Origin of the sequence: Aeromonas sp. MdU4, assembly GCF_041929505.1 — a bacterium.
Taxonomy (GTDB): domain Bacteria; phylum Pseudomonadota; class Gammaproteobacteria; order Enterobacterales; family Aeromonadaceae; genus Aeromonas.
This window is the reverse complement of record NZ_JBHFMW010000023.1, coordinates 1-115,343: the sequence shown is the minus strand read 5'-3', so window position 1 is coordinate 115,343 and position 115,343 is coordinate 1. Positions and strand designations below refer to the sequence as shown.

Sequence of the window (115,343 nt, the reverse complement as noted above, 5' to 3'; positions counted from 1 at the left end):
GCTGGTTCGCGACCACTTTGCCATTCTCAAGGTCGGCCCGGCCCTCACCTTTGCCCTGCGTGAAGCGCTGTTTGCCCTTGCCGCCATCGAAGAGGAGCTGGTTGTCGCCAAGGCGTGCTCAGGTCTGCGCCAGGTGATGGAAGAGACAATGCTGGATCGCCCCGACTTCTGGCGCAGCCACTATCAGGGCAGTGCCAACGAATGCCGACTTGCTCGCGGTTACAGCTACTCAGACCGCATTCGCTATTACTGGCCCGATGCGCGTGTCGATGAGTGCTATGCCAGATTGCTTACCAACCTGGCCGCAGAGCCCATCCCCTTGCCACTGCTCAGCCAGCATCTGCCCCTGCAGTACCGCAAGGTACGTTTGGGCACGCTGTCGGCCAATCCCCATGACCTCATTCTTGATCAGGTACAGGAAGTGTTGCGCAGCTATGCCAATGCTTGCGGCACAGCCTGCCCCTGTCCTTCCCAGCTCGACCCTGTCGTTTAAGGAGTTGTAGACATGATCCTTGGTTATCCAGAAGAGATGCTGCGCACGGCCAATGGCCTGGCGACAGCCCGTGAAATTCATCAACAACCGGCAACCTGGCGGGAGACCCTTGCCATGGTGGAGGAGTGTCGTACTCCGCTGGATCGCTTTCTTGCCCCTCTGCTCTCCCATGGCAATCTGCGGGTGATCCTGACCGGTGCCGGTACCTCCGCTTTTGCCGGGCGAGCACTGGCTCCCTACCTCTCTGCTCGTCTGAATCGCCGGTTCGAGGCGATTGCCTCCACCGATATCGTCACCGATCCGGCCGAGTATCTGGCTGAGGATTGCCCGACTCTGCTTATCTCATTTGCTCGCTCAGGCAACAGTCCCGAGAGCGTGGCGGCTGTTGAGTTGGCAAGTCAGTTGCTTAGCCATTGCCACCATCTGGTGCTCACCTGCAACGGTGAAGGTGCTCTCTATCGTCGCTGCCAGCAAGATTCCCGCTCTCTGGCCCTGCTGATGCCGCCCCAAACCAATGATCGCAGTTTCGCCATGACCAGCAGTCTGACCAGCATGATGCTGAGCTGTCTTGCCGTCTTCCTGCCAGCACAGTTCAACCAGCAGACCTGCGCCCCACTGGTTGGCGTCAGTGAAGCAATCCTGGAGCAGGTTGTTCAGCAGGTCCCTGCATGGAATGAACCGCTGCCACAACGGGTCATCTATCTTGGCAGTGGCAGTCTGCAAGGGGTTGCTCAGGAGTCGGCGCTCAAACTGCTGGAGCTGACTGGTGGTCGGCTGGTCGCCCTGTTTGACTCGCCAACCGGTTTTCGCCATGGTCCCAAATCCGTCGTCAATGCACAGACCCTGATCGCCCAGTTCATCTCCAATGACCCCTATACCCGTCAATATGATCTGGATCTATTGCGCGAACTGCGGGTCGACGGACAGGCCGCCCGGGTGGTCGCCATTGCTGACCAGCATGACCCCCGTATCGAAGAGGGTGAGCACATTTATTTGCCCCACCCCCTGCAGGGTGATGATGCCCAGCTCTCCTTTTGCTACCTGCTCTATGCCCAGTTTTATGCCTTCCATACCTCGCTGGGCTTGGGTATCAGCCCGGACAATCCCTGCCCGACTGGGCAAGTTAACCGGGTTGTACAAGGGGTAAAAATTTATCCATATGAAAGCCAGGAATGCGAATCAACGGGCAGAAATAGAAACAGAGATGAATCACTATGTATATGAATGAATTGCATATTTAAATTTGTAAACGTTTTCATTTTTCATGGCCTGTTTGTCGTTAATCATTAGAAAAGGAGTGAGTCACATGCTGGGCATCATCATCACGGGGCATGGCGGTTTTGCCAGCGGACTGGCAAAGGCAATGGAACAGATCCTCGGTGAACAGTCATATGTGGCGGCAATTGATTTTCCCGAATCATCGACCACCAGCAAGTTGGAGCATCAACTTGCAGAGGCCATTTTGGCTGTAGAGCAGGGTGATGGAGTGGTGTTTCTCACTGACTTGCTAGGAGGAACGCCTTTCCGGGTGGCCTCTTTGTTATCAATGGCAGCACCCAAACGAGAGGTGATCACCGGAACCAATCTCCAGTTGTTGTTGGAAATGTTGCTTGAGCGTGACGGTTTGAGTGTCAGTGAATTTCGTGTTCAGGCCCTCGCTTGCGGTCACCGGGGTCTCACCTCGCTGGCGGATGAAATGCAAAAAGATCGTCAGGCTGATGCAGCACTCGTTGAGGAGGGAATCTAAATGGCCTCACGGATCCGTGCTCGTCGCCTGCTGACCGAACAGGGTTGGCTGGAACATCAGGAGCTCACCCACCAGGAGGGCATCATCACCGCCATCACCCCCATCACCCCCATCACCGATGGTGATCCGGCGCGGGATGTCGAGCTGTTGGTGCCTGCGCTGATCGATGGTCATGTCCACGGTGGGGCTGGTGTCGATGTCATGGATAACGACAGCAACGCCCTCGGCACCTTGTCGATGGCCAAGGCAGCAGAAGGGGTCGGTGCTTTTCTTGCCACCACGGTCACCGCGCCGCTTCCCGAGATCGAACAAGCTCTTGGCCGCATCGCCGACGGTGTTGCCAGCGGCATGCCGGGTGCCGAGTTGCTTGGCTGCTATCTGGAAGGTCCCTACTTCACACCGGACAACAAGGGCGCCCACGATCAGGCACTGTTTCGGGAACTGGATCTTGCCGAGCTGAAGCAATTGCAACAGCTGGCACGCGGCACCCTGAAAGTGGTCGCGTTGGCACCGGAAAAAACCAATGCCATCACGGCTATTCGTCATCTCGCCGCCAGCGGTGTGCGGGTGATGCTGGGCCACTCGGCGGCGGATCACGATACCACCATGGCAGCGCTGACGGCGGGCGCCTCCGGGCTGGTGCACTGCTTCAATGGCATGCGTGGTCTACATCACCGCGAGCCCGGCATGGTCGGTGCGGGCCTGGTTCATCCCGATGCCTGGCTGGAGTTGATCGCCGATGGTCATCATGTCCACCCGAGCGTGCTCAAGCTTTGCCACTGCTGTGCTGGCGAACGTCTGCTGCTGATCACCGATGCGATGCGTGCCGCTGGCATGCCCGATGGCCACTACCTGCTGGGCAACTACCGAGTCGAAATGAAAGAGGGAGTGGTACGTACCGAGGCTGGTGGTCTGGCCGGTAGCACCCTTACCCTGCTTGGTGCCGTACGCAACATGGTCAATCTGGCTGGGGTTCCGCTTGCTGATGCTCTTCGGATGGCATCGCTGGCTCCTGCCCGCATGCTCGGCATTGCCGATCGTCTCGGTTCGCTGGCAGTTGGCAAACAGGCCAACCTGCTCGCTCTGACCGCAGAACTCAATCAACAACACATCTGGGTTGCTGGCCGGGAGATAGATCTCGCCCACTTCGCCCCCCTTTTCTCAGGATCTCGCGTCAATCAGGACGCACAGGAGTCACTATGTATCTGATCTCTTCCCATGAAATGCTCAAAGATGCCCAGCGCCGTGGTTACGCTGTGCCTGCGTTCAATATCCATAACCTCGAAACCGTACAGGTTGTTGCCCGCACTGCCGCTCGCATGCGCTCTCCTGTGATCCTGGCTGGCACCCCGGGCACCTATCGCCATGCCGGGGTCGAGTATCTGGTCTCCATCTGTCAGGCTGCTGCCCATGAGTACCGCATTCCGCTGGTGCTGCATCTGGATCACCATGAAGATGAGCAGGATATCCGCAATAAGGTTGAAGCGGGCATTCGCTCCGCCATGATCGATGCCTCACACTTTGCGTTTGAAGAGAACATCGAGAAGGTTCGCAGTGTGGCCACTTTCTGCCATCGCATGGGCGCCAGCGTTGAAGCCGAACTGGGTCAGCTGGGCGGTCAGGAAGATGACCTCATTGTCGATGCCGCAAATGCCAAATTTACCGATCCGCTCAAGGCGGCCGAGTTTGTCCGCCGTACCGGTATCGACTCGCTGGCGGTTGCCATTGGTACCGCACACGGCCTCTACAAGGAAGAACCCCGTTTGGACTTTGCCCGCCTCGCCGCCATTCGCGAGCAGGTGGATATTCCGTTGGTACTGCACGGCGCCTCCGGTGTGCCGGAAGCCGATGTCCGCCGCTGTATCGAACTCGGGATCTGCAAGGTCAACGTTGCGACCGAGCTGAAGATCGCCTTCGCCGATGCCATGAAAGCATTTCTCGGTAGTCATCCGGATGCCAGTGACCCACGCCAGTATTTGGTCCCTGCCATGGCAGCAATGGAAGAGGTAGTCGAGGCGAAAATCCGCATGTGTATGAGCGATAACAAATTATAAAAACCGATATTAGTAACGTGAAATAAAGGACTAGCACTATGCCCAATATTGTTTATACCCGAATCGATGAGCGAGGATTACATGGTCAAGTCGCTGTAGGCCATGGCCCTCATTCTGGATGCAACCTGATTCTTTTTGCCAATGACGCGGTTTCGCAAGATCCTGCACAACAAGCATTGGCAAAAATGTCTGCTGGTGAATTTGATACCCGGTTTTTCAGTTTGCAGAAAACGATTGATGTCATTCATAAAGCGGCGGACCATCAAAAAATATTTATCCTTGTTCGTACACCTCAGGATGCATTAACCCTTGTTAAAGGTGGTGTGCCGATTAAGAAAATAAATGTTGGAAATATGCATTACAAGGAAGGAAAAGAACAGGTTCATGCAACTGTGTCGCTGGATAATAATGATAAAAACACATTCAGAGAGTTAGTTGGTCTCGGGGTTTCTTGCACCATCCAACGTAACCCATCAGATACCCCCATAAATATTGAACAATACTTGTAAGGTGAAAATATGGATATTTTAACTGTATTCGCCATCGCCCTGTGGGTCGGCTTCGCCGGGCTTGATTATTATGGCTCCGGGTTGATGTTTGGTCGGCCTATAGTCACCGGGACGGTTGTTGGCCTGCTGATGGGTGATATTGAGTCAGGCTTGTTAATTGGTGCGACGTTAGAGCTAGCCTGGCTTGGTTTAATGCCATTGGCTGGTGCTCAACCACCTAATGTCACTATCGGTTCTGCAGTTGGTGTTGTTTTCGGGATCCAGTCTGGATTATCTCCTAGTGCAGTTGTCGGTGTGGCAATACCATTTGCAATCCTGATGCAACAGTTAACCGTTATTCAATTTACTGGTTTTGCCACCTTGATGAATAAAGTCGACAAGATGGCTGACAATTGTGATGTAAAAGGGATCGAACGAGTTAACTACTTGGGGATGGCTGCCTACTTCTTCACCTTCTTCATCTGCGCGTTTATTCCGACTTACTTTGGTGATGTAGTAGCAAAAACAATTGTTGAACAGGTTCCGAAAGTCATTATAGAAGGGTTAAGCATCGCTGGTGCCATGATGCCGGCACTGGGTTTTGCAATGCTTTTGAAAATGATGTTGAAAGAGAAAAAATATACTCCATTTTTCATCATCGGCTTTGTCTGTGCGACATTTTTGAAGTTGCCCGTTATCGCTGTTGCGCTTCTTGGTTTGTCTGTCGCAATTATCGATTATTTTAATCATGCCGAGCGCAAGAATAGCAAAAATAAAGTAACTCCGCTTGACAATGAACAGATGGATGAGGGCATTTAATATGTCACAGCACACTGAAAAAATGATGAACAATGAAGAATATCTTGACCAGGACACTAACGCAGTGCTGGATCAGAAGATTATGAGGCAGTCCTGGCTGCGGATGCTGTGGGTTCAGGCTTCATTTAACTATCAAAGGATGCAATCATCCGGATTCCTCTATGCGATGTTACCGGCATTGCAGCGAATTCATAAGAATAAGCATGACCTCTCGTTGTCATTGAAGCTGCATAACGAGTTTTTTAATACAGCACCTTGGCTGGTTACTTTCATGCAAGGGGTTATCCTTGCCATGGAAAAAGGCAAGCAACCAATAGAAACCATCCGCTCTTTCAAAGTGGCGGCGATGGGACCATTAGGCGGGATTGGTGATGCAATGTGTCAACTGACAATATTGCCTATCACAGCCTCTATTGCAGCAGCCTTGGCATTGGATAAAGTTTATATCGCGCCGCTTATTTTCCTGTTGCTCTTTAACCTGGTTAGATTTTCAATCTATATCCCGTTGTTTAACTATGGTTACAAATTAGGGCTCAATGCGCTTGGCTCTCTGAAGCAGCAAAGTGATGCATTTAGTCGTGGTGCAACAATTCTTGGTCTGACAGTGGTAGGCGCACTCACTGCATCATTTGTCAGGGTCAAACTTGGTGCTGAAATTCATCTCGGTGACACGGTATTGAATATCCAGGATGGGATTTTAGATAAAATAATGCCTAATATTTTGCCTCTTATTATCGTTATTGGGTGCTACAAGCTGATCATGCGTGGGCTATCACCTGTAAAAATGATGCTTGGCATGATTGTTGGTTCAGTGTTACTGCATTATGTCGGAATACTTTAATAGATATATGAGAGGACAACATGATTAAGTATATAGATAACTGTAAAGCCATAATTGAAAAAGTGATGGCAAATGAAGGGACTAACATTGAGAATGCAGCGAAACTGATGAGCAAAGCAGTTCAGCATGATGGTGTTATTCATGTTTCTGGTGGTCACTGCCATATATATGCGATGGAAACATTTTATCGCGCGGGTGGCTTGGTGCCGATCAACCCTCTGCTACCACATATTTATTCTACCGCACCGCGAACTCAGGCTTATTCAGATCATATTTATGAAGTTGAAGGTGTTGGGACGACTATTTTTGAAGACCAGCATGTAACTGTACATGATAGTGTTATTTTGGCCTCGATTGCAGGGCGTACAATTCCAACGGTAGATATCGCTTTGGCGGCCAAAAAACGTGGGCTTCCGGTGATCGCATTGCAATCGATGGAGTTCAGCAAACGGACAAAACCAAAGCACTCTTCGGGTTTGTTTTTGAGTGATATCGCAGATATTACGATTGATCTCAACATTCCGTATGGTGATGCGGTCATCGAATTGGATGGACTATCCGAAAAATGTTGCCCGGTATCATCCATTATTGGTTTTTCAGTTATTCAAGCATTAGTGACACAGACGGTATGCAATTTGGCTGAGGCGGGGGTAACACCACCAGTCTGGGTTAGTTCAAATCTGGATCGTGGAGATGCGATCAATAAAAAGCATATTTTGTCTATGAAAGGCCGTGTGAGCTGCCTGTAATTGGAGATGGTTATATGTACAAGAAATATTTGACTGACTTGCTACAACATATTGATGCGGTGAAAGAACAGCAAGAGGTAATTGAACAGTGTGCTATAGCGATGGCCAATTCAATTATCAATGATGGCATGATCCATGTTACAGGCTGTGGCCATTCGCAAATGTTCGCCCATGAGATGTATTTCCGTGCTGGAGGCCTGGTGCAAGTCAATGCTATTTTACCACCTGTTCTGGCGTTGTCTCCCTATGCTCCGATGAGTACTTTTGCTGAACGGCAACATGGGTTGGCAGCAGTAGCACTTGATGGTGAAAAAGAATTGCGCCAAGGCGATATATTAATTGTGGTATCTACCTCCGGGCGCAACCCGGTGCCTGTAGAATTTGCCATGGAGGGTAAAAAAAGAGGTTTGACCGTGATTGGTTTAACTTCATTTGCATTTACCCGTTCAGTGTCATCAAGGCACCAGAGCGGTAAAAAATTGGAAGATGTTTGTGATTATGTACTTGATATGGGGGGAGTACCAGGAGACGCAATTATTCCGGTGCCCAATCATGATTTTTCTACCGGTTCAATTTCTTCCGTCATTGGTTTTACTATTTTGAACAGTTTGGTATGTGAATGTGTTAAACAGACTATCAAACTGGATAAACAACCATTGCTATGGCGTTCTGTTAATGCGGTGCAAGCCGCCGAAGCAAACAAAGGTAGTCTTGATAAGTATAAAAATAGAGTTACCTGCATGTAGTTTAATGGTGATATTGCCTGCATATTGCAGGCAATATTATGTTTTATAATGACATGGAGTTCAAGATGAAAAAGAGTTTACGGCTTGTTACTGGGGGTATAATAGGGTTAAGTTGTTTGTCTATTCAGTATGCGAATGCAGTAGTAACTGCTACACATACGACTCCTATAGCGGTTCATTTAGTTAATGATTCGCCAGGTTTTTCATTTATTGATGAAACCGGAAAGTATCTATATCATGATACATTGTCACAATATAATGAATATAACCCAAATAATGCTGATCACGCTTGGCGTTTCTTCAGCGCAAAAAACTATCAAGAGGCAAGCAATAATATAAAAGACAAGTTGCATGATTATAATGAGGTAAAAAAAATATATGATCAGGCAACTGTTCAGAACACTGTTCCATTGTGCATCAATACACCATTGATGAAGCGCATCCAACCACGTGGAAGTGGCTATAATTATATAAATTATTGTGGCTTAATGGATGTGTGGGTTGATCCGGATAGCGGGGATTGGTATGGCTTGTTACACGATGAAATTTTTGGTGTGACACCAAGATACGATGCAATTGAGCGAGTCAAATCAACAGATAAAGGTTTGAACTGGACTGTAATTGATGTTATCCAAACATCGCAGTTCGGTATGAAAGACTCTAGAGATGAAGTTCTGGGGCAAACATATAATTATGGTGGTGGTGATCCGCGGCTGTTTATTGATTATGCTTCAGGTTATTTCTATGTATTTTACACCAGTCGCATAATGAATCTTTCTGGTTGGTCTGGGTTTAGCTCGTTCATGCAAGAGCACGTCATGCGAGCCCCTATATCAGGCAAGATGTCACCAGACAGTTGGCGGAAATACCATAATGGTAAGTGGGAGAAATTTGAGACTAACGATTACTCCCTCGGTAATGCCGGTGCTGCCAGTAACATTGTCTCAGTGGACATTTCCTCCAAAGGCTATTTCTCTCCAGAATATGATCCCGATTCGATGAGCGGTACTGCATCAGAATTGGTAGAACAGGGGAAATTAGTCAACTCATCTTTGAGGGTCGCTAACGTTGCATGGAATAGTTATTTGGGGAAATATATTGCCACGCCGGAGCCATCATCAGGAGCGCAAAATGAAGGTAAGGCTCCTATGGAGTTTTATGTAACAGATAGTTTGTCCAGCCAGAAGTGGGAAAAGCTATTAACACTCAATGATTATGTGACGCGGTCCTGGTATCGCTTCATGATGGATCCGCAAGTACAAACATTGTCCAACTTCATTGTGGGTAAAACAACCAGAACGTATTGCTATATTGATTGTCAGCGATTTGGTGGTGAATATATCGATGTGACCTTCCAAAAAACCGATACAAATAATCAAGCTCTGATAGAGGAAAAACAGTTACGTAACCGTGAGGGCGAGGTACTGACCGCCGATAGTCGATTCAATCTGACGGTGAAGCATGGACAGGCTGATGGCGATCTCTCTTGGGGGCTCGTGAACCGGCAAGATGGTTATTACCATGTTGTAGCTTATCCGGCAGGACATATGGAGCAAAAAAGATATTTGAGCATTACAGAGTCAGGTAGTGTCAATGACTCAAGGCGTTGGGGAGCAGAGGTCGGGCTGGTTGCAGACCCTTGCCAGGGGGCTGAAACCTCGGATACATGTTTGAACTCACAGTGGGTCAAAGTATCGACAGTGCAGAGCCGTAATGATGGCAGTGAGCAACGAGATGGTAGCTATCGTCTGGTAAACCGGTTCAGTGGGTTGACGTTGAGTTTTGATTCAACCCAGGCGCTGAATCAACAAGTCAAGGTATCACCCTTCCGCTCCTGGGATTGTACCGACTCGACATGCAAGGATAGAAACAAGGCGGCATCGCAGATTTTGCAATAATTCAGTTCCTACCTGAGGGGCTCGTTTTATAGCATCATGATGCTGGTTATTGTTTTAATAATTGAGAGCCACCCGTTGGGTGGCTCTTTTTATTGTGATTTATCCAGCTGATTGCGTAGTTTATTCCGGTTAGACGGTCTCCATCTCATGCTTGTCTGCTGAGGATAGGTGGCAATCTACCTTGTCGATGCGTACAGCTGCGACCTTGAACTCGGGGATCTTGGCGTGTGGGTCGGTGGCATTGATGGTGAGCCGGTTGGCCGGGGCTTCGGCAAAGTGGAACGGAATGAACACCACGCCCGGTTGCATCCGTTTGGTGACGAAGGCGGGCAACTCGATATGGCCGCGGCGGCTGGTGACCTTCACCCGCTCGCTGTTGCTGATGCCCATCCGCTCGGCGTCCACCACGCTCATCATCACCCGTGGGCCAGCCAGCTTGTCGAGCCCCTTGGTCTTGCGGGTCATGGTGCCAGTGTGGAACTGCTCCAGCAGGCGGCCGGTGGTGAGCACGATGGGATAGGTCTCGTCGGGCAGTTCGGCGGCATAGCGGAACGGGGTAGCGACCATCTCCCCCTTGCCACGGGTGAACTGCTTGCCGTGGAGCAGGCGAGTGCCGTCGGGGGCCGCGTCGTTGCAGGGCCACTGCAGCCCTTGCACTCCCACCTTGTCCCACTGGATGCCAGCGTATTGCGGGGTAACCCGGCAGATCTCGGCGGTGATCTCCTGTGCGTTCTGATAGTGCCAGTCGCCGCCCATGGCGTTGGCGATCTGCTGGATGATCCACCAGTCATCCCGAGCCTCGCCCGGTGCCTGGAGGGCCGGAGTGAGGCGCTGTACCCGCCGCTCGGTATTGGTGAAGTGGCCACTCTTCTCGGCAAAGGAGCTGGAGGGGAGTACCACATCGGCCAGTTGGGCAGTTTCCGAGAGGAAGATGTCCTGCACCACCAGAAACTCCAGCTGCTTGAGCCCCTCGATGACGTGATGCTGGTCCGGATCGCTCAGCACCGGGTTCTCCCCCATCACATAGAGCCCCTTGATGCTGCCTGCACAGGCGGCATCTATGGTCTCGGTGAGGGTAAGGCCGGGCGTGCGCGGCAACTCTGGTTGCTGCCAGGCGGCGGCGAAGCGGGCATGAACCTCGGGGTTGGCCACCTTCTGATAGCCGGGCAGACAGTTGGGCAGCGCCCCCATGTCACAGGCACCCTGCACGTTGGATTGGCCTCGCAGCGGGTTAATGCCGCCCCCTTCAATGCCGATGTTGCCACACAGCAGTTGCAGGTTGGCGATGGCCCGCACGTTGTCGTGGCCAGTGGTGTGCTGGGTGATCCCCATGGAGTAGTAGATGGCAGTGCGCTCGGCGGTGCCGATGAGGCGAGCGAGCTCGATCACCTGCTCGGCCGGTACGCCGGTGACGAGGGCGACCTTGTCCGGGGCATAGGCCGGGGAGAGCACCTCTGCTTGCAGCGCCTCGAACCCTTCCACTCGTGCAGCAATATAGGCCTTGTCATGCCAGTCGTTCTGGATGATCTGCTGCATCAGGCCGTTGAGCAGCATCACGTCGGTGCCGGGGCGATGGGCCAGATAGAGGCTGGCATGGTCGGCCATCTCGATCCGCTTCGGATCGGCCACTACCAGCCGCGCCTTGCCCGTGGTGACTGCCCGCTTGATATGGGAGCCGATGATGGGGTGGGCCGCCGAGGTGTCGGAGCCGATGATGAAGATGAGATCCGAGTGATCAATGCTCGGGATGTCGTTGGTCATGGCGCCGCTGCCGAGCGATGCCTCCAGCCCGGTGACGGTGGAGGCGTGGCAGAGCCGCGCGCAGTGATCCACGTTGTTGGTGCCCAGCTCCCTGCGCATGAACTTCTGGAACAGGTAGTTCTCTTCGTTGGTGGTTTTGGCCGACGAGAAACCCGCCAGTGCATCGCTGCCATAGCGTTGGCGCAGGGCGGTGAAGCGCTCGGCCACCAGGACGATGGCCTCCTGCCAGCTGGCGGGCACCAGCTCGCCATCCTTGCGGATGAGCGGGGTGGTAAGGCGCTCCTCGCTCTGGATAAAGTCAAAGCCGAAGCGTCCCTTGACGCAGAGCAGCCCCTGATTGACCGGTGAGTTGCGATTCCCCTCCACATAGCGGATGCGGTTGTTTGCCTCATCGACGTAGAGGGTGACACCGCAGCCGACCCCGCAGTAGGTACAGATGGTATTGACCGGCGTGAGCAGTTCGGTGCGTCCCTGCGACTTGTCGCGGGCATCCACCAGGGCCCCGGTGGGGCAGACCTGTACGCAGGCGCCGCACTGCACGCAGTGGGAGTCGCCCATCGCCAGCCCGCTGTCGAACTGCGGCCGGTTCGAGAGGGTGCCATCGCTGTGCTTGGCAAAGCGCAGCACCCCCTGCACCGCTTGCTCACCACAGGTCTGCACGCACTGGCCACAGCCGATGCAGCGGTTGGCATCAAAGACGATAAATTCGCTGCTGTTATCCACTGCAAACTTCTGGCACTGGCTGGTATCGAGAGCGCTCTGCTCGACCTTGTATTCGGTGGCGTAGTCGCGCAGTGCACAATCGGTGTTGGCCTGACAGCCGCACTCGAGGCAGCGGCTGGCTTCGCTGCGGGCATCGGCATCACTCAAACCGCGCTCCACCTCGGCAAAGCTTCCCTCCCGCTCGGCGTCTGCCAGATGAGGCATGATGCTGCGGGCGACCTGATTGAGATGGGCAAACTGGGCGGGATCGACCTGCTTGAGTTTGGGAGCCTTGCAGGCGTTGAAAGGACGAACCGGATCGCTCATTTCACCGTGGAGGAACTGATCGATGGCCAGCGCGGCCTTGCGACCATCGGCGACCGCCTCGATGGCGGTGGCGGGCCCGCGGCGCAGATCGCCGATGGCGAACAGGTTGCCGTGGCCGCTGTGCATGGTCTCGGGGTGGGACTCCAGCGTCTGCCAGCGGGTGAAGGGGAGGGTGAGGGGCTCCCCTTCCATAAAGCTGAGATCCGGCTGCTGCGACACCGCCGCAATCACGGTATCAAACTCTTCAATGAGGTACTCGCCGGTTGGCTCCGGGCGGCGGCGACCGGAGGCGTCCGGCTCGCCGAGGGCCATCTTCTCGAGGCGTACCTGACAGACGCGACCACGGCTGTTCGGCAGGTTCTCTACCGGATTGGTCAGCATCATGAAGCGCACCCCTTCATGCTCCGCCTCGTCGATCTCGTACGCTTCGGCGGGCATCTCGGCGCGGGTGCGGCGATAGATAAGGGTGGTTTCGGCGCCGAGGCGTACCGCTGTGCGGGCGCAGTCGATGGCCGTGTTGCCGCCGCCGATCACCGCGACTTTCTTGCCGGTGGTGAGCCGCTTGGCCAGCATCCGATCCTTGAGGTAATCGACCCCGAGATAGCAGCCAGCCAGGGTGCTGCCCGGGTAATCCATTGGCACCGCCTTGGAAGCGCCGACTGCCAGACAGACCGCATCATAGTCACGGCACAGCGCCGAGAGGGTGATCTGGTGGCCCAGTCGCTGCTTGGTGTGGATCCGCATGCCACTCTGGCACATCAGGTCGATCTCCTGATCGAGGATCGCCTTGGGCAGCCGGTATTCGGGGATGCCGTAGCGCAGCCAGCCACCCGCTTCGGGCATCGCCTCGAACAGGTCGACCTCGAACCCTTCGTAACCCAGATAGTAACCGCAGGTGAGGCCGCCCGGGCCGCTGCCGATAATGGCAACCCGCTTGCCCTTGGCGGGCTTCTTTGCCGGTTGATAGGGGGCCACCTCGGCCAGATCGAGATCGGCGGCATGGCGCTTGAGCTGGCGGATGGCCAGCGGCTCATCCACCAGCGCGCGGCGGCACTCCGCCTCGCAAAATGCAGGACAGACCCGGCCGATGGAGAGGGGCATCGGCAGGGTTTGCTTGATGACGGCCATTGCCGCCTCGTGCTCCCCCATGGCGATGTGATGCAGATAGGATTGAATGTCCACCCCGGCCGGACAGGCGCGTTGGCAGGGGGCTTCGCAATCGGCGTAGTGATCCGAAAGGATGCGGCCGAGCGCCTGCTGGCGGTGCGCGCGCAGGGCATCGCTGTGCGTCGTGATCATCATCCCTGCCTCGGGGCGCGTCTCGCAGGCGCGCCGGATGCCGAGACCGGCAATCTCGACCACGCAGAGATCGCACGGCGTCTTGGGGGCGCTGGTGTTGTCACCGCACAGGGAGGGGATGTCGATCTGGTGCTGTTTGGCAATCTGGAGCAGGGTCTGGGTCGGGTTAACCGTCAACTGAGCCCCATCGAGAGTGATGGTGATCATGGCGTCATAAACTCGCTTTCAAGGCGCAGAAAATGCTGCATCTGGCGGAGCCAGCAAGGGAAGCGACAGGGCGTCGCTGGTTATGGGCTCACCATAACAAAGGTTATTTACAACTTTATTTGATTTTGAACAGGTTATTGCACTAAAGGGGAAAACGATTTCAGATTGTGCGGTGCGCCTCATCAAATCGACGGTTATTGATATTTATTCCTGATATAGCAGTCTGTTAGCAATGTTATTGATATCTGCAGAATGTCGATTTCGGCGATCTGAACGCGGGCCTATGGCATTGGAACGTTAGCTTTTGCTATCAACTATGCAACTAATTTTGCGGTCATGCTGGAAGGAGATCCGTAATGTGGAGACAGATGCAAAGCGGCCACCTTGTTCCAGGTGGCCGTTCATTAGGTCGGAGGAGCTGCGTTGACGGTTTGCCGTCTCACTGCGTCCGGTCGGGTGAAGTCAGTGGGATATCAGTGTTGGCAGGCGCGCCTGCCATGTCTGGTGCCAGTGCTGCAGTTCGTTGCACGGCATCGGGCGAGCGGTGAAGAAGCCCTGACAGATATCACACCCCAGTTGGGTCAGTAACTGCCAGGTTTGCGCATCTTCCACCCCCTCTGCGACCGATGTTAGCCCCAGTTTGCGCGCCAGTTCGATGCTGGATTCGATGATGGCCAGGTGGGAGGGATCGGCGTAGCAGCGATCGACAAACGAGCGGTCAAGCTTCAGTTCGGTAAATGGCAGTAGGGCCAGCTGTTGCATTGAGGAGTAACCGGTACCGAAATCGTCGATGGAGAGGCCAAAGCCGTGCATCCGTAGGCGGGTGAGTGCTTCCAGTGCCTTGCCGAGATCCTGTACGAAGGAGCTCTCGGTAACTTCCAGAGTGATCAGTTCAGGGTTGACGCCCCAGCGCTGACACTGGTTGATCAGGAAGTGACAGAGATCCCCCTCGATCAGCGAGGTGGTCGACAGGTTCATCGACAGATTGAGAGAGAGGCCGATCTGTTCCCAGAGATGGCAATCCTGTAGCGACTTGTTGATGATGACGTCGGTCAGTTGGTCGATAAGGCCGTTCTTTTCTGCCAGTGGAATAAACACGGCGGGCGACACCAGCCCATATTCCGGATGCTGCCAGCGGGCCAGCGCTTCCATGCCTACCCATTGACCCGAGGCAAAGGCCACTTTGGGTTGATACCAGGGCAGCAGCTGGTTGTTGTCGAGGGCGCGACGCAGCTCATCTACCGACAGGGTAAGGCCACTCTTCTGGGCCAGGGGGGCCGATGCCGGTGACCAGGCATCGATCAATTGCCGGAGTTGCTGCGGGCTCGACGGTTTGTCGATGCGGCCCAGCACATGGAGGCCATAGGCTGCGCTCATGCGCAGCACGGCATCCACGACATCATCTTCCAGTGCGCTGGAGAGGATAATGCCCCCCTGGAAACCGCCCAGCGAGAGGCGCCGCAGCAGAGCCATGCCATCCATGCCGGGCATTCGCAGATCACAGAACAGAATATCGACGGTGTGGCTCTGGCACAGGGCCAGTGCCGTAATACCGTTCTCTGCCTCCAGCAGATGCTGATAGCCGAGCGTTCGTATCTGGTGTATCAGGGTCTTGCGTTGAAACGCATGATCTTCCACTACCATGATGACCAACTCATCTGCCGTCTTACTCATCGAGCCATAGTCCCATTTCCCGTTCAATATCGTGCATCAAATCGATCACTCCCTGTCCCAACGCGGCCAGCGAATCCAGTTGTTTCAAGCGGGCGGCAGACTCCAGTCTGGCCACCTGGTCTGCCAATGTTAACTCACCGACCATGCGGGCAGCACCCTTGATGCGGTGGGCGACTTCAACCAGGCCCTTCATATTGTTGGTGGAGAGATACGCTACCATATCGTGGCAATCCTGCTGGTTGGATGTCAGATATTTGCCTGCCATGTCTCGGGCGATTTGTTCATCACCAAATAGCTCTTGCCAGCGTTTGGCCAACATGACGGTATTCGGTTGTTCCGCTGTCGGGTGTGCCTCAGGCTGGTCGGTTACCGGCAACCACTGCGCCAGTATCTGGCGTAGTGACTCGAGTGAATAGGGCTTGAACAGCATGCCGTTCATGCCGACTGCCTTCATGCGGGCAGAGGCCTCTTCCGACGTATCGGCAGTAACCCCTATGATGGGGGTCTGTTCTCCCTGTGCCCGCAGGTGCCGGGTCAGCGTATATCCATCCATGACCGGCATATGACAGTCAGTCAGCAAGAGCGAGAAGTGCTGCTCTTGCCAGGCTTGCAGCGCCTTCTCACCATTATCAACGACCTGACACTCAATTCCCAGAATACCCAATTGACGGACCAGCAAGGTTTGGTTGACTGCATGGTCGTCGACAACCAGCACTCGTCCGCTCAGTTTTCGGGTGGTTGTCTCTTGGGTTGGTGTCGAGCCGTTGGCGACCAGATCATGACAACTTTCAAGCAAGAGATCCGGATAGAGAGGTGATTGACCGAGTCGCCACCAATGCCTGGTGTCCATCCGTCCTCGAAGCGCCTCGCGATGGGAAAGTACCACCCCCTTGAGTGCGCTGGCTTGCAGTACCGAGAACCACTCCTTGCCAAGTGCGGCCTCCAATGCTGACTCTTCAGCCAGGAGCAACCCGCTCAGCGTCGCGGTGATCTGGCCTGGCTCCAGCGGGGTTAAGGTTGCCCCCAGTTGACTCATGATTGCCTGCAAGGCGGGATCCTTGCCAAAAAACCACCATTGGCTCCCGGCCAGAGCGGGCGGGTCCCACTGGCAATTGACCAGCGGGATGGTGAAAGCGAAGCAGGAACCTTCACCCGCCTGACTTTGGACCGTCAGGGTGCCGCCCATTTTGTTCAACAGCTGATTGCAGATGGCCAGACCTAGTCCGGTGCCACCAAAGCGACGATTGATATCGGATTCCAGCTGCTCGAATGGTGTAAACAGACGGGCCTGTTTCATTTTGGCAATACCGATCCCGGTATCAGCGACAGAGACGGCCAACTGCTGCCTGTCGTAACCAATCCGGATCGAGATGGAACCCTGCTCGGTGAACTTCACTGCGTTATTGAGCAGATTTGAGAGCACTTGGCCGACCCGGAGTACATCGATGTCCGCTTGATCAGGCACGGTGTCGTCCCAATGGATCGCCACTTTTAACCCTTTGCCATAAGCCAGTGTGGCATGGCCACGGATCACATCGCAAATCGCGGATTGTAACCGGCAGGTTTGGTAATGCAGTTGCAGTTGTCCCGCCTCAATTTTGGAAAAGTCGAGAACATCGTTGACCAGATAGAGCAAGGTGTTGGCAGAACTCTCCACATTGCGCAGCAGATAACGTTGATCGTCATCCAGTGAACTCATTCGCAGCAGCTCCAGCATGCCGTGCATGCCCGAGATGGGGGTTCTCAACTCATGGCTCATGGTGGCCAGAAAACGGCTGCGAGCTTGCATGGCTTGTTCGGCTGCTGCGCGTGCCTCACGCAGTTCATGTTCCTGCTGTTTGAGGGCGGTGATGTCCTGCACTACGCCATTTAGAAGCAACATGTCATTGGCGTGTTTGGCGAAATTGCCGCGTACCTGCAGATAGCGTTGTCCATCAGGCGTCGGGATTTTTACCTCTACATCCACCGGTGTCAGTGTTCTCGCATGATTGGCAATCTGGTTGATAAAGTCCTGCCGCTCACCGTCTGCCAAGCCGAACGGCGAACTGCCTGATGTCGACTCCAGCAGTGCCTGCGGCGACACACCGAGAATGTCTTTAGCCCCTTGTGATATGTGCAGGAATTTCCCTTTTCCCGGTGCCTGCCACCAATATTGGTAAACCATTCCCGGCATACTGTCGGTGATATCCCGTAACCTGGCTTCGGCCACCAACATCTTGTGTTCTGCCGCTTTCAGGGCACTGACGTCAGTCAATACCGTCAAGATCCCCTGGATTTCGCCATCCGGTGCTCGATAAGGCAATTTGACATAGATGACGTGCAGTGGTGCTTCATCATGACGGTGGGTATAGCCACTGCCCTCGAGCATATGACCGGTTTCCCAGACGAGGCGTTCCTCGCGAAACATTTTTTCGCGCTCGTCGGACGGCATATAACTCCAACCATCCCCTCCGCTTTCGGCACCGATAAATACCTGGCGATAGGCTTGATTACATAACGTCAGATTTTGCTGTCGGTCTCGCAATGCCACCATGTTGGGCAAGGAGTCAATAAGTGTACGTACAAAAGCCAACTGTTCGTTCAGCTTATTTTCCGCAATTTTTCGCTGCACAATTTCACGCTGTAACTTGCGGTTCCATGCGCCAAACAGCATAAAAATGATTGTGGCCGCAGTGCCCCCGATCGTGAACCAGAGCAACACGGTTTCGCTCTTCAATCCCGTCTGTACGCTCATTGATAGCCAGCGTTTTTCCAGCTTGTCAAATTCGTCTGGGGGTATCGAATAGAGCACCTTGGTGAGGATGCGTTGCAACATAGGATCGGGTTGCACTGCCATCGCGATTGGTAAGCGCAAATCGCTCCCGGAATAGACAATCTGATAACGTTCGCTAATTTTCCGGTTCATCGATGGCATGGTCAGAAAAATATAATCGGCCTCACCGTTATCCAGCAGCTCTAATAAGCAGTAGTCGTCATCTACCCCGATTGGATGTGCTCCAATTTTTTCCAGCAATGCTTTGTCGGTCGAACCGAGCACCATGCCGACCCGTTTCCCCTTAAGGTGGGATAGATCGGGAATGTCGGTACTGCGTTTGGGGCCAATCACTACTCGCTCAACGAACAAGTAGCTGGGGGTAAACAGTGAATATTTAGTGCGTTCCGTAGTTGGCGATATGGTGGGAATGAAATCGATCTGTCGGAGTTTGAGCAAATTCTGGGTTTCACTCCAGTTATCGGTGTGTACCAATGAGAAGTTGAGCCCTGAATATTGATGCATCAGGTTCATCAGGTCTGCGACAAAACCGACCAGCTGGCCTCGATAATTGAACTCGCTGATTGATGTCCAATTTGGCGAGATGCCATATGTCAGCTCCGGGTGCTGTTTCAGCCACCTCCGTTCTTCGGCAGAAAATTCAATAGGTCTGGCATCCCCTGATTGGGATTTGCTTAATGCTGTGGTGGCCTCCAGCATATGGCGGCGCTCCTCCACCGGGATCTCGTTGAATGCCTTGGTGATCAGACTGACAAGGGTGGGATTGTCATGATTCAGGTTGATGGACAGTGAGTCAGCTTTTATCCATTCCGGGGTGGCAACAGTGAATCCTGTATTAGGATAGAGCTCTTGCAACATGAAAAGTGATGGCATTGCTGCCAAAAATCCATCAGCAAGTCGTTGCTTGAGTATAAAAACGGCTTCATTGCGACTATCTACCTCGACCACGCGCTGGGAGGTCCATTTTTTCACTTCATCGCAAGAGCCACCTCCTGTTACGCACACCCATTTCATCTTGCTGGCATCCTGTGGCGACAGGACGGTTTTGCCGTTGTTGAGTAATACCCCTCTTGGTATCGCAAACAAAAAAGGGATGGATACAATGCTCGGTTGCCACTGTGCGCCAGGTTGATAATTGATCAGCAGATCTATCTCGTTATTTTGCAGACCACTTAATGCATGGGCATAAGAGGGATAAACCTTGTAACGCAGGGTCAAGCCAAGTCTTCTGGCGAGTTGCTGCGCAATATCAGGCACCGGGCCATTAAAACGCTGGTCTGCATCTTTATAGCTATAGGGTGGATCTCCCATCATCGGCATACCGATGATTAACTCCTGATGGGAGGAAAGCCATGAGCGTTCTGATAAATCAAATGCATCTTCATTGATGTTGGGATAGGCATGCGCAGCCATGCTCCAAAGCAGTAACAAGAGGCACGGAAAAAAGCGGTGATAATGGCGGAGCATCAACGAGTTCCAACAATTAATTGGGCACACATAATATGTGGTTTCGAAAGAGGCGGCCAATATCAATTTGTCACACAACTGAGTCTGGTTGCAATAGATGCTATTCACAGCAGCGAAGTGGCCGCAAATCTCTCGGCAAAGCCGTGAGGCGCATCACTAAAGTTTCCCCGTGTTTTGCATGCTGGTGGTTCTATATGAACACATCATGCTTTAGCGATGCCCAAAGCATCGCCATCCTCAAACAAATCACCCGCCCGTAGCTTTGTCGTGAGCATGGTATCGACACGACCACCTTTAGATGTGGCGCTTTAGCTTGGGAGGCCGGAATGTGTCCTGCGATTGTTTACTTCACGAACAGGGAGGACTACATCCCATCGCAGTTACAACTCCAGTTCGATAATGGGGAGTTCCCACCGCTCATTTCGAACTTGCTCCTGATAGGCATCGTCTTCCTGCTCTTTGCTCCGTTCAATCATGGCGATGACGTTGGCGTGCCGGATGGTGGCAAACTGGTTCAGCCAGATCTGATGAGCACTCTGGGAGAGACGAGCTACGGGCGTTTGACCATGGAAAACATGAAGTTTCTGCAGCTTGTCGATATCAATACGTACAGCGTCTCCGACGTGTAATTGCCGCAGATTCTGGTGTATCGGGTGATTTTCATTGCTACGTCCGGCATAACCGATATCCAGTTGGCGCATACCCATAATGGCAAAACGGCGCAGCCGTATAGGGGCGATGGCCAGGATCGACTCCTGGTAACAACGTTCGGTAATGAGAGGAAGGTGGGGATGCCGCTGGTCAGCGCGGGACATAACCACCAAACGTTCGATCGCTCGGGTCATCGCGACATAGAAGAGACGTCGCTCTTCCTCGATGTTGTTCGAGGCACTTTCTGCACTGCGTTGCCAGCCGCCATCAAGGATCAATACATGGCGATACTCTTCCCCTTTAACGCCATGTACCGTGCTGAGAAGTACGCCCTTGCCAAAGCGGATCTGCCGACGCTGTTCGCTCAAGTATTAGGAAAGGAGCGAACAAGTCCCTGATGTGAGATCATGAGCCCCTCTTGGCATCAGGGATGAGGTACAGCATGAGTCACCAGCTCACCTTCGCGGACTGCGAGTTCAATGGCAAACGCCGCAAAACCCGCAAAGAGATATTCTTGGCTCGCATGGACGCTTTGCTCCCATGGTCAAGGATGCTGGAGGTCATCGAACCCGTCTATCCCAAAGCTGGTAACGGGCGTCGTCCCTACCCACTCGATACCATGCTGCGCATTCACTGCATGCAGCAGTGGTACAACCTCAGCGACGGCGCCATGGAAGACGCACTCTACGAGATTGCCTCGATGCGTCTGTTTGCCACACTCTCCCTGGACCAGGCAATCCCTGACCGCACTACCATCATGAATTTCCGGCATCGGCTGGAGCAGCACCAACTGGCACGTCAACTCTTCGACGCCATCAACCAGTGGCTCTCCGATGCGGGCATCATGATGAAGCAAGGCACGCTGGTCGATGCCACTATCATCGAAGCCCCCAACTCCACCAAAAACAAGCGTGGAGAGCGTGACCCCGAGATGCACCAAACCAAGAAAGGCAATCAATGGTATTTCGGCATGAAGGCCCATATCGGCGTTGATGCCAAGAGTGGCCTGACTCACAGTCTGAAGACCACGTCAGCCAACGAGCACGACCTCAATCAGGTGGGTAATCTGCTCCATGGTGAGGAAGAGTTTATATTCGCTAATGCTGGATATCAGGGGGCTGAAAATCGTGAAGAGCTGGCCGATGTGAAGGCTCAATGGGCGATTGCCATGCGCCCTGGCAAGCTCAAGGAACTCAAAAAGCATCCTCGTAAAAACAAGGCAGTAATTGTTTTTGAGAGGTTCAAATCCAGCGTCCGCGCCAAGGTGGAACATCCGTTCCGGCTTATCAAACGCCAGTTTGGGTTTGTGAAAGCACGGTACAAGGGGCTGCGGAAGAACGACAACCAACTGGCGATGTTGTTTACGCTGGCGAACCTGTTTCGAGTGGACCAGATGATACGGGGATGGGATAGCTGCGTCGCAAAATGCGAGGTAAACCCCGAAAAAGGGGGATAATGGAGCAAAAAACCAGATTTTGGAGTAAATACGTCCGAATTCTGGAGTAATGAAAATTTTAAACGCGAACAGGCTGCTTATGATGAAGGTGCGATCCACTTGTTCGCACCTTCCTTAGCTGCTGGTATGTATTCAATCGACATCGCAATATGTCGTGTGGTGAGGTGTTATGCAGCGCTTCGGATAATGTGCAACGAATCAGTGATGACCCAGTCAGTGTTATTATGCTGGCTCCTTTTTCGGATAAGGTCTTTTTATGTCTCGCCTGCGTCTGCTTATCTCTGACTCTCACGATCCCCTGTTCAATCTGGCCGTTGAGGAGTGCATCTTCCGTCAGATGGACCCTGGCCAGCGGGTGCTGTTCCTCTGGCGCAACGCCAATACCGTGGTGATCGGGCGTGCCCAGAATCCGTGGAAGGAGTGCAATACCCGCCGGATGGAGGAGGATGGGGTGACCCTGGCGCGGCGCAGTAGTGGTGGCGGCGCCGTGTTCCACGACCTTGGCAACAGCTGCTTCACCTTCATGGCGGGCAAGCCGGAGTATGACAAGAGCATCTCCACCGCCATCGTGCTGGACGGGCTCAAGCGGTTGGGGATTGAGGCCTTTGCCTCCGGTCGCAACGATCTGCTGGTCGATACCCCGGACGGGGAGCGCAAGGTATCGGGTTCGGCCTACCGGGAGACCCTAGATCGCGGTTTCCATCATGGTACCCTGTTGCTGGATGCTGATCTTGGCCGCCTTGCCAACTACCTCAATCCCGATCCCAAGAAACTGGCGGCCAAGGGGATCACTTCGGTGCGCAGCCGGGTCGCCAATCTGTGTGAGCTGCTGCCGGGGATCGATCATCAGCAGGTGAGCGAGGCGCTTACCGAGGCCTTCTTCCACTACTACGGCGAGCGGGTGCAAGCTGAGCATATCTCTCCCGAGCAGATGCCGGATCTGCCCGGCTTTGCCGAGACCTTCGTCCGCCAGCGCAGCTGGGAGTGGAACTTTGGCCATGCGCCCGCGTTTAGTCATCTGCTGGAGGAGCGGTTCAGCTGGGGTGGGGTGGAGCTGCACTTTGATGTTGAGAAGGGGGTTATCACCCGGGCGGAGCTGTTCAGCGATACCCTGGAGCCAGTTCCGTTCGACGTGCTGGCGACCGAGCTGGTGGGTTGCAGCTATCGGTCGGACGCGGTCGCCGCGCGCTTGCAGTCCTGGTTGGCGGCTTTCCCGCAGCAACAGAGCGAGCTGGCGGAGTTTGCCGAGTGGCTGCTTGCTTCCCTGCGCTGATGGCCGCGTTGTATTGAAGGCTCTGTCAGTCAAAATGTGAGCAAGATCGCGAAATGCAAAGAGGCGCTCCAAAGGCGCCTTTCTATCAGCCCTTGTCATGACTCATACATGACGAAAAGTAGGGTAGACCATTAGATATTGTCGCTGTCGGCGTCCCAGGCTCAGGGGTATAACAGCCGCACGTTTGCTGTACTAATGGTATAAAAATGAGTGACTTAGTTTATCTAAAAGACGAAAGCGTCAATGCCGTATCGGCCGAGTTTTCCGCCCGTTTCGCCACAGTCAAAGCCAACTTTTTCTCGCGTAATCCCGATCTCTGGCCGGTCTTTCGCGAACCCGGATTTGCCACCCTCAATGAATTTCGGGCCCGCGCGTTGGCACCCGATGCCCGTCTGAACGCCTGGCCTGATGGCCGCGCTTGCCTCGCCGAGCTTTGCCAGACGGCCCCGGTGCCTGCCGCCATGCGTACTCCGGGTGAGCCGATGGCCGAGCTGCTGTTTGCCGGTGCCTTGTCAAAGGATTGGGAGAACCCTTCCAGCGTCGAGAACGTCATCACCATGTCGGCGGATCCTGCCATCTACGGTGCCCAGCTGGGCATTCTGGCCAACCCCAATCTGGTCTACTCCGAATATGCCGGGGTGGCCGAGGAGCTGGAGAAGAAGGTGGTGCGCCAGATTGCGCTGCTGGCTGGCTATGATCCGGCCCGCGCCACCGGCATCTTCACCCAGGGGGGGACCTTCTGTAACCTCTACGGCTACCTGCTCGGTATTCGCAAAAGCTTGCCACAAGCCAAGCACAAAGGGCTCGGTCACTATCAGGATTACCGCATCATCAACTCCCAGGGCGGTCACTACTCCAACATCACCAATCTCTCCCTGCTCGGGGTCGATATCGAGAACAAGACCATCCGCATTCAGGTGGGGGAGAACAATGACATCGATCTGGTCGATCTTGAGCGCACCCTGACTGCCTGCTTTGCCCTCAAGCATGTGGTGCCCACCATCATGCTCACCATGGGCACCACCGATACCTTCGGGGTGGATCAGGTCAAGCCGGTGTTCGAGCTGCGCAATCGCCTCTGCGAGCAGTTCGAGGTGGCGGTCAAGCCCCATATCCACGTCGATGCGGCCATCGGCTGGTCGATGATCTTCTTCCTTGATTACGACTTTGCCGCCAATCCGCTTGCCATCAACAGCGCCACCCTGGCGGGGATCGAGCGCAACGTGGCGCGCTTTGCCGAGCTCAAATATGCCGACTCCTTTACCGTCGACTTCCAGAAGTGGGGCTATGTGCCCTACACCTCCAGTCTGGTGATGATCAAGGAGCAGGATGACCTCAAGGCGATGGAGAACGATCCGGAGAACTTCTCCTACTTCGAGCGGGACATTCAGGGTCAGACTCACCTGCAATCCACCATCGAGTGCTCCCGTGGGGCGAGCGGTCTGTTTGGGGCCTATGCGGCGCTCAACTACATGGGGGTGGAGGGGTATCGCACCGTGCTGGCCCACTGCCTGCAAAATGCCAACTACTTCCGCTTCCGGTTAAGTCAGCTGGGTAACGTCAAGCTGGTGGCGCAGGAGAACCAGGGGCCGAGCGTCGGCTTCAAGATCTACAACCCCGAGTGGGTGAGCGATCCGGAGGCCGAGTTCGCCTTCGAGCTGGCCCGCTCCAGCGACCCTGCCTACAAGGCGCGGCTGCAGCGCAACACCGACTACCACCGCAGCCTGTTCAAGGGACGCGGCAAGGTGGGGCTCTACACCAACTGGGTGGAGGCAGTGGCTCACTCTGACTATGACGCCCGCGGCAAATACTCCTACATTGCCGGGGAGAAAGCGGTCTTTATGAACCCCGCTTGTACCCGCGAGCAGATCGACGCCTTTATCGACCATATTCGCGGTTGATGGCGGTTGTTCTGACTGCCGATGGCGGCCAATAGTGGCCAGTGGTGGTTGGGGTTGCTCACGCCAATAGATAAACAAAGGGCAAGCCGGATGGCTTGCCCTTCTGTTTTAACGGCTGCAGTGCTGACTGTGCAGCGTTGGTGGGGAAGGCGGGGCTCAGATCGCCAGCAGTTGCTCATTCTCGACAATCTCGCACCCGGCGGGCTGAAGCGACAGGGCGATCATGGCGCGAGCCACCTGACGGGCCTCGATAGCGCGCCAACGGGCGAGCTTGCCCACCAGCAGTGGTCGAAACAGCGGATAGATCGCCTGAAAAATTTGCTCCGAGCGGCGCGGTGGCTGGCGATCCCCCAGCAACATGGCTGGTCGCACGATGGCAAGCCGCGGCCAGGATTGGGCCAGCAGCGCCTGCTCCATCTCCCCCTTGGTGCGCGGATAGAGGGCCGGGGAGTGCGGGTTTGCCCCAAGGCTTGAGACCACCACCAGTCGTTGGCAGCCGTGGCGACGGGCCAGATCAGCAAAGGCGAGCACATAGTCGAGATCGACCCGGCGAAACGCCTCGGCAGAGCCCGCCTCCTTGCGGGTAGTGCCGAGGGCACAGAAGGCGATATCGACCGGGCGGGAGAGAGTGACGCTGGCCAGATCATCAAAATTGACCGGCAGCCAGTGGTGCGCCTCTTTACCCGCTTTGCGACAGATCAGGGTCAGTTCATGCTCTGCGGGCAGTTGTTGCATCAGCTCGCGACCGATAAGGCCGCTGGCACCAGCAATCAGGATCCGGCTCATGGGTGTTCTCCCTGTTTCATTCGATGAGGGCGGCTTATCAGCATCAGTCAATTTGCAGGTGCCTGCAATGATGGTTGATGACTGTTTGCCGAGCAGAGTAAAAGCAGCAGGGGCTGGATAAAACAAAACCGGCGCGAGGCCGGTTTTGCGGGATATCAGAGCGGGGTGTTGAAGGCCGCTGGCAGCGGGAAGTCACCCGTTACCGTGGTGAGTCTGTCATTGGCGAAGGTGACGGTGAGCTCTTTACGCTCCTTGTCGCCATGGCCCGGCTGGAACTCATAGAGGTAGTACCAGCTGTTGGGGTCAAAGCTGTCGCGCAGCATGGGGGTTCCCAATACATAGCTGACCTGCTCGCGGGTCATGCCCTGGCGCAGTTTGTCGACCTGTTTTTGTTCCACATAGTTGCCCTGGGGAATATCGATGCGATAGACCAGGCTGCAACCGGAGAGGGTGAGGGCGGTCAAAGCCGCGGCAATCAGGTGTTTCATCCGCATATCGAGTTCAGATCATCCATACAGTCTTTTTGGCTCGGCAAATCATACCGACTCCCTGTGCGGAAGTAAAAAGCCATTGATCCATCAGCCAATAAAAAGGGCCGCAGTGCGACCCTTATCAGCAATCAATCAACTGTTACATGGCGGCGCGGAAGATGGCGACGATCTCTTCATGGCTCGCTTGTTTCGGGTTGGTGAAGCCGCAGGCATCTTTCAGCGCATTGCTGGCCAGGGTATCGAAGTCATCAGCCTTGACCCCGAGCTGCTCCAGACCGGCGGGGATCTTCACATCCAGCGCCAGCTGCTTGATGGCGGCAATGGCGGCGGCGGCACCCTGTTCGTCGTTCATGGCACTCACGTCCACGCCCATGTAGCGGGCCACATCCTTCAGACGGGCGGCGCTGACTTGCACGTTGTAGGTCTGTACGTGGGGCAGCAGAATGGCGTTGCAGACACCGTGCGGCAGGTCGTAGAAACCGCCCAGCTGGTGGGCCATGGCGTGTACGTAGCCGAGGCTTGCGTTGTTGAAGGCCATGCCAGCGAGGAACTGGGCATAGGCCATCTGCTCGCGAGCGTGCAGATCGTCGCCATGCTCAACCGCGGTACGCAGGTGCTTGGCAATCAGTTCGATGGCCATGATGGCGCTGGCATCGGTCACCGGGGTGGCGATGGTGGAGACATAGGCCTCGATGGCGTGGGTCAGGGCATCCATGCCGGTAGCGGCGGTGAGCCCAGCCGGTTTGGCCAGCATCAGTTCGGGGTCGTTGACCGACATCAGCGGGGTAACGTGCTTGTCGATGATGGCCATCTTCACGTGGCGTGCTTCGTCGGTGATGATGCAGAAGCGGGTCATCTCGGAGGCAGTACCGGCGGTGGTGTTGATGGCAATGAGCGGCAGTTGCGGCTTGGCGGAGCGGTCAACCCCTTCGTAATCCTTGATGTTGCCACCGTTGGCAGCGACCAGCGCAATACCCTTGGCGCAGTCATGGGGTGAGCCGCCGCCCAGTGAAATGACGCAGTCGCAGCCGTTGGCCTTGATCATCGCCAGACCTGCTTCGACGTTGCTGGTGGTGGGGTTGGGCTTGGTCTCATCGAACACCACGCTCTCAATGCCATGCTCTGTCAGCAGGGTGGTCAGTTTGGCGACCACGCCGATCTGGTTGAGGATCTTGTCGGTGACGATCAGCGCCTTGCGATAGCCATAACCCTTGATATCGGCCGCTGCCTCTTGCAGACAGCCAGCACCCATCAGGTTGATTGCGGGAATATAGAACTTGAAAGTAGCCATGATGGACTCCCTATAGTTAGCCATTAAGTGGTATACGGGCGTCAACATAGCACCGTCAGGGGGGATGAAAAGGGGGCTATGGTATCTGTGTTGCAACTTTATGGACTCGATCACGTACCGAAGAGATGGGGTGAGACAGTGATTGACAAGGCCTTTTGCCGTTTGCGCAGAGAAAAACGTTTGTCAATTAATTCATCAAGTTAGCAAACGTTTTGCGCGGAATTAGTGGCTGTCAATGCAAGGAAGTGTGAGGAGCTTCAAGGAATTGGAAAGCGCTTTCGACCATAGTTGGCGCCTCCCCGAAGAGGGGGGTAAAGGCTTGAAAGTATCATAAAGAACCATCTTAATTTGCGCCCTGACCATGCTGGCAGGGGGCACCAGGAGTCCACTATGTCTGATGTATTTCACTTGGGTTTGAAGAAAGCTGATCTGCAAGGCGCCACCCTGGCGATCGTCCCCGGTGACCCCGAGCGCGTCAAGCGCATAGCAGAGCTGTTGGACAACCCGGTGCACCTGGCCAGCCATCGTGAATTCACTTCCTGGCGTGGCGAGATGGACGGCAAGGCCGTGATCATCTGCTCTACCGGTATCGGTGGCCCGTCCACCTCCATCGCGGTGGAAGAGCTGGCCCAGCTGGGTATCACTACCTTCCTGCGTATCGGCACCACCGGCGCCATCCAGCCGCACCTGAACGTGGGTGACGTGATCGTGACCACCGGTTCCGTGCGCCTCGACGGTGCCAGCCTGCACTTTGCTCCGATGGAGTTCCCGGCTGTGGCCGATTACGAGTGCACCTCCGCACTGGTCGAGACTGCCAAAGAGATGGGCTCCAAGCTGCACATCGGTGTGACTGCCTCCTCTGACACCTTCTACCCGGGTCAGGAGCGTTACGACACCGTATCCGGTCGCGTAGAGCGCCGTTTCCAGGGTTCCATGAAAGAGTGGCAAGCTATGGGCGTGCTGAACTATGAGATGGAATCCGCCACCCTGCTGACCATGTGCACCAGCCAGGGCCTGCGTGCCGGTATGGTGGCTGGCGTTATCGTCAACCGTACCCAGCAAGAGATCCCGAACGCCGAAACCATGGCGAAGACCGAATCTGATGCCATCAAGATCGTACTGGGCGCTGCCCGCAAACTGATCTGATAGCACCACCACGAGTGGGGGGTGGGGGCCGTTGCGAAAGCGCGGCCCCTATCTTTATCTGCCGTTTGCCCCTTTTCCTCTCACGTCACCTCTTTTACTGATCCCGCTTCACTCGCGCTTATTGTTCCTACTCTTTGCCTCTAAAAAGGGGGCGCGCAGCGGATCTGCATCGGCTCGCCGCTCACCGGATGAGTAAAATCCAGCTCGCTGGCGTGCAGCATCAGCCTGGGTGCCTGTTCGCAGCCGGGTGACAGCAGACCGCCATAGAGATCGCAACCGAGGATAGGGTGACCCAGCAACTGGCTGTGGATGCGCAGCTGATGAGTACGGCCAGTCTCCGGCACCAGTTGCACCCGGGTCAGAGGGACGGTTTTCCCCTGCATCTGCTGCTCCAGCCGCTCAATCACCTGATAGCGGGAGCGGGCGGGTTTACCGCTGGTGGCGCAGATCTTCATCAGCGGGAAAATCGCCGGATCCTTGGCGATGGCGGCGTCGATAAACCCATCATCCTCAGCCAAGTGGCCGCACAGCAGCGCGCTGTAGGCCTTGTTCACCGCCCGCTGACTGAATTGCTGGCAGAGCAGGGCGTTGATGGCCTTGTTTCTGGCCACCACCATGAGACCTGAGGTGCCAAAGTCGAGGCGATGGACCAGGGTGCAGCCGGGATAATCCTGTACCAGCCGATAATGCACCGAATCGAGGTTCTGCGGGTTCTTGCCCGACAGGCTCAGCAGGCCGCTCGGCTTGTTGATCAGCAGCAGGTGCTCGTCGGAAAACAGGATCTCGATGGCAGCACTGCAGGGCGGGGCAATAAAGGTGTCGACGATAACAGACATAATGCACACGGGCAGAAAATGGGGGGCCATCATACCCAAGTGGCGGGGAGGGCGCGAATCGCTCTGCAGTATGCCGCTGTTCAACTGCAGCCCGCTTGTGGCGGAGCGCTGCGACAGGGTGAAGGTAACTGATTGAAAAAAATCGGGAACCGTTTTGTGACCCCCTCCCGAGTTCCCTTGTCGTGAGCTTGTTAAGGTAGAACCCCTTTTTATGTTGTAAGGACTCTTTCCATGGTACTGCCCGTTATTCTCGATTGTGATCCCGGCCACGACGATGCCATCGCCCTCATTCTGGCGCTGGCAAGCCCTGAACTGAAGGTGCTGGCGGTGACCACCAGCGCGGGCAATCAGACCCCGGACAAGACCCTCAACAATGCTCTGCGCATTCTGACACTGTTGGGACGCGACGATATTCCGGTGGCGGCGGGGGCACCGAAGCCGCTGGCCCGGGAGCTTATCATCGCCGACAACGTCCACGGTGAGTCGGGCCTCGATGGCCCCAAACTGCCGGATCCCGCCTTTGCGCCGCAGGCGATGACGGGGATCGAGCTGATGGCCAAATGTTTGCGCGAGAGCCCGGAACCCGTGACCCTGGTGCCGACCGGACCGCTCACCAATATTGCCCTGCTGCTGGCGGCCCACCCCGAGCTCAAACCCAACATTGCCCGCATCGTATTGATGGGGGGCGCCGCTGGGGCGGGCAACTGGACCCCGGCGGCGGAATTCAATATTTATGTGGACCCGGAAGCGGCCGATATGGTCTTCAAGTCGGGGATCCCCATCACCATGTGCGGTCTCGATGTGACCCACGAGGCGCAGGTGATGGACGAGGATATCGAGCGGGTGCGCGCCATCACCAATCCGGTGGCCCAGTGTGTGGCAGGTCTGCTCGACTTTTTCATGATCTACCATCGGGATCCCAAGTGGGGGTTTGCGGGGGCGCCGCTGCACGACCCCTGTACTATTGCCTGGTTGCTGGCTCCGGAGCTGTTCCATGGGGTGGAGTGCCGGGTCGATATCGAAACCCGGGGCGAGCATACCGTGGGGATGACGGTGGTGGATCGCTACGGCCTCACCGGCAAGCCAGCCAATGCGCTGGTGTTGCTGGGGCTGGATCGTCCCGGTTTTATCGATCTGCTGGTCAGCCGGTTACGGGCGTTTGACTGAGCACAGGTTCACTGTGCAATAAGGGGTGGAAAATGTGGAAGAGAGGGTTGGTGCTGCTGGCCGGGTTGCAACTGGTTGGCTGTGCGACGCCATTCGAGCGGATGTGGCAGGGGCTGGCGACCTGCGAGTTTACCGATCTCTATGTGGACGAGGCGGGCAGAGCCGCCAATCTGCAGCTGGCCAACTACACCCCTTACAAGGTGAGCGACGGCTTTGCCTGGTACAAGGTGCACGAAGAGCTGCACGGCCTGCCGGTGGTCGGCTTTATCGTGCCTGCAGCAACCTTCGAAGTGCATGCCCTGTTTGTCGATACCCCCATCGCCAACGCCCGCAGACTGACCCATAACGCCTATGGCAGCGAGTTTAGTGACGAGCAGAAGCACAATGAGGGAACGGCGCCTCTGTTACTGCGTGATCCCAATAACCCCAAGCGTTCCATTATCGACTGCACTCGCGGCGAGTCTGATGGGGAGCTTGAGGATTCAGCCATGCCCGAGTAGCGGTTGCCAATCATGCAGTCTGCTGAAACAGAGGGAACAGCTTGGCTGTTCCCTATTTATTGGGAGGTTTTCTATATTGATGGTTCTGCAGCTAATACGTGTTCAGCTTGCCTGATATGCATCAGATGACGATGGTAAAAATCATTACCAGCCCCACCATGTTGCAGTGCCTTTTTGTATATTGATGCAACAAAGATATCTGCGAGGCTAAAGTCATGGCCAATGGCAAAACCGGATTCGTTGCAAATGGTCGGGCTTAATTTATCAAGGCACATCATTATCCACTGTTCTCGCAATTTTCGCTTGGACAGCTCATCGAGCTCAGGCCGGAAAAATTGAAGCACACTCCTGTTTTGTGGAGTGTGCACAGTGGCATTGACGTATTCGCACACTCTGCGAATGGCGGCTTTTTCATTGAAGTCTTTACCAAGTAAAGGGTTGGCAACAAACCTCTCCTCGAGATACTCAGCGATGGCCATTGACTCGGAAAATATGACACCCTCGACTGATAAGGATGGAACATAGCCAAAAGGATTAATAGCCAGATATGTCGTGGTCAGTTCAGCTGAGCTAACCTCGATCCGCTGGTAGGGGATGCGCTTGAAGTTGAGCACCCACTCTACTCGTTCTGAGCTGTTGGAGCCTTGTGCGCTGTACAGTAACACGTCCATGTTTTCCTCAATAAACAGCTAACCATGACAACACAGCGCCAGCTTTATTTGCTGGCGCATATTCAGGTTCACCCTCACAGTCTCAGGGATAGCTCAGCGTCTCTTTGATAAGCGGCAGCTGGGCTGCAATCCAGTCAGGATTGATGGGCCCCCAGTCGCTGATGCGATAGTGCCCCTGCAGATGGCGAGCCCCCTCGGTCTGCTCGAAGGCGCAACTGATGTCGAGTTCGGCCAGCGCGCTCAAGGTATCCTGCGCAGTGCGGCGCGGCATGCCGGTCGCTTCCATGATAGCGGGTACCGTATCGGTGCCCTGGCTGATCAACCAGGCGACGTAGAGCCGCCGGTAGAAACTGGTGCGGGTCTTGCTCGGCTCACTCATATCTCATCCTCGAGGCGATCGAAGTAGCGCCAGGTCGCGATGGCGGCTTTGCCCATCACCAGTGCCCAGATGCCGAACCAGAACCAGCGGAAGAAGCTCCAGGTGGAGGCGTCAGGTTCGGTGCTCTCGATTTTTGTCACGTTCGGGAACATGGAGAGCATATTGATGCGCCAGCCATAGGAGGTGATGATGGCAAGCCGCTTTTCAAACTCCATCGACTTGGCCTTGGCTTGAACGTCAGCGGCGTTGAATTTGAAGTAGAAGGGCCAGCCCCACTCGGTATCTTCGTTGCGGAACACCCGGATATTTTCACCGGGGCGTTCGGTGTAGATGTAATAGACATCGGTGGTCGGGCCGTCAGCAGGATTCTTCTGGCTGATAGGGCCATCCTTGTCGGTACGCTTCACCTCGACCCCGGTGATGGTGGCAATGGTGTGCTCCGGCAGGTAGTAGTCGAGCCAGGTTGCGGAAACGAGGGCGATGAGCCCCAAAGCGATAAAGGCGGGTTTCTTGAATTTCAGGCTCATGGTGTTCTCACGTGAGGGGGAGTAACGTGCCTCTACCATACCGATATTTGGCAGGACAGCCCAGCCCCTCATGGCTCCATCAGCCAAAAAATGGCGTTTAAAACAATCACCTTTCATTGCATCTCTTGGTCACTGCCCGGTGCGCTTGCCGCAGCGGCGGGTTGATCGATGGGATCCCCCCATCTGACGACAATCAACCAACCGACCCGGTTATTGCTGACTGATGCAGCAAAAAAGCGCCATATGGGATCTGGAAAGCAGCGAGATGATCATCCGCAATCGGCTGACCAGTCGGGTTGTTTATCCCTTTTAGAGAGAGCGGAGGGGATGTTGAGTGCGCTTGTTCGTTCTTTGAACGCACTGGTGTACCGTATCGGGAGCGCAACAGGGCATAATATGTAAAGATTTTTGTTTATAAAATAAGGTGCTCTGTTTCATCACGGCTTCATCTCTGCCCTTGCCACGCGCCTGAGCCCAGCTTTTTTGCCGCTGTCCGATCGCAGTGATGTCAGAGCATGAAAGATTATTGATAGTTTATTCAATGGCATAAGTGTTCCGGCTGGGAAAATGGCGCGGCGCAAGCCTGACCGGGGAGATGACTGTCGTTGCTGGCAAAAATGGCCGATGAGCGAGGGTTTCTGCTTGTCTGAACAGTGCAGGATGGGCAAGATGACAGGCTCGGTAAAACTCAGGCTGTGCCTGGCTTTCTTTTGTCACCCCTTTTCGTCACGGAGGTTTCGTGTGTCCAGCTGGATCGATCCGGCCATTCTGGCTCTGTTTATCCCGACCTTTTTCTTTGTCTCGGTGACCCCTGGTATGTGCATGACCTTGTCGATGACGCTGGGGATGAGCCTGGGTGTACGCCGTACCCTGCACATGATGTGGGGCGAGCTAATTGGCGTCGGGCTGGTGTCGGTGCTCTCGGTGATTGGGGTGGCGGCCATCATGCTCAACTACCCTGCTATCTTTTCTGCTTTCAAATATGTGGGAGGAGCTTATCTCATCTGGCTCGGCATCCAGATGTGGCAGGCCAAAGGCAAGATGGCTATTCCCGCCGATCTTTCTGCCGGTCAGCAGACCAGCGCCATCGGGTTGGCGCTGCAGGGCTTTTTGACCGCCATTGCCAACCCCAAGGGGTGGGCCTTCATGATCTCCCTGTTGCCCCCTTTCATCTCGGCCAGTCGGCCGATGGCGCCGCAGATCACCGCATTGGTGGCGCTGATCCTGGTCATCGAGTTCTCCTGCCTGCTGCTCTACGCCAGTGGTGGTCGCACCTTGCGCCACTTCCTCGCCAGGAGCGGCAATGTGACCCTGATGAACCGCATCGCCGGTACCCTGATGCTGGGAGTGGGGGTCTGGCTGGCACTTGGTTGAGCGTTGTCAGAGATCCGTTCTGCGAAAGAAGAATGCCACCGCGAGGTGGCATTTTTTTATGAAAGCAAAGTGGCTCAGCGGGACTTGAAACGCTCGACCCAGGGATTGGCGGTGAGGCCGTGCAGCAACACGCTCAGGATGATGGTGCAGAGCACAGTGGCGATGATGGGGCGTTGGCCGATGAGTGCTGGCTCGTTTTGCAGCACCATCACCGCAAAGACGATGCTGGCAAGTCCCCGCGGCCCGAACCAGCCGATGAAGAGCTTGAGCTCCGGCTTGAGGTCTGTGCCGACCAGGCTCAGCCAGACCGGTACCATCCGCAGCAGGGTGAGGCTGGCGGCGGCATAGAGCCAGAACTGCCAGTGCAGCAGCTCCGGCAGGATGGGCATCAGGGTGGCGCCGAACACCATCCAGATCACCACAGAGAGCAGGTCGCCATACCCCTCGCAGCTATCCATGTAGGCGTGTTTGTGCTCGCCAAGGCGGCGCCCCATCAGCAGGCCCCCGACGAAAGCGGCGATAAAACCGCTGCCACCGAGAGTCTGGGCCAGCGCAAAGCAGAGCAGCGCCAGCCCCGGCATGGTGAGCTGACGCCAGAGCGGCAGTTGCCAGCCATTGAGATAGGAGATTTTCAGCAGCCGGACGGTGAGGGCGGTCAGCACGAAGGCGACCAGCAGACCAATACCGATCTCCTCCAGCATCAGGGTGATGGCCAGCGTTGCGGTGCCGGTGTGCTCCTCAGTGGGGGCGATAAGAGCGAGCAGCAGGAGCAGCACGGGTACGCAGATGCCGTCGTTAAGGCCGCTCTCCTGATTGAGCCCTTCGCGCACCGGTGCCGGTACCGCCGGGTTGCTCACCACCGCCTTGCCGAGCGCTGCGTCGGTCGGCGCGAGAATGGTGGAGAGGATGGCCATCTCCAACAGTGGCAAGTCGGGTAAGAGCCAGTGACCAAACAGGGCGCCGGCGATGAGTGTCAGCGGCAGGCCGATCAGCAGCAGCCGGATCGGCAGTTGCCGGTTGGCCCGCAGTACCTGCCAGTTGGTGTTGGCGGCATCGTTGAACAGCACGATGACCAGAGTCAGCTCGGCCAGCAGCTTGATGCCGGCACTGTTGATGGAGAGGGCGATCAGCTCCAGCCCTCCCGGTCCCAGCAGCCAGCCGCTCAGCAGAAAGAGCAGGGGGCCGTTGATCAGCCTGGATTCGAAGCGTCCCGCGATCAGGCTGTAGATCAGCAGAAAGGCGGCGATCACCGCCAGATTCTGGTAAAGCAGGTGTGTATCCATACAACCTCCTTTCTGCCCCGCAGGGCGATTTAATCGGTCAGGCAGTCGGGGTCAAACACATACTCCCCGTCCAGCCAGCGCACGATTTCGTCGACGCAGGCCTGATCGCGAAACGGCAGGTAGCGCGTCTTGAGGGCGGCAATCTGCTCGGGAGTGAGCCGGGGCAGCCCCAGATCCTGAAACAGCGGCAGGTCGGCCTCAATCATTGCCGAGATCTGCGGGCCGCAGGTAGCGTTGAGGGAGGCGTGCAGCGCCTTGTCGGGATCATACTGCTTGCCGAGCTTGTAGCTCATCGGCAGGGTGGCGAGCGGCAGGGCCGATAGCGCCGCCTGCTTCATCGGGTTGACCGCGTGGCCCGCGACCAGCTCCGCCAGCTCGGCGGGGCGGTTTTCGAAGGCACGCAGATAGAGGTAGCTGCTCGCCTTGCTGCCATCGTTGACCGGGTAGTTGTCCCACAGGAAGGGTTTGCGGCCGAGCAGTTCGGTCACCTGCTTGAGGTGCACCGCCGGATACTCGGTCGAGCAGACCTTGGGGCCGGTCCAGAAGATCTCGAAGCGGCGGTCGAGCTGCTCGCCAATCTCCTCCAGATAGCGAGGTGGCATGGCGCCGAACACCTTCTCCAGCACCGGATCGGTCGAGTAGTAGCTGGGGCAGAAGATGAGGCGGCTCGCCTTGCTGTGGGCCGCAATGTCGTGGGCGATGGTGAGCTGGTGCCGGGCCAGGTCCGGGGTATCCCCCTTCATGTCGTCAAACAGCACCGCCAGAATGTCGGGCTGCAGCATCTCGTCGATCAGGCGCACCTTCTCGAGCAGTGCCGGGCGCTTGCGCTCGTAGTCGTGATGCGCCCCCATGGGGCTTAAGCCTACCCCGAAGGCGAGCCCGTTGGCCCGGCACTGGCGCGCCAGCTCGGCGAGATCCGCCAGCTGTTGTTCTGGCCAGGGGAGGGCCCAGTGTTTGCGCAGGTAGCCATCCTCTTTCGGGGCGTAGATATAGAAGCCGTAGCCGTGGCGCGGCAGCCACTGGGCGTAGCGGGCACGGGCCTGCCAGCTCCATCCCTTGCCAAAAAAGCCTTCAATAACCCCCAGATTGGTGGCGGGGGGCAGGGGGCCGGACAGCAAACTTTGATATGGCATAACGCTCTCCCTTCTTGCTGGGGACTTGATACGGGCCGGTCGTCAGACCGGGTCCTCTTCCTGAAAACGTACCCCGATCTTGACGGGAATGCTCTCATCCATTTCGGCTACGGTCCAGATCAGACCCTGCCATTCGATGTGGTCACCGACTACCAGATTATCGCCAAGCTGGCTGGCAATAAAATCGCCGAGCGTCTGATCCGCCACCTCGCTCACATCCAGCCCGTAGATAGGGGCGAGATCCACCAGTCGCGCTGCCGCTTCCAGCTGGAAGTCACCGAAGAAGCGTGGGCCGAGATCCTGCTCCGGCGCCTGGCTAAAGAGCTGGCCGAGGGCGGGAAGGTCGCGCTCGTGGCCGATGACACAGAGGATATCGTCCGCCTGCAGGCAGGTACTGCCCGAGGGGTGAAGCAGTGCACGGCCGCGAAACAGGGCGCTGACCCGGGTGCCGGCAGGCATCTTGAGATCCCGCAGCGGTGAGCCGATGCACCACTTCTCGGCCCCCAGCTGGTAGACGAAGGTCTCCCACTGGCTGTCGAGATCGATCTCGAGCCCGGAGCGGGTGATGGGCGAGGGGGGGGCAGGTACTTCCACCCGGGCCAGCTTGGAGGCGAGCGGCAGCGAGCTGCCCTGCAAAATCAGCGAGACCAGCACCACAAAGAAGGCGACGTTGAAGTAGAGCTGGGCGTTGGGCAGCCCCGCCATCATGGGGAAGACCGCCAGAATGATCGGCACCGCGCCGCGCAGACCAACCCAGGAGATAAACCAGCGCTCGCGCGGGGCGAAGTTCTTGAACGGCAGCAGCCCGATCCAGACCGAGACGGGGCGGGCAAACAGGATCATCCACATCGCCAGCGCCAGCGCGGGCAGGGCGATGGTCAGCAACTGATGGGGGGTGGCGAGTAGCCCCAGCACCAAAAACATGCCGATCTGGCTGAGCCAGGTCAGACCGTCCAGCACCGACAAGGTGGTACTGCGACTGCGCAGGGAGAGGTTGCCGAGCAACAGACCGGTCAGATAGATGGCGAGAATGCCGCTGCCACCCACCGCGGTGGTAAGGGCGAAAATGAGCAGACCGCCACTGACGGTGAGCAACGGATAGAGGCCCGGTGCCAGGCGGGCACTGTTGATCAGTTTCCAGAGCAGCCAGCCACCGGCCAGGCCGATACCGGCGCCAAGGCCAAACTGCTGAAGCAGTTGCAGCAGCAGAAAACCGGCGTGCAGCCCTTGCTGGCTGCTGGCCAGCACCTCGATCAGGGTGACGGTGAGAAAGACCGCCATGGGGTCGTTGCTACCCGATTCGATCTCCAAAGTGGCGCTGACCCGCTCGTTGAGGCTGCGCCCGCCGAGCAGGGAGAAGACCGCTGCCGCATCGGTGGAGCCGACGATGGCGCCGATCAGCATCCCCTGCAGCAGATTGAGGTCAAACAGCCAGGCGGCGGCGAGCCCGGTCAGACCGGTGGTGATAGCCACCCCGACTGTGGCCAGCGATAGGGCGGGCCAGAGGGCGACCCGAAACGAGGAGACCCGGGTGCGCATGCCGCCGTCGAGCAGGATGATGGCGAGCGCCAGGTTGCCCACCAGATAGGCGATGGAGTAGTCGGCGAAGTGGATGCCGCCGGGGCCATCCTCCCCCGCCAGCATGCCGACGGCGAGGAAGATGACCAGAATGGGAATACCGAGACGGGAAGAGAGCGCACTTAGCAGGACACTGGCTCCAACCAACAGGGCACCGACAAAAAAGAAACTGTTGATGGTGACGGCATCCAAGTGCGAACTCCTTTCTGACTAACGGAAAAGTAGGCACATTATATGCAGTTAATAGCCCTTTGTGTGGCTTATTTGTGCATCAATTTGCACTTTATTACATTTTTTGCCCCTTTTTTTGCCATTGTCGCGCCATATTCTGACCGTGACCGGATTCACAAAACGGGTGTCAAAGGAGCGTCGATCTCAGCGTGATCCGGGAGGTGTCAGTGGGGGGCTACGGGGCGAAACAGAAGAGGGTCAGGGGAGCGCAAGGGCACTCCCCTCGGGATGAAGAGAGATCAGTCGTCCTCGTCATCCTTTACTTCGCGGATCTTGTCCTTGTAGTTGGGCAACTGCTTCTCCAGTCGTTTCATGTCTTTGATGGCATTGAGAAACAGCCCGAGCAGGAACAGCAGCGGCAACCCTATCCATAGCCAGAGATTCATGGGATTTTCCTTTCGTCAGAAGAGGTGGTGACGTAACGGGCCAGGATCTTGTCCAGATTGGCCAGAATGGTCGCCTTGCCTTCAATATCCGCCTGTTGCAGGCAAAGTGCCAGCTCCGTCGGGTCGAGCCGTTGCGCACGGGACTCGGGCCCGAAGCTGATATGCCAGGGCTCGTAGGCGACGCCGCTGCCTGCACCAACCGGTTTGGCATAGGGCAGGAAGAAGCCGAAATCCCCCATATGGTCGCTGAGCCACTCGCTCAGGTCGGCAAACCAGCCCCCCTCTTCATATTCCCACGGTTCCAGCGCCAGCTTGGTGTCAGCGGGCAGAGAGTCCGGATCATAGATGTCGAGATCGGTGCCCCAGTGGTGGCGACTGGTGCCCGGCAGGGCGCTCCAGCGCAGGATGGCGTGCAGCCGTGCCTCGTCGCTCAGCTGCAGGGCGTCGATGGGCTGGCTGTTGGCATCGAGCAGTGGCCGCTCACCGCGCCACTTGCCATTCCAGATGGCGAGCTGGCGATCGAAGCTGCGCCAGCTGGAAGCCGGTTGCAGGTTGAAACCGGCGTGGGCTGCGGCCACCTGCATGTCGTTGAAGGCGGCCGCGGTGGCGGCCGTCAGCCGGTGCGGGCCTTGCCCCACAAGGATGAGGTGACCTTCATCCAACCCCAGCAGTTGCTCCTGGGTCATGCCAGCAACCTCGCGAGCACCCCTTGGTACATGTCGGCCAGCAGATCCAGATCGTCCGCCTTCACGCACTCGTTCACCTTGTGGATGGTGGCGTTGACCGGGCCAAGCTCAATCACTTCGGCGCCAGTGGGGGCGATAAAGCGCCCGTCCGAGGTGCCGCCGGTGGTGAGCAGGGCCGGTTGCTGGCAATTGACTGCCTCGATGGCTGCCACGGCCGCATCGAGCAGCGCGCCGGTGTCGGTCAGGAACGGCTGGCCGGAGAGGGTCCAGCTCAACTGGTAATCCAGACCATGTCTATCCAGCAGTGCCTCGACCCGCTCGCGGATCTCCATGTCGGTCAGTTCGGTGCTGAAGCGGAAGTTGAACTGCACCTGCAGTTCGCCCGGGATGACGTTGGAGGCGCCGGTGCCCGCTTGAATATTGGCTATCTGGAAGCTGGTGGGGGGGAAGTAGGCGTTGCCCTCATCCCACACGGTCGCGGCGAGCTCCGCCAGTGCTGGTGCTGCTTTATGAATGGGGTTGTCCGCCAGATGGGGGTAGGCCACATGACCCTGCACCCCGCGCACCAGCAGATCGCCGGTGATGGAGCCGCGTCGGCCATTCTTCACCACATCGCCAACCACAGCGGTGGAGGAGGGCTCGCCGACGATGCACCAGCGGATCTTCTCGTTACGCGCCTCCAGGGTGTCGATCACCCGGGTGGTGCCATTGATGAAAGGCCCCTCTTCATCGGAGGTGATGAGAAAGGCGATCGACCCTGCGTGATCCGGATGCTCGGCCACGAAGCGCTCGACCGCCACCACCATGGCGGCCAGCGAACCCTTCATATCGGCGGCGCCGCGCCCGTAGAGCATGCCATCCTTGATGGTCGGCTCGAACGGCGGGGTGTGCCATTTGTCCAGCGGTCCGGCGGGCACCACGTCGGTGTGACCGGCGAAGCAGAACAGTGGCCCCTCGCTGCCACGGCGGGCCCAGAGGTTGGTGGTGTCCTCAAACACCATGGGCTCGATGACAAACCCGAGCTTGGCGAGGCGCTCCGCCATCAGGGTTTGGCACCCTTCATCCAGCGGGGTAACGGAGGGGCGGCGGATCAGATCCTTGGCCAGTGCGATGACATCCGACATCAGTTGTCCTTAGTTGTCCTTAACGGGAGAAGAGGGATTGGTAGTGATCAGCCTTGAAACCCAGGGTCAGCTCGCCATCACGGTCCAGCAGCGGGCGCTTGATCATTGCCGGATGTTCCAGCAGCAGGGCACGCGCCTTGGCGGTGTCGATCCCCTGCTTGGCCTCATCCGGCAGAGCGCGGAAGGTGGTACCGCGGCTGTTGAGCAGCGCTTCCCAGCCAAGATTGGCCAGCCAGCGGTCGAGATCGTCCGGGTTCAGGCCGTCGGCGCGGTGGTCGTGAAAGCGGTAGTCGATGCCAGCCTCATCCAGCCACTTGCGGGCTTTCTTGATGGTGTCGCAGTTCTTGATGCCATAGAGGGTGGTGGCCATGGGGAGTCCTTCTCTTGTGGGCGCATGCCGTGGGCAAGGGCCCGAAAATCCGAATGAAAACAGTGCAAGGGCCTGATTCTGGCATTGTGGCGATCTCATGGCAACGCTGATGGTCAGGCTCGCGGGTTTTACCGCGACGGGTCGCACCTGAACGGCGCTTGGGCGGTCATGGTCAAGCGTGCAGAGGTGGGTATGACCGGTGGGGGGCGGGGGCAGAAAACGGCAAGGGGGCAAACACCAGATAACCAAAACGCGCCAGTGGGCGCGTTTTGGTCAGAATATTCAGGCACCTTGATCAGTGCAGGGTGGTCCACTCATGGTCAAAGACCCGGGCCCGTTCCCAGGGTGCATCCGGCAGGCTGGAGGAGAGGCCAGTGTATTTACCCACGTCGTCTACCACGATGGCAGAGAGGATCGGCAGGTTGTTTTCGGTGCAGTACATGCGGATCCGTTGCAGCAGAGTGCGCAGTTCATCCTGGCACTGTTCCAGTCCAGCCTGCTTGGCCAGTTTGGAGTAACGAATGGTAGTGCGTTCCTTTGCAGACTCGACGAGGATGTCCCACAGCTTGTAGTCGCAGGTCGAGACACCTGCGGTGGCTTGGCTTGTCATAACTCTCTCCGGCGCGAAATGGTCGCTATATGTCGATGCGCATCTTGGCGGCTTCAGGCCCCGCTTATGTTGATCCAACGCAAAAAAGAGGGCGGTCACCTCATAGAATTCCCTAATTGCCGCTGGCACCCGGTGTTCAGCAGTTAAAAAAGTGAAAATTTGTTACATGGCCGACATATTATGCTAATGGAGCCCGGTGACGGCATCTTTATTGATAGGGATCAAAGGCAAACCGTGGTCAGAACACTAGATTTCGCTCTTCGATAAATTTATCAGGAGTGAATATTGGAACTTTTATTCGTCTTGCTTGTACTGGTTGCCGTGGTCTACGGCATTATCAAGGATTACAACCCGCAGGCGGTTTTGGCGCTGGCGGGCATGGCCATTTTCGCGGTGGCCTACTGGCTGGGGCTGCATCCGATCCTCCCCGCTGACAAGAGCACTGGCTTCGCCCTGTTCGACCTGTTTGAGGTGTTCAAGGGGATCTTCTCCTACCGTGCGGCGGGCCTCGGCCTCACCATTATGGCGGTGGCTGGCTTTGCCACTTATATGTCCCATATCGGTGCCTCTCAGGCGCTGGTACGGGTGGCGGTCAAACCGGTGGCGGGTATCCAGTCCAGCTACCTGATGCTCGCCATCTGTTATCTGGTGGCGGTATTCGTCTCCCTGTTCGTCACCTCCGCCACCGGCCTCGGCCTGCTGCTGATGGTCACCATGTATCCGGTGATGCGCAACCTCGGCATCAGCCCGGCCTCCGCCTGTGGCGTCATCGCCACTTCACAGGCGTTCGAAATCGGCCCGACCCAGACCAATGCCATCTTCTCTGCCGGTCAATCCGGCATGGATCCGACCAGCTATTTCGTTGACTACCAGATCTGGCTGGTGGCCCCCATGCTGCTGGTGACCATGGTGCTGCACTTCTTCTGGCAGCGGCATTGTGACCGCAAGGATGGCTGGGATCCTGCCCTGCATCGCGGTGAGCATGCCGAGCTGGACGAGCAGGGCGCCGAGAGCGTGCAGGCGCCCACCTGGTATGCCCTGCTGCCGATCATCCCCTTCGTGCTGATGATGACCTTCTCCAAGCTGTTGGTGAGTGACATCAAGATGAGCGTGGAGGTGGCCATGTTGCTGTCGGTCTTTATCGGCATGTTGTGCGAGCTGCTGCGTAGCCGCTCGGTGCGTACCGCCATGGCAGGGCTCTCCAGCTTCCTCGACGGCATGGGCAAGGTGTTTGGCCCTGTGGTGGCGCTGATCGTCTGTGCCGAGCTGTTTGCCGAATCCCTCAAGGCCATCGGCGCCATCGATACCCTGCTGCACTCTGCCAGCAATGCCGGTATCGGCAGCGGCCTGATGACGCTGGTAATGGTGGCGCTGATCATGGTGGCTGCGGTTATCATGGGCTCCGGCAATGCGGCATTCTTGAGCTTCTCGACCCTGGCACCTGCGGTGGCGGCCAAGTTTGGTGTGCCTGCGGTGACCATGCTGTTGCCGATGCAGCTTGCCTCCAGCATCGGTCGCTCCATCTCCCCCATCGCGGCGGTGCTGATCGCCTGTGCGGGTATCGCCAAGGTCTCCCCCTTCGTGGTGGTCAAGCGCACCTGCGTGCCCATGGCGGGGGCGCTGGTGACGGCGTTGACCCTCAACTATCTGCTGTTCATGTAAAAGCTGTGATTTACAGGGCGGTCGGCCACCCGGTTCGGGCTGGCTGACCGCTGTTGGCAAGGCGGGGGTGACAGCCCGCCGTTCCGCATTGTTGCAAAAACAAGCTGCTTTTTTCGCAGATTGTTTCATGGAGAAGATAATGACCAACCTCAAGCGCCCGTTTTCCCTCGATACCTATCTGGCCGACCTGGCCCCGCTTATCAATCTCGATTGCGGCACCCGCACCCCGGCCGGGGTGGCGAAAGTGGCCGACATCATGACCGAGAAATATGAGGCCATCGGCTGGCAGGTGACCCGTCACCAGTTCGCCGCCGAGTGCGGCCCTTGCCTCGAGATCACCAATGCACCGGGCGCCGAGCACTACGACGTGATGCTGTGTGGCCACATGGATACTGTCTTCCCCGAGGGAACCGCAGCCAAGCGCCCGCTTAAAATCGAAGGCAATCAAGCCTTTGGCCCCGGCGTGTCGGATATGAAGAGCGGCCTGCTCTCTCTCTGGTATGCCCTGAAAGAGATGGATCCCGCCCTGCTGGCCAAGCTCAAGGTGCTGGTCTGCTACAACTGCGACGAGGAGGTCGGTTCCCCCTGGTCGAAGGATTGGCTGGTCGAGAAGGCCAAACAGAGCGGCTGCGTGCTGGTGGCTGAAGCGGCGCGCCCGAACGGCGACCTCATCAGCGCCCGCAAAGGCAATGCCAAGTATCGCATCACCTTCCACGGCAAAGCCTCCCACGCAGGCTCGGCCCTGACCGAGGGGATCTCCGCCATTACCGAGCTCGCGCATTGGGTGCTGGCCATCAATGAGCAGGTCAACATGACCACGGGCACCACCATGAACGTCGGGGTGGTACAGGGCGGTACCGGCGTCAATGTGGTGCCGGACTTTGCCGAGGCGATCGTGGATTTGCGCTTCTGGAGCAACGAAGAGGCGGCAGCGGTGCACGACCGGCTCACCTTTATGGCCAACAATCCCTTCCTCGTGGGATGCCGGGTCGAGGTGGATCGCCAGACCTTCAAGCCTGCGATGCGCCCCAATGGCGACACCGAGGCCGTGATGGCGTTGGTGGCGGCGGCAGCGAAAGAGGAGGGGATCACCTTCAACTGGCTGGAGGCCGGTGGCGGCTCCGATGCCAACTTTACCGCCGCTGCTGGCGTACCGTCGCTGGATGGCTTCGGCCCCATGGGCGGCGGCTTCCACTCGGAGGCCGAATTCCTGCTGCTCGACAGCATCGAGCCGCGCATCCGCCTGCTGCAGCGGGTGCTGGGCAAGCTGGCAAAATAAGCCGGTTTATCCCTTGTTCGGGTCGTTATTGGCCCGTTCAAAATTGGCCCGGTCAAACCCAAGCGGGAAGCTATTGCCTCCCGCTTTTTTTATCTCGATTTTTCGCGCGCTGAGCGAGTGGGCTGCTGGCTTGAGGCCGTTACCCCTGCGGCTCGGCCAGATAGGCCAGATGATCCTGGCGCACCACCCGCCAGTCATCGAGGCGTAGCGGGGCTGCAAATCCCGGGCCGTCGGTCACCATGGTGTGGTACTCCCCCTGCTCGCCGCAGGCATCGAAGCCCTCGCGCTCGGCCAGTTGCTGCAGATCGCTGAGGGTGGCGGCATCCAGCGTGCGTCCGACCCACTCGGGGGCCAGCACCCGGGTGTCGACACAGGATAGGTGAGCGACGATGCCGCGTGTCAGCATCTCGGCCAGCAAGGCTTGGCGAGATTGCTGCCAGAGCGGGGTGTGGACGGTTAGCCCGAGCGTGCGGCAGCGCTCGCGGATCCAGTTTGGCGCGCCCCCCACGCTGTCGATATCGCCGGTCACCACGCCGTCGAGGTTCCACTCTTGCTGCAAGCGGCTGAGCGCCGTCTCATAGCTCTGCTCAAACGGCGCTTCGATGGTGACCAGCTGATGAGGTAGCCCGAGGGCCGCCGCCTGACGGTGCACCAGCGGCAAGGGGTGAGCCAGAAACCGGGGCGCAGGGGGAGCAAAGGTGGCCAGTGCCACCACCTGATGACCTGCTTCGCGGGCATGATAGAGAGCCAGCATGGCATCTTTGCCACCGCTCCAGAGCAGGATGACGCGAGACATAGGGGAGATCCGGTGGTGAACGAGGGGGCATGCTACCCAGTGGCGGGGGCGCAGGTAAAGCGGATGGGTCAATCGTAACGCAAAAAAACAACGGGCCCGCGATGGGGCCCGTTGAGCAAGGACGTGATAAACGCCGCTGCGATTACAGCAAAATGGTGGTCAGCAGATAACCCACGGCACTGGCGCTGCTCACCCCGATCAGCCCCGGAATGATGAAGCTGTGGTTGATGATGAACTTGCCGATGCGAGTGGTACCGGAGCGGTCAAAACCGATACAGGCCAGATCGCTCGGGTAGGTCGGCAGCACGAAGTAGCCGTAACTGGCTGGCAGGAAGGCGATCAGCAGTTTCGGCTCCACGCCCAGTGCCAGACCCATGGGGGCGATGGCGGTCAGGGCGGCGGCCTGGCTGTTCACCAGCTTGGAGATGAGGAACAGCACCAGCGCGTAGGTCCAGGGCTGAGCCTGTACCACGTGGGCCAGGGTCTCTTTAAGCAGCGGCATGTGGGCCTGGAAGAAGGTTTCGCTCATCCAGGCAACCCCGAATACGGAGAAGATAGCGACCATGCCGGCCTTGAAGACCGCGCCATTGGAGATATCACCCGGCTTGACCTTGCAGCGCATCAGGATGATGGCACCGGCGATCAGCATCATCATCTGGATCACCAGGTTCATGGAGAGCGGGCCGGTCTTGTCCTTGATGGTGAACACCGGACGCAGCCCTTCGTTGGCACCGAGCAGTACCACGGCAGCGATGGCGGCGAAGAAGATCCAGGTAGACCAGTAGGCCTCTTTCGGGAACTTGGTGTTGAGCAGGGTTTCACCGCCGCCATAGATGAAGGCGCGCTGTTCCGGATCCTTGATCTTGGCCTGGAACTCTTCGTCCTGATCCAGATCCTTGCCGCGGCGCAGGCTCCACAGGGCAGCCATGACCACACCGGTCAGGGAGGAGGGGATGGCAACCATCAGGATGTCGAGCAGGCCATAGGCCTGACCGATACCGTGACCGGCAGCCAGAATGGAGACCATGGAGACCACAGCAACGGAGACCGGGGAGGCACAGATTGCCATCTGGGAGGCAACGGAAGCGACGGCCATCGGGCGCTCGGGACGGATGTTCTTCTGCAGCGCGATGTCGGCGATGATGGGGAACATGGTGTAGACCACGTGACCGGTACCGCACAGGAAGGTGAGGGTCCAGGTCGTCAGCGGCGCCAGAATGGTGATGTATTGCGGGTGACGGCGCAGCAGGCGCTCGGCCACTTGCATCATCAGGTTGAGGCCACCGGCAGTCTGCAGGGTGGCGGCACAGCCGATCACCGCCAGAATGGTCAGCATCACCTGTACCGGCGGTTCGCCCGGCACCAGGCCGAAGACGAAGGTCAGCAGGAAAAGACCGATACCACTGATGAGACCAAGTCCCATGCCCCCAAAGCGGGTACCCAGCAGCAAGCAGCCGAGTACCACCAAAAATTCCATCAAGATCATTCCATTACCTCGTGTGATTCAACCCATGTTGCCGCGGGTAGCCTGAACCATGAATTGTCATTGTCTGTGTTAGTTAGCCCAAAAGGGTTAGTTGCTATTCTGCTCCCCCGTATTAGTGAAAAAATTGAGTTACTTCAATAACTCGATGAATTTTTGATTAAACCACTTAAAAACCACTTACTGACAAAATAAACAATTTTGCTGCCGTCCGGTATCACTCGAAGAGACACCATTGAGTCATTATCTCATCCAAAGGGGTGGCTCATCGAGCCACCGACGCGGGGGTGAAAAAGGGCGAAATCACAGGAGAAGATCGCCAAAAACAGGGTGTTCATAGCTTCTTTACTCGCAAGCTGTCACTTCAGTGTACTGGTTATTTGGCGGCGGGCGGCATTTGCAGGTAGCGGCGCTGATAATCCTCGCTCAACTGTGCAATATCGAGTTTGGTGATGGCGTTGGCCACCCGCTGTTGCAGAGCCTGTTGATCGGGGCGAAACATGATATGCAGGCTCTTGCGCTCGAGGATCTTCGGGTTGAATTGCAATGCAGCCGGATTGAGTTTGCTATCGTGCCGGAGCAGCCAGTAGAAGACATCCCGATCGATGACGGCGAGATCAAGCCGGTTGCGCTGCAATTTGCGCAGATTGAGCCGATCCTCATCAACCGCAAAGGTGTTGAGGCGCTTGCTGGTCATCAGGTCATCAAATTCACGGGTGTTGATATAGCCTGCCACTACGCCGATCCGGTAGGGGGCGAGCTCTTCGAGTCGCTGCCACCGGATCAGGGGGCCTGCTTGCTGCGCCATACCCAGTTCGCTATTACCCACACTAGCGGACATATGCCATCGCTTGTCCAGATTATCGGCGAAATACTTGGGGAAGTAGCCGCTGTAGTGCTGGTTGGGGTCGGCGGCCAGCCACATTGCCCGTTGCCAGGGGTAGAAGTCGAACTCCACCTGCAGTCCCGCTTCGGCAAAGGCGCGTTTGACGATATGGCCGATAAGGCCGCCATCGGGCAGGCTCTGGCTGGTGTAGGGGGGCCATTCTAAGGTGGTCAGCCGGACCGGATCGGCTAGCAGCCGCAGGGGGAAGAGCAGTAATAACAGTACCAGAAGCAGGCGATATCCCATGGGCGACGCGTTCCTTGTGCCGATTGGTTCTGAGTATCACCCATAAAGGGGGCAATAAAAAAGCCGACTCTGAAGTCGGCTTTCAAGATGCAGTGGCAAGGTGCCGCAGATCAGAACTCGGCGGTGCGTGCAGTGCGCGGGAACGGGATCACGTCGCGGATGTTGCCCATACCGGTTACGTAGACTACCAGACGCTCGAAGCCCAGACCGAAGCCGGAGTGCGGCACGGTACCGAAGCGACGCAGGTCGCGGTACCACCAGTAATCTTCCTTGTTCAGCCCCATCTCGGCCAGGCGGGCGTCCAGCACGTCCAGACGCTCTTCACGCTGGGAGCCACCGATGATCTCGCCGATCCCCGGAGCCAGTACGTCCATGGCGGCCACGGTCTTGCCGTCGTCGTTGAGGCGCATGTAGAAGGCCTTGATATCTTTCGGGTAGTTCTTCACTACCACCGGAGACTTGAAGTGCTCCTCGGCCAGATAGCGCTCGTGCTCGGAGGAGAGATCGATACCCCAGGAGACCGGGAACTCGAACTTCTTGCCGCAGTTTTTCAGCACTTCGATGGCGTCGGTGTAGTCGATCTGGGCGAAGTCGGAGGCGACGAAACGCTCAAGACGCTCGATGACCTCTTTGTCGACGTGCTGGGCAAAGAACTCCAGATCATCGCGACGCTCGGCCAGTACGGCGTTGAAGACGTACTTCAGCATGGCTTCGGCCAGGGCGGCGTTGTCAGCCAGATCGTTGAAGGCCACTTCCGGCTCAACCATCCAGAACTCGGCCAGGTGACGGCTGGTGTTGGAGTTTTCGGCGCGGAAGGTCGGACCGAAGGTATAGACCTTGGAGAGGGCACAGGCATAGGTTTCAGCGTTCAGCTGGCCGGATACGGTCAGGAACGACTCTTTGCCAAAGAAATCTTCGTTGTAGTCCACCTTGCCTGCGTCGGTGCGCGGCAGGTTTTCCAGATCCAGGGTGGAGACACGGAACATCTCGCCAGCACCTTCGGTGTCAGAGGCGGTGATGAGCGGGGTTGCAACCCAGAGGAAACCCTCTTCGTGGAAGAAGCGGTGGATGGCTTGCGCCAGGCAGTGACGAACGCGGCTCACGGCACCAACGATGTTGGTGCGCGGGCGCAGGTGGGCCTGTTCACGCAGGTACTCGATGCTGTGGCGCTTGGCGGCCATCGGGTAGGTGTCCGGATCTTCGACCCAGCCGACTACCTTGACCTCGGTCGCTTGCAGTTCGAAAGCCTGGCCGCTGCCCTGAGAGGCGGCAACCACACCGGTCACTTCCACGGAGCAGGCGGTGGTCAGACGCAGCACTTCATTCTCGTAATTGGCCAGGGAATTGGGGACAACAGCCTGTACCGGATGGAAACAGGAGCCATCGGAAATGGCCAAAAATGAGATCCCCGCCTTGGAATCACGGCGAGTCCGGATCCACCCTTTTACAGTTTGGGTGGTGCCAACCGCATGTTTACCGGTCAGCACATCAACTACGGATGCGTGCGTCATCGAAATATTGTCTCCAGCTTGTTCTTGCAGCGCTATTTGCAACATGAGGGAGTCTGGCCAGGGCACAGATGGCCCACCATGGCAGACTAAGCCGTCAATCTTACCCGCGCAGGTTTGATAAACAAGCAAAAATGTCGGACTCTGGTGGGGTTTTCGGCGTGGTTTGCTCAACACGCGTGTTATGGATGCAGGAGAGGCGGGTGAAAGATCGGCGGCATGGGCCCGATTGGCTGACACGGGTGTTGCAGGGGTTGGTGTTGCTCTGCTGGAGCGGTTTTATCGTGCTGCTCTCGCTCTATCACTATGCTCGTCCCGAAGTGGCCTACGGGTTTCTGGTTTATGGCGGTGCCAAGGTGCGGGCCGGATGGGACCCGGTGTTCACCCCCTGGTTGCTGCACGGCCTCTGGGGTTGCTGCCTGTTGACGCTGGTGGCGCTATTCGTCGGCCGCAAACGCCATCGCCGCCGGGAGGACGCCCGTCACGTCCATCTGGCGATCCTGCTGCTTGTGCTTATCTCCAGCCTGCTTTTCTACTATCTCTAGTCTTCTGAGCGCTGCGGCTTGCCCGGCGGGCAGGTCTGCTGATTATCCCGCGTGCCACAGGCAGGGCGCTTGCCCAGCTGGCGCTCCACGCTGTCGAGCATCTGGTTGTAGGCCACGGCCACCCGGCCAATCTCGTCGCCATCATCCCCCTCCAGCCGATGGCCGAAGTCGTGCAGATCGGTGGCCTCCTCCATGGAGCGGGTCAACTGGTTGAGGGGACGCACGATCCAGGTGCGGATGACCCAGAGGGTCAGCAGCAGCCCCAGCCCGAAGATGCCGGTGAGGATCAGTGCCGAGGTGAGGATGTTCTGCTCGACCCGGGTAAAGAGGGTATCGAGGGAGTAGTCGAAGCGCACCGCCCCCAGTACGCTGTTTTCAGGTACCAGATGACAGCTGGTGCAGTCGGTGCCACGAAAATCCTTCCTGGCCAGCAGCGGTCTGGTCACCACCAGGCGGCTGTGCATACCGTTGTGGACCACCTCCAGACTCCCTTTACCTGCCAGTGCCAGCTCATCGTACACATCCTTGCTCTGCTCAGCCGCGCGTCCAGGTCCGTACTGTTTGCTCACCGCGTCGCCACGGACGATGCGGGCATCCTCCACATGGGCGTGGTTGAGAAACTTGGCGCGCAGGGTATCGCGGGCATCCATCTTGCCGGTCAGCATCAACATATTGAGACCGTCGAAATAGGCTTCAGTCTGCTCGCGGCTCTGCTCCTTGATAAGAGTCAGGATGAGATCGCGCTCGCGCACCGCCTGATAAGCGGCAGAGAAGACCAGAACCATGGAGAAGATGAAGAGCAGGAAGAAGTTGATTTTGGCAGCAATGGAGAGGCGCATGAGCAATCTTTCTTGATGGTAAAACCGCAGCAGTTTACCTCTCATAACGACTCAGGTCTGGTGCTTTGTTCACATTCTTGTAAGTAAGAACGATAAAGTTGTCATCGCCATGCATCAAATGCAGGTTGTCAAATGGGCGGCCAAGATGGCCGCCCGCTGTTTGCCTTAAAACTCGCCCTCGGCAATCGCTCGGCTGATGGCGCCGGTCAATACCCGCAGCTCTTCGGGGGTGATGACGAAGGGGGGCATCAGGTAGACCAGTTTGCCAAAGGGGCGGATCCAGGCGCCCAGCTCAACGAATTTGCGCTGGATACGCGCCACATCCACCCGCTCTTTCATCTCCACCACCCCGATGGCGCCGAGCACCCGCACGTCAGCGACTGCCGGGTGGAGGGTCAACTCCACCAGCTCGGTACGCAGTTGGTGTTCGATGGCGCGCACTCTCTCCTGCCACGGCGATGCCAGCAGCAGATCGATGGAGGCGTTGGCCACCGCACAGGCAAGCGGATTGCCCATAAAGGTGGGTCCGTGCATAAAGACCCCCGCCTTGCCGTCACAGATAGTGCGGGCTACATGCTCGGTGGTCAGGGTCGCCGAGAGGGTGAGATAGCCACCGGTGAGCGCCTTGCCCAGACACATGATGTCGGGAGTGATGCCGGCCCAGTCGCAGGCAAACAGCTGGCCGGTACGGCCAAAGCCGGTGGCGATCTCGTCGGCAATCAGCAGCACACCGAACTCGTCGCACAGGGCGCGCACCCACTGCAGGTAGCGGGGATGGTAGAAGCGCATGCCGCCAGCTCCTTGCACGATGGGTTCGAGCACGATGGCGGCGATCTCCTCGTGATGATCGGCTACCAGCGTTGCCAGCTCCACCACGCACTGCTCGTCCCACTCGGCGTGGAAGCGACAGCTCGGGGCTTCGACAAAATGGTGCTCGGGCAGGAACCCCTTGTAGAGCTCGTGCATGCCGCCGTCCGGATCGCAGACGCTCATGGCGCCAAAGGTATCGCCGTGATAACCGCTGCGCAGGGCGACAAATTTGGCTTTTGGGGTGCCCTTGGCGTGCCAGTACTGCTGCGCCATCTTGAGCGCCACTTCCACCGCTACCGAACCGGAATCGGCCAGAAATACCCGATCCAGCCCGGTCGGGGTGATCTCCACCAGCTTGCGGCAGAGCTCGACCGCCGGGGCGTGGGTCAGGCCGCCAAACATCACGTGAGACATCTTGCCGAGCTGGGCGGTGGCCGCAGCGTCCAGTTCCGGCACCTGATAACCGTGCACGCAAGCCCACCAGGAGCTCATGCCATCCACCAGTTCGCGGCCATCGCTGAGGGTGAGGGTCACCCCTTTGGCGCTGGCCACTTCATAGCAGGGCAGGGGATGGGTGAGGGAGGTATAGGGGTGCCAGACGTGGTGCAGGTCGAATTCTTGATTGGTCATTTGTTGTTCTGTTGTCAATTGGTTTGATCTGGTCGGTGTTGACAGTCTACGCGGGCTCTCTACACTAGCCAACAATTTCAGCCACTTGGCTCTGCGCACATCACGATTCGCACGAGCCCAGCGGCGGGTTTTGCGCCCATGCTTTTGCAAAGACCTTTTGCAAGGATGGCGGGCGCAGGATCCCACTAATAACAACCGGAAGCCATGTATGAATGCTCTCACCGCGGGCGGTCACGCCCTTCGTCATGACTGGACGCTTGCCGAGGTTCAGGCCCTGTTTGCTCTGCCATTCAACGATCTGCTGTTTCAGGCCCAGAGCGTCCACCGTACTCATTTTGATCCGAACGAAGTGCAGGTGAGCACCTTGCTCTCCATCAAGACCGGCGCCTGTCCGGAGGATTGCAAATATTGCCCCCAGAGTGCCCGCTATCACACCGGCCTTGAGGCCGAACGGCTGATGGAGGTGGAGAAGGTGCTGGAGCGGGCCCGCGAAGCCAAGGCCAACGGCTCGTCCCGTTTTTGCATGGGGGCCGCCTGGCGCAACCCCAAAGAGAAGGACATGCCCTACATCATCCGGATGATTGAGGAGGTACGTGGGCTTGGTATGGAGACCTGCATGACGCTAGGGATGCTCACCGCCGATCAGGCGGCGCGTCTGGGGGCCGCGGGGCTCGATTACTACAACCACAATCTCGATACCTCGCCGGAGTTTTACGGCGAGATCATCTCCACCCGTACCTATCAGGATCGGCTCGATACGCTGGAGCATGTGCGCGGCGCCGGCATGAAGGTCTGCTCCGGCGGTATCGTCGGCATGGGCGAGCAGGCGAAGGATCGGGCGGGCCTCTTGATGGCACTGGCCAATCTGCCGCGCCACCCGGAGAGCGTGCCCATCAACATGCTGGTCAAGGTGAAGGGGACGCCGCTGGAGAACCAGGAGAACCTCGACCCGTTCGAATTTATCCGCACCATCGCCGTGGCGCGGATCATGATGCCCGCCTCCCACGTGCGCCTCTCTGCCGGGCGGGAGAAGATGAACGAGCAGATGCAGGCGCTGTGCTTTATGGCGGGCGCCAACTCCATCTTCTATGGCTGCAAACTGCTGACCACCCCCAACCCGGACGAGAACAGCGACATGCAACTGTTCAAGCGGCTCGGCATTCGCCCCGCCCAGCGCGCCCAGAAGCCGGATCAGGTTCAAGAAGAGGAGCTGCTGGCAGAGGTGAGCCGTCAGAGCGAGCCTGCCGAGATGTTTTATGACGCCACCCGCCCCCGCGTTGGGGCCGTGCGGTCATGAACGGCCTTGCGGTAACAGGGCCTTTCACATTGGGCGCAGCGCTGGCCGAGCGCAAGCAGGCTGATTTGTTGCGCAACCGCATCGCGACCGACGGGGCGAGTGGCGGGCGCCTCAGGGTAGCGGGGCGCGAATACCTCAACTTTTCCGCCAACGACTATCTGGGGCTGGCGGATCACGGCGCCATCAAAGTTGCCTTTAAAGCGGGGATTGAGCGTTATGGCACGGGTTCCGGCGCCTCACCGCTGGTGACCGGTTACAGCCGCGCTCACCAGCAGCTGGAAGAGACCCTGGCCGAGTGGCTCGGGGTGGAGGCGGTGCTGCTGTTCAACTGCGGCTTTTCCGCCAATCAGGCAGTGCTCAAGGCACTGCTCGGCAAGGAGCATCTGCTGTGGCAGGACAAACTCAACCACGCCTCCCTGCAGGAGATGGGCAGCCAGCTTCCCTGCAAGATGAAGCGCTTTGGCCACAACGATATGGCGGCCCTTGCACGGCAGCTTGAGCCAAATCGCGGACTGATTGTTTCGGAGGGGGTGTTCAGCATGGATGGGGATCAGGCTCCCTGGGCTGAACTTGCAGCATTGGCAGGCCAGAGCGGTAACTGGCTGATGATCGACGATGCCCATGGTCTCGGTGTGTTGGGTCCAGAGGGGCGCGGCACCCTGGCGGCGCAAGGGGTGGAACCCGCCAGCGTGCACATCCAGATGGGCACTTTTGGCAAGGCGCTCGGGGTGGCTGGCGCGTTTGTCGGCGGTAGTCGCGAGCTGGTTGATTATCTGGTCAACTTCGCCCGCCACTATGTCTACAGCACCCATATGCCCGCTGCGCAGGCTTGTGCGGTCAGCAAGAGTATCGAACTGGTGCGTGCCGCCGATGATGCTCGTGCTCATCTTGGTCAGCTGATCGCCCGCTTCCGGCAAGGGGCCGCGGGGTTGGGCTGGCAGCTTGGGGCCAGTGATACCCCCATCCAGCCGCTGCTGGTGGGGGAGAGCAGTGCTGCGCTGCAACTGGCCGAGCGGTTGCGTGAATACGGCGTCTGGGTGAGCGCTATTCGTCCGCCTACGGTGCCGGTCGGTACGGCGCGGCTGCGCATTACCCTGAGTGCCGCTCACCGCGAACAGGATGTGGATCGCCTGCTCGATGCCTTGGGGATCTGCCCTGCAGCGACGACGGTTGGGGGAGGCTAGCCATGGCTGAGCGTTTTCAAACGGTGGACAAGGCGCAGCTCGCTCGCCGTTTCGGCGCGGCAGCTCGTCATTACGATGCCCACGCCCGCTTTCAGCAGGAGGTGGGTCAGGCGCTGCTCGAATTGATGCCGGACAGACCGGTTGGTACTGATCTGACGGTGAGCGGGTTGGATCTGGGCTGCGGTACCGGCTTCTTCTTGCCTACCCTTGCCACGCGCTGCGCCGAGTTGACCGGGCTGGATCTCGCTCCTGGCATGCTGGAGCAGGCGGCCCTGCGGGGCAGCGGCGCCCGGCTGGTGTGTGGTGATGCCGAGCAGTTGCCCTTTGCGGATAACGCGTTCGACTGGGTCTTTTCCAGCCTGGCGCTGCAGTGGTGTGAGCGACCGGCGCAGGCCTTCGCCGAGCTGCTGCGGGTAGTCAAACCCGGCGGCCAGATCTTCTTCGCCACCCTGCTGGACGACTCGCTCTGGCAGTTGCGCGCAGCCTGGCAGCAAGTTGATGGCCGTGCCCATGTCAACCGCTTCCTCAGCCTGCCACAATTGGAGCAGGCGCTCGCTGCTGCAGGCATATCGGCCCCTGAATTGCGCTGCATCACCTGGGAACTCGCCTATCTTGAATTGCCGCAGCTGCTGCGCGATCTCAAGGGGATCGGGGCAAACCAGATCAATGACGAGGGGGCCCGCAGTGCTCCCGCCGGACTGAGTGGCCGTGCCAGATTACAGCGGCTGGCTCAGGCATATGAAGCATTTCGTCAGCCCGATGGCCAGCTGGTGGCCAGCTACCGGGTCTGTCTGGGCCATCTCGGCAAGCCTTGCTGAACCGGCCTGAGTATTACAGGGAAGGGTGCCGCGAGCCCTTTCCTGCCAAGGAGAGTACAGGATGAAATCATTTTTTATTACCGGTACCGATACCGATGTGGGCAAGACGCTGGTGGCGCGCACCCTGTTGCGGGAGCTCAGCGCACAGGGGATCCGCTGCGCCGGTTACAAGCCGGTCTCTGCAGGCTGTGCCCGCACCCCTGAGGGGCTGCGCAACCTCGATGCTGTTCTGTTGCAAGAGGCGGCGAGCTTGCCGCTGCCTTACGAGGTAGTCAATCCGTTTGCTTATGAACCGCCGATCGCGCCCCACATCGCTGCCAGCGAGGCGCGCCAGCCCATTACCATGAAGGGGTTGAGCGGAGGGCTGCGCAAGATCGAGCAGGCGGGTGCCGAGCTTGCCATCGTCGAGGGGGCGGGGGGCTGGTATCTGCCGCTCGACCGGCAGCACCTGCTGTCGGACTGGGTGAAACAGGAGAACATGGCGGTGATTATGGTGGTGGGTGCCAAGCTGGGCTGCCTCAACCATGCGCTCCTTACCTTTGCCGCCATTCGCAACGATCAGTTGCCGGTAGCGGGTTGGGTAATTAATCGGCTCCATGGTTCAATGAGCCATTATCAGGAAAATCTGGACACCCTCAGGGGCCTGCTGCCTGCCCCCTTCCTCGGTGAAATTCCGTTTATAAACAATCCACTTGAGGCCAATTTGCAAGGGCGTCTCGATATCTCGCCGCTCCTGTAACTGCATATTCAGCGAACATTCATCGACGCTCCCTAGAATGTCGACATTAACATGACTAGGTGGGGATCCCGAGTGATCCCCGGTCATGTCTCTTATCTTCACAAGGAGTTTATATGAAGCGAATTATGCTATTCCTGGTGACCAACCTGGCCGTCATGCTGGTGCTGGGGGTGGTGCTCAATATCCTGTTCTCGGTTCTGGGGATCAACAAGTCCAGCATTTCCGGCCTGTTGGTGTTCTGTGCCGTGTTCGGTTTTGGCGGTTCCTTTATCTCCTTGCTGATGTCCAAGTGGATGGCCAAGCGCAGCTATGGCGTCCAGGTCATCGAGCAACCCCGTAACGAGACCGAACACTGGCTGGTGAGCACTGTGGCCCGTCAGGCCCGTGAAGCGGGGATCCAGATGCCGGAAGTGGGGATCTACGACTCTCCCGAGATGAACGCGTTTGCTACCGGTGCCCGCCGTGACGACTCGCTGGTGGCTGTCTCCTCCGGCCTGCTCTACAGCATGAGCCGTGACGAGGCTGAAGCGGTGCTGGCCCACGAGGTGAGCCACGTAGCCAACGGTGACATGGTGACTCTGACCCTGATCCAGGGGGTAGTGAACACCTTCGTGATGTTCTTTGCCCGCATCGTGGCCGGCGTTATCAGCAACTTCTTCAGCTCCAACAATGATGAAGAGAGCAGCAGCAGTGGCGGTTTTGCCTACATGATCACCGTGTTTGTGCTGGAGATGCTGTTCGGTATTCTGGCCTCCATCATCGTCATGTGGTTCAGCCGTCAGCGCGAGTTCCGTGCCGATGCCGGTGCCGCCAAGCTGGCCGGTCGTGACAAGATGATTGCCGCCCTTGAGCGCCTCTCTCGCGGTGCCGAGCCGCAGTTGGAAGGCTCCATGATGGCATTTGGTATCAACGGCAAGCGCTCCATGAGCGAGCTGTTCATGAGCCACCCGCCCATCGAGCAGCGCATCGCCGCCCTGCGTGGTTGATGGATGCTCAATTGCAGGGGTAACCCCGCATAAAAAACGGCTGCCTTCGGGCAGCCGTTTTGCTTTGCAGCGTTTTTTAAAGTTTGAAGTGCCCCATCTCCTGGCGCAGCACCCGTGACAGTTGCTTGAGCTTGGCCGCCTCTTGCGACACATGGCGGGCGGCATCCCCCGACTGCTCGGAGAGGGAGGTGATGTTGCCCACGGTGGAGACCACCTCGTTGGCGGCGGTGGATTGCTCGCGCAGAGTGTGGCTGATCTCCCCCATCAGGCCGGTGAGGTTGGAGGCGTGACTCTGGATACTGGCAATAGCCTCACCGGTCTGGTTGGCCAGCGTCACCCCGCGGGAGACGTTGTTGACCGTATTCTCCATGCTGCGGATGGAGGCATCCGCCCCGCTCTGGATCTTGCTGATCATGCCGGTGATCTGCTGGGTTGAGGCCGCTGAGCGGCTGGCCAGATTGCGCACCTCGTCGGCGACTACTGCAAAGCCGCGCCCTTGTTCACCCGCCCGCGCCGCTTCAATGGCCGCGTTGAGGGCCAGCAGGTTGGTCTGATCGGCGATACCGCGGATCACTCCGATGATCTCCGAAATCTGCTGGGTATGACCGTTGAGCTCGGAGATGGTGCTGGCCGCCTCGCCTACTGTGGTGGAGATATGCTCGATGCTACCGAGAGTCTCTTTAATGACGCCGGAACCCTCCTCCAGGGTGTTGGCGGAGACCTTGCTGAGCTCGTCGGCATGGGTGGCGTTGTCGGAGAGGTGGCTGATGCTCACTACCAGCTCCTCGATGGCGGCGGCCATGGTCTGGGTGCTGCTCTGCTGGGAGGTGGCGAACCGGGCGGTCTGCTCGGCGATCTGGGCGATGCTGTCGGCAGAGTCGGACAACTCTTCGGTGGAGTGGGAGACCTTGGCGATGATCCCTTTCAGGGTAGTCTGCATGCTGCCGAGCAGGCCGATCAGACTCTCTTTCGATCCTTGCGGTACCTTGATGGGGCGCGAGAAGTCCCCTTCTGCCAGCAGATGGAGATCGGTCTTGAGCTGTTCGACCGAGGTGCCCACCAGATCGAGCAGGGAGCGATAGGTGCGCCAGAGGAAGAACATCAGAACCAGACCAAGGGCAATAAAGAGATAGCGCAGCATATCGGTAGTGGCGATGGCGCTCTCGACCGCCTCCTGGTTGCGTCCTTCCATCATCACGTAGAAGTCATCGATGGGGGACATGATACGCCCCTTGTTCTGGTGATAGGCCTTGTCATGCATCATGGCGATGGCCTTTTGCTGGTTGGCAACCAGGTCACCATCCGTCTGCTGCACCAGCTTGAACGCGGCGACCTCGGTGTTGACCAGCGCATCCGAGTTGTTTTTGGCCTCATTGAGCTTGGCGAGCTCCGCGTCGGTGAAACCGGCATCTTTCATCAGATCGATCAGACCGCGGCGAACATTGCTGTCGGGGCGTGGATTTTGGCCGTTGGCGGCGACAAAGTCCCAGTAGATACGGTTATAACCTTCGGGTCTGGGCTGTTCGCCGTTGCGAATGGCCAGGATCCGCATGTATTGCTGCTCGTAGGCGGGATCCTTGGTGATGACGTAAGTGCGGCCGAGTCGGGTCAGGTCATCGGAGGATTGGCGCAGCTCATCGGCCAGCAGGTAGGAGACATATTGTTGTTGATAGCTCTCTTCCAGCTGTTTCCCGGCCCAGCTGTAGGCGAAAAAAACCAGTGACAGCAGGATCAGGGTGATGACGGATAGCAACAGGTTGAGCTGAAAGGCGGGCTTGTTCTGTTCCATGGTGGAGCGTCCTTATTCTCATCAGGGGGCGTCTTGTGGCGCATTGCCAAGTTGATGGCTGGCAAGGCTTTTTGCCCTGAGAGTATAGGAAGGAAACACGGTTTTTCCGGTAGGAGAGGACGAAAAGGGAAGGATTCAACCGAATAAAGTTACCAAAATATGACCGGGGTCAACTCCCCGGTCTTCTGGTTAGCGCGGCTCGATCACCAGATCGGTCAGTGGCACCGCGCAGCAGGTGAGGATCTTGCCCTCGGCTCGCTCGGCGGCGCTGATGGCGGGGGCATCGGGGTGGTCGACCTCACCGGAAACCAGTGTCTGCTTGCAACTGCCGCAGATCCCGGCGCGGCAGCTCCAGGGCAGCTCCATCCCCTGCTTGCTGGCCTGATCGAGGATGGTGCCCTGATTGTTGCCGACAAACTCCCGCTCGCCGATGCGTAGCTGCACCGCCTGATGAGCGCGGGAAACCGAGAGAATGGCGCCGCCAAAGCTTTCCTGCTTGATGCGTGCGGCAGGTACGCCACGGGTTGCCACTTTTGCCGCCGCGTCGGCCATAAAGCCGTGGGGGCCGCAGATAAAGACCTCCCGTCCGGCCAACCCTTTGACCAGCGCGAGATGTTCATCGCCAAGCCGCCCTTTCTGCCCCTGCCAGTGGCTGTCCGGCTGGCTCAGGATAATCGTGAGGGTCATTCCCTGCTGCGCCATGGCGTGCAGCTCGCTGGCGGCGGGAATATCCGCTTCGCTGCGGCACAGGTGCATAAAGTGCACGTCGTCGAGTTCATCCCGCAGCTGCAAGGTGCGGGCGATGGACAACATGGGGGTGACGCCAGAGCCTGCCGAGAGCAGCAACAGCGAGCGCTCGGAGCCAAGGTGAAATTCGCCGGTGGGAGTGGCGGCCAGCAGTCGGTCACCTACCTGCATCTGCTGGTGCAGCCAGTGGGAGATGCGACCGCCCCCCACTTTCTTGACGCTGATGCTGCAGCGCTCCGGCAGCTCCGGCGTGGAGCTCAGGGTATAGCACCGTTGAATGCGCTCGTTATTGATATCGAGGCTGATGGGCAGATGCTGGCCCGGCAAATAGTCGGGCAGGGGCTCGCCATCGGCGGCTTCGAACCAGAAGGTCTCCAGATCCCGCGCCAGCGGTTCACGGGCCACACAGACCAGCTCGCGCTTTTTCGGCGCGGCGTTGGGATAAACAGGGGGGCGCGTAGTCTCCAGTACCTCGATCTCGCTGCCCGCCTCGATCCACCCTTCATTCAGCGCGATCAGGTTCTGGCCAAAGTAAACCTCGCCATTCTCGCCGCGCCGATAGCGGGTGAGGGTCGCCAGCGGCTCTTTCAGGGCGTTGAAGCGATCGGTTCCCGCCTCCACCGTGGTCATGATGCAGCGGCTACAGGGCTTGGCGACCCGAAATTCTACCTCACCGATACGGATGCGCACCCAGCTGTCCTCCTCGAAGGGGCGGGTGTCGCTTGCCACCAGATTGGTGCGAAACTGGCTCATCTGGTGCAGCGCATCGGAGCGCAGATTGAGGTCATCCAGCGAGGCTTGGCTGATCAGCAGCAGGGGATAGCCATCGGCAAAGCTGACCCGGGTGCCGGTTTTCTCGCGAAAACGGTCGGACTCTTCCCCGAGCCAGAGCAGCTGGACCTGCTCGCCAGCCACCCGGCTCAGCCACTCATCCGCTTTCGGGTCGGTGTGCAGGGCGGTGAAGCGGTCGCCCCAGACGCCGGTGAGCTGTGGTGTGAGGTTGAAGTTGCGCTCAAGCAGGGTGAGCGGCAGCAAGCCCGGATAGACCAACTGCAATCCCCCGGCGATGGGGGTGGTCACTACCTGTTGCAACCGGGGGTGAGTGCGGGCGGTGATAAAGGTGCCGTCAGGCTCGACCACCATGTAGCGGCGATCCCCTGTGAGCCCCTCCTGGGTGACCTGGGCGCGGGGGCGGGAGATACCTGCGGTCGATTTGATGGGGTAGAGCTGAATGCTGTCTAGCCTTGGCATCTTCGTATCCTTGAGAAGTGGCTCTGTGGCCAGGGAAAAGAGGAACATAACGGTTCCCTGGCGAGGGGGCAATCCCTCTGCCCTCTCTCTACCCAGAGGGGCAGAAAGGTCCTCATACATGCAGTTTTTTTTGAAAAAAAGTGGCGCTGTTCTACCGGCTGGTCAGGTTTTCCTGCACTTGACTGCAAGCTTGGTGAGAGAAGGGCTGGAGTCAACCGGGAAAGATGTTACCCCGGTCACGTTCTGCTCCAAACGGCTCATTAAATGCAACATTTTTTGATCCTGATTCGCAAAACAGTATAAAAAAACAGCCATTATCAGGTCAGTTGCCACTTTCTAACGCTTTCGTTTCTTCCTCATCCGGCCACCGTCAGCCTCGGTTAAACGGTTTGCAAGTGCCATCGGGTGGGGCCGTCACACAAAAACAAAAAGAAGAAAGCACTGTATGAGCAAACAACTAGATATGACTCCTTTGCCGGATCTTTCCCAGAAAACGGGAACAGGCCCGGTACGTACTCGGCTACCCGTTTGGCGGCCGGCTCTGCCACCCTGTAATCATGCCTGCCCGGCCGGAGAAAATATTCAGGCCTGGCTCTCTCTGGCACAGGCTGGCCGCTTCGAAGCGGCGTGGCAGACTTTGATCGAAGAAAATCCGCTGCCTGCCATTCATGGCCGGGTCTGCTATCACCCCTGCGAGAGCGCCTGCAACCGCGGGCAGGTTGATGACGCCGTCTCCATTCACGCCATCGAACGTTTCCTTGGTGACGAGGCGCTGGCCAAGGGCTGGTTGCCTGCCCCGCCAGCTCCTGCCAGCGGCAAGAAGGTGCTGGTGATCGGTGCAGGCCCCTCCGGCCTCTCTTGTGCCTGGCACCTCAACCGGCTTGGCCATCAGGTGGAGATCCGCGAAGCGGGCCCGCTGGCTGGCGGCATGCTGCGCTTTGGTATTCCCGCTTACCGCTTGCCTCGCGACGTGCTGGATCGGGAGGTGGCCCGCATCGTGGCCGCCGGAGTGACCCTCACCCTCAACCACAAGGTGGAGAACGTGCTGCGCGAGCGCGACGAGGGGGGTTTTGATGCCGTCTTTATGGCGATTGGCGCCCATCTGGCCAAGCGGGTCGATATTCCGGCGCGGGAAGCGGGCAAGATCCTCGATGCGGTGAGCTTCCTCGAGCAGGCCAGTCTGGCCGAGGAGCGGGGCTTGCCACCGCCCAAACTGGGACGGCGGGTCGCGATCTACGGCGGCGGTAACACCGCCATGGACGCAGCCCGTACTGCTCGCCGCCTCGGGGTTGAAGAGGCGATGATCATCTATCGCCGCGACCGGGACCATATGCCCGCCCACGCCTTTGAAGCCGACGAGGCCGAGGAGGAGGGGATCAAGATCAACTGGTTGCGCAGTATCCGTCAGCTCGACAACACCAGCATTGAAGTCGAGGTGATGGCGCTGGATGCAGAGGGCAAGCCGGTACCCACCGGCAAGTTTGAAACCCTCGAAGCGGACTCCCTCATTCTGGCCCTGGGTCAGGAGGTTGACTTGAGTGTGCTGGAGAGCATCCCCGGGGTGCGGGTCAACAAGGAGGGGGTGGTGCAGGTTGGCGACAACCTGATGACAGATGTCGCCGGGCTGTTTGCGGGTGGTGACATGGTGCCCTCCGAGCGCACCGTCACCATCGCCACCGGTCATGGCAAGAAGGCAGCGCGCCACATGGATGCCTGGCTGCGCGGTCGCCACTTCCAGAAGATGCTCTCTTATCCGCTGGTTGGGCCGGAGCAGTTGCAACTCTGGTTCCAGACCCATGCCCCTGCCAGCAGTCAGCCGGTCAAACCGGCTTCGGCGCGGGACGACTTTGGCGAGATCATCGGCGGTCTGGATGAAGTGGCTGCCCGTTATGAGGCGGCCCGCTGTTACTCCTGCGGCAACTGCTTTGAGTGTGACGGCTGCTATGGCAGCTGCCCCGAGCAGGCTATCGAGAAGCTGGGACCGGGTTTGGGTTATCAGGTCGATGCGCAGCGTTGCACCGGTTGCGGTGCCTGTCACGACCAATGCCCTTGCCACGCTATCGAGTTGCGCCAACCAGAGGAGTCCCTATGAAACATGAATTGATCATGGTCGACGGCAACGAAGCCGCGGCCCGGGTGGCGTATCAACTGAGCGAAGTGTGTGCCATCTACCCCATTACCCCGAGCTCGACCATGGCCGAGCTGGCTGATGCCTGGGCTGATGAAAGACAAACCAACCTGTGGGGCAATATCCCCACCGTGGTGGAGATGCAGAGTGAAGGGGGGGCGGCCGGTACGGTACACGGCGCCCTGCAGGCGGGGGCGCTGGCCACCACCTTCACTGCCAGCCAGGGGCTGATGTTGATGCTGCCCAACATGTACAAGATCGCAGGCGAGCTGACCTCGGCGGTGTTCCATGTGGCGGCCCGCTCGTTGGCGGCGCAGGGGCTGTCGATTTTTGGTGACCATCAGGACGTGATGGCGGCGCGCAGCACCGGTTTTGCCATGCTTGCCTCCGGCTCGGTGCAGGAGGCGCAGGATTTGGCGCTGGTTGCCCACAGCGTCACCTTGCAATGCCGGGTGCCTTTTATCCACTTCTTCGACGGTTTTCGCACCTCCCACGAGGTGAACAAGATCACCGCGCTGCACAAGGATGAAATTCGTGCCCTGATCGACAACGACTGGGTACGGGCTCACCGTGCCCGGGCCCTTAACCCGGATCATCCGGTGATGCGTGGCACGGCCCAGAACCCGGATACCTATTTCCAGTCCCGCGAGAGCGTCAACCCCTTCTATGAAGCGGTGCCGGCGCGGGTGCAGCAGTGCATGGATAGCCTCGGCGAGCTGACCGGTCGCCACTACCAGCTGGTGGAGTATCACGGGGCGCCGGATGCCACCGACGTCATCGTGCTGATGGGGTCGGGGGCGGCCACCGCCCGCACCACGGTTGATTGGCTCAATAAGCAGGATCGCAAGACCGGAGTGCTGGTTATTCGCCTCTATCGCCCCTTCCCGGTGCAGGCGCTGCTCAATGCGCTGCCCGCGAGCGTGCGCCGCATCGCCGTGCTGGATCGCACCAAAGAGCCGGGTGCGGGCGGTGAGCCGCTGCTGCTGGATGTGCAGAGCGCCCTCATCGACGGCTTGCAGCGCGGCCTAATCAAGCGCCTGCCGTGGCTCAGTGGCGGTCGCTATGGCCTATCCTCCAAAGAGTTCACTCCCGCCATGTGCGCCGCCGTGTTTGAGGAGCTGGCATCCGATGCGCCGCGTCCGCGTTTTACCGTGGGGATCCTGGATGATGTCTCGGGACTGAGCCTTGACTGGCACCCGATTGGTGATCTGGAGCCCGCCAGCCGGGTGCGGGCACTCTTCTTCGGCCTCGGTGCCGATGGCACGGTCGGTGCCAACAAGAACAGCATCAAGATCATCGGCGAGCTGGAAGGCTTCCACGCTCAGGGCTACTTCGTCTACGACTCCAAGAAGTCGGGCTCGCGCACCGTTTCCCACCTGCGCTTTGGCCCCGAGGCGATCGACGCCCCCTGGCTTATCGAACAGGCGAGCTTTATCGGTTGCCACCAATGGGGCTTTGTCGAGTCGGTGGATCTGCTGGAACATGCCGCCGAAGGGGCGACCCTGCTGCTTAATGCTCCCTATGAGGCCGACAAGGTGTGGGGCCAGCTGCCCGAGCGGCTGCGGGCTCGTATCCGCGCCCTCAACATCCAGCTCTATTGCATCGATGGCGATCGGGTGGCCGAGCAAAACGGCATGGGCAATCGCATCAACACCATCATGCAGACCTGCTTCTTCGCGCTGGCCGGGGTGCTGCCGCGGGACGAGGCCATTGCGCTGATCAAGGAGAGCATCGAGAAGAGTTATGCCCGCAAGGGGCCCGAGGTGGTGGCACGTAACTTCGCCGCGGTAGATGACACCCTGGCTCACCTCAACAAGGTGGTGATCCCGGCCGGTGAGGAGCAGATCAGCGACTATCCGTTGCCACTGGCTCCCGGCGGCAGCGAGTTTGTCCAGCGGGTCACCGGCGAGATGCTGGCGGGACGTGGCGATCTGATCCCTGTCTCCATGCTGCCGGTGGATGGTACTTACCCCACCGCCACCAGCCGTTTCGAGAAGCGTGATATCGCCCGCGAGATCCCGATCTGGAATTCGGATATCTGCATCCAGTGCGGCAACTGCGTCTTTGTTTGCCCCCACGCGGCGTTGCGGGCCAAGTTCTACCATCAGGACTGGCTGGCAACCGCCCCCGAGGCGGCTCAGTCGGTGCCCGTCACCGCCCGAGGCTTCCCCGACAGCCGCTACACCTTGCAGCTCTATCCGGAGGATTGCACCGGTTGTGGTCAGTGCGTGCAGGCCTGTCCGGTGCGTGCCGGAGCAGATGAGAGCCATGAGGGCGAGCGTGCCATCGCCATGATGGACAAGGCGCCGCACCTTGCCGGCCAGAAACAGGCGCTGCGCTGGTTCGAGAGCCTGCCGTGGCCTGCTCGCGAGCGGGTGGATTTCTCCACCGTGCGCGGTACCCAGTTCCTCGAACCCCTGTTCGAGTTCTCCGGTGCTTGCGCAGGTTGTGGTGAGACCCCATACCTCAAGCTGCTGACCCAGCTGTTTGGTGACCGCATGCTGGTGGCCAACGCGACCGGTTGCTCTTCCATCTACGGCGGCAACCTGCCGACCACCCCCTGGGCCAAGAATGGCGAAGGGAAGGGGCCAGCCTGGTCCAACTCCCTGTTTGAGGACAACGCCGAGTTCGGCTTTGGCTTCCGTCTCACTGCCGATCAGCATCACGGTCAGGCGGTGGCAGCTCTCGAGGCGATGAAGGGAGAGCTTGGGGAGACGCTGGTCGATACCCTGGTGAATGCGCCGCAGCGGCTGGAGTCGGAGATCCGTGCCCAGCGGGGCAGGGTGGCCCAAGTGCGGGAGCGGTTGGAAGAGGTGCGCTCTGGCAAGGCCAAAGAACTGCTGTCGCTCATCGATCAGCTGGTGCGCCGCTCGGTTTGGATCATCGGTGGCGATGGCTGGGCTTATGACATCGGCTCATCGGGTCTCGATCACGTGCTCGCCTCCGGGCGCGATGTGAACGTGCTGGTGATGGATACTGAGGTTTACTCCAACACCGGTGGCCAGATGTCGAAATCGACGCCGCTCGGTGCTGTCGCCAAGTTCGCGGCGGGGGGCAAGACGCTGGCCAAGAAGGATGTGGCGTTGCAGGCCATCTCCTACGGCAACGTCTATGTTGCTCGCATCGCCTTTGGTGCCAACCCGCAGCAGGCGCTGCAAGCGTTGCGTGAAGCCGAAGCCTATCCGGGCCCGTCGCTGATCATCGCCTATAGCCACTGTATCGCCCACGGCATCGATATGGAGCAGGGGTTGACCCAGCAAAAACGCGCGGTTGCCTCCGGTCACTGGCCGTTGATGCGCTACAACCCGGTACTGCGTAGCGCGGGGCAGAACCCCTTCAGCCTCGACAGTCTGCGTCCCTCCATTCCGCTTGCCACATATCGCCAAGAGGAGACCCGTTATCGGGTGCTGGCCCAGAGCCATCCGGAGGAGGCCGAACGGCTGATGCAGGTGGCACAGAAGGTAGCCTTGCAGAAGTGGGCCACCTACGAGGAGATGGCTACCCGTGAGGCCAGCCATTTCCATCCGCCGGTGTGAGGATGGCGTGAGTGAAATATAACCAAGCGGGCCAATGGCCCGCTTTTTGTGTGGAAAGAAAGTGAGTTGTCTGTTGAGTAAAAATATACAGTTTTCCGAAAAAAGTTTGGTGTTATGTAGAAAATCGTCAGTACTAGCGCATTGAGAATAATGAAAATTATGGATAATCTATGTGCAAATCTAATTAAAGGGAACCTGTAAAATGAGTCAGTATATGGAGGGTGTCGAAAAGGTTTATTCGCTATCGAATAAACCGTGGATGAAACAGATGGACAGAATTCAATCTGTTCTAAATCCGGCGTGGATGAAGGAAATTGAACGTATTAATGCTATTCAAAAGTCTATTATTAGTCCAGAAGTTACACTGCTTTCTCAGTCCATAAATAAATACAAGATCAATCTGACTTGGTTGGATGAATTTTCCCAACTAGGGATACAAAAATACCTGAGGTCTATTGAACGAAATTTCCCAGCGTTCAATAATCTTACGCACCTCCCTAACGAGTTTATTTTGACATTAAACTTGTTAAAACAACATCAAACCTTGATTCAAGGTGTTGATTTTTATGCGTGTTCAACCGAATTAGTTGAGTTTGAAGATGACCCTGATATTTCCAGTGTATTATCTGAAGTAAACGAAACACTTAGAGAAAGTAGTTTATCTCGACATTCATTATTAGAAGCCCTTCAGAAACTTCCTGGATTCTTTAAAGTTATTGTGCTGTTGTTTATAACTGAAATAATTGCACCGATAACTGTTGATATATACATTAAACCTGAGATTGAGGAGTTTCTAAGGAACAATGATGAACCTCGTAGAGTTCAGACTAATGCGATTAAAAAACTTCCTAAAAGTATTGGTGTAGATGTAACACCTCTAAACAGATTTATTAGCGGAGATGAGGTTCGATTGAGAGTTTTACCATCTATAAAGTCAGAGATAATTATGACTTTAAATTTTGGGCAATCGGTATACGTTCTTGAAAAGAATCGTAGTTGGATAAAGGTTGCAATACCTCAAAAACAAGGTGAGCCGTTAGAAGGCTGGGTGTTTACTGAATATACAGAGCGCTTTAATAAATAGCTCTAGCTAGTTGTGTAAAACATAGCCCATCTATTGATGGTCAAGTGTTCCTTTGCCGAGGTTGCTACAGAAATATATGTTATTTATGAATGACAATAGAATGATGTGACAGCGAAAGTGATTTAGTGATATTGCCGCAGAACAGATACAAATATTACCAGCTCAACAGCATTTATCTATCAGTATGCCAAGGCTTCCTTTTCCTACTAAGGCAAGTAAGCTGCGGGGCAAATAGCGTCAAGCAGGAGACGGGACGATGACAGAGCAACATATCGCCGGGACGATCGGTATTCTGGGGGCGGGTTGGCTGGGGCTGCCGTTGGTGCGGGCCCTGCTGGCGGCTGGCAAGCCAGTAGCGGTGACGGTCAGCAGCGCCGAGAAGGCGGCCCGTTTGCAGGGGGAGGGGATCAACGCCTATCCGCTGACGATCTCTGCCGAGATGCCCGTCGCTGATAAAAAAGAGCCGTGGCCCATCTCCTGCGAGAGTCTGGTGATCTGCGTTCCGCCCAGCAAGACCGATGACTACCCGCAGGCGGTGGCAAAGGTCTGCGCGTTGGCCAAAGCGAATGGCACCCGGCGGGTGCTGTTTGTTAGCGCCACCTCGGTGTGGGGGGCGGGTCAAGAAGAGGGCGAACAGCCCAAACCGCGTCATGCCCGTGGCGAGCGGATGCTGGCGGCAGAGCAGGCGGTGCTGGCGGCCGGTTTCGAGGTGGTGATGATAGTGCGCCCCTCCGGCCTTTATGGCCCGGATCGCCACCCAGGTCGCTTCCTCGCGGGCAAGACCCTGGATGGCGGCGCTCAGTCGGTCAATCTGGTCCATCTGGACGATGTGGTGGCGGCCTGCATGCTGCTGCTGGAGCGGGGCAAGGGCGGGGATGTCTTCAACCTGAGCGCGCCGGTGCATCCGCGTCGCGAGCAGTTCTACCCCTTTGCGGCGCGCCAGCAGGGGCTGCCTGCGCCGGTCTTTATCGAGCCTGCCGGTGAATTTCAGCCCATCGACGGTCAGCTGATTTGCCAGCAGATGGGATTCAACTATCGCTGGCCCGATCCGGCCCATTGGTTTGCCGAGCTCGCCGCCTCGGGCAATTGAGGTTTGCCAAGGGGGTGATCGCCCCCTATCATGCCGCCATCCATGAGAGAGAGGCGGTAATGATGGTAGATACAAAACGTCACCCCGATGGGGAGTTGTTGCTGAGAACCCTGGCAATGCCAGCCGATACCAACCCCAATGGCGACATCTTTGGTGGCTGGATCATGTCCCAGATGGATATAGGTGGGGGCATTATGGCCAAGGAGCTGGCAAAAGGACGTATTTGTACCGTATCCGTCGAAGGAATGACGTTTCACAGTCCGGTCAAGGTGGGCGATGTGGTCTGCTGCTACGGCCGCTGTATGAAGATCGGCCGCAGCTCCATGAAGCTCAAGCTGGAGGTGTGGGTCAAGCCGGTGCTGCGGGAAAACGATGCCCAGCGCTACTGCGTGACCGAGGGGATTTTCACCTATGTCGCCATCGACGACAGCGGCAAATCCCGCCCGGTTCCGGTGAGTGCCTGATCAAATCAGCCGGGCATTGATGATGGATATTTCCTGCTCAAGCCCGGTTTTTTGCCGTATCATGCGTTCCAGCATCTCCTCTGACCCCACATACTGAAGGGTGTCGAACAGACAGAGATCGCACTGCGGGTCCCGTCTTATCTGGTAGACGGTGGCCAGCTCCACTTGATGACAGTTTCCTTGTTGATCATAAAACGTCACGTTATACCGAAGTTCTTTCGCCATGAGACAGCGTCCTTCTGGTTGAGTGGAACAGGGATTATCAGCTTAGTCGGCGTTGATGACGTTTGTGATGGTCATGACACAAAGCAAAGGCGGGCGGTTTAGCCGATGAAAAATAGTTATCGCATTCTTGGCACCTCCCTGCTGACCCTGGGGTTGGTAGGCTGTTTCGAGGTGCCGGATCAGAACCATCTGGTTACGGCCGATGGGATTGTGCCGGGTATCGATTGCCAGCGTCCGCCGCTGGTGGCTGTGGCGACCACGGCGCTGCCCCGCGAATTCGGTATCACGGTCTGGAATCTCTACAAGGGACAGCGCAAGAACTGGCGCGAGGGGATGGACAGTTACGCCAAGGGGCAGGATCTGGTGCTGTTGCAGGAGTCTGCTACCCGGCCCGAGATGCTCGACTGGCTGCGTGCCGGTGATTTCCAGTGGCAACAGCTGCAAGCCTTCACCCAGGGCGGCGTGTCGTTCGGGGTGATGACGGTGGCCAAGACCCCGCAGGCCTTCGTCTGTGGCGTGCGCTCCCCCGAGCCTTTGCTGCGCATTCCCAAATCCGGGCTGGTTAGCCTCTACCCGCTGCAAGGGGATCCTGACGGCGTATTGGTCATCAACCTTCATGCAGTCAACTTCGAACTGGGAATGGCGGCATTTCGCGAGCAACTCAACGAGCTGACCGGGCTGGTGCGTCGCCATCAGGGGCCGGTGATCCTGGCTGGTGATTTCAACACCTGGAGTGACAAGCGCCAGTTCTGGCTAAGCAAGCTGGTTGAAGAGCTGGGTCTGCAGGAGGCGCTGCCGGTGCCTGACTTGCGCCGCACCGCCTTTGGCCGTCCGCTGGATCACCTCTATTACCGCAATCTGGATCTGGTCGAGGTGAGCTCACCGGCGACCGACTCTTCCGATCACAACCCCATCATTGCGCGCTTTGCCGCCCAGTCGTTGACGCCGTAATCTTGTGATTACCTGATAAAAAAATCCGGCGCCTGATGGCGCCGGATTTTTTTTGCGCTGTTGCCAGCGAGCAGGGAATTACTGCTGATAGAGGCCCAGATGCTCTTTGGCGTAGGCTTCGAAATCGGTGCAGCCACCGATGTGTTGCTCGTCCAGGAAGATCTGCGGCACGGTATTGACCGGCTTGCCAGCGCTCTTGGCCAGATCTTCTTTGGTGATGCCTTCGGCGTGGATATCGACGTAGCGGAATTTGAAATCATCGCGCTGTTCAACCAGCTGCTCGGCGATCTGCTTGGCACGGACACAATAGGGGCAGCCGGGGCGACCAAAAATCACTGCAAACATATTTTTTTCTCCGTTCTTGAAGCCGTTATGTATGGCCGTTGATATGAGGCAGGCAACAGCATAGTCCTGCCTCGTGGCGACTTGAAGTCGAAATTATCGATACCGTGATTCGAGCGGCTCTATTGCCGCATTACCTCAGCTCTCGTCGGCAATCTGGATCGGCTGTTGTTGATAGATGCTCTCCAGCACCCCCTTCTCGAACACGGTCCAGGGCCAGGGGGCCTTGCTGGCGCGGTAACGATCGTGGGTCGCCGGGTCTTGCGACAGGCCGCGCTGGAACATCACGAAGGCCTTGCGCTGGCCGCTGGCGGTATCAATAAAGCCCACCAGATTGGAGGTGCCGGTGATGGTGCCGGTCTTGGCATGCACCTTGTTCTTCATCATGGGGGCGGTGACGCTGCGGCGCCATGCCAGGGTGCCATCCACCTGCGAGCTTGGCAGCAGCTTGATCAGGCCAAGCTCGGCATCATTTTTCTGGATGAAGTTCAGCACCGACAGCATCTGACGGGCGCTGATGAGATTGTGAGCGGAGAGGCCGGAGCCGTCAGCCAGGGTGGCGTTGCCCAGATCGATACCGTTCTTGGTCAGGATGGCGCGCACTGCCATGGTGCCGCTGCGATAGCTGCCCGGCTTGTTGTAGTAGTGGCGGCCCACGGTCTTGAGGAAGGTATCGGCATAGAGGTTGTCCGATTTCTTCAGCATCTTGGCCAGCATCACCGGCAGGGAGACCGAGTAGTGGGTGCCCAGTGTCTCGGCGTTGTCCGGTGCCTTGTGGGTGACCCGCAGCAGACCGTCATGCTTGATACCAGCACGGTCCATCGCCCAGCGGATATTGTCCCAGCCCCAGGCTTCCACGTCGTGGATGGCAAAACGCAGCCCCTGCGGTTCCTTGTTTGGGGTGATGCAGCCCTTGAGCTCGTAGAAGTTGCCCTTGGCCATGTCCACTTCCAGTGCGCAGAACTGGCGCGCCATGTCACCGTAGCTCATCACCTCCACGTTGTCGGCGCCGATGCCGATGGGCACGCCGGTCGCCACGTTGCCGGTGGCCGGTTTGCCAATCTGGGTGGCGGTGATGGTGCCGTAGGCGCAGTTCTTGTCGATGATCACCGACGAGACCGGGGCGGCGAAGCAGAGGGTTTGATCTCCCCACGACCAGCCATTGCCGCGCTCGTAGCCATTGTAGGCACCTGTGTTGACGTAGACGTTGCCCTTGATGCTGGTGACGCCAAGCTGTTTGAACAGTGCCAGCAGATCCATCCGTGACAGGGTGGGGTCGCCGACGAAGTTGATCCAGATATCGCCATTGATGACGTTACCCTGCTTGGCGCCGGGCTGGGCCTGAATGTCGGTGGCAAAACGGAAGTCGGCACCCAGCTCAAGGCGGGCTGCCAGCGCGGTGAGCACCTTCATGGTGGAGGCGGGGGCGATCATCTGATCCGCATGGCGGGCAAACTCAACGCCGTTGTTGCCCTGTACTATGATGGCGTACTGGCCACCCTGCGGGGGCGTCAGCGGGGCGGCGTGCGCCGCCAGAGAGAAGAGAGCACAAAAACCAATCAACAGCCGCTGCATAAAATCCTCTAACGTGACGAAGGGGCCAGCCCGATGGCGCAGGCCCTGATAATTCAACCTTGTTTCACCCGCCGATGCAGGATCGGCCGTGGCAAAGCAATTCATACGACTTATGCCGGTCGCCACTGGCCATCACGCCAGCGAATTGGCGGTGCGATAGCGGCCGTCATAATCAAAAATCTTCTCTTTTATCTGCCAAAAGCGACCCGCTTTGCGGGCGATGACAAAATCGGGGTGGCGAAACTGGCTTTCCGCCGCCAGCACGTTCGCCAGAGTGGCAAATTCGGGTTCCAGACCCGGAGCGGGCCAATGATGACGCACAAAGTGCTGTTGAAACAAGCGCCGTGCGCCTTCGGAGTGAAATCCGAAGTATTCATTGAGGGTGAGACCATCCTCATCGTGATAGATCACCTCCAGCCGCTCCCCTTGTTTGCCGCGCCCTGCGGTGAGGGTTAGCCCCGCGCAGCGAATGACCATGCAATCCTTGAGATTGAGCGCCTCTTTGAGCTTGTCGTCCGGATCCACCAGCAGCTGATCACAGTTCTGGCAGCGGCGGGCGGCGATGTCGTTTTCGCTGCCGCAAGCGGGGCAGATCTTGGCGCGAAAGCGGTAGTCGCACTCTTCGCGGTTGCCCTCGTCATCTTCAAACAGTCCCTGACAGCGGCGGCCGTAGTGCTCGATCACCTTGCCATCCTCGTCGGTCTTGCCCCAGAAGGTGTTGGCAAAACCGCAGGCGGGGCAGGGCACTTGTACCGGTTCGGTACCTGCGTGGGGGCGAGGCTCACCCACTTCGGGAGCAAACAGGTTGAAGTTGTTGCCCGCATAGTCGAGCACCAGACAATCGCTCTTGCCGGGCGAGAGGCGCAGGCCCCGCCCCACAATCTGCTGGTAGAGCGAGACCGACTCTGTGGGTCTGAGCATCACGATCAGATCGACATGAGGAGCGTCGAAGCCGGTGGTGAGCACCGCCACGTTGACCAGAAACTTGAGCTCGCGCGCCTTGAAGGCGCTGATGAGGGCATCGCGCTCCGGCCCCGGCGTCTCGCCGGTAATAAGGGCCGCCTGCTGGCCTCTGGCGCCCAGCAGACCGTGAATTTCGCGGGCATGCTCGACGGTGGCGGCGAAGATCATCACCCCTTGCCGGTCGGCGGCATACTCCAGTACCTGACTCAGGATATGGGGTGTAACCCGCTCCTGCCGCTTGAGCTCGCCGTTGAGCTCCGCCTCGCTGAAGAGGCCATTCTCCCGCACCACCAGCTTGCTGAAGTCGTAGTGAACGATGGGGGCATCCACCATGCGCGGTGGCGTCAGATAGCCGTTTTTGACCATGAAGCGCAGGGGCAGTTCGAACACGCAGTCGCCGAACAGCCGCTCGCCGTGACTTTTCACCATACCGTGGTAGTGGCGCCGGTAGATCCAGCCCAGCCCGAGCCGATAAGGAGTGGCGGTAAGGCCAAGGATCTTGAGCGCTGGATTGGCAGCCTTGAGATGGTCGATCACCTGATGGTATTGGCTGTCGTCATCGAGAGAGACCCGATGGCACTCGTCGATGATAAGCAGGGAAAATGCGCCATCAAACGCGGCCAGGTTGCGTGCCACCGACTGCACCGAGCCGAATACCACCTGAGCGCTCGCCTCCTTGCGAGCGAGCCCAGCGGCGAAGATGTCGGCCTTGAGCCCCCACGCCTCGTACTTGGCGTGGTTTTGCTCCACCAGCTCCTTGACGTGGGCCAGCACCAGTACCCGCCCGCGCGCCTTGCGCGCCAGCTCGGCGATCACCAGACTCTTGCCCGCTCCGGTGGGCAGCACCACCACGGCGGGATCCGGGTGTTTGCGAAAGTGGCTGATCACGGCGTTGACGGCGTCGGTTTGATAGGGTCTGAGAACGAACATTCAGGTTTGGCATGGGGCAAGGCAGGATGGCGCCATTATAGGGGTCTTGCTGCCACAAAAACAGCGGGCCAGCATGATGCTGGCCCGCAGAGAGGTATTGTGCAGATTAATGGAAGGGGAAGATGTAGTTCATCCAGCTTGCCATGCGCAGCAGTACTTTACGCATCACCGAGACGTGATGGAAATAGTGGGTATAGATAGCAGCCTGGCCACTGGAACCGGCAATCACCTGATATTTGGCCCACTCGGGGTCGGTGATGGAGATGACCACCGGCAGACGACCCGGACGCACCGCGGTAGTCTGATCCAGCAGGCCCACGTTGGCTTGCACGTTACCGGCAGCGATGGCCGGGATCACGGCAGTGACCTTGCCCTTGAAGATCTTGCCGGGCACACCGTCGATCACCACTTCGGCCTCATCACCTACCGCCAGACGCTGCATGCTGTTCTGCCAGAACCAGCCGACATAGGCGGTGTCATCTTTGTGGATGAAGGTCATCACCGGACGATACATAAAGGGGGTGGCGATCATGCCGGGACGCAGCGCGAGCTGCACCACATGACCATCGCTCGGGGCATAGACCACGGTCTGGGCCAATTGGTACTTGGCTTCATTCAGCTGGGCTTGCAGATCTTCCAGCGTGGCGCTCTGCTGGTCAATCTGGGCCACGATATCGTCCACGTTGGCCTGACTGACATCCAGATCACGCTGTTTGCCGACACCGCGTTGCATCAGCTCTTTGGCGCGATCCCGATCCAGCTTGGCGGAGCGCAGTCTGGCGTCGATGGATTTGAGATGGTCCCGGTTGGATTCGACGCGGGCGGTCAGGCTGTCCACTTTCAGTCGGAACGGTTCGTCATCGATGCGGAACAGTACATCCCCTTTTTTCACCGGTTGGTTGGCCTGCACCGGCACCTCAACGACCCGGCCCTTCACCAGCGGTACGATTGGGGTGGAGACGTAGTAGTTGCGGGCCATCTCCGAATAGGGGTGGTTGTAGTTCATCAGTATGATGAGGGTGCCGATGAGTACGACGCCCCCCAGCGCTGCAGTCGGGACGGTCCACTTGTTGAGCGGAATACGGAAGATTTTGAAGATGGCCACACAGATGGCCGTGTAGGTCAGGATCAGTAGCAGGTCCATGATTTATCCCTGTTGCTCGCTCTGTTCGATAGTGTTGATACGTTTTTTCAGATCGGCCAGCTCCTGCTTGAGGGCAACCAGCTCGTCTTCATCCTTTTGCAACCGTTGGCTGAAGCCCCAACCGCGATCGGGGCGATAGAGGGTTGCCCAGATCCAGAGGAAGGGCCACAACACATGCAGGGTAAACAGGCTGACCCAACCCGCAACGTGAATGGCATCCTGATGAGGGTGATTCCGATGTTTGGCAATCTCGTAAGGAATATCGTGGATCACGATGACTCCATAAAAAATGACCAGCCCGACAAAGACGAGCAGGCCAAGAGCAAAATAATCAAGGGCCATTTATAACCTCCACTGGCATTAAGCGCAGCTTAATCGTTGGTTCCAACAAGAGCTAAAGCAATTAAGAATCACATATTTATCGTTAATTCGCACGAAATCTTAAGGCCTTTCGCTGTATTGAAGCTGAAGTCATGAAACAGTTGTTTTATTAGTTGGTTTATCACTAAAAAAGGCGCCGCAAGGCGCCTTTTATTCGGTTTTTTGCGGCATTACCCTTCACTGGTACGGCTGACCAGCGGTTGCCGGAACTTCACCAGGAAGGCCACGGTAATCACAGCGGTGGCGGCCAGACCGATGATGGTGGAGATCCCCATTTCCAGCCCGAACCCGATGGGGGCGTTGGCCAGGTAGGTAAACACCACGGCAGTCATGAACATGGCGGGGATGGTGCAGACCCAGTGCAGCTTGCCCTCTTTGATAAGGTAGGCGGCCGCGGCCCACAGCATGATGACGGCGGTGGTCTGGTTGGCCCAGCCGAAGTAGCGCCAGATCACCCCGAACTCGGCCTTGGAGATGATGACACCAAGGATAAACATGGGGATGGCGATCAGCAGACGCTTGGTCATCGGTTTTTGGGTCAGCTTCAGGAAGTCCGCCACGATCAGGCGAGCACTGCGAAATGCGGTGTCGCCGGAGGTGATGGGCAGGATCACCACGCCGAGGATGGCCAGAATGCCGCCCACGGTACCGAGCAGGCTGGTGGAGACTTCATGTACCACGGCCGCCGGGCCGCCGTTGGCCATGGTGGCGTTGAGCGCTTCGGTGCTGTCGTAGAAGGAGAGACCCAGGGTACACCAGATAAGGGCGATGATCCCTTCACCGATCATTGCGCCGTAGAAAATGAAACGGCCGGACTTCTCGTTCTGCATGCAGCGCGCCATCAGCGGTGACTGGGTGGCATGGAAGCCGGACACGGCGCCACAGGCGATGGTGATAAAGAGCAGCGGCCAGAGTGGCAGCTCGGTCGGGTGCAGGTTGGAGAAGTCCATCCCGGTGTTGTAGAAGCCTTTGCCGGAGACAATCAGGCCGATGATGAGGCCGACCGACATGAATACCAGCAGGGCGCCGAAGATGGGATAGAAACGGCCGATGATCTTGTCGATGGGGACGATGGTCGCGAGGATGTAGTAGGCAAAAATCGCCATGATCCAGTAGACCAGATCGGTGGAGGTGAGGTTGGCCAGCAAGCCTGCCGGGCTCAGCACGAACACCACGCCGACCAGCATCAACAGCACCACGGCAAACAGGTTCATGAAGTGCTTGGCGGCGGTGCCCAGATGCTCGCCGACTACGGTCGGTACCGAGGCGCCCTTGGCACGCACCGACAGCATCCCGGAGAAGTAGTCGTGAACCGCACCGGCGAAGATGCAGCCGAAGACGATCCAGAGCATGGCGACCGGCCCATAGAGGGCTCCCAGAATGGGGCCGAAGATGGGGCCAACGCCGGCGATGTTGAGCAGTTGAACCAGATAGACTTTCTTGTCCGACATGGGGACATAGTCCACTCCGTCAGCCATGGTGATGGCGGGGGTTTTCAGCTCCGGCTTCGGGCCGAATATCCGTTCGATGAATTTGCCGTATATGAAGTAGCCGGCCACAAGTAAGCCGACACAGAGGAAGAACCAGATCATTGCTACGCTCCTGCATTGTTATTTTTAGGTGTGCGCAGCGAGTCTAAAACGGTTGCTCCTGTCTGGCAGGTGAAATGGCCCGAGCGGCGCGTTGGCGCGCCGAGCGGTCTGCGGCTGTGATCAGGCGCACACTCTACGGCTCAGTCCAAGCCCAGTTGATCCTTGAGCTCCTTGAGATAGCGGCGACTGACCGGTACCCGGGCCCCGCTCGGGGTGACGATCTCAGCCAGCTGGTTATCCAGTAGCTGGATCTCGAAGATAGCGCTGGGAGATACCAGATACTGGCGGTGGCAGCGCAGCAGTGGGCTCTTCTCCTCCAGTGATTTGAGGGTGAGTTGGGTGTGAAACAGCTCGCCCTGACAGGCGACATGGACGCCGCCAAGATCGGAGAAGGCATACTCCACCTGTGCAATTGGCAGCAGCCTGACCCGGTTGTGCAGATAGCCCGGAATGTGTTCGATGGCCGGGGCCAGTCGCTCGACCGGCTGCGGAGAGATATCTTGCTTGAGACGGGCGAGGGTCTTGGCCAGCCGGGCGGGTTCTACCGGTTTGAGCAGATAGTCAAAGGCGTTCTCCTCGAAAGCCTGAATGGCATACTCGTCAAAGGCGGTGACAAAGACGATGCGGGGCAGGGGATCGAGCATGGCGACCAGCTCCATGCCGCTCAGCTTGGGCATCTGGATATCGAGAAAGACCACGTCGGGCTTGAGGCGCTGGATCAGCGGTAATGCCTCGATGGCGTTACCCGCTTCCCCCACGATCGCGATGGCGGGATCGCTGGCAAGGTGTTGTTTCAGCTCTTCGCGGGCATAAAGCTCGTCATCGACAATCATGGTGCGGATCATGGTTGCTCCTTGGGGATGGTGAACGAGACCCGGGTCCACTGCTCCGGCTCGCACGCAATGGTCACGCCATAACGCTCGCCAAAGGCGCTTTTCAATCGCCGGTCTACGATGGTCATGCCAAGACCATCGCCGGCGGGGCGTGCTTGCCAGGCGCCAGCATTATCTTCCACATGGATGGTGACGCAGGCAGGCAGCTCCTCAGTCCAGAGGCGAATGCTACCCTGCTCCAGCAGGGTCGAGATGCCGTGCTTGATGGCGTTTTCAATCAACGGCTGCAGAGTGAAGCTGGGTAGCCGCAGGTTGGCAAGATGGGGCGGGATGTCGTTTATCACGGTCAAGCGATCACCAAAGCGGGCCAGCTCGATCTCCAGATAGGATTGGCAGTGCTCCTGCTCCTCCTGTAGGGTGGCAAGGCCACTCTGGCGTTTGAGATTCTTGCGAAAAAAGAGCGACAGATGCAGCAGCAGGTCGCGCGCCTTGCCGGGATCGCGTCGGGTGATGGCGCTGATGGTGTTGAGGGTGTTGAACAGAAAATGGGGATTGATCTGGGCCTGAATAAGTTTCAGTTCGGATTGCACCAGCAGCCGCTGATGCTGCTCCAGCCGACCTGCGAGCAACTGCTGTGACAGCAGGTTGGCAATCCCTTCCCCCAGGGTGTGGTTGATCTTGAGAAAGAGCCGCTTTTTCGGTTCATAGAGCTTGATGGTGCCGATCACCCCCTTATCCCCTTGCAGCGGGATCACCAGCACGGAACCCAGCTGGCATTGAGGGGAGAGGCTGCAGCGATAGGGCTTGCTGTTGCCATCGGCAAACAGCACCTTGTTGCGCTCAATCGCCTTCATGGTGATGGCGGAGGTGATGGGCGTGCCCGGCAAATGGTGATCTTCACCGATGCCGATAAAGGCGAGGATCTTGTCGGTATCCGTGATGGCCACGGCGCCGACGCCGGTCTCTTCTTGAATGATGCGGGCAATCTTGTTGCTTGCCTCCGGGGTAAAGCCCTGACTCATGATCCCGACTGTGCGGTTGGCGATGTTGAGCGCCTTGGCGGAGAAGACCCGGGAGAACTTCTCATACATCTGCTGTTGATCGCGGATCATGCTGATAAAGAGCGCTGCGCCACAGGAGTTGGCCAAAATCATCGGGGTGGCGATGGTGCGCACCAGCAGCAGCGATTTGTCGAATGGCGTGGCAACGAGCAGGATGATGACCATCTGCAGGATTTCGGCGTAGAGGGTGGTAAAGAAGGCAATTCTGGGTTCAAACAGGGCATCCATTCGGTTTGAGCGCATCAGGCGCCAGTGCACAATGCCACCCAGAAACCCTTCGCAGGTGGTGGAGATGGCACAAGCGAGATCGGTAAATCCCCCCAGGGTATAGCGGTGCAAGCCGCCGGTCAGTCCGACCAGAAACCCTACCAGCGGGCCACCCAAGAGTCCTCCCAGCACGGCACCGACGGCGCGGGTATTGGCGATGGCATCGTCGATGTCGAGGCCGACATAGGTGCCAAGGATGCAAAAGCTGGAAAAAATAATGTATATCAATACTTTGTGAGGGATTCTTACCGAATAGTTGGCAAGTGGACGCAGCAGTGGACTCTTGGAAAAGAGGTAGGCGATGACTAGGCTGACGCTCATCTGTTGCAACAAGGAGAGGACCAACTGCATAAAAAACGCTCCTTGCAGGTCAGGTTAAAAAATAGCCTGCCCGTGCATAAGTGTGATCAGGATCTTGTTCTACTGGTCTACATGGCTCGGGCGGGCGGTCAGTTTGCCAGAACAGTGAGATAAAACCATATCAAATCAGCACGTTAAATTGATATTTGTATAACTGTGGCAAGCTTGGTATTGGTGAATGGAGCATGGATGTATCCGTTGGATACGCCACACGGAGGTGGCATGCTCCGCCCGGCCCCATGGCTGGGCGTTTTTTATACATGGTCAGATGACAACCTTTCGGCGGGGCTTCGAGTAATTATTCCGGTTTGTCCAATGAGTTATCCCCAGCTTCTGGGGATAACTCAAAATGCAAAGTAGTAGCAGAAGCGGCGAGTCAGATTGAAGAACTGCCGTTGCCCCTCATCCAGCTCTTCCTGTTTGATAAATGCGGTGATGGTTCGCGTATCTTCACGCAGATCGATCATCGGCACGGCTTCAGGACGCTGAGCTTTGACATAGGGCAAGATCTTCGGTTTGAGCGGCATGGTGGGCTCGGTGGAGAGCACCAGTGCGATATTCTCATCTGACAGTTTCACCAGCGAACCCGGTGGATAAACCCCCAGCACCTTGACCAGCAACTTGACCAGCGTCTGATCGAACTTCTTCTGGGAGAGCTTGTAGAGTTGGCCGATGGCCTGGCTTGGGGCTGCCGGATTGGCGCTGTTGCGGGGATGGAGCAGCTCGTCGTAGAAGTCGACCAGCCCGATCAGCCGGGCCAGTGGCGGGATCTCCCCGCCCTTGATGCCGAGCGGATACCCGCTGCCATCGAGTCGCTCGTGGTGCAGGTGGGCGACCTGACGGATTTTCGGTTCAAAGGCGTTGAGCTGGGTCAGCATCTCCAGCCCGTACTGGGGATGCATATTGAGGAAGTTCTGCTCTGCCTTGCTGAGATCCCCGCGCTTCTGGGTGATCTGGCTCGGGATTTTCAGCTCGCCGATGTCGTGGATAAGTCCGGCAAGCCCGGTCTCTTCCAGTTCAATCGGATTCATCCCCAGCTCGCGGGCCATCAGCATGGCGATAAAGGCAACGTTGAGGCTGTGCTGCAGCAAAATGTCGGTGTGGGGGCTACGGATGAGATGCAACCCGAGCGGCCCTTCATGTTGGCTGATCCGGAAGGCGGTATTGCGGACGATCTGCGCAGTATTGGCCAACCCTTCGTCCGGCTTGAGGTTAAGGGCACCAAGCGCATCGCGCAGTTCGCTCATGGATTGGCCAAAGGCTTTGTCGGCGGCGCGCATGGAGCGACGAAAGGCCTTCTCGTCAAAGGGGGGCGGGCCGGAGGCAATCAGCTCTTCCAGCTCGTCGAGGTCGGGCCCGGCATCGGGAATATCCCCGCGCAGCAGTGGTTCGATGGGCAGGTCACTTTTGTCTGGATCCACCATCAGGAGAGTGAGATCAAGATGGCGAATGATGTCTAACTGCTGCTGATCCTTGATTTTGAACGTATTGAACATGAACGGGTGGTTGGTCCATCCGGTCGGAAGGTGGATAAAGTGGCCTATTCTCAACTGCTCTATCGAGGCTTGGATCAGTGCCATTGGTCAACCTGCATCTCGTCAATGCCTACTCAACAAGCTAGCAAAATCCATGGGATAGACAACAAAAAAACCATCTTGGCGAGGGGCTTGGTGAGAGGCTGTTGTGATGTGCATGGCGCCCTGCACATTTTCTTAATTCATGCTTAATTTTTGTCTTCTACGCTGACAGTGCTGTTTCTGGTAGTGTGGCCCCGCCATTTATTCTGTCGTCCGGCATTCAGGAGTTGTTTATGCGCGTCACGCTCGGTGTGATGAAGGTTAATCTGTTGCTGGTGCTCTATTTTGCACTGGTGTTGAATTGGCCTTTCTTTCTTCGTTTCTATTCTGTTATCAGTGGCTTGGAACATGTCCGGACCGGTTTCGTTCTCTCTGTTCCTCTGGTGCTCTTGGCAGCACTCACGGCGGTCTTTGTGCCGTTTACTTTCCGTTGGTTGCTCAAGCCCTTCTTCTCCATGCTAATCCTGACAAGCTCCATCGTCAGTTACGCCATGCTCAAGTACGGCGTCATCTTCGATGCCAGCATGATCCAGAACATAGTGGAGACCAATAGCAGCGAGGCTACCTCCTACCTGAATATTCCGGTCGTGCTCTGGTTCCTGCTGACAGGATTGCTGCCCGTGGTAGCGCTCTGGTCGTTGAAGGTGCGTTATCCTGCCAGCTGGTACAAGGGTCTGGCCATCAGGACTGGGGTATTGACCCTCTCGCTCTTGTTTGTTGGCGGGGTAGCAGCACTTTATTACCAGGATTATGTCTCGATTGGCCGCAATCACCGGATCCTGGGCAAGCAGATTGTGCCTGCCAACTATGTCAATGGCGTCTACAAATATGCCCGTGATGTAGTGTTTGCCACGCCCATCCCTTACCAGCAGTTGGGGACGGATGCCAAGGTGGTCGCCAAAGGGGATAAACCGACCCTGATATTTCTGGTGGTGGGGGAGACTGCTCGCAGCAAGAACTACTCCCTCAACGGGTATGCCAGGGCGACCAACAGTTTTACTGCCAAAGAGCAGGGGATCGTATCGTTTCAGGATGTGCGCTCCTGCGGTACCGCAACGGCGGTCTCTGTGCCTTGCATGTTCTCCAACCTGACTCGCCACGAATATGACGAACAACTGGCGAATGCCCGCGACGGCTTGCTTGATGTGCTGCAGCATGCAGGGGTTGCGGTGCTCTGGAAGGAGAACGACGGTGGTTGCAAGGGGGTATGCCGTAATGTGCCGACTATCGAGATCCTTCCCAAGGACTACCCGGTCCTTTGCCAGGGCGGCTCTTGCTATGACGAAGTGTTGCTCGAAGGTCTGGATCAGCAGATTGCTGGCATGAAGGGGAGCAAGCTGGTTGCATTTCATCTGATGGGCAGCCATGGTCCAACCTATTATCGCCGCTATCCCGCCAGTGAACGGGTTTTTGTGCCCGACTGTCCGCGCAGCGATATTGAAAACTGCAGCAACGAGGAGCTGGTCAACACCTATGACAACACCATCCGCTATACCGACAAGGTGGTGGCTCGGCTTATCGACAAGCTCAAATCACTGGAGAGTCAGTACAATGTCGGGCTGGTCTATCTCTCCGACCACGGTGAGTCATTGGGCGCGCTGGGGCTTTATCTGCATGGCACCCCTTACAAGTTTGCTCCGGACGATCAGACCCGGATTCCCTTGCTTGCCTGGATCTCGCCCCAGTTGCAGGTTGCGCGTCAGCTTGATATGAGTTGTTTGGCCCGGGAGGCGGCAAATCAGCGCTTCTCCCACGACAACCTGTTCCACTCCATGCTCGGTATCATGGATGTGAAAACCCGCGTCTATGACGACAAGCTGGATCTGTTCAAACCCTGCCGTACGGAGTGAGTCATCCTGCCAGTATGTTCGATAGCAAAACGGCAGCCCGAGGGCTGCCGTTTTTATTGGGTGATGCAAGATCCGTGGTGGATGCGGATTATTTCTGCTCCATGATGATCTGCAGCAGATCCCCTTCCAGCAGGGCGCGCTTGACCAAGGCAAAGCCGCCATAAGTTGGCTGATTCTGGAAACGGGCTTTCACGATGGGCAGGCCGCGGTGGAAGCTCGGCAGAGACTGGTGTTCGACACAGCGGCGAATGGCCGGGAAGAGCACCTCTTCCGCAGCGGTAATTTCGCCAGCAATCAGCACTTTTTGCGGGTTGAACAGGTTGACCGTGATGGCAACTGCCCGTCCCAGGTGTTCGCCGACGTTTTCGATGACGCTGCGAGCCAGTTCGTCCCCCGCCAAGGCTGCTTTGCACACCTCCTGAATGGTGATGTGCTTCTCTTGCAGCGAGCTCTGGTGGCCGCGGCTGATGAGCTCCTTCACCTTGTCGATGATCGCCTCGTTGGAGGCGATGGTCTCGAGGCAGCCGAAGTTGCCGCAGTGACAGCGCTTGCCAAGCGGTTCGACCTGAATATGGCCGATCTCGCCGACGTTGCGGTTTTGACCGAGGAACACCTGACCCTTGGTGATGATCCCCGAACCTGTACCCTGGTGGACGCTCACCAGAATGGAGTCCATGCAGTCGCGGGATTCGCCAAAGAAGTGTTCAGCCAGCGCCAGGGAACGGGTGTCGTTGCCCACGTAGCAGGGGAGATTGAAGTGATTCTCCAGCAGCTTCGTCAGTGCCAGATTGCGGATCTGGTACTTGGGGGTGTAGATGACCATGCCGGATTCTGGGTTGACCAGACCCGGCATGGTCACTGCGATGCTGATGAGATTGCGGCTGCGTTCGCTATTGGCATCGATAAAGGCACCAATCTCCCGCAGCAGCATGTCGACCACGGGTTGCTGGTCGATCTCGGTCACCTGAGTGACATGCTGGTCGAGCTCCTTGCCATCGAGGTCATAGAGACTCAGTTGCAGGTAGCCACGACCCAGCTTGGCAGAGACAAACTGAAAGCGATGTTTGATGGTGGTCAACGAGATCGCTCGCCGCCCGCCAGTGGAGGCTTGCGGAGAGGTCTCCTTGATCAGGCCATGCTCGATCAACTGCCGGGTTATCTTGGTCACGCTGGCCGGGGCCAGCTGACTCAACTCGGCAATCTTGACCCGGGAGATGGGGCCTTGCAGGTCGATGAGCCGATATACGGCTGCACTGTTGACCTGCTTGATAAGATCTACGTTTGCTATTTGTCCGCCAGTCATGATGTCACTGTTGTGTGTAGTGTCCGTTTACCACGGTCCCACGGACCGTGAAGTCCTGATCGAAGACAGTGAGGTTGGCTACTTTACCGACCTGGATACTACCGAGACGTGAGTCCCATCCAATGGCGCGCGCGGGGTAGAGGCTGGCCATTCTCAGTGCTTCATCGAGCGGTAATCCGACCTGCTTGACCAGATTTTCCACCCCCTCAATCATGGTGAGGGCGGAGCCGCCGAGTGTACCATTCTCGTCAATGCACTGACCATCGCGCAAAAAGACGGTAGTGCCACAAAAATCAAACTTCTCAAACCCTTCCGGCGCCCCTGCGGCTGCGGTTGCGTCGGTAACCAGCACCAACCGCTCCCCGAGGATCTTGTGGGCCAGTCGTACATTGGCCCAGTGCACATGGTGACCATCGACGATGACACCGGCGTAGACATCCTTGCGGTCATAAATGGCACCCACTACGCCCGGCTCGCGCCCGTTGAGGGTCGGGGTCATGGCGTTATAGAGATGGGTCGCAAAACGAATACCATTGTCAAAGCCCGCCATCGCCTGATCGTAACTGGCGGCGGTGTGACCGGCAGAGACCAGGATCCCCGCATCCACCAGACGGCGGATATGGGCCGGGTCATTGCGCTCGGGGGCCAGGGTGATTTTGGCGATGGCATCTGCATTGGCACAGAAGAAGTCGATCATCTCGTCGGCTGGCTGGCGGATCTGGGCCGCAGGATGGATCCCCTTGCGCTTGAGGTTGGTGTAAGGACCCTCCAGATGGACGCCCAGCACCTCATTGGGGTTGGCTGCCATGTAGTCACGGGTGACGGCAACGGCCTGCTTCATGTCTGCATCCGGACTGGTGATCAGGGTCGGCAGGAAGCTGGTGGTACCGGATTTCAGGTTGGCCGCCTGCATGGTGGCCAGGGTCTCGCTGGTGATGTCGGTGTTGAACATCACGCCACCACAACCGTTGAGCTGCACGTCGATAAAACCGGCGGTGAGGTTGGCACCCTTCAGGTCAATCTGCTCGATACCCACAGGCAGCTCGGCCAGGTGAGAGATGGCGACAATCTTGTCGCCCTCGATAAGAACCCCGTGGCCAGTCAGCACGCAGCTGCCGGTGTAGAGGGTGCAATTGGTCAATGCGTACATGAAAACTCCTTACAGGCGGCCAATGTTGGCGGCTTCCAGCTGCTGGAAGTAACGAACGGTCTTGACCTTGAGCTCCATGGTAGAGGGCTCGTCACACACCATCATTCCCTTCGGATGCAGTTGCAGGGTGGAGATGGTCCACATGTGGTTGACGCTGCCTTCTACGGCGGCCTGCAGAGCCAGCGCCTTGGCGTGGCCGGTGACCAGGATCATGATCTCTTCCGCATCCATCAGGGTACCGACGCCCACGGTGAGGGCCAGCTTGGGCACCTGTTCGGTGTCGCCACCAAAGAAGCGGGAGTTGGCGATGCGGGTATCCTCGGTCAGGGTCTTGACCCGGGTACGGGAGGAGAGGGAAGAGGCTGGCTCGTTGAACGCGATGTGACCGTCATTGCCGACGCCGCCCATGAACAGGTGGATCTTGCCGTAGGACTTGATTTTGTCCTCGTAGCGCTTGCACTCGGCCACCAGATCGTCGGCATTGCCGTTGAGAATGTTGATGTTCTCGGGGCGAATGTCGATGTGGCTGAAGAAGTTGTTGTGCATGAAGCTGTGGTAGCTCTCCGGGTGATCTTCCGCCAGGCCGACGTACTCGTCCATGTTGAAGGTGACCACGTTCTGGAAGCTCACTTCGCCAGCCTTGTGCAACTCGATCAGGCGCTTGTAGGTATTGAGCGGGGTGCCACCGGTAGGCAGGCCCAGCACGAAGGGGCGATCGCTGGTCGGCTTGAACGCGTTGATGCGGTCAACGATGTAACGGGCAGACCAGAGGCCTACTTGGTTGGCAGATTTCAACGGGATCAGGCGCATGATGGATACCTCGGTTTCGGCTTGCGACCGGTTTGACGGTGGCAATGGGCTAAGACTGATTTAAGTTGTTTCATAGCGTAAATAAAGATTGCTGAGTAAGCCACATCTATCCACCACCTTTATCTTGTTAGGGTGATAAAGATCACGATTATTGGTTTATTAATTTGCGCAGCGAAATAAAAGCCCTAGACTGCCAATCAAGCCTTGATGGCTTATGCGTCAAACGTGATAAGCACTTAATTTCTAGAAAAACATTAACTAAGGAGAGGAACCGTGAACATTCTCGGTTATTTGCAAAAGATCGGCCGTGCCCTGATGGTGCCGGTAGCGGTATTGCCTGCCGCAGCGATCCTGATGGGGGTTGGCTACTGGATTGACCCGAATGGTTGGGGTGGTGACAGCGCGCTGGCTGCCTTCCTGATTAAGGCGGGTGCAGCCATTATCGATAACATGTCCGTACTGTTCGCAGTCGGTGTCGCTTACGGTATGTCCAAGGATAAAGACGGTTCTGCTGCGCTGGCAGGTCTGGTCGGCTTCCTGGTCGTTACCACTCTGCTGAGCCCGGGCGCTGTGGCCCAGATCAAGAGCATCCCGGTGGATCAGGTTCCTGCCGCGTTTGCCAAGATCAGCAACCAGTTCGTGGGTATCCTGTGTGGTGTTATCGCTGCTGAGCTGTACAACCGCTTCAGTAACGTAGAGCTGCACAAGGCACTCTCCTTCTTCTCCGGTCGTCGTCTGGTACCGATCGTAACGTCTGTCGTGATGATCGTTGTCTCCTTCATCCTGATGGCGGTATGGCCGGCAATCTACGGTGGTCTGGTCTCCTTCGGTGAGTCCATCGTGAGCCTGGGCTCTACCGGTGCCGGTATCTACGCCTTCTTCAACCGTCTGCTGATCCCGATTGGTCTGCACCACGCACTGAACTCCGTGTTCTGGTTCAACGTGGCCGGTATCAACGACATCCCGAACTTCCTGGGTGGTCAGGCTACCATCGATGCCGCTCTGGCTGCTGGCAAGAGCCTGGATCAGGTGAAAGGCGTGGTCGGTATGTACCAGGCTGGCTTCTTCCCCATCATGATGTTCGGTCTGCCGGGTGCCGCTCTGGCCATCTACCACTCCGCCAAGAAAGAGAACAAAGAGAAAGTTGCTTCCATCATGATCGCAGCTGCCTTTGCCTCCTTCTTCACCGGGGTAACCGAGCCGCTCGAGTTTTCCTTCATGTTCGTGGCGCCGGTACTGTATGTCATCCACGCGGTGCTGACCGGTATCTCCGTGTTCATCGCTGCCTCCATGCACTGGATGGCTGGTTTCGGCTTCAGTGCCGGCCTGGTGGATATGGTGCTCTCCAGCCGTAACCCGCTGGCGACCAACTGGTACATGCTGATTGCTCAGGGTCTGGTCTTCTTCGGCCTCTACTACGTGGTGTTCCGCGCAGTGATTGCCAAGCTGAACCTGAAAACTCCGGGTCGTGAAGATGATGAAGAGACAGCTCCGGCTGCCGCTCAATCAACCAATCGTACCGAGTTGGCCAAGCAATACCTAGAAGTGCTGGGTGGTCAAGAGAACCTGGTCTCCATCGATGCCTGCATCACCCGTCTGCGTCTGACCCTGAAAGACCGCAGCATTGTCGATGAGCGCAAGCTGAAAGCCCTAGGTGCGGCCGGTGTGGTCAAGCTCGGTGAGCAGAACCTGCAGGTGATTCTGGGCCCATTGGCCGAAATCATCGCCGGTGAGATGAAAGCACTGCGTTAATCGAGCCACTCGCTCACCTCAAGTCTAAGTCCATTGTTGACATAACTAAGGGCCCCACTTAGGGGCCCAATATAAAAAAAGCCAAGAAAATCCAACCTTTACTTCAAATGAGAGCAGCAGTTATGAACTTGAAACATTCTCTGTTAGCCATTGCCATGTCTACCGTTTTCGTCAGCCAGGTCCAGGCAGCCGATGTTGCCAAGCAAGCCGTGGTCGACTCCCTCGCCAGCAACCTGGTGGTCAAGTATGAAGTGGTCACCAACGACGGTGCCGGGGCTGGCCTCGATTGCCAGGCGCTCGGTTCCGAGTGGGCGAGCTGCGGCGTTGCCAAGCTGCACCTGACCAACACCGGTGCTGACGTGACCGCCAAGGACTGGAGCATCTATGTCTCCTCCATCCGTCGTATCCAGCGAGTGGATAACGACCAGTTCACTATCACTCACTTGACTGGCGACCTTTATCGTTTGACGCCAACCGAGAAGTTCCAGGGCTTTGCCAAGGATGCGACAGTCGAAGTGCCGTTGGTGGTGGAATATTGGGTACTGTTCGAATCTGACATCATGCCGAACTGGTATGTCGCCAGCGAAGGTGCCGAGCCGAAAGTACTGGCCAGCATGAGCAACATCGATGATGCCAGCACTTACGAGAAGCCGATGCCAGCCGATGGCTGGAAGCGTACCAAGGATGACAAGAACATCCTGATGAACAGCGAAACCCGTTTCGCAGCCAACCAGACCAGCACTCTGCTGCCGGCTGGCAAGGTCGATAACCAGATCCTGCCGACCCCGATGAAGCAGGTGGTCAAGGCGGGTCCGCAAGTTGACTTCTCTACCATCAAACTCAATGCGCTGGATCTGCCAACCGATCGCGCCGAAGCCCTGAAAGCTGAACTGACCAAGCTGGGTGTTACCCTCTCCGACACCGGCTACCCGGTCACCATCAAACTGGGCAGCAAGTTCAAGCAGGCCGAAGGTTATGACATGACCATCGGCAAGAAAGGCACCGTGATCCAGGGTCACGACATCAACGGGGCTTACTGGGGTGCGCAATCCCTGATCTCCCTGTTGGGTGTCAACGACAAGCTGGTGAGCCAGATGTCCGTCGAAGATGCGCCGCGCTTTGAATACCGTGGCATGCAGACCGACGTGGCCCGTCACTTCCGCAGCCTGGATACCATGAAGAAGCTGGTTGACCAGATGTCTGCCATGAAGCTCAACGTGCTGCACCTGGGGCTGACCAACGATGAAGGCTGGCGTCTGGAGATCCCGGGTCTGCCGGAGCTGACTCAAGTCGGCAGCCAGCGTTGCCACGACGAGTCCGAAACCAAGTGCCTGATGCCGCAGCTGGGTTCCGGCCCGACCAGCGACAACCAGGGTTCCGGTTTTTACAGCAAGTCTGACTACGTGGATCTGGTTCGCTACGCCAAGGCCCGCGGTGTGACCGTGATCCCCGAGATCAACATGCCGGCCCACGCCCGTGCTGCCGTGGTCTCCATGGAAGCGCGTTACAAGCGTCTGATGGCGGAAGGCAAAGAAGCTGATGCCAACCAGTTCCGTCTGACTGATCCGGCGGATACCTCCAACGTCACCTCGGTCCAGTTTTACGACAAGATGTCCTTCATCAACCCTTGCCAGCCGGGTGCCGCCACCTTCGTGGCCAAGGTAATGGATGAAGTTGCCCAGATGCACCAGGCCGCCGGTCAGCCGCTGACTGCATGGCACTACGGTGGTGACGAGGCGAAGAACATCATGCAGGGCGGTGGCTATCAGGATCCGGCCGTCACCAAGAAAGAAGAGCTGGTCGCCTGGAAAGGCAACGTAGACTCCAGCAAACAGGACAAGCCGTTTGGCAAGTCCCCGATGTGCCAGAAGATGATCGACGATGGCAAGATCAAGGAAGTGGGTGAACTGCCGGTTTACTTCGCCAAGGAAGTGGGCCAGATGGTCAAAGACCGCGGTCTCTCTACCCTGCAGGCGTGGGAAGATGGTCTGAAGTACGCCAACAGTGCCAAAGATTTCGCCACCGACAATACCCGAGTCAACTTCTGGGAAACCCTCTACTGGGGTGGCTTCAACGAAGCGATGAAGTGGGCGCACAAGGGTTACGAAGTAGTCCTGTCCAACCCGGATTACCTCTACTTCGACTTCCCGAACGAAGTACACCCGGCTGAGCGTGGTTACTACTGGGCAACCCGTTTCAACGACACTCGCAAGGTGTTCGCCTTTGCTCCGGAAAACCTGCCGCAGAACGCCGAGACCTCGGTTGACCGCGACGGCAACGCCTTCGTAGCCAAGGGTGACCAGGATCCGGTCAAGTTCAAGGGGATCTCCGGTCAACAGTGGAGTGAAACCGTGCGTACCGATGCTCAGTACGAGTACATGGTCTACCCGCGTATCTTCTCCGTGGCCGAGCGTGCCTGGCACAAAGGTGGCTTCGAGCTGAACTATGTGAAGGGTCGCGAGTTCTCCGGTGAGACCAAGCATGTCAACAAGGCCACCCTCAACAAAGAGTGGAACCAGTTTGCCAACGTACTGGGTCAGCGCGTCCTGCCGAAACTGGATCAGGCCGGTGTTGAATACCGCCTCTCCGTACCGGGTGCCAAAGTGGTGAACGGTGTGCTGGAAGCGAACGTGGATCTGCCGGGTCTGCCCATCCAGTACAGCCTGGACGGCACCAACTGGAGTACCTATGACGCCGCGGCCAAGCCGAGCGTAAATGGCAAGGTCTACCTGCGTACCACCAGCTTCGATGGCAAGCGCACCAGCCGTGTCACCGAACTGAACTGATAGCAGTCAACCGTTAACCTGAGGTGGGTCGCAAGACCCGCCTTTCCCAAGGACGATGGTCTATCGGGTTTGGGAAAGGTTGACTGTGCGTGTGAGCCTTTGTTGTGTGTAATTGTCTGTTTGTTTTTCATCACTTTCAGCCCCGCCTTGTGCGGGGCTTTTTTGTTCATCACTTGCACCGCTCGCCATTTCGTGCCGATTTTGGCGGGGCAATGGCGCGGAAGTGCCAAATTCAGGTTGAGGCAGGACGCGTAATGAGGGATCATACCCGGCTTGACGGCGGGGGTATGAGGGTGCCAGCCGGCACAACTTCCGCCAGTGACGCTTTTTTGAGGTGAGCCATGAGTCAGGCGAACAGCCCAACTAACTTTATTCGTCAGATCATTGATGAAGATCTGGCCAGCGGTAAGCACACCAGCGTGCATACCCGTTTTCCGCCCGAGCCGAATGGTTATCTCCATATCGGCCACGCCAAATCCATCTGCCTGAACTTCGGTATCGCCCGCGACTATCAGGGCCAGTGCAACCTGCGTTTCGATGACACCAACCCGGTGAAGGAAGATATCGAGTACGTTGAGTCCATCAAGCAGGATGTGCAGTGGCTCGGCTTCCAGTGGAACGGCGAGATCTGCTACTCCTCTGACTATTTCGACAAGCTGCACGGTTACGCCATCGAGCTGATTGAAAAGGGTTTGGCCTATGTGGACGAGCTGACTGCCGAGCAGATGCGCGAGTACCGTGGCACCCTGACTGAAGCAGGTAAAAACAGCCCGTTCCGCGATCGCAGCGTGGAAGAGAACCTGGCGCTGTTTGCCAAGATGAAGAACGGCGAATTGGCTGAAGGCACCGCCTGCCTGCGCGCCAAGATCGACATGGCCTCTCCCTTCATGGTGATGCGTGATCCGGTTATCTACCGCATCAAGTTTGCCCACCATCACCAGACCGGTGACAAGTGGTGCATCTACCCGATGTATGACTTCACTCACTGCATCTCGGACGCGCTGGAAGGGATCACCCACTCCATCTGTACGCTGGAGTTTCAGGACAACCGTCGTCTGTACGACTGGGTGCTGGACAACATCACCATCGACTGCCATCCGCGTCAGTACGAGTTCTCTCGTCTGAACCTCGAATACACCGTCATGTCCAAGCGCAAGCTGAACCTGCTGGTGACCGAAAAGCACGTCGACGGTTGGGATGACCCGCGCATGCTGACCGTTTCCGGTCTGCGTCGTCGTGGCTACACCCCGGCCTCCATCCGCGAGTTCTGCAAGCGCATCGGCGTCACCAAGCAGGACAACATCGTCGAGATGAGCATGCTGGAAGCCTGCATCCGCGAAGACCTCAACGAGCATGCTCCGCGCGCCATGGCCGTGCTGCATCCGGTGAAGGTGGTTATCGAGAACCTGGCTGCCGACGAAGTGCTGACTGCCCCGGCCCACCCGAGCAATGCCGAGATGGGGACCCGCGAGCTGAACTTTACCCGCGAAATTTTCATCGACGAAGCGGACTTCAAAGAAGAGGCGAACAAGCAGTTCAAGCGTCTGGTGCTGGGCAAGGAAGTACGCCTGCGCAACGCCTATGTCGTCAAAGCCGAGCGCGTCGAGAAAGATGCCGATGGCAAAGTCACCTGCATCTACTGCTCCTACGATCCCGAGACCCTGGGCAAGGATCCGGCCGATGGCCGCAAGGTGAAAGGGGTGATCCACTGGGTCAGCGCTACTCACTCCCTGCCTGCCGAAGTGCGTCTCTATGACCGTCTGTTCAAGGTACCGAACCCGGGTGCCGAGGATGACTTCGAAGCAGCCCTGAATCCGGACTCGCTGGTGATCATTGAGGGTGCCCGTGTCGAGGCTTCCCTGAAGAATGCCAAGCCGGAGCAGGCTTACCAGTTCGAGCGTGAAGGTTACTTCTGCGCCGACAACAAGCTCTCCAGCCCGGAGCATCTGGTGTTCAACCGCACCGTTGCCCTGCGTGACTCCTGGGGCAAGGTAGAAGGCTAAGCCGATGGGGCAGGGGAGACCCTGCTCTCTTTGCTATCCTGCTTGCTGCAGACACAAAAAAGCCAGCGTCAGCTGGCTTTTTTGTGTCCGTTATCTGGCGTGGCAGTCGACTTAGTCGTCGTGCTTGCACTCACCGCTGGCACAGTGACCGTAGAGGTAGAGACTGTGGTTGGTGAGACGGATATTGTGCGTCTTGGCTATTTCACGCTGGCGCTGTTCGATCACCTCGTCGGAGAACTCGATCACCTTGCCACAGTCGAGGCAAACCAGATGGTCGTGGTGCTCCTGGGTCGCCAGCTCGAATACCGACTTGCCACCTTCGAAGTGGTGGCGGGTGACGATACCGGCATCATCAAACTGGTTGAGAACGCGATAGACAGTGGCGAGACCAATCTCTTCACCCAGATCGATAAGGCGTTTGTAGAGATCTTCGGCACTGGTGTGTTGGCAGTCCGGCTGTTGCAGGATTTCCAGGATTTTGACGCGGGGCAAGGTGATCTTGAGCCCGGCCTTTTTTAACGCTTGGTTGTTGTCTGCCATATTCTACTTATTCGCATTCTCGAAGGTGGGGTTTATTCTGATGGACTGCCGCGGGAATGGCAACCTTCAACTCGATAGGTCTGTCATTATAGGTCGTAGCATCCCTAAAAATAAACCCGCAAATTCAAAGGGTTTAGCCACTCATCCGGGTCTGGATTGAAATAATCAATCGCACAGTTCGACTTGCCGGGATGGCAGATGTTGATAATATGTAACTTTCACATGTCTGGTCGGATGAGATCCATGGATTGGCTTTTTGACAATGCGGCCTGGGTGCGCCGCGCCCTCAATGCCTGGCCCCCGTTTTGGGGCGCCGGGATCAAGATAGAGAGCCTGAGCGATGACTTTCGCTACTGCCGGGTGACCCTGAAATCCCGCTGGTGGAACAAGAATGCCAACCGGACCCAGTTTGGCGGCAGCATGTTTGCCATGACGGATCCCATCTATCCGCTGATGCTGATGGGCTACTTCAAGAATCGCTATTACGTCTGGGACAAGGCGGGCAGCATCAACTACATCAAGCCGGGCAAGGGCAAGCTGGTGGCGGAATTCAACCTGACCGAAGGCAAGCTGGCCGACATCGTGGCGGCGACTGAAGGTGGCAACAAGCACTTCCCCGAATTCGAGGTGACGGTGCAGGACAAGAGCGGCGAACTGGTGGCCCAGGTCAAGCGCACCCTCTATGTGCGTGCCAAACCGGAGCACAGGGGCGGCTAAGCAGCTAAAGCGCAGATACAACAAGGGCCCCGTCGGGGCCCTTGTTGTCAGAGATATCAGGGGAAGCGAATTACTCCAGCTCGCCCAGGCACATCTCTTCATGCAACTGCTTGCACCAGCCCTTGACGCGCTCGGCGGTCAGCTCCGGCTGGCGATCTTCATCGATACCCAGACCGACAAAGTGCTTGTCGTCTACCAGCGCCTTGGAGGCTTCGAACTCGTAACCGGCAGTCGGCCAGTGACCGATGATGATGGCGCCTTTGGCTTCGACGATGTCACGCAGGGTGCCCATAGCGTCGAGGAAGTACTCTGCGTAGTCTTCCTGATCGCCGCAACCGAAGATGGCAACCAGCTTGTTGGTGAAGTCGATTTCGCCCAGATCGGGGAAGAAGTCGTCCCAGTCGGCCTGGGCTTCGCCATAGTACCAGGTCGGGATACCGAACATCAGCAGGTCAAAGCTGTCGATATCGGCCTTGCTGCTCTTGGCGATGTCTCGGACTTCAATCAGGTTTTTGCCCAGCTCTTTCTGGATCATCTTGGCGACAGCTTCGGTGTTACCGGTATCGCTGCCAAAAAACAGACCTACACTTGCCATAGTGTTTAGTTACCCGTATTTGGTGTTAATGCTTGACACTCAGACTGCAATGTCCACCGCAAGGGCGGACTCAATCTGTTGTTTCAGAATAGATTGGATCAGCTCGGCTCGGCTGATGTTCTGTTGTAACGCAAGTTGGTTCAGGCGCTCCAGCAACTCGGCCTCTACCTTTAACTCTACCCGCTTCAGCCCATTCTCTCGATCGCGCTTAAGCTGGTTACGCTTGTTGATCTTGAGCTGGGTCTCGCGGGGGAGTGGATTGGTCTTTGGCCTGCCGGGGCGCTTCTCATTTGCGAACAGATCCAGTGTTGTTCGATCAGTTTGCTGTTTGGCCATACATCACAGATGAAAATAAGTTAGCCGAGCCCTGAGCCTTCCCAGCCCAGTTCGATCAGCCCCTTGGCGACAAAACCCGCACAACCCAGAAACAGTACCAACCAGACGATGAAACGGCCGAAACGGGGCACATTGCCGCGTTTGAGCACGTCCTGAATGGCAAGCCCAATCAATATGAAGATGGCCAGAAAAAATAGTTTCAGGCCCAAACTTTCGATCAGGTCGATATGTTCACTTAGCATGGATTGCGCACACTCCTTATGACGGGCGCACTATATCACAAAGGATTTGAAACTGTTAACCGCCTGTCGACAGGAAATCCACAACCAATTTGTTGAACAGGGCCGGTTTTTCCGCATGCAGCCAGTGGCCGGTTCCGGCGATGACACGTACCTTGGCGGCCGGGAATTGGGCCAGTGCCGTCTCGCTGTATTGCGGCTGCATATAGTCGGAATCGCCTCCTTTAATAAAGAGGAGTGGCCCCTCGAAGCGGTGTTGATCCTCCGGCCAGCCCATGATGTTGGCGTAGTTCTCCTCAAGGGCCGGCACATTGAAGCGCCACTGCCAGCCATCCTCGCCTTTGGCGAAGGATTTGAGCAGAAACTGGCGTACACCGGCAATTTCGATATGTTCGGCCAGAATGCGTTCCGCTTCGCTGCGGCTCTGGGGTTTAGTCGCCAGAGTTGCATTGAGACCGGCGAACACATTCTGGTGGCGGGAGTGGGGATAGGCGACCGGCGCGATATCGGCCACCACCAGCTTGGCAACGCGTGTTGGCGCCAGCTTGGCAAGCTGCATACCCACTTTGCCCCCCATGGAGTGGCCTACTATCGCCGCCTGATCCAGCTCAAGGTGATCCATCAGCGCGAGTATGTCGGCGGCTTGCGCCGGATAGCTCATGTCGTGGCTGCGAAAAGAGGCGCCGTGGTTGCGCAGATCGACGCTGATGACCCGGTACTGCTCGCTGAGGGCGCGAGCCAGCAGACCCAGGTTATCGAGGCTGCCAAACAGGCCGTGGATCAGAATGACGGCCGGGCCCTGACCCTGATCTTTGAAGTTCACTACGCTGTTTTGTTGCAAAATGACACCTTGTTCGGTCATGCGTGCGCTGATCGATATAATTTAACGCACTGGAAAGAAAAGGGTTTCGTCTGGTGTGTGGTAAATATATGTGGTTTTTTTTCTAAAAAATCCCATCCAGATCGGCTATCAGTGCGGCTGATCACACTCTTGGGCCGCTATTATGCCGTATTCTCGATGAGATTCATGTACATCTGTCAGCCCCTCCCTTGGGCTGTCGGGTTTGCCTATGTATAATCGCCGCATCCGAATTTCGACGAGTCCAGCGCATCCCTATGAAAACCATCGAGCTTGATGACGATCTCTACTTCTATATCGCCAGCCAGACCCGGCACATCGGTGAGAGTGCCTCCGACATCCTGCGCCGTCTGCTGGAACAGCCTGCTCACGAACGTGTGCCTGTTGCCGAGCCGGTTGCTGTTGCGCAGTCCAGTGCGGTAGCCACCCGGCAAGGGCTGCAAGCCCTGCTCGATTCTGGCGAGCTGCAAAAAGAAGAGAAGTCTATCAACCGCTTCATGCAGGTGCTCAGTACTCTCTACCGGGACGATCCGGTCGGGTTTACCCAGGCCACTGAAATCAAGGGGCGCAAGCGCGTCTATTTCTCGCGGGATCCCGAGGCTCTGCGTGCCAGTGGCAGCACCACCAAGCCCAAGCCGGTACCGGAAACCCCGTTCTGGGTGATCACCAATACCAACACCAGTCGCAAGCAGAACATGGTCGCTCAACTGATGAGCAGCATGGGCTATGGCGACGAGGTGATCGCGCAGGTGTGCGGCGCAATCTAACGGTTCTTCAAGACTCAGGCCTTGCCCGCCAAGGCCGCCATTACGCAAGGAAAATGCCATGGCTCAGCATTCCCACGCCGGTCAACCGGCCCGTTTAAGCGATCTGACCAATATTCCCCGTCTGGTTAGTGCCTACTACCTCAACAAGCCGGACATGAGCCGCCCCGAACAGCGGGTTGCCTTCGGTACTTCTGGCCACCGCGGCAGCGCCCTGCACAGCGCCTTTACCGAATCTCACATCCTGGCGGTGACCCAGGCGCTGGTGGAGTATCGCCAGCAGGCCGGTATCACTGGCCCGCTGTTTGTCGGCATGGATACCCACGCCCTGTCCGAATCCGCCTTTGCCAGCGCAGTTGAAGTGTTGGCGGCCAACGGTGTCGAAACCCGCATTCAGGCTGGCCTCGGCTTTACCCCGACCCCGGTCATCTCGCACGCCATCCTGCGCCACAATGCAGGCAAACCGGCCGCTCGCGCTGACGGCGTGGTCATCACCCCGTCCCACAACCCGCCGGAAGATGGTGGCTTCAAATACAACCCGCCCCACGGTGGCCCCGCCGAAGGGGAGATCACCAAGTGGGTGGAAGACCGTGCCAACGCCATTCTGGAAGCGGGTCTGGCTGGCGTGAAGCGGATGCCGTTTGCCGAGGCGCTCAAGAGCCCGTTCGTGGTCGAGCACGACTATGTCACCCCTTATGTGGATGATCTGAAAAACGTGCTGGACATGGATGCCATCAAGCAAGCGGGCATCAAGATCGGTGTCGATCCGCTGGGCGGCTCCGGCGTCGCCTACTGGGACGTCATCGCCAAGACCTACGGTCTGAACATCGAAGTGGTGAACTACAAGGTCGACCCGACCTTCTCCTTCATGACCCTGGATAAAGACGGCAAGATCCGGATGGACTGCTCCAGCCCGTTCGCCATGGCGAGCCTGATTGCGCTCAAAGACAAGTTCGACATCGCCCTTGGCAACGACCCTGACTACGACCGTCACGGCATCGTCACCAAGTCTGGCCTGATGAACCCGAACCACTATCTGGCGGTGGCGATCCAGTATCTGTTTACCCATCGTACCGGCTGGTCCAAAGAGTCTGCCGTCGGCAAGACACTGGTCTCTTCCTCCATGATCGACCGGGTGGCCGGCGAGATTGGCCGTACCCTGAAAGAGGTGCCGGTCGGCTTCAAGTGGTTCGTGGATGGCCTCTACAGCGGCGAGTTCGGCTTTGGCGGCGAGGAGAGCGCTGGCGCCTCCTTCCTGCGTAAAGACGGCACCGTCTGGACCACCGACAAGGATGGTTTCATTCTGGCGCTGCTGGCGGCGGAAATTCTGGCGGTGACCGGCAAGGATCCGCAGGCCCACTACGACGCGCTGGAAGCCAAGTTCGGCCGTTCCAGCTATCGCCGTATCGACGCCCCGGCCAACAGCGCCCAGAAGGCGGTGCTCTCCAAGCTGGATCCGGCACTGGTGGAAGCCTCCACACTGGCCGGTGAGCCCATCATCGCCAAGCTGACCAAGGCGCCGGGCAACGATGCGGCCATCGGCGGCCTCAAGGTAGTGACCGAGAACGGCTGGTTCGCGGCGCGCCCCTCCGGCACTGAGTCCATCTACAAGATCTACATGGAGAGCTTCAAGGGCGACGCGCACCTCGACCTCATCCAGCAGGAAGCTCAGCAGATTGTCTCTGCGGCACTGGCCAAGGCTGGCGTCTGATTTTCGGGCCAATCAGCCGTGAATAAATAAAGTATTTAGTTTAAAAAAAAGGAGCCGTTAAGGCTCCTTTTTTTATCTGCTGATCGCGGTTTGTCAGCGCGCCGCCTTCACTGCCAGCCCCAGCTGCCACACCGCCATGGCGTAGTGGGTGCTGTGGTTGTAGCGGGTGATGGTGTAGAAGTTGGGCAGGCCGTACCAGTATTGATAGCCGGTGCCGACATCGAGACGCAGCAGGCTCGCTTCGCTGTGGTTGCCAAGGCTGCTGGTGGGGGTCAGCCCGGCGCGACGCAGAGAAGCAACCGGATAGCGGGTCTGGAAGCCGTGCTCATAGCCGGGCAGCTGGCCCTGACCACGTACCGCCACCGGTTGCCCTTTCTCCCAGCCGTGGGCCTTGAAGTAGTTGGCCACGCTGCCGATGGCATCCACCGGATCCCACAGGTTGGTGTGGCCGTTGCCGTCAAAGTCCACCGCATAGCGCTGGAAGCTGGAGGGCATGAACTGGCCGTAGCCCATGGCGCCAGCGTAGGAGCCCTTGGGTTCGGCAGGATCCATCCCCTCGTCGCGGGTCATCACCAGGAAAGCTTCCAGCTCGCTGGTGAAGAACTCGGCGCGGCGCGGGTAATCAAACGCCAGGGTGGCCAGCGCATCCAGAATGCGGGTCTTGCCCATCACCCGGCCCCAGCGGGTCTCGACGCCGATAATGCCGACGATGATCTCCGGCGACACCCCGTAGATCTGCTCTGCCCGATTGAGCTCGCTCGCGTATTCACGCCAGAAGTTGACGCCGTTCTGCACGTTGTCCGGGGTGATGAACTTGGCGCGGTAGCGGTTCCAAGCGCCGGTCGGGCCGGTTGGCTTGGCGGTGGTCGGCGCCTGGGCATCCATCAGGCGGATGATCCAGTCATAGCGCTCTGCCTGCGCCAGCACCTGATGCAGCTGGGCGCTGTCAAAACCGTGCTTCTCGACCATCTTCTGGACGAATCTGTCCACGTTGGCGCGATTGGCGAAATCCCCCTTGCTAACTCCCTGGCTGTATTGAGGGCTGCGCGATGACGTCTGGTTGATAAAGGCGCTGTTGGGCTGGGGGACGACCACGGGCTTGGCAGCCGGTGAGCTGCTGCAGCCACCAAGCAGGGGAACCAACGACAGAGTGAGAAGAGAGGCAAGGCGACGCATAGGGTTCTCAAAGAGACTGATAAAAGAGTCGACATGGTAAAACATTGTCATCCGTGCGCAAGTGTTCCGTGTGCCTGGCTTGCCGTCAATTCAGCGGGTGATGGATTCCCCCGCGCTGCGTTCAGCCATGCTGGCGCAAGGTGTGGTAACCGCTCCAGAGTCGGGTCAGGGTAGTGATGGCGCAGAGCAGGGCAAAGCCGTAGGCGAGCGGGGCGAAGGCCGCGGGCCACAGGCACATCAGCACGAACAGGGCGATGGTCTCGCTCCCCTCGGTGAGGCCACCCAGATAGTAGAGGGATTTGTGGTGGTAGACCGGATTGTCGATGCCCCGCTTGCCCGCCATGATGGCAAACGCCAGAAAGCTCGAGCCAGTACCCATAAAGGCAAACAGCAGGGTGGCGGCAGGCAGCGCATTGGCGGGGGCGGCGAGGGCAAAGCCCAGCACCACGGCGGCATAGAAGATGAAATCCAGCGTGATGTCGAGAAAGCCGCCGCAGTCGGTGATGCCGGTTTCCCGCGCCACGGCGCCATCGAGCCCGTCCAGCAGCCGGTTGAGCAGGATCGCCGCCAGCGCCCATTGATAGAAGTCAAAGGCCAGCAGCGGCAGCGCCAGCATGCCGATGGCAAAACCGGTGAGGCTGATCTGGTTGGCGCTGACCCCGGCGCGGCAGAGCGGTTTGGCGAGCCGGGCGAGGGGGCTGCGGATAACGGGGATCAGGTGGCGGTCAAACAAGGGGAACTCCTCGGTCAAAAACAGGATTCGGTGAGGTGGAGTATGGTGCCCGGCGCATCGTCTGCGTCGTGGGTCACCAGAATGGCGGGGATGGCCAGCGCCTTGATTTGCGCGAACACCAGTTCGCGAAAGGCGGCCCGCAGCGGTTTGTCGAGGCGGGAGAAGGGCTCGTCCAACAACAATGCCTCGGGCTCGGCCAGCAGCGCCCGCAGCAGGCTGACGCGAGCCTTCTGACCGCCGGAGAGCGTACCCGGCAGCTTGTCTGCCTGATCCGCCAGCGCGACCTGTGCCAGCGTGGCTACCGCCTTTTCCCGCCGCGCACTTTTTCCCTTGATGGTCGCAGACATGCCGAACATCAGGTTCTCCGCCACCGTCAGGTGGTCGAACAGCAGATCATCCTGAAACAGTATGCCGATGCGCCGCACCTGGGGCGGCAGACGGGTGAGCTGACGCTCGCCGAGGGTCACGTCCCCCTCCAGCCGGATCGGGCCGCTTGCGGGCAGTACCCCCGCCAGCGCTGCCAACAGCGAGCTTTTGCCACAGCCACTGGGCCCCATCAGGGTCAATACCTCGCCCGGCGCCACCTGCAGGGTGGGCAGCGAGAGCAGCAGATTTTCATCCAGATAGAGGCGAAGGGGGGTGGTGTTCAGCATGATGCTGTTGCCATGGTCATAGTCCATCGTCAGCGGGCGCCCTTGAGCGCCGGATTGAGTCGCGCTGGCAGCCAGAGCGCCAGCAGATAGATAACAAGCGGCAGCAGCAATTGCAGCAGGCCGTAGAGGCCCGCCAGCCGCCGGTTGAGGCCGCTGCCGATGGCCACCGCCTCGGTGGTGATGGTGACCACCCGACCTGCGCCAAACAGCAGAGTTGGCAAGTATTGGGCCAGGCTCACCGCAGCCCCCACTGCAAAGGCAAACAGTAGCGGTCGTGCCAGCAGTGGTGCTTTGACCTGCCACCAGGCTCGCCACGGCGCGGCTCCCAGCAGCAGGGCGCTCTGGGTGATCCGCGCGTCGAACTGGCGATAGGGGCCGTGCAGGCAGAGATAGACATAGGGAAAGACAAACAGCAGCTGGCTCCAGAGCACCCAACTCCAGCCGATTCCGTCGCCCCCCCACGTGAAGCTGAACCAGTCCACCCCGAGGCGGATGCCGAACAGCAGGCTGGCCTGCGGCAGCAATAGAGGCAGGCAGATGAGCCAGAGCGGCCAGGGGCGGCGGCCTGCTTGCGCTTCCAGACTCAACACCGCCATCACCAGTGCAATCACGCCGCTTGCCAGTGCCAGCAGGATGCTGGTCGTCAGCAGTGGCGACAGAGTCGGCAGCAGTTCGAGCCAATAACTGCCGCTCCACTGGCTTGGCCAGAGGGCGGGAAAGGGCCAGCGCCGGGTCAACGACCAGAGCAGCAATGCCCCCAGCACTGCCAGATTGATGGCGATCAGGGTCACCACGCTACTCGTGGCAAGGGTGCGGCCAAGAGCACTTGGGTTTGCTCGTCTGCCATCGAGCCAGCCGGGTTTGCCAAGGGCTTGATGGGCCAGTTCCAGCAGCCGCAACAGGGCCAGCAGCAGCGCAGTGATGGCGAGCAGCAGCAGGGCGCCGCTGGCGGTGACACCACGCCAGACAAGGTCAGGGGCCTGATACCAGAGCCACAAGCGGACGGCCAGCGGGGCAGGGAGATCGGGTCCGAGCAGTTGGGCCAGATCCACCACCGCCACCCCGTAGGCGGCCACCGCATAGAGGGGCAGACGCAAGGCGGGCCACAGCGCCGGCAGCAGCAGGCGCCACCAGATCTGGGGGGGGCTGAAGCCAAGGCTGGCCCCCAGCCACTGCTGGCGCGCCACCTTGGCGGGGTCTTGTGCACCGAGCGCCATCAGCAGCAGAAAGGGGGTCTCCTTGAGGGTCAGGGCGAGGATGAGGCCGAGCCCGGCGGGATCGCGCAGGGTCTGCCAGTCGGGAGGCAGTTCAAATCCGGTTAGGGTCGGCGAGAGCAGGCGCAGCAACCAGCCGGAGGGGGCGAGCAGAAAGGCAAAACCGATGGCAAAGGCGACGTGGGGCAGTGCCAGCAAGGGCGAGAGAAACCGACGCAGCCAGCCAACGGCCCGGCTGTCACTGTGGGCCAGCAGCAGGGCGGTTAGCAGCAGGCTGCTCAGGGTCGAGGCGGCGCCAATCCACAGGCTCAGCAGCGCCGAGTGCCAGAGGCCCGGTTGGGCCAGCAGCAATTGCAGATGGGGTCGGGTCAGCCCCTCAGCCAGCAGCTGCCAGCCCCCCGCCAGCAGCGGGAGGCCAAACAGAAGTGCGCACCCCGCTGTAAACAGGGGGCGCCAGCTGGGTGCTGAGCAGCCAAACCGGTTCATCAGTGGCCGTAGCGCTCGGCCCAGGCCGCTTCGAGCCTGAGCTGCCAGCTGGGATGGGGCTCTGCCACGGCCTTGAAGCGCAGTGCGGGTTGCCCTTTGGCGGAGTCCGGCAGGGCATCGGTTCGCAGCACGCTGGGATCACCCCAGTACGCCGGATCAGCCTTGCGTGTCTGAGCGGCAGGGCTTAGCAGGAAGTTGGCGACCACCTTGGCCCCCGCACGGGTGTTGGCGTTGAAGGGGATGGCGAGGAAGTGGCTGTTGGTGAGCGAACCTTTCGCCATGGCCACCGCTATCACGCTCGGAGGCAGGGTGCCGTTTTGTACCGAGCTTTGCGCCTCCTGCGGGTTGAAGCTGATGGCCATCGCCAGCTCGCCATCATCGAGCAGCTGGCGGGTTTCGGCGGCGCTGGCCGGAAACAGCTTGCCCTTGCGCCAGAGCGCCGGGTGTAGCTCATCCAGCCAGGCCCAGAGTGGGGCTGTGATCCTGATGAATTCGGCATCGGTCGCCTCCCGATAGAGAGGGGCGGGATCCGGCGTCAGCTCCAGCAAGATCTGCTTGAGGAAGCTGGAGCCGTGAAACTGGGGCGGCTTGGGATAGGTAAAGCGGCCGGGGTGTGCCTTGGCCCACGCAAGCAGGGCTGCCGCCGAGGTGGGGAGGCTGGTGACCTCTTCGCTGTCGACCATCAGATTGAGCTGGCCGATGCCCCAAGGGGCTTCCAGCCCTTCCACCGGCAGGGTGAAGTCCTCACTCACCGGCAGGCTGTTGTCTACCAGTGCCATGTTGGGCTGCTCCTGAGTAAAGGGGGCACCGAGCAGCCCCTGCTCCTTGAGCGCCTTGAAGTTCTCGCCGTTGACCCAGAGCAGGTCGATGGGGCCGCCAGCTTGCTTGCCCGCCAGCTTGTTGGCCAGCAGCTGGCTGACGCTCTGGGCGATATCGTCCACCTTCACCTGCACTAGCTTGACCTGATAGTCGCGCGCCAGCTCCTGGCCGGCCCACACCAGATAGGCGTTGATCTCCGGGCTGCCGCCCCAGGCGTTGAAGTAGACGGTCTGCCCTTTGGCCTCGTCGAGGGTTTGCTGCCACTGCGAGTTGTTAGCGGCGTTGGCCTGAGTGAAGAGGAGGCTGCCTGCCAGCAGGGGCAGGGTGCGCAGCAGTTGTTTGAGCGAGGGCAATGAGTGTCGCATCCGGGTTACCTGGGGTTGGGTCAGGCGCCGCGGCGCCAGCGGTGATAACGGGTCAGCAGAGCCAGCAGGGTGGCGGGCTGACGGGCCCGTCGCCACTCGCCCGCCAGATACTTGTTCCCCTCCATCAGGGTGGGGTAGGCGTGAATGGTGGCGAGGATCTTGCCAAGGCCGAGGCGGTGACGCATGGCGAGTACGAACTCGGCGATCCGCTCACCGGCGTGAGTGCCCACTATGGTGGCACCCAGGATCTGATCCTTGCCGGGGACGGTGAGCACCTCGATAAAGCCCTGGCGCTCGCCGTCGGCGATGGCTTTGTCCAGCTCGGCTAGTTCGAAGCGGGTCAGCTCGAAGGGAATGCCCTGCGCCTGGGCTTCTTTCTGGTTGAGGCCGACCCGGGCGATTTCTGGCGTGGTGTAGATGGCGGCCGGCATGACCCGATAGTCGGCCCGAAAGCGCTTGAACGGACTGAACAGGGCGTTGACGGCGGCGTACCAGCCCTGATGGGCAGCGGCATGGGTGAGCTGGTAAGGGCCCGCTACATCCCCCACCGCCAGAATGCTGGGGTAGTTGGTGGCAAGGAAGCCATCAACTGCAACCGTGCCGCGCGGCGTCAGCTCCACTCCCAGCTCTTCGAGTCCGAAGCCGCTGACGTTGGCCACCCGGCCCAGCGCCAGCAGCAGCTGATCCCCTTCCACCACCAACGTATCATCGCCCCGGCGCAGTTGCAGCCGGATGGGGAGATCCCCTTCGGCCGATGACAGATAGTCGGCTCGCTCGGCGCGCCAGCCGGTGAGCACCCGCACGCCATCTCTGCTCATCTGCTCGGCCAATGCGTCGGCCACCTCACGCTCCTCGCGGGGCAGCAGCTGATCCGAAAGCTCTACCAAGGTAACGGGTACCCCTAGTAGGGCAAAACTCTGGGCCAACTCGCAGCCGATGGGGCCACCGCCCAGCACCAGCAGCTGGCGCGGCGCGGTGCGCAGTTTCCAGAGGGTGTCGGAGGTGAGGTAAGGCACCTGCTCAAGGCCCGGTAGGTTGGGCACCAGCGGCCGGGCGCCGGTGGCGATGACGATATGGCGGCTGGCAAGGCGCTGGCCGTTCACCTCCACCTCCCAGGGAGAGACCAGCCGCGCCTCTCCTTCGATACACTCCACCCCAAGCCCCTGATAGCGCTCGATGGAATCGTGGGGCTCGACTTCCTTGATGACGCGGGCGACCCGCTCCATCACGGCAGCGAAATCGGCGCTGACCAGGCTTGGGCCAAAGCCCAGTTCACTGGCCCGGCGCTGCTCGGCGGCAAAGCGGGCGCTTCGGATCAGCGCCTTGGAGGGGACGCAGCCGCTGTTGAGGCAATCGCCCCCCATCTTGTGCTTCTCGATGAGCGCCACCTTGGCCTTCACCGCCGCGGCGATATAGCTGGTCACCAGGCCGCCGGCGCCGGCGCCAATCACCAGCAGGTTGTAGTCATAGTGTTTTGGCTTGCGGTAGGGGGCGTGCAGCCGATGCAGGGCGAGGCGCCGTTGCAGGCCCTTGAGCAGCATCGGCATCAGTCCGAGCAGGGTCAGCGCCACCATCAGACCGGGGGAGAGGATATTGCCGGTGCTGGTGAGGTTGGCTAGCTCGCTGCCCGCCAGCACGTAGACGAAGGTGCCGGGCAGCATGCCGAGCTGGCTCACCCAGTAGTAGGTGCTGACTCTGATGGGAGTGAGCCCCATCAGCAGGTTGACCAGAAAGAAGGGGAAGATAGGGATGAGGCGCAGGCTCAGCAGATAAAGCGCCCCTTCCTTCTTCATGCCGGCCTGCAAGCTGGCCAGTTTGTCGCCAAAGCGCCGCTCGACCCAGTCGCGCAGCAGAAAGCGGGCGCTGAGAAAGGCCAGGGTCGCGCCAATGCTGCTGGCAAAGGAGACCAGCAGCAACCCCCAGGCAACGCCAAACACGGCGCTACCCGCCAGGGTGAGCAGGCTGGCGCCGGGTAGGGAGAGGGCGGTGCTCACCACGTAGATGGCGACGAACAGCAGGGCGGCGCTGACGAAACGGCGATCGACCAGGGCGGCCAGCTCGGCCTGACGGGCTTGCAACTGGGGCAGGCTTAGGTAGTGGCCAAGGTCGAAGGCGAAAAAGGCGCCGATGAGGCAGCCCATTACCAGCACCAGCAGCAGGCGGGAGCCTCTCATCAGGCGTCCTTGTTATCCGGTTGGGCCGGACGCTCTGGCTGCACCGGCAGCTGGCAGAAGCCCTGCGGGGCGATATCGAGGGCGGCGTTGAACTTGGCCGACATGTTCTGGAAGGCGATGAGACCGGTCAGCTCCACCATGGCGTCGTCGTCAAACCAGGGCTTGAGGCGGGCGGCCTGCTCATCGCTGACTCCATCGAGGCCAGTCATCGCCTCGGTGTAGTCGAGCACGGCTCGCTCCCGCTCGTCGAACAAGGGGCTTTCGCGCCAGTTGGCCAGCGCCTCCACCTTCTCGCTGGAGCCCGCCCGCTTGATCAGGGTCATAGCGTTGATGTCGACGCAGAAGCGGCACCAGTTGAGCTGGGAGACTCGCACCGTCACCAGGGAGCGCAGCACGGGGTCGATGGGGGAGCGCTTGCGGTTGATGACTCCATAGAGAGTGGCGACGGCAGCAAACAGGCGCGGCGAGCGGCCCCAGCACTTGCCCGGAATGAGCACCTGACCGTAGTTGCGCTGTTGCAGCCAGAAAAAGGGGCGGATAAACCAGGCATATTCCCGGTCGGGTTTCACCTCGACGCGCATTGATGACCTTCTTATTGCTTCAAATTGGGTTTGTAGGCCTGACCCAGCCGCTCGTTGAGGCGGATCAGAAAATCCTCGATCCGTGCCCGATTGGTGCCCAGATCGCTCTGCCCCTGACGGGAGGCGGAGCGCATATCGATGCGGGTTTCGCTGGGTCCGACAAAGACTCGCAGCGCCACATCATCCTGAAAGCCGAACCAGCCGGTGGTGGCCACCGCATCGAGACCGTCCGGGCTTGGTCGCACCTGCCAGCCGAGCTGTTCCATCAGGGCATGGGCCTCGGTGATCACCTCGATCGGGGAGGCTTTGGTATAGAGAGGACCGGGTTTCCCCTCAAATGCTTTCAACGGGGCCGGATTAATCGGCAGATCCTGCGCCGTTCTGAGTTCGCTGGCCCAGCGCAGCAGGGGCGGGTTGTAGGGATCCGTGCTCACATCGTTGACCAGTGGCACGCGCAGCGCCTGTACCACGAAGGCCAGGGGCAGCAGCAGTGGCACGGCGCCCCAACCATTGGCGCAGCGGCTTTGGCTCCAGGGCAGGCGTACCAGCAACACCAGAGAAATAAGAGCTCCCGCCAGGCAGAGGGCGAACCCCAGCCACCAGGGCCAGAGATGAAAGCGGCTGCCAAGAGCCCCTGCCAAAGGGAGTAACCAGGCCAGCAGTGGCCACCTGTATAAGCTGGGCATAGCGCGGGATCCATCCTCGAAGTGCGGAACGTGCCGAGAAGAATAAACTTAATGGTCTGATAACGTTAGTAAATTCGTGTCTGGTCAAGGTGCTTTTGGCCCATGGGCCAAGGGTGACGGTAAAACAGCGCGAGGCCCGTTGCAAACGGGCCTCGCGGGAAGGGGTCACGCTGACGGGGCGGATCAGTTGCGATAGAGCACTTTGATAAGGTGGAAGCCAAACTTGGTGCGCACCGGCCCCAGTACCTTGAGCAGCTCGCCCTTGAACACCGCATCGTCAAAGGCCTTGACCATATCTCCTTTGTTGAACTCCCCCAGATCGCCACAGCGTTTGGCAGAGGCACAAGTGGAGAAGCGTTTGGCCATCTGGCCGAAGTCGGCGCCCTTTTCGATCTTCTCCTTGATCTCCAGACACTGTTTTTCGGTCTTGACCAGAATGTGTTGGGCACAGGCTTTTTTCATCGGGCGCTCCTCGGGTATTGGGGGGTTGGCAGATCGGGGGCGCAAGGTTACCTCAATTAACCGCGTCCGTCAGCCGCCAGCGCAGCTTTGGGACGGGCCTGCCAGATTATCTCCAGCCCGAGCAGGGCGTAAAGGCTCCAGATGGCCAGCGGATTGAGCCACGCGCCACCCAGCTGCAGAGTCATCAGGGCAGCCCCCGCCAGCAGCAAAGTGATGCCCGACAGACGCCAGTAGGCGGGTAGGGGGGCCAGCAGCGCCATCGCCAGCAGGATCCCGAGACCAAACGGCAGGTTGAGGGCGGTAAAGGCCAGCGCCTGCTGGCCGTTCATGCCTGTCAGCAGGGCCAGCAGGGCGCTGCAACAGGCGAGAAAGGTGATGAACTCGAGACGATCGGCAATATAGTCAGCCATCTGTTCGCTACGTGCATGCATGATGTGTCTCCTTTAATTACTGACTTCAAGTGTGGGACAGAGGAGCTGGCAAGGGGAGCGGGATAATTCGATTGCCCTGAACGAGCATTTCTTAATCACCATGCTGGTTTGCTGTGCTGGCGATTCATGGTTGCCGCGGGGGAGGGGGATGCAGTGACATGGGTGCCGACAAACCTTGTCGTGGGGGTGACCTTGTGGCGAGGATAATGGGATAAGTGGCAGATGAAGCCTGATACAAGGGATATTTCCTGACTGAGGGGGCGGGTTGCCACCCTCGGTGCAATGGGGTGTCGCAACTATCGCCAAAATGTGCGATTTGTGGCCAACCACTTAAAACATATGATGAATTTGCCAATAGTGCTGCGCTGTCGTTGGTGAGTGCCTATGTTAGGATAAGGTTCGCCATTTTTCTGGCGCGCATTGTTGTGCCACGGCTATGTCGCATAGCGTGTCAGGCGGTTTTTGAGCCGGGCTCGAAAGATCGTCTGTCTTCTTTACTTTATCAATTCAGGAATATTGACCTTTGACAGGATGCATTTCATCCCTGCTGGCGGGGAGTTTACTGCCTGGCCCTGCGTTTCGTCGCACTCTCATGGTGCTGGGATTGGGCCTGTTGCTGTCGCTGGTGGCTTCACCGGCATTTGCCGCCAAGCTCACCTATCAGATCAAGGGGCTGAGAGGAGATAACAAGGATAATGTCGAGGCCTACCTGAATGCGCTGCCAGTCTATCAGGAGCGCCAATATCGGCCAGCTCGCCCCAAGATCACCGAGAGCGTGCAAAAGGCGCTGCAGGTGTATGGCTACTATCAGCCCAAGATCACTCTAAGCCGCGACAAGAAAACCCCGTCCAAAGTCCTGATCGAGGTGGACAAGGGGGAGCCGGTCATCGTCTCCCGCCTCGACATCTTGCTGGAGGGGGATGCGGGTAGCGATGAGCGTTACAGCGAGTTACTGGATAAATTGCCCCTGAAAGAGGGAGATCCCCTCAATCATGCCAAATATGAGTCGATCAAGGCGGATCTGGGCAGTCTCGGGTTAGCACGGGGTTACTTTGACGCCAAGTTGAGCAAGAGCCAGGTCAAGGTGTTCCCGGACAAGGGGACGGCGGAGATCTTCATTTTGTTCGAGTCCGGTCATCGCTACCGTTTTGGTGAGATCCGCTACGACGCTACACCCGAAGCACTCCACCTCATTCGTCCCCTCATCAACATTCAGAGTGGTGAGCCCTATCTGGCGATCCGCCTTGCCGAGATGTCGCAGGATGTCTCCTCCACCAAGCTGTTTCGCCAGGTCGATATCAAGCCGGTGCTGAGCGAGGCGAGTAATTACCGGGTGCCCATCTCGGTGACTCTCGATAATCGGGTCGATCACGAGATTGAGACCGGTATCGGTTATGCCACCGACGTGGGGCCGCGGATGAGTGCCACCTGGGAGAAGCCCTGGGTCAACCGTTACGGTCACCGCCTGTTTGCGACCGCCAAAGTCTCCCAGCCGGAGGCTGAGCTCAGCTTCGACTATCAGATCCCGGTGGGTAACCCGCTGCGCGACTACTACTCCATCCAGACCGGTTACCAGTACAAGGACAACAACGATACCCGCGCCGATTTGGCCACCATAGGGGTACACCGCTGGACCAGGCGGCCGGAGAGTTGGGACCGAGACGTGTTTATCCGGCTGGAGAACGAGATCTATACCCAGGGCGCCGACGAGGGGAACAGCTTGCTGTTGATCCCCGGTATCTCCTGGTCGCGGCTGCGGGTGCGTGGCGGACTGGTGCCCGACTGGGGGGATCGCCAGCAGGTGACGCTGGAGTTCTCTGATCCCACCTGGGGTTCCGACATCAGCTTTATGCGGGTGTGGGGGCGCAGCAAGTGGCTGCGTACCCTGGGGGATGATCACCGCTTCCTGCTGCGGGCAGAGCAGGGGGCCATCATAGGGGACAGCTTCTCGCTGGTGCCTCCCTCTTTGCGTTTCTTTACCGGTGGTGATCAGACGGTGCGCGGCTTTGGTTATGAGAAGATCTCCCCGACCGGGCCGGATGGCAAGCTGACCGGCGGTCGCTACACCAGCGTCGCCAGCATGGAGTATAACTACCGCTTCAGTGAGAAATGGCTGGGTGCTCTGTTTGTGGATGGGGGGACCGCCACCAATGATTACAGCGAGCCCTGGAAGATCGGTACCGGTGTCGGTGTGCGCTGGGTGACTCCCATCGGTCAGGTCAGGCTGGATCTGGCGGTCGGGGTATCGGAAGAGGAGAAGCCCTTGCGGCTGCATTTCGCACTGGGGCCTGAATTATGATCTGGATAAAACGCATTTTCCTCTGGCTGATGGGCCTCATCTTCCTGCTGCTCATCGGCGTCAGCCTGCTGGGCTTCACCCATCAGGGCAACAAGTGGTTGTGGCAACAGGCCAAAGGAGCGCTGCCATCCCTCAAGGGGGAGCTGGTGGTCGGTCAGCTTGGCTATGGCTGGACCCTGGAAGGGGCGGGCTGGCAGGATGAGCTGGTGGATGTCACGGTCGATCGCGCCGTGCTCGACTGGGATCTCGGCAAACTGCTGCAGGGCAAACTCTGGATCAAATCTCTTGAAGTGACTCATCCGGTGGTGAATGTGGCTGACTCGGAGCCTGCCCCGGAAGAGCCGTCGGAGCCTTTTGTCTGGCATCCGCTGCCCCTCAAAATTCAGGTCGACAGCCTCAAGGTGGCTGACCTCGATCTGGCGGTACCCGGCGTAGCCGTGACCCTGGGGTCGCTCGATATCGGCGCCACTCTCAATCGCAAGGGACTGATCGTGCGCGGGCCCGTGCTCGACAAGTTGAGCGTGACCCTTACGGATGCTCCTGCCAGCACGTCAGCTCAGGCTGGCGGCAAGCAGGCAAGTATCCCGGCGGCCAAGAGTGCTGCAAAGGGGGAGCGCGACAAGGTAGCCAAGAGTGGTAAAGGCGCCAGTGACAAGGCCGCCAACGCAGAGCCCATCTCACTGCCCGCCATCCATCTGCCGTTCCCCATTCAGCTTGAAGGGTTGAGTGCGACCCGGGTGCAATACCAGCAGGGCGAGCTGGTCGAGGGTATCGACAAGTTGCTGCTTTCTGCCAGTGCCGTGGGCGATCGCATCGAGGTGCGCGAGCTGTCGCTGCGCCACGCTATGGCGGCTCTGGCGCTCAAAGGCAATATCCGGCTGGGGGATGACTATCCGCTGGCGGTGACCCTGGATGCCAAGGCGCGCAAAGGACTGCTCGATGGTGAGCTGCAAGGGGAACAGGCGACCCTGACCGTGGGCGGTTCGGTTGGCAAGTTGGGACTGACGCTGGCGGCCAAAGGGCCGGTTGCCGCCAACCTCAAGGGCTCTTTGGCCGCGCTCGACCCGGATCTTCCCTTCGATCTGGCCCTCGACTGGAAGAGCCTCGGCTGGCCACTGCATAAGCCTGCCAAAGATGAGCCGAACTATCGGCTGGATAAGGGAAACCTGACCGCCAAGGGCAAGCTCTCCGGCTATCAGTTTGCTCTCAATACCGCTGGCAAGGGCACCGATGTCCCCCCTTTCAAGATTGTGCTGGAAGGGAAGGGCGATCTGGAGCGGCTCAGCAAGATCGCCTTGCAGCTCAATGCCCTCAAGGGTGAGCTCAAGCTTGATGGCAAGCTTGCCTGGCACAAGGGGATCGAGTGGCAGGGGACGACCCTGTTCAAGGGGATCAATCCGGCCGAGTTGTTGCCCGAGCTCAAGGGAACCCTGGCGGGGGAACTGGAGAGCCGTTTCGCGATGAACGAGGCGGGCCACTGGGAGCTCAACCTGCCCAAACTCAATATCGACGGCAAGCTCAACCAGTATCCGCTGGCGCTCAAGGGTGAGCTGCGTGGCAACGACAAGATGGAGTGGCAGATCCCGGCGCTGGCGCTGCAAAGTGGCCCCAACCAGTTGCAGACCAAGGGAAGCATCACGCCTGCCCGTTGGCAACTGGATGCGACACTCGATGCACCTCAACTCGGCGGCATCTATCCCGGGTTGAAAGGGGATATCAAGGGACAGATGAAAGTGAGCGGCAACCAGCAGACTCCGAGAGTGGCTGCCGATCTGAGCGCTGGCCGCCTCTACTTTGCGGGAACCGATCTGAGTGGTATCACCCTCAAGGGCAATGGCGCGTTGGGGGGGAAACCTGCCGGCGAGTTGGCGCTCTCGGTTGCCGAGTTGACCCAGGGGGCCACCAAGCTGAGCCAGCTGCTGCTCAATCTGAACGGTGATTTCAACCAGCATCAGCTGACTCTGACTATGAAGGGCGACCCTGTTGCGGCCAACCTCAAACTGGCGGGGGGCATGCGTGGGGATCACTGGCGTGGTGCTCTCTCCGAGCTGAAGCTGAAGACCCCGCTGCGTCTTTGGGCGCTCACTTCGCCGTGGGATCTGGATGTGGATCTGCCGCGCCAGCGTGTGGCGATGGGGGATCTCTGCCTCGGTTCCCAAGGGGCCAGCCTCTGTGTGAAGAGAAGCCAGGTTTCTGCGGCGCAAGGCGCACTGGAGTTTGCGCTGGCCGGGTTTGACCTCAAGCGGTTGCGTCCCTGGTTGCCGGACAACTTCCGTTGGCAAGCGGTGCTCTCTGCCGACGGTCGAGCCAGCTGGCGCGGCAATCAGCCGACTCTCCATGCGGTGGTGCGCACCACGCCGGGCACTTTTGTCACCGATGATCTCAAGACCGAGTACCAGCAGCTGGCGCTGGGCCTGGATTTCGAGCGGCAGCAGGCAGCCATCCGGCTCGACTTCGCCTCCAAACAGATTGGTAATATCGATACCGATCTGCTGATCAAGGATCCAGCCGGTCGCGGTCTGCTCGGTGGTCAGCTCAAATTCGACGATCTGAAGCTCGACACCTTCGCACCGCTCATTCCCGAGGTACGATCCCTGCAAGGGGTCATCTCGGCCAATGCCCGTTTTGATGGCACCCTGGCAGCGCCACTGCTGTTTGGCCAGCTTAACCTGCGTGATGGCGAGGTGCAGACCCACTCCGATATGGTGACGCTGACCAAGCTGGTGACCCGCCTCAAGATCGAAGGCAACCGGGCTGAGCTCGATGGTTCCATGCTGGTTGGCAAGGGGCCGCTGGCATTGGGGGGCTGGCTCAGCTGGGCCAAGATGCCGGTGACCGGCAGCCTCACCATTCAGGGCAAGGAGTTGGAGGCGCAGTACCCGGGCATGGGCCGGGTGAAGGTCTCCCCCGATATTGCCGTGTCGCTGGGTGACGAGACCCGGGTGACCGGTCAGGTGGATATCCCCTGGGCGCGAATTCTGGTCAAGAGCCTGCCTGAATCAGCAGTGGCGGTCTCTGACGATGTGACCGTGGTCTATGACGATCTTCCCCCGCCACCCAAGCAGGCCAGCCTGCCACTGGCGATGAAAGTGGCGATCCGCCTTGGCAACGATGTGAAGCTGGAGGCGATGGGGCTCAAGACCGATGTGTCGGGTGGCCTCAATATCCGCCAGGATCCGGGCAAGCCGCTGGCGGGCAATGGTCAGCTGGTGCTCACCAATGGTCGCTTCAAGGCGTATGGCCAGAACCTGATCATCAAGGAGGGGCGGATCCTCTTCTCCGGTCCGCTCGACCGTCCCTACCTCAATATCGAGGCGTATCGTGACCCCGATACCATCGAAGGGAAGGTGACGGTCGGGGTGCGGGTGACCGGCCCGGCCAGCAAGCCGGAGATTAACGTCTACTCCGAGCCCCAGATGACGCAATCGGAACAGCTCTCCTACCTGCTGCGCGGCAAAGGGCTGCAAACCACCGGGGAAGATGGTGGCTTCAATGGTCTGCTGGTGGCGGGTGCTGTCAGCCAGGCCAATGGTGTGGTGTCGAGCATTGGCGAGTCGCTCGGGATGAGCGATGTCTCTCTCGATACGGCGGGCAGCGGCGACAACACCCAGGTGACCCTGTCTGCTTATCTGTTACCCGGCTTGCAGTTCCAATACGGGGTTGGGGTGTTCAGCCCCATCGCCGAGTTCAAGCTGCGCTACGAGGTATTGCCACGACTCTATCTGCAGGCGATGAGCGGGGTGGCTCAGGCGGTGGATATCTTCTATCGCTTCACCCTGTAACAGGGCAGGCATGAGAGTAAACGGGAGGCGCAGGCCTCCTGTTTTTTATTGCGCGATTGGCAGCAGGCAAACGGTGATAAAGGCACTGGAGTGCAGAGGATTAAGGAATTTGGTAGGCCAGAAATGCGAAAACCCGGCACAAGGCCGGGCTTTCTGAATGATGGTGGAGGGAGA

At 58.4% G+C, this 115,343-nt stretch carries 96 protein-coding genes (1 of these 96 running past the window's edge); 41 read left to right on the top strand and 55 right to left on the bottom strand.

Features of this window, described 5'->3' with window-relative positions:
* The 11 genes from kbaZ to ACE1BR_RS12770 all read left to right on the top strand — a co-directional run.
* Nucleotides 1-493, top strand: the 3' end of a protein-coding gene (kbaZ, locus tag ACE1BR_RS12820; RefSeq protein WP_374870833.1) for a tagatose-bisphosphate aldolase subunit KbaZ. It extends 821 nt beyond the left edge of the window; 493 of the gene's 1,314 nt are visible here — the last part of the coding sequence; the start codon falls outside the window, past its left edge; it ends in the stop codon at nucleotides 491-493.
* A 12-nt stretch (nucleotides 494-505) separates the two neighbouring features.
* The gene (locus tag ACE1BR_RS12815; RefSeq protein ID WP_374870831.1) at nucleotides 506-1,717 is read left to right on the top strand and encodes an SIS domain-containing protein; all 1,212 of its coding nucleotides are present in this window, start codon (nucleotides 506-508) and stop codon (nucleotides 1,715-1,717) included.
* A gap of 82 nt (nucleotides 1,718-1,799) precedes the next feature.
* The gene (gene agaF, locus ACE1BR_RS12810; protein WP_374870829.1) at nucleotides 1,800-2,240 is read left to right on the top strand and encodes a PTS galactosamine/N-acetylgalactosamine transporter subunit IIA; all 441 of its coding nucleotides are present in this window, start codon (nucleotides 1,800-1,802) and stop codon (nucleotides 2,238-2,240) included.
* The gene (gene nagA, locus ACE1BR_RS12805) at nucleotides 2,241-3,449 is read left to right on the top strand and encodes an N-acetylglucosamine-6-phosphate deacetylase (RefSeq protein WP_374870827.1); all 1,209 of its coding nucleotides are present in this window, start codon (nucleotides 2,241-2,243) and stop codon (nucleotides 3,447-3,449) included.
* Nucleotides 3,440-4,294: a tagatose bisphosphate family class II aldolase gene (locus ACE1BR_RS12800; protein WP_374870825.1), complete on the top strand. Its 855-nt coding sequence runs from the start codon at nucleotides 3,440-3,442 to the stop codon at nucleotides 4,292-4,294. Before nagA (ACE1BR_RS12805) ends, ACE1BR_RS12800 begins: the two co-directional genes overlap by 10 nt.
* Nucleotides 4,295-4,332: 38 nt before the next feature.
* The gene (agaV, locus tag ACE1BR_RS12795; protein ID WP_374870823.1) at nucleotides 4,333-4,803 is read left to right on the top strand and encodes a PTS N-acetylgalactosamine transporter subunit IIB; all 471 of its coding nucleotides are present in this window, start codon (nucleotides 4,333-4,335) and stop codon (nucleotides 4,801-4,803) included.
* 9 nt (nucleotides 4,804-4,812) lie between these two features.
* A complete protein-coding gene (gene agaW / locus ACE1BR_RS12790; RefSeq protein WP_374870821.1) occupies nucleotides 4,813-5,601 on the top strand; it encodes a PTS N-acetylgalactosamine transporter subunit IIC in 789 nt (262 codons plus the stop codon).
* 1 nt (nucleotide 5,602) lies between these two features.
* Nucleotides 5,603-6,442 carry a PTS system mannose/fructose/sorbose family transporter subunit IID gene (locus ACE1BR_RS12785; RefSeq protein WP_374870819.1) on the top strand — a complete coding sequence of 280 codons (840 nt, stop codon included), beginning with the start codon at nucleotides 5,603-5,605 and terminating at the stop codon, nucleotides 6,440-6,442.
* A 20-nt stretch (nucleotides 6,443-6,462) separates the two neighbouring features.
* Nucleotides 6,463-7,191 (top strand): sugar isomerase domain-containing protein, encoded by a 729-nt coding sequence (locus tag ACE1BR_RS12780; protein ID WP_374870817.1) that lies wholly within the window; start codon nucleotides 6,463-6,465, stop codon nucleotides 7,189-7,191.
* 14 nt (nucleotides 7,192-7,205) lie between these two features.
* Nucleotides 7,206-7,937 carry a sugar isomerase domain-containing protein gene (locus tag ACE1BR_RS12775; protein ID WP_374870815.1) on the top strand — a complete coding sequence of 244 codons (732 nt, stop codon included), beginning with the start codon at nucleotides 7,206-7,208 and terminating at the stop codon, nucleotides 7,935-7,937.
* Between the two features lie 65 nt (nucleotides 7,938-8,002).
* A complete protein-coding gene (locus ACE1BR_RS12770; protein ID WP_374870813.1) occupies nucleotides 8,003-9,835 on the top strand; it encodes a hypothetical protein in 1,833 nt (610 codons plus the stop codon).
* Between the two features lie 129 nt (nucleotides 9,836-9,964).
* Here the strand turns inward: ACE1BR_RS12770 and fdhF are convergent, their stop codons facing one another.
* The 4 genes from fdhF to ACE1BR_RS12750 all read right to left on the bottom strand — a co-directional run bounded on the left by fdhF (nucleotide 9,965) and on the right by ACE1BR_RS12750 (nucleotide 21,064).
* Nucleotides 9,965-14,131: a formate dehydrogenase subunit alpha gene (fdhF, locus tag ACE1BR_RS12765; RefSeq protein WP_374870811.1), complete on the bottom strand. Its 4,167-nt coding sequence runs from the start codon at nucleotides 14,129-14,131 to the stop codon at nucleotides 9,965-9,967.
* A gap of 462 nt (nucleotides 14,132-14,593) precedes the next feature.
* A complete protein-coding gene (locus ACE1BR_RS12760) occupies nucleotides 14,594-15,805 on the bottom strand; it encodes an EAL domain-containing protein (protein ID WP_374870809.1) in 1,212 nt (403 codons plus the stop codon).
* A complete protein-coding gene (locus ACE1BR_RS12755; RefSeq protein ID WP_374870807.1) occupies nucleotides 15,798-20,045 on the bottom strand; it encodes an ATP-binding protein in 4,248 nt (1,415 codons plus the stop codon). The genes ACE1BR_RS12760 and ACE1BR_RS12755 overlap by 8 nt, the downstream gene beginning before the upstream one ends.
* 380 nt (nucleotides 20,046-20,425) lie before the next feature.
* Nucleotides 20,426-21,064 carry a 3'-5' exonuclease gene (locus ACE1BR_RS12750; RefSeq protein WP_374870805.1) on the bottom strand — a complete coding sequence of 213 codons (639 nt, stop codon included), beginning with the start codon at nucleotides 21,062-21,064 and terminating at the stop codon, nucleotides 20,426-20,428.
* A 74-nt stretch (nucleotides 21,065-21,138) separates the two neighbouring features.
* Between ACE1BR_RS12750 and ACE1BR_RS12745 the strand changes: the two genes are divergently transcribed.
* The 3 genes from ACE1BR_RS12745 to ACE1BR_RS12735 all read left to right on the top strand — a co-directional run bounded on the left by ACE1BR_RS12745 (nucleotide 21,139) and on the right by ACE1BR_RS12735 (nucleotide 25,326).
* On the top strand, nucleotides 21,139-22,152 hold the full coding sequence (locus tag ACE1BR_RS12745; protein ID WP_374870803.1) for an IS5 family transposase: 1,014 nt from the start codon (nucleotides 21,139-21,141) through the stop codon (nucleotides 22,150-22,152).
* Between the two features lie 256 nt (nucleotides 22,153-22,408).
* Nucleotides 22,409-23,425, top strand: coding sequence for a lipoate--protein ligase A (locus ACE1BR_RS12740; protein ID WP_374870801.1), 1,017 nt, complete (start codon nucleotides 22,409-22,411; stop codon nucleotides 23,423-23,425).
* 206 nt (nucleotides 23,426-23,631) lie between these two features.
* Entirely contained in the window at nucleotides 23,632-25,326 is a 1,695-nt protein-coding gene (locus ACE1BR_RS12735; protein ID WP_374870799.1) for a pyridoxal phosphate-dependent decarboxylase family protein, read from the top strand.
* Between the two features lie 156 nt (nucleotides 25,327-25,482).
* Here the strand turns inward: ACE1BR_RS12735 and ACE1BR_RS12730 are convergent, their stop codons facing one another.
* The 3 genes from ACE1BR_RS12730 to yiaY all read right to left on the bottom strand — a co-directional run bounded on the left by ACE1BR_RS12730 (nucleotide 25,483) and on the right by yiaY (nucleotide 27,894).
* Nucleotides 25,483-26,112 carry an NAD(P)H-binding protein gene (locus ACE1BR_RS12730; RefSeq protein ID WP_374870797.1) on the bottom strand — a complete coding sequence of 210 codons (630 nt, stop codon included), beginning with the start codon at nucleotides 26,110-26,112 and terminating at the stop codon, nucleotides 25,483-25,485.
* Nucleotides 26,113-26,267: 155 nt separating this feature from the next.
* Entirely contained in the window at nucleotides 26,268-26,606 is a 339-nt protein-coding gene (gene bamE / locus ACE1BR_RS12725; RefSeq protein WP_374870795.1) for an outer membrane protein assembly factor BamE, read from the bottom strand.
* Nucleotides 26,607-26,742: 136 nt separating this feature from the next.
* The gene (gene yiaY / locus ACE1BR_RS12720; RefSeq protein ID WP_374870793.1) at nucleotides 26,743-27,894 is read right to left on the bottom strand and encodes an L-threonine dehydrogenase; all 1,152 of its coding nucleotides are present in this window, start codon (nucleotides 27,892-27,894) and stop codon (nucleotides 26,743-26,745) included.
* A 390-nt stretch (nucleotides 27,895-28,284) separates the two neighbouring features.
* Between yiaY and udp the strand changes: the two genes are divergently transcribed.
* On the top strand, nucleotides 28,285-29,040 hold the full coding sequence (gene udp, locus ACE1BR_RS12715; protein WP_323927906.1) for a uridine phosphorylase: 756 nt from the start codon (nucleotides 28,285-28,287) through the stop codon (nucleotides 29,038-29,040).
* 140 nt (nucleotides 29,041-29,180) lie between these two features.
* Here the strand turns inward: udp and ACE1BR_RS12710 are convergent, their stop codons facing one another.
* The gene (locus ACE1BR_RS12710) at nucleotides 29,181-29,876 is read right to left on the bottom strand and encodes an RluA family pseudouridine synthase (RefSeq protein WP_374870790.1); all 696 of its coding nucleotides are present in this window, start codon (nucleotides 29,874-29,876) and stop codon (nucleotides 29,181-29,183) included.
* A gap of 231 nt (nucleotides 29,877-30,107) precedes the next feature.
* Between ACE1BR_RS12710 and rihA the strand changes: the two genes are divergently transcribed.
* Nucleotides 30,108-31,043 carry a pyrimidine-specific ribonucleoside hydrolase RihA gene (rihA, locus tag ACE1BR_RS12705; protein WP_374870788.1) on the top strand — a complete coding sequence of 312 codons (936 nt, stop codon included), beginning with the start codon at nucleotides 30,108-30,110 and terminating at the stop codon, nucleotides 31,041-31,043.
* A gap of 32 nt (nucleotides 31,044-31,075) precedes the next feature.
* Nucleotides 31,076-31,543, top strand: a complete 468-nt coding sequence (locus ACE1BR_RS12700; protein WP_374870786.1) for a hypothetical protein — start codon at nucleotides 31,076-31,078, stop codon at nucleotides 31,541-31,543.
* Nucleotides 31,544-31,614: 71 nt separating this feature from the next.
* On the opposite strand, the gene ACE1BR_RS12695 is transcribed toward ACE1BR_RS12700, so the two are convergent.
* From ACE1BR_RS12695 to ACE1BR_RS12685, 3 genes are all read right to left on the bottom strand, one after another.
* Nucleotides 31,615-32,214, bottom strand: coding sequence for a glutathione S-transferase family protein (locus ACE1BR_RS12695; RefSeq protein ID WP_374870784.1), 600 nt, complete (start codon nucleotides 32,212-32,214; stop codon nucleotides 31,615-31,617).
* Between the two features lie 82 nt (nucleotides 32,215-32,296).
* A complete protein-coding gene (locus tag ACE1BR_RS12690; protein WP_139472933.1) occupies nucleotides 32,297-32,593 on the bottom strand; it encodes a helix-turn-helix domain-containing protein in 297 nt (98 codons plus the stop codon).
* Nucleotides 32,590-33,120, bottom strand: coding sequence for a DUF1523 family protein (locus ACE1BR_RS12685; RefSeq protein WP_374870782.1), 531 nt, complete (start codon nucleotides 33,118-33,120; stop codon nucleotides 32,590-32,592). Before ACE1BR_RS12685 ends, ACE1BR_RS12690 begins: the two co-directional genes overlap by 4 nt.
* Nucleotides 33,121-33,861: 741 nt before the next feature.
* Here ACE1BR_RS12685 and ACE1BR_RS12680 point away from each other — a divergent pair.
* Nucleotides 33,862-34,494 (top strand): LysE family translocator, encoded by a 633-nt coding sequence (locus tag ACE1BR_RS12680; RefSeq protein ID WP_374870780.1) that lies wholly within the window; start codon nucleotides 33,862-33,864, stop codon nucleotides 34,492-34,494.
* 74 nt (nucleotides 34,495-34,568) lie between these two features.
* On the opposite strand, the gene ACE1BR_RS12675 is transcribed toward ACE1BR_RS12680, so the two are convergent.
* The 8 genes from ACE1BR_RS12675 to ACE1BR_RS12640 form a co-directional block, all read right to left on the bottom strand.
* Entirely contained in the window at nucleotides 34,569-35,777 is a 1,209-nt protein-coding gene (locus tag ACE1BR_RS12675; protein WP_374870778.1) for a cation:proton antiporter, read from the bottom strand.
* Nucleotides 35,778-35,806: 29 nt separating this feature from the next.
* The gene (locus tag ACE1BR_RS12670) at nucleotides 35,807-36,910 is read right to left on the bottom strand and encodes a beta-N-acetylglucosaminidase domain-containing protein (protein WP_374870776.1); all 1,104 of its coding nucleotides are present in this window, start codon (nucleotides 36,908-36,910) and stop codon (nucleotides 35,807-35,809) included.
* A 42-nt stretch (nucleotides 36,911-36,952) separates the two neighbouring features.
* Nucleotides 36,953-38,680, bottom strand: a complete 1,728-nt coding sequence (locus tag ACE1BR_RS12665; protein WP_374870774.1) for a potassium/proton antiporter — start codon at nucleotides 38,678-38,680, stop codon at nucleotides 36,953-36,955.
* Between the two features lie 278 nt (nucleotides 38,681-38,958).
* Nucleotides 38,959-39,105, bottom strand: coding sequence for a hypothetical protein (locus tag ACE1BR_RS12660; RefSeq protein WP_005337933.1), 147 nt, complete (start codon nucleotides 39,103-39,105; stop codon nucleotides 38,959-38,961).
* Nucleotides 39,102-39,791, bottom strand: coding sequence for a M15 family metallopeptidase (locus tag ACE1BR_RS12655; RefSeq protein ID WP_374870772.1), 690 nt, complete (start codon nucleotides 39,789-39,791; stop codon nucleotides 39,102-39,104). Before ACE1BR_RS12655 ends, ACE1BR_RS12660 begins: the two co-directional genes overlap by 4 nt.
* Nucleotides 39,788-40,915, bottom strand: a complete 1,128-nt coding sequence (gene dapE, locus ACE1BR_RS12650) for a succinyl-diaminopimelate desuccinylase (RefSeq protein WP_374870770.1) — start codon at nucleotides 40,913-40,915, stop codon at nucleotides 39,788-39,790. The genes ACE1BR_RS12655 and dapE overlap by 4 nt, the downstream gene beginning before the upstream one ends.
* A gap of 19 nt (nucleotides 40,916-40,934) precedes the next feature.
* Nucleotides 40,935-41,285 (bottom strand): ArsC family reductase, encoded by a 351-nt coding sequence (locus tag ACE1BR_RS12645; protein WP_374870768.1) that lies wholly within the window; start codon nucleotides 41,283-41,285, stop codon nucleotides 40,935-40,937.
* 295 nt (nucleotides 41,286-41,580) lie between these two features.
* Entirely contained in the window at nucleotides 41,581-41,895 is a 315-nt protein-coding gene (locus ACE1BR_RS12640) for a hypothetical protein (protein WP_266134434.1), read from the bottom strand.
* A gap of 285 nt (nucleotides 41,896-42,180) precedes the next feature.
* On the opposite strand from ACE1BR_RS12640, the gene dcuC reads away from it, so the two are divergent.
* The gene (dcuC, locus tag ACE1BR_RS12635; protein WP_374870766.1) at nucleotides 42,181-43,557 is read left to right on the top strand and encodes a C4-dicarboxylate transporter DcuC; all 1,377 of its coding nucleotides are present in this window, start codon (nucleotides 42,181-42,183) and stop codon (nucleotides 43,555-43,557) included.
* 139 nt (nucleotides 43,558-43,696) lie between these two features.
* Entirely contained in the window at nucleotides 43,697-44,836 is a 1,140-nt protein-coding gene (locus ACE1BR_RS12630; RefSeq protein WP_374870764.1) for a M20 family metallopeptidase, read from the top strand.
* Between the two features lie 139 nt (nucleotides 44,837-44,975).
* Here the strand turns inward: ACE1BR_RS12630 and ACE1BR_RS12625 are convergent, their stop codons facing one another.
* From ACE1BR_RS12625 to asnS, 4 genes are all read right to left on the bottom strand, one after another.
* Entirely contained in the window at nucleotides 44,976-45,632 is a 657-nt protein-coding gene (locus tag ACE1BR_RS12625; RefSeq protein WP_374870762.1) for a diphthine--ammonia ligase, read from the bottom strand.
* A 142-nt stretch (nucleotides 45,633-45,774) separates the two neighbouring features.
* Nucleotides 45,775-47,118 (bottom strand): anaerobic C4-dicarboxylate transporter, encoded by a 1,344-nt coding sequence (locus tag ACE1BR_RS12620; protein ID WP_374870760.1) that lies wholly within the window; start codon nucleotides 47,116-47,118, stop codon nucleotides 45,775-45,777.
* A 373-nt stretch (nucleotides 47,119-47,491) separates the two neighbouring features.
* Entirely contained in the window at nucleotides 47,492-48,247 is a 756-nt protein-coding gene (locus ACE1BR_RS12615; protein WP_374870758.1) for a substrate-binding periplasmic protein, read from the bottom strand.
* Between the two features lie 110 nt (nucleotides 48,248-48,357).
* On the bottom strand, nucleotides 48,358-49,758 hold the full coding sequence (gene asnS, locus ACE1BR_RS12610) for an asparagine--tRNA ligase (protein WP_374870756.1): 1,401 nt from the start codon (nucleotides 49,756-49,758) through the stop codon (nucleotides 48,358-48,360).
* 185 nt (nucleotides 49,759-49,943) lie between these two features.
* Between asnS and ACE1BR_RS12605 the strand changes: the two genes are divergently transcribed.
* Nucleotides 49,944-50,300 carry a hypothetical protein gene (locus tag ACE1BR_RS12605; RefSeq protein ID WP_374870754.1) on the top strand — a complete coding sequence of 119 codons (357 nt, stop codon included), beginning with the start codon at nucleotides 49,944-49,946 and terminating at the stop codon, nucleotides 50,298-50,300.
* Here ACE1BR_RS12605 and ACE1BR_RS12600 read toward each other — a convergent pair.
* Nucleotides 50,297-51,139 carry a HAMP domain-containing protein gene (locus tag ACE1BR_RS12600; RefSeq protein ID WP_374870752.1) on the bottom strand — a complete coding sequence of 281 codons (843 nt, stop codon included), beginning with the start codon at nucleotides 51,137-51,139 and terminating at the stop codon, nucleotides 50,297-50,299. The genes ACE1BR_RS12605 and ACE1BR_RS12600 overlap by 4 nt on opposite strands.
* A gap of 165 nt (nucleotides 51,140-51,304) precedes the next feature.
* Complete coding sequence (gene bioA, locus ACE1BR_RS12595; RefSeq protein WP_374870750.1) at nucleotides 51,305-52,579, bottom strand: adenosylmethionine--8-amino-7-oxononanoate transaminase; 1,275 nt, start codon at nucleotides 52,577-52,579, stop codon at nucleotides 51,305-51,307.
* Nucleotides 52,580-52,787: 208 nt separating this feature from the next.
* Between bioA and bioB the strand changes: the two genes are divergently transcribed.
* From bioB to htpX, 5 genes are all read left to right on the top strand, one after another.
* Complete coding sequence (bioB, locus tag ACE1BR_RS12590) at nucleotides 52,788-53,876, top strand: biotin synthase BioB (RefSeq protein ID WP_374870748.1); 1,089 nt, start codon at nucleotides 52,788-52,790, stop codon at nucleotides 53,874-53,876.
* The gene (gene bioF, locus ACE1BR_RS12585; RefSeq protein WP_374870746.1) at nucleotides 53,873-55,060 is read left to right on the top strand and encodes an 8-amino-7-oxononanoate synthase; all 1,188 of its coding nucleotides are present in this window, start codon (nucleotides 53,873-53,875) and stop codon (nucleotides 55,058-55,060) included. Before bioB ends, bioF begins: the two co-directional genes overlap by 4 nt.
* A 2-nt stretch (nucleotides 55,061-55,062) precedes the next feature.
* The gene (gene bioC, locus ACE1BR_RS12580; RefSeq protein ID WP_374870744.1) at nucleotides 55,063-55,878 is read left to right on the top strand and encodes a malonyl-ACP O-methyltransferase BioC; all 816 of its coding nucleotides are present in this window, start codon (nucleotides 55,063-55,065) and stop codon (nucleotides 55,876-55,878) included.
* Nucleotides 55,879-55,939: 61 nt separating this feature from the next.
* A complete protein-coding gene (bioD, locus tag ACE1BR_RS12575; RefSeq protein ID WP_374870742.1) occupies nucleotides 55,940-56,617 on the top strand; it encodes a dethiobiotin synthase in 678 nt (225 codons plus the stop codon).
* A 113-nt stretch (nucleotides 56,618-56,730) separates the two neighbouring features.
* The gene (gene htpX, locus ACE1BR_RS12570) at nucleotides 56,731-57,603 is read left to right on the top strand and encodes a protease HtpX (RefSeq protein WP_374870740.1); all 873 of its coding nucleotides are present in this window, start codon (nucleotides 56,731-56,733) and stop codon (nucleotides 57,601-57,603) included.
* 76 nt (nucleotides 57,604-57,679) lie between these two features.
* On the opposite strand, the gene ACE1BR_RS12565 is transcribed toward htpX, so the two are convergent.
* Together ACE1BR_RS12565 and ACE1BR_RS12560 are read right to left on the bottom strand one after the other, a co-directional pair.
* Nucleotides 57,680-59,392: a methyl-accepting chemotaxis protein gene (locus ACE1BR_RS12565; RefSeq protein ID WP_374870738.1), complete on the bottom strand. Its 1,713-nt coding sequence runs from the start codon at nucleotides 59,390-59,392 to the stop codon at nucleotides 57,680-57,682.
* Between the two features lie 189 nt (nucleotides 59,393-59,581).
* A complete protein-coding gene (locus ACE1BR_RS12560; RefSeq protein WP_374870736.1) occupies nucleotides 59,582-61,390 on the bottom strand; it encodes an MOSC N-terminal beta barrel domain-containing protein in 1,809 nt (602 codons plus the stop codon).
* 445 nt (nucleotides 61,391-61,835) lie between these two features.
* Here ACE1BR_RS12560 and ACE1BR_RS12555 point away from each other — a divergent pair, with 445 nt between their 5' ends.
* From ACE1BR_RS12555 to yciA, 5 genes are all read left to right on the top strand, one after another.
* On the top strand, nucleotides 61,836-63,482 hold the full coding sequence (locus ACE1BR_RS12555) for an NAD(P)-binding protein (protein WP_374870734.1): 1,647 nt from the start codon (nucleotides 61,836-61,838) through the stop codon (nucleotides 63,480-63,482).
* Nucleotides 63,479-67,054 (top strand): pyruvate:ferredoxin (flavodoxin) oxidoreductase, encoded by a 3,576-nt coding sequence (gene nifJ, locus ACE1BR_RS12550; RefSeq protein ID WP_374870732.1) that lies wholly within the window; start codon nucleotides 63,479-63,481, stop codon nucleotides 67,052-67,054. The genes ACE1BR_RS12555 and nifJ overlap by 4 nt, the downstream gene beginning before the upstream one ends.
* Nucleotides 67,055-67,256: 202 nt before the next feature.
* Entirely contained in the window at nucleotides 67,257-68,138 is an 882-nt protein-coding gene (locus tag ACE1BR_RS12545; protein WP_374870730.1) for an SH3 domain-containing protein, read from the top strand.
* Between the two features lie 256 nt (nucleotides 68,139-68,394).
* A complete protein-coding gene (locus tag ACE1BR_RS12540; protein WP_374870728.1) occupies nucleotides 68,395-69,228 on the top strand; it encodes an SDR family oxidoreductase in 834 nt (277 codons plus the stop codon).
* Between the two features lie 59 nt (nucleotides 69,229-69,287).
* Nucleotides 69,288-69,692 carry an acyl-CoA thioester hydrolase YciA gene (gene yciA / locus ACE1BR_RS12535; protein WP_374870726.1) on the top strand — a complete coding sequence of 135 codons (405 nt, stop codon included), beginning with the start codon at nucleotides 69,288-69,290 and terminating at the stop codon, nucleotides 69,690-69,692.
* On the opposite strand, the gene ACE1BR_RS12530 is transcribed toward yciA, so the two are convergent.
* A complete protein-coding gene (locus ACE1BR_RS12530) occupies nucleotides 69,693-69,917 on the bottom strand; it encodes a hypothetical protein (RefSeq protein WP_005337874.1) in 225 nt (74 codons plus the stop codon).
* A 105-nt stretch (nucleotides 69,918-70,022) separates the two neighbouring features.
* Here ACE1BR_RS12530 and ACE1BR_RS12525 point away from each other — a divergent pair, with 105 nt between their 5' ends.
* Nucleotides 70,023-70,868, top strand: a complete 846-nt coding sequence (locus ACE1BR_RS12525) for an endonuclease/exonuclease/phosphatase family protein (protein WP_374870724.1) — start codon at nucleotides 70,023-70,025, stop codon at nucleotides 70,866-70,868.
* 78 nt (nucleotides 70,869-70,946) lie between these two features.
* Here ACE1BR_RS12525 and ACE1BR_RS12520 read toward each other — a convergent pair whose 3' ends face one another.
* The 9 genes from ACE1BR_RS12520 to ACE1BR_RS12480 form a co-directional block, all read right to left on the bottom strand.
* Complete coding sequence (locus ACE1BR_RS12520) at nucleotides 70,947-71,213, bottom strand: GrxA family glutaredoxin (protein ID WP_033113477.1); 267 nt, start codon at nucleotides 71,211-71,213, stop codon at nucleotides 70,947-70,949.
* A gap of 135 nt (nucleotides 71,214-71,348) precedes the next feature.
* Nucleotides 71,349-72,785 (bottom strand): D-alanyl-D-alanine carboxypeptidase/D-alanyl-D-alanine-endopeptidase, encoded by a 1,437-nt coding sequence (gene dacB / locus ACE1BR_RS12515; RefSeq protein WP_374871105.1) that lies wholly within the window; start codon nucleotides 72,783-72,785, stop codon nucleotides 71,349-71,351.
* A 132-nt stretch (nucleotides 72,786-72,917) separates the two neighbouring features.
* Nucleotides 72,918-74,678, bottom strand: a complete 1,761-nt coding sequence (locus ACE1BR_RS12510) for a DEAD/DEAH box helicase (RefSeq protein WP_374870722.1) — start codon at nucleotides 74,676-74,678, stop codon at nucleotides 72,918-72,920.
* 106 nt (nucleotides 74,679-74,784) lie between these two features.
* Nucleotides 74,785-75,822, bottom strand: a complete 1,038-nt coding sequence (locus ACE1BR_RS12505; RefSeq protein ID WP_374870720.1) for an HlyD family secretion protein — start codon at nucleotides 75,820-75,822, stop codon at nucleotides 74,785-74,787.
* A gap of 3 nt (nucleotides 75,823-75,825) precedes the next feature.
* Nucleotides 75,826-76,164, bottom strand: coding sequence for a DUF3302 domain-containing protein (locus tag ACE1BR_RS12500; protein ID WP_374870718.1), 339 nt, complete (start codon nucleotides 76,162-76,164; stop codon nucleotides 75,826-75,828).
* Nucleotides 76,165-76,373: 209 nt separating this feature from the next.
* A complete protein-coding gene (locus ACE1BR_RS12495; protein ID WP_374870716.1) occupies nucleotides 76,374-77,795 on the bottom strand; it encodes a carbon starvation protein A in 1,422 nt (473 codons plus the stop codon).
* 140 nt (nucleotides 77,796-77,935) lie between these two features.
* Nucleotides 77,936-78,640 (bottom strand): two-component system response regulator BtsR, encoded by a 705-nt coding sequence (gene btsR / locus ACE1BR_RS12490; RefSeq protein WP_374870714.1) that lies wholly within the window; start codon nucleotides 78,638-78,640, stop codon nucleotides 77,936-77,938.
* Entirely contained in the window at nucleotides 78,637-80,307 is a 1,671-nt protein-coding gene (locus tag ACE1BR_RS12485; RefSeq protein WP_374870712.1) for a LytS/YhcK type 5TM receptor domain-containing protein, read from the bottom strand. The genes btsR and ACE1BR_RS12485 overlap by 4 nt, the downstream gene beginning before the upstream one ends.
* Before the next feature lie 353 nt (nucleotides 80,308-80,660).
* A complete protein-coding gene (locus ACE1BR_RS12480) occupies nucleotides 80,661-81,896 on the bottom strand; it encodes an HD-GYP domain-containing protein (RefSeq protein ID WP_374870710.1) in 1,236 nt (411 codons plus the stop codon).
* A 230-nt stretch (nucleotides 81,897-82,126) separates the two neighbouring features.
* Between ACE1BR_RS12480 and ACE1BR_RS12475 the strand changes: the two genes are divergently transcribed.
* A complete protein-coding gene (locus ACE1BR_RS12475; RefSeq protein ID WP_374870708.1) occupies nucleotides 82,127-83,743 on the top strand; it encodes a phosphoethanolamine transferase in 1,617 nt (538 codons plus the stop codon).
* Between the two features lie 88 nt (nucleotides 83,744-83,831).
* Here ACE1BR_RS12475 and ACE1BR_RS12470 read toward each other — a convergent pair whose 3' ends face one another.
* From ACE1BR_RS12470 to nagB, 3 genes are read right to left on the bottom strand one after another with little or no spacing between them, the layout of a single operon-like run.
* Nucleotides 83,832-85,046: an ROK family protein gene (locus tag ACE1BR_RS12470; RefSeq protein ID WP_374870706.1), complete on the bottom strand. Its 1,215-nt coding sequence runs from the start codon at nucleotides 85,044-85,046 to the stop codon at nucleotides 83,832-83,834.
* 4 nt (nucleotides 85,047-85,050) lie between these two features.
* A complete protein-coding gene (gene nagA, locus ACE1BR_RS12465) occupies nucleotides 85,051-86,196 on the bottom strand; it encodes an N-acetylglucosamine-6-phosphate deacetylase (RefSeq protein ID WP_374870704.1) in 1,146 nt (381 codons plus the stop codon).
* Nucleotides 86,197-86,205: 9 nt separating this feature from the next.
* Nucleotides 86,206-87,006 (bottom strand): glucosamine-6-phosphate deaminase, encoded by an 801-nt coding sequence (gene nagB / locus ACE1BR_RS12460; RefSeq protein ID WP_374870702.1) that lies wholly within the window; start codon nucleotides 87,004-87,006, stop codon nucleotides 86,206-86,208.
* Between the two features lie 273 nt (nucleotides 87,007-87,279).
* Here nagB and nagE point away from each other — a divergent pair, with 273 nt between their 5' ends.
* The 3 genes from nagE to glnS all read left to right on the top strand — a co-directional run bounded on the left by nagE (nucleotide 87,280) and on the right by glnS (nucleotide 93,547).
* On the top strand, nucleotides 87,280-88,758 hold the full coding sequence (gene nagE, locus ACE1BR_RS12455) for an N-acetylglucosamine-specific PTS transporter subunit IIBC (protein WP_374870700.1): 1,479 nt from the start codon (nucleotides 87,280-87,282) through the stop codon (nucleotides 88,756-88,758).
* A gap of 122 nt (nucleotides 88,759-88,880) precedes the next feature.
* On the top strand, nucleotides 88,881-91,544 hold the full coding sequence (locus ACE1BR_RS12450) for a beta-N-acetylhexosaminidase (RefSeq protein WP_374870698.1): 2,664 nt from the start codon (nucleotides 88,881-88,883) through the stop codon (nucleotides 91,542-91,544).
* A gap of 341 nt (nucleotides 91,545-91,885) precedes the next feature.
* A complete protein-coding gene (glnS, locus tag ACE1BR_RS12445; RefSeq protein WP_374870696.1) occupies nucleotides 91,886-93,547 on the top strand; it encodes a glutamine--tRNA ligase in 1,662 nt (553 codons plus the stop codon).
* A 111-nt stretch (nucleotides 93,548-93,658) separates the two neighbouring features.
* Here glnS and fur read toward each other — a convergent pair whose 3' ends face one another.
* Nucleotides 93,659-94,087, bottom strand: a complete 429-nt coding sequence (fur, locus tag ACE1BR_RS12440; RefSeq protein ID WP_374870694.1) for a ferric iron uptake transcriptional regulator — start codon at nucleotides 94,085-94,087, stop codon at nucleotides 93,659-93,661.
* 243 nt (nucleotides 94,088-94,330) lie between these two features.
* Between fur and ACE1BR_RS12435 the strand changes: the two genes are divergently transcribed.
* A complete protein-coding gene (locus tag ACE1BR_RS12435; RefSeq protein ID WP_374870692.1) occupies nucleotides 94,331-94,804 on the top strand; it encodes a DUF4442 domain-containing protein in 474 nt (157 codons plus the stop codon).
* Nucleotides 94,805-94,874: 70 nt separating this feature from the next.
* On the opposite strand, the gene fldA is transcribed toward ACE1BR_RS12435, so the two are convergent.
* Genes fldA through ACE1BR_RS12415 form a run of 4 tightly spaced genes read right to left on the bottom strand, consistent with a single transcriptional unit; the run spans nucleotide 94,875 to nucleotide 96,797 of the window.
* Nucleotides 94,875-95,399: a flavodoxin FldA gene (gene fldA, locus ACE1BR_RS12430; RefSeq protein WP_374870690.1), complete on the bottom strand. Its 525-nt coding sequence runs from the start codon at nucleotides 95,397-95,399 to the stop codon at nucleotides 94,875-94,877.
* Between the two features lie 39 nt (nucleotides 95,400-95,438).
* The gene (ybfE, locus tag ACE1BR_RS12425; protein ID WP_374870688.1) at nucleotides 95,439-95,735 is read right to left on the bottom strand and encodes a LexA regulated protein; all 297 of its coding nucleotides are present in this window, start codon (nucleotides 95,733-95,735) and stop codon (nucleotides 95,439-95,441) included.
* Between the two features lie 20 nt (nucleotides 95,736-95,755).
* The gene (locus ACE1BR_RS12420; protein ID WP_374870686.1) at nucleotides 95,756-95,977 is read right to left on the bottom strand and encodes a DUF2788 domain-containing protein; all 222 of its coding nucleotides are present in this window, start codon (nucleotides 95,975-95,977) and stop codon (nucleotides 95,756-95,758) included.
* Nucleotides 95,978-96,032: 55 nt separating this feature from the next.
* On the bottom strand, nucleotides 96,033-96,797 hold the full coding sequence (locus ACE1BR_RS12415; RefSeq protein ID WP_374871103.1) for an alpha/beta fold hydrolase: 765 nt from the start codon (nucleotides 96,795-96,797) through the stop codon (nucleotides 96,033-96,035).
* 293 nt (nucleotides 96,798-97,090) lie between these two features.
* Between ACE1BR_RS12415 and seqA the strand changes: the two genes are divergently transcribed.
* Entirely contained in the window at nucleotides 97,091-97,600 is a 510-nt protein-coding gene (seqA, locus tag ACE1BR_RS12410) for a replication initiation negative regulator SeqA (protein ID WP_374870684.1), read from the top strand.
* A 58-nt stretch (nucleotides 97,601-97,658) separates the two neighbouring features.
* The gene (gene pgm, locus ACE1BR_RS12405) at nucleotides 97,659-99,308 is read left to right on the top strand and encodes a phosphoglucomutase (alpha-D-glucose-1,6-bisphosphate-dependent) (protein WP_374870682.1); all 1,650 of its coding nucleotides are present in this window, start codon (nucleotides 97,659-97,661) and stop codon (nucleotides 99,306-99,308) included.
* A 93-nt stretch (nucleotides 99,309-99,401) separates the two neighbouring features.
* On the opposite strand, the gene mltB is transcribed toward pgm, so the two are convergent.
* The 10 genes from mltB to ACE1BR_RS12355 form a co-directional block, all read right to left on the bottom strand.
* Complete coding sequence (gene mltB / locus ACE1BR_RS12400) at nucleotides 99,402-100,484, bottom strand: lytic murein transglycosylase B (protein ID WP_374870680.1); 1,083 nt, start codon at nucleotides 100,482-100,484, stop codon at nucleotides 99,402-99,404.
* A gap of 121 nt (nucleotides 100,485-100,605) precedes the next feature.
* Complete coding sequence (locus ACE1BR_RS12395) at nucleotides 100,606-101,217, bottom strand: CDP-alcohol phosphatidyltransferase family protein (RefSeq protein ID WP_374870678.1); 612 nt, start codon at nucleotides 101,215-101,217, stop codon at nucleotides 100,606-100,608.
* Nucleotides 101,218-101,231: 14 nt separating this feature from the next.
* On the bottom strand, nucleotides 101,232-101,870 hold the full coding sequence (locus ACE1BR_RS12390; RefSeq protein WP_374871101.1) for an ATP-binding cassette domain-containing protein: 639 nt from the start codon (nucleotides 101,868-101,870) through the stop codon (nucleotides 101,232-101,234).
* 29 nt (nucleotides 101,871-101,899) lie between these two features.
* On the bottom strand, nucleotides 101,900-103,570 hold the full coding sequence (locus ACE1BR_RS12385; protein ID WP_374870676.1) for an ABC transporter permease: 1,671 nt from the start codon (nucleotides 103,568-103,570) through the stop codon (nucleotides 101,900-101,902).
* Nucleotides 103,570-104,754 (bottom strand): ABC transporter substrate-binding protein, encoded by a 1,185-nt coding sequence (locus tag ACE1BR_RS12380; protein ID WP_374870674.1) that lies wholly within the window; start codon nucleotides 104,752-104,754, stop codon nucleotides 103,570-103,572. The genes ACE1BR_RS12385 and ACE1BR_RS12380 overlap by 1 nt, the downstream gene beginning before the upstream one ends.
* A gap of 20 nt (nucleotides 104,755-104,774) precedes the next feature.
* A complete protein-coding gene (locus ACE1BR_RS12375) occupies nucleotides 104,775-106,928 on the bottom strand; it encodes an FAD-dependent oxidoreductase (protein WP_374870672.1) in 2,154 nt (717 codons plus the stop codon).
* Nucleotides 106,928-107,509 (bottom strand): carboxymuconolactone decarboxylase family protein, encoded by a 582-nt coding sequence (locus ACE1BR_RS12370; RefSeq protein WP_139395204.1) that lies wholly within the window; start codon nucleotides 107,507-107,509, stop codon nucleotides 106,928-106,930. Before ACE1BR_RS12370 ends, ACE1BR_RS12375 begins: the two co-directional genes overlap by 1 nt.
* 11 nt (nucleotides 107,510-107,520) lie before the next feature.
* Nucleotides 107,521-108,195: a DUF1499 domain-containing protein gene (locus ACE1BR_RS12365; protein WP_374870670.1), complete on the bottom strand. Its 675-nt coding sequence runs from the start codon at nucleotides 108,193-108,195 to the stop codon at nucleotides 107,521-107,523.
* Between the two features lie 183 nt (nucleotides 108,196-108,378).
* A complete protein-coding gene (locus tag ACE1BR_RS12360; protein WP_374870668.1) occupies nucleotides 108,379-108,657 on the bottom strand; it encodes a peptidylprolyl isomerase in 279 nt (92 codons plus the stop codon).
* A 56-nt stretch (nucleotides 108,658-108,713) separates the two neighbouring features.
* The gene (locus ACE1BR_RS12355) at nucleotides 108,714-109,088 is read right to left on the bottom strand and encodes a hypothetical protein (RefSeq protein ID WP_374870666.1); all 375 of its coding nucleotides are present in this window, start codon (nucleotides 109,086-109,088) and stop codon (nucleotides 108,714-108,716) included.
* Nucleotides 109,089-109,611: 523 nt separating this feature from the next.
* Here ACE1BR_RS12355 and ACE1BR_RS12350 point away from each other — a divergent pair.
* Together ACE1BR_RS12350 and ACE1BR_RS12345 are read left to right on the top strand one after the other, a co-directional pair.
* Nucleotides 109,612-111,387 (top strand): autotransporter assembly complex family protein, encoded by a 1,776-nt coding sequence (locus tag ACE1BR_RS12350; RefSeq protein ID WP_374870664.1) that lies wholly within the window; start codon nucleotides 109,612-109,614, stop codon nucleotides 111,385-111,387.
* Nucleotides 111,384-115,169, top strand: coding sequence for a translocation/assembly module TamB domain-containing protein (locus ACE1BR_RS12345; protein WP_374870661.1), 3,786 nt, complete (start codon nucleotides 111,384-111,386; stop codon nucleotides 115,167-115,169). Before ACE1BR_RS12350 ends, ACE1BR_RS12345 begins: the two co-directional genes overlap by 4 nt.
* Nucleotides 115,170-115,343 lie beyond the last annotated feature (174 nt).

Excerpts from the sequence above, each read along its gene's own strand:
- ACE1BR_RS12815 (WP_374870831.1), top strand. The coding sequence starts at position 506 with ATGATCCTTGGTTATCCAGAAGAGATGCTGCGCACGGCCAATGGCCTG.
- agaF (WP_374870829.1), top strand. The coding sequence starts at position 1,800 with ATGCTGGGCATCATCATCACGGGGCATGGCGGTTTTGCCAGCGGACTG.
- nagA (WP_374870827.1), top strand. The coding sequence starts at position 2,241 with ATGGCCTCACGGATCCGTGCTCGTCGCCTGCTGACCGAACAGGGTTGG.
- ACE1BR_RS12800 (WP_374870825.1), top strand. The coding sequence starts at position 3,440 with ATGTATCTGATCTCTTCCCATGAAATGCTCAAAGATGCCCAGCGCCGT.
- agaV (WP_374870823.1), top strand. The coding sequence starts at position 4,333 with ATGCCCAATATTGTTTATACCCGAATCGATGAGCGAGGATTACATGGT.
- agaW (WP_374870821.1), top strand. The coding sequence starts at position 4,813 with ATGGATATTTTAACTGTATTCGCCATCGCCCTGTGGGTCGGCTTCGCC.
- ACE1BR_RS12785 (WP_374870819.1), top strand. The coding sequence starts at position 5,603 with ATGTCACAGCACACTGAAAAAATGATGAACAATGAAGAATATCTTGAC.
- ACE1BR_RS12780 (WP_374870817.1), top strand. The coding sequence starts at position 6,463 with ATGATTAAGTATATAGATAACTGTAAAGCCATAATTGAAAAAGTGATG.
- ACE1BR_RS12775 (WP_374870815.1), top strand. The coding sequence starts at position 7,206 with ATGTACAAGAAATATTTGACTGACTTGCTACAACATATTGATGCGGTG.
- ACE1BR_RS12770 (WP_374870813.1), top strand. The coding sequence starts at position 8,003 with ATGAAAAAGAGTTTACGGCTTGTTACTGGGGGTATAATAGGGTTAAGT.
- fdhF (WP_374870811.1), bottom strand. The coding sequence starts at position 14,131 with ATGATCACCATCACTCTCGATGGGGCTCAGTTGACGGTTAACCCGACC.
- ACE1BR_RS12760 (WP_374870809.1), bottom strand. The coding sequence starts at position 15,805 with ATGAGTAAGACGGCAGATGAGTTGGTCATCATGGTAGTGGAAGATCAT.
- ACE1BR_RS12755 (WP_374870807.1), bottom strand. The coding sequence starts at position 20,045 with ATGCTCCGCCATTATCACCGCTTTTTTCCGTGCCTCTTGTTACTGCTT.
- ACE1BR_RS12745 (WP_374870803.1), top strand. The coding sequence starts at position 21,139 with ATGAGTCACCAGCTCACCTTCGCGGACTGCGAGTTCAATGGCAAACGC.
- ACE1BR_RS12740 (WP_374870801.1), top strand. The coding sequence starts at position 22,409 with ATGTCTCGCCTGCGTCTGCTTATCTCTGACTCTCACGATCCCCTGTTC.
- ACE1BR_RS12735 (WP_374870799.1), top strand. The coding sequence starts at position 23,632 with ATGAGTGACTTAGTTTATCTAAAAGACGAAAGCGTCAATGCCGTATCG.
- ACE1BR_RS12730 (WP_374870797.1), bottom strand. The coding sequence starts at position 26,112 with ATGAGCCGGATCCTGATTGCTGGTGCCAGCGGCCTTATCGGTCGCGAG.
- bamE (WP_374870795.1), bottom strand. The coding sequence starts at position 26,606 with ATGCGGATGAAACACCTGATTGCCGCGGCTTTGACCGCCCTCACCCTC.
- yiaY (WP_374870793.1), bottom strand. The coding sequence starts at position 27,894 with ATGGCTACTTTCAAGTTCTATATTCCCGCAATCAACCTGATGGGTGCT.
- udp (WP_323927906.1), top strand. The coding sequence starts at position 28,285 with ATGTCTGATGTATTTCACTTGGGTTTGAAGAAAGCTGATCTGCAAGGC.
- ACE1BR_RS12710 (WP_374870790.1), bottom strand. The coding sequence starts at position 29,876 with ATGTCTGTTATCGTCGACACCTTTATTGCCCCGCCCTGCAGTGCTGCC.
- rihA (WP_374870788.1), top strand. The coding sequence starts at position 30,108 with ATGGTACTGCCCGTTATTCTCGATTGTGATCCCGGCCACGACGATGCC.
- ACE1BR_RS12700 (WP_374870786.1), top strand. The coding sequence starts at position 31,076 with ATGTGGAAGAGAGGGTTGGTGCTGCTGGCCGGGTTGCAACTGGTTGGC.
- ACE1BR_RS12695 (WP_374870784.1), bottom strand. The coding sequence starts at position 32,214 with ATGGACGTGTTACTGTACAGCGCACAAGGCTCCAACAGCTCAGAACGA.
- ACE1BR_RS12690 (WP_139472933.1), bottom strand. The coding sequence starts at position 32,593 with ATGAGTGAGCCGAGCAAGACCCGCACCAGTTTCTACCGGCGGCTCTAC.
- ACE1BR_RS12685 (WP_374870782.1), bottom strand. The coding sequence starts at position 33,120 with ATGAGCCTGAAATTCAAGAAACCCGCCTTTATCGCTTTGGGGCTCATC.
- ACE1BR_RS12675 (WP_374870778.1), bottom strand. The coding sequence starts at position 35,777 with ATGGATACACACCTGCTTTACCAGAATCTGGCGGTGATCGCCGCCTTT.
- ACE1BR_RS12670 (WP_374870776.1), bottom strand. The coding sequence starts at position 36,910 with ATGCCATATCAAAGTTTGCTGTCCGGCCCCCTGCCCCCCGCCACCAAT.
- ACE1BR_RS12660 (WP_005337933.1), bottom strand. The coding sequence starts at position 39,105 with ATGAATCTCTGGCTATGGATAGGGTTGCCGCTGCTGTTCCTGCTCGGG.
- ACE1BR_RS12655 (WP_374870772.1), bottom strand. The coding sequence starts at position 39,791 with ATGACCCAGGAGCAACTGCTGGGGTTGGATGAAGGTCACCTCATCCTT.
- dapE (WP_374870770.1), bottom strand. The coding sequence starts at position 40,915 with ATGTCGGATGTCATCGCACTGGCCAAGGATCTGATCCGCCGCCCCTCC.
- ACE1BR_RS12645 (WP_374870768.1), bottom strand. The coding sequence starts at position 41,285 with ATGGCCACCACCCTCTATGGCATCAAGAACTGCGACACCATCAAGAAA.
- ACE1BR_RS12640 (WP_266134434.1), bottom strand. The coding sequence starts at position 41,895 with ATGACAAGCCAAGCCACCGCAGGTGTCTCGACCTGCGACTACAAGCTG.
- ACE1BR_RS12630 (WP_374870764.1), top strand. The coding sequence starts at position 43,697 with ATGACCAACCTCAAGCGCCCGTTTTCCCTCGATACCTATCTGGCCGAC.
- ACE1BR_RS12625 (WP_374870762.1), bottom strand. The coding sequence starts at position 45,632 with ATGTCTCGCGTCATCCTGCTCTGGAGCGGTGGCAAAGATGCCATGCTG.
- ACE1BR_RS12620 (WP_374870760.1), bottom strand. The coding sequence starts at position 47,118 with ATGATCTTGATGGAATTTTTGGTGGTACTCGGCTGCTTGCTGCTGGGT.
- ACE1BR_RS12615 (WP_374870758.1), bottom strand. The coding sequence starts at position 48,247 with ATGGGATATCGCCTGCTTCTGGTACTGTTATTACTGCTCTTCCCCCTG.
- asnS (WP_374870756.1), bottom strand. The coding sequence starts at position 49,758 with ATGACGCACGCATCCGTAGTTGATGTGCTGACCGGTAAACATGCGGTT.
- ACE1BR_RS12605 (WP_374870754.1), top strand. The coding sequence starts at position 49,944 with ATGCAGGAGAGGCGGGTGAAAGATCGGCGGCATGGGCCCGATTGGCTG.
- ACE1BR_RS12600 (WP_374870752.1), bottom strand. The coding sequence starts at position 51,139 with ATGCGCCTCTCCATTGCTGCCAAAATCAACTTCTTCCTGCTCTTCATC.
- bioA (WP_374870750.1), bottom strand. The coding sequence starts at position 52,579 with ATGACCAATCAAGAATTCGACCTGCACCACGTCTGGCACCCCTATACC.
- bioB (WP_374870748.1), top strand. The coding sequence starts at position 52,788 with ATGAATGCTCTCACCGCGGGCGGTCACGCCCTTCGTCATGACTGGACG.
- bioF (WP_374870746.1), top strand. The coding sequence starts at position 53,873 with ATGAACGGCCTTGCGGTAACAGGGCCTTTCACATTGGGCGCAGCGCTG.
- bioC (WP_374870744.1), top strand. The coding sequence starts at position 55,063 with ATGGCTGAGCGTTTTCAAACGGTGGACAAGGCGCAGCTCGCTCGCCGT.
- bioD (WP_374870742.1), top strand. The coding sequence starts at position 55,940 with ATGAAATCATTTTTTATTACCGGTACCGATACCGATGTGGGCAAGACG.
- htpX (WP_374870740.1), top strand. The coding sequence starts at position 56,731 with ATGAAGCGAATTATGCTATTCCTGGTGACCAACCTGGCCGTCATGCTG.
- ACE1BR_RS12565 (WP_374870738.1), bottom strand. The coding sequence starts at position 59,392 with ATGGAACAGAACAAGCCCGCCTTTCAGCTCAACCTGTTGCTATCCGTC.
- ACE1BR_RS12560 (WP_374870736.1), bottom strand. The coding sequence starts at position 61,390 with ATGCCAAGGCTAGACAGCATTCAGCTCTACCCCATCAAATCGACCGCA.
- ACE1BR_RS12555 (WP_374870734.1), top strand. The coding sequence starts at position 61,836 with ATGAGCAAACAACTAGATATGACTCCTTTGCCGGATCTTTCCCAGAAA.
- nifJ (WP_374870732.1), top strand. The coding sequence starts at position 63,479 with ATGAAACATGAATTGATCATGGTCGACGGCAACGAAGCCGCGGCCCGG.
- ACE1BR_RS12545 (WP_374870730.1), top strand. The coding sequence starts at position 67,257 with ATGAGTCAGTATATGGAGGGTGTCGAAAAGGTTTATTCGCTATCGAAT.
- ACE1BR_RS12540 (WP_374870728.1), top strand. The coding sequence starts at position 68,395 with ATGACAGAGCAACATATCGCCGGGACGATCGGTATTCTGGGGGCGGGT.
- yciA (WP_374870726.1), top strand. The coding sequence starts at position 69,288 with ATGATGGTAGATACAAAACGTCACCCCGATGGGGAGTTGTTGCTGAGA.
- ACE1BR_RS12530 (WP_005337874.1), bottom strand. The coding sequence starts at position 69,917 with ATGGCGAAAGAACTTCGGTATAACGTGACGTTTTATGATCAACAAGGA.
- ACE1BR_RS12525 (WP_374870724.1), top strand. The coding sequence starts at position 70,023 with ATGAAAAATAGTTATCGCATTCTTGGCACCTCCCTGCTGACCCTGGGG.
- ACE1BR_RS12520 (WP_033113477.1), bottom strand. The coding sequence starts at position 71,213 with ATGTTTGCAGTGATTTTTGGTCGCCCCGGCTGCCCCTATTGTGTCCGT.
- dacB (WP_374871105.1), bottom strand. The coding sequence starts at position 72,785 with ATGCAGCGGCTGTTGATTGGTTTTTGTGCTCTCTTCTCTCTGGCGGCG.
- ACE1BR_RS12510 (WP_374870722.1), bottom strand. The coding sequence starts at position 74,678 with ATGTTCGTTCTCAGACCCTATCAAACCGACGCCGTCAACGCCGTGATC.
- ACE1BR_RS12505 (WP_374870720.1), bottom strand. The coding sequence starts at position 75,822 with ATGGACCTGCTACTGATCCTGACCTACACGGCCATCTGTGTGGCCATC.
- ACE1BR_RS12500 (WP_374870718.1), bottom strand. The coding sequence starts at position 76,164 with ATGGCCCTTGATTATTTTGCTCTTGGCCTGCTCGTCTTTGTCGGGCTG.
- ACE1BR_RS12495 (WP_374870716.1), bottom strand. The coding sequence starts at position 77,795 with ATGATCTGGTTCTTCCTCTGTGTCGGCTTACTTGTGGCCGGCTACTTC.
- btsR (WP_374870714.1), bottom strand. The coding sequence starts at position 78,640 with ATGATCCGCACCATGATTGTCGATGACGAGCTTTATGCCCGCGAAGAG.
- ACE1BR_RS12485 (WP_374870712.1), bottom strand. The coding sequence starts at position 80,307 with ATGCAGTTGGTCCTCTCCTTGTTGCAACAGATGAGCGTCAGCCTAGTC.
- ACE1BR_RS12480 (WP_374870710.1), bottom strand. The coding sequence starts at position 81,896 with ATGGCACTGATCCAAGCCTCGATAGAGCAGTTGAGAATAGGCCACTTT.
- ACE1BR_RS12475 (WP_374870708.1), top strand. The coding sequence starts at position 82,127 with ATGCGCGTCACGCTCGGTGTGATGAAGGTTAATCTGTTGCTGGTGCTC.
- ACE1BR_RS12470 (WP_374870706.1), bottom strand. The coding sequence starts at position 85,046 with ATGACTGGCGGACAAATAGCAAACGTAGATCTTATCAAGCAGGTCAAC.
- nagA (WP_374870704.1), bottom strand. The coding sequence starts at position 86,196 with ATGTACGCATTGACCAATTGCACCCTCTACACCGGCAGCTGCGTGCTG.
- nagB (WP_374870702.1), bottom strand. The coding sequence starts at position 87,006 with ATGCGCCTGATCCCGTTGAAATCTGCCAACCAAGTAGGCCTCTGGTCT.
- ACE1BR_RS12450 (WP_374870698.1), top strand. The coding sequence starts at position 88,881 with ATGAACTTGAAACATTCTCTGTTAGCCATTGCCATGTCTACCGTTTTC.
- glnS (WP_374870696.1), top strand. The coding sequence starts at position 91,886 with ATGAGTCAGGCGAACAGCCCAACTAACTTTATTCGTCAGATCATTGAT.
- fur (WP_374870694.1), bottom strand. The coding sequence starts at position 94,087 with ATGGCAGACAACAACCAAGCGTTAAAAAAGGCCGGGCTCAAGATCACC.
- ACE1BR_RS12435 (WP_374870692.1), top strand. The coding sequence starts at position 94,331 with ATGGATTGGCTTTTTGACAATGCGGCCTGGGTGCGCCGCGCCCTCAAT.
- fldA (WP_374870690.1), bottom strand. The coding sequence starts at position 95,399 with ATGGCAAGTGTAGGTCTGTTTTTTGGCAGCGATACCGGTAACACCGAA.
- ybfE (WP_374870688.1), bottom strand. The coding sequence starts at position 95,735 with ATGGCCAAACAGCAAACTGATCGAACAACACTGGATCTGTTCGCAAAT.
- ACE1BR_RS12420 (WP_374870686.1), bottom strand. The coding sequence starts at position 95,977 with ATGCTAAGTGAACATATCGACCTGATCGAAAGTTTGGGCCTGAAACTA.
- seqA (WP_374870684.1), top strand. The coding sequence starts at position 97,091 with ATGAAAACCATCGAGCTTGATGACGATCTCTACTTCTATATCGCCAGC.
- pgm (WP_374870682.1), top strand. The coding sequence starts at position 97,659 with ATGGCTCAGCATTCCCACGCCGGTCAACCGGCCCGTTTAAGCGATCTG.
- mltB (WP_374870680.1), bottom strand. The coding sequence starts at position 100,484 with ATGCGTCGCCTTGCCTCTCTTCTCACTCTGTCGTTGGTTCCCCTGCTT.
- ACE1BR_RS12390 (WP_374871101.1), bottom strand. The coding sequence starts at position 101,870 with ATGCTGAACACCACCCCCCTTCGCCTCTATCTGGATGAAAATCTGCTG.
- ACE1BR_RS12385 (WP_374870676.1), bottom strand. The coding sequence starts at position 103,570 with ATGAACCGGTTTGGCTGCTCAGCACCCAGCTGGCGCCCCCTGTTTACA.
- ACE1BR_RS12380 (WP_374870674.1), bottom strand. The coding sequence starts at position 104,754 with ATGCGACACTCATTGCCCTCGCTCAAACAACTGCTGCGCACCCTGCCC.
- ACE1BR_RS12375 (WP_374870672.1), bottom strand. The coding sequence starts at position 106,928 with ATGAGAGGCTCCCGCCTGCTGCTGGTGCTGGTAATGGGCTGCCTCATC.
- ACE1BR_RS12370 (WP_139395204.1), bottom strand. The coding sequence starts at position 107,509 with ATGCGCGTCGAGGTGAAACCCGACCGGGAATATGCCTGGTTTATCCGC.
- ACE1BR_RS12365 (WP_374870670.1), bottom strand. The coding sequence starts at position 108,195 with ATGCCCAGCTTATACAGGTGGCCACTGCTGGCCTGGTTACTCCCTTTG.
- ACE1BR_RS12360 (WP_374870668.1), bottom strand. The coding sequence starts at position 108,657 with ATGAAAAAAGCCTGTGCCCAACACATTCTGGTCAAGACCGAAAAACAG.
- ACE1BR_RS12355 (WP_374870666.1), bottom strand. The coding sequence starts at position 109,088 with ATGCATGCACGTAGCGAACAGATGGCTGACTATATTGCCGATCGTCTC.
- ACE1BR_RS12345 (WP_374870661.1), top strand. The coding sequence starts at position 111,384 with ATGATCTGGATAAAACGCATTTTCCTCTGGCTGATGGGCCTCATCTTC.